The organism is Streptomyces sp. NBC_00483 (genome assembly GCF_036013745.1).
GTDB lineage: Bacteria > Actinomycetota > Actinomycetes > Streptomycetales > Streptomycetaceae > Streptomyces.
The window spans coordinates 4,335,471-4,447,023 of the sequence record NZ_CP107880.1; the positions used below are offsets into that span (position 1 = coordinate 4,335,471).

General features: G+C 69.5%; 113 protein-coding genes, 2 tRNA genes and 2 pseudogenes (2 of these 117 only partly in view). 58 read left to right on the forward strand and 59 right to left on the reverse strand.

All coding sequences use genetic code 11. The features are described from left to right. The 22 genes from OHA73_RS19090 to OHA73_RS19195 all read left to right on the forward strand — a co-directional run. Positions 1-141: the 3' portion of a DUF3307 domain-containing protein gene (locus OHA73_RS19090; RefSeq protein WP_327655628.1), read on the forward strand. Its footprint begins 258 nt before the window's first position; only the last 141 of its 399 coding nucleotides appear in the window; its start codon lies beyond the left edge, outside the window; its stop codon occupies positions 139-141. Positions 142-305: 164 nt separating this feature from the next. Next, entirely contained in the window at positions 306-1,079 is a 774-nt protein-coding gene (locus OHA73_RS19095) for a DUF4097 family beta strand repeat-containing protein (protein WP_327655629.1), read from the forward strand. A gap of 97 nt (positions 1,080-1,176) precedes the next feature. Next, the gene (locus tag OHA73_RS19100; RefSeq protein WP_327655630.1) at positions 1,177-1,470 is read left to right on the forward strand and encodes a hypothetical protein; all 294 of its coding nucleotides are present in this window, start codon (positions 1,177-1,179) and stop codon (positions 1,468-1,470) included. After that, complete coding sequence (locus OHA73_RS19105; protein WP_327655631.1) at positions 1,467-2,072, forward strand: hypothetical protein; 606 nt, start codon at positions 1,467-1,469, stop codon at positions 2,070-2,072. The genes OHA73_RS19100 and OHA73_RS19105 overlap by 4 nt, the downstream gene beginning before the upstream one ends. Beyond that, the gene (locus OHA73_RS19110) at positions 2,069-3,049 is read left to right on the forward strand and encodes a DUF2637 domain-containing protein (RefSeq protein ID WP_327655632.1); all 981 of its coding nucleotides are present in this window, start codon (positions 2,069-2,071) and stop codon (positions 3,047-3,049) included. Before OHA73_RS19105 ends, OHA73_RS19110 begins: the two co-directional genes overlap by 4 nt. Continuing rightward, positions 3,046-3,372, forward strand: a complete 327-nt coding sequence (locus OHA73_RS19115) for a hypothetical protein (protein WP_327655633.1) — start codon at positions 3,046-3,048, stop codon at positions 3,370-3,372. Before OHA73_RS19110 ends, OHA73_RS19115 begins: the two co-directional genes overlap by 4 nt. Positions 3,373-3,395: 23 nt before the next feature. Continuing rightward, positions 3,396-4,076, forward strand: a complete 681-nt coding sequence (locus tag OHA73_RS19120) for a DNA polymerase III subunit beta family protein (protein WP_327655634.1) — start codon at positions 3,396-3,398, stop codon at positions 4,074-4,076. After that, complete coding sequence (locus tag OHA73_RS19125; protein WP_327655635.1) at positions 4,073-4,387, forward strand: hypothetical protein; 315 nt, start codon at positions 4,073-4,075, stop codon at positions 4,385-4,387. Before OHA73_RS19120 ends, OHA73_RS19125 begins: the two co-directional genes overlap by 4 nt. Before the next feature lie 104 nt (positions 4,388-4,491). Beyond that, positions 4,492-6,714: a cell division protein FtsK gene (locus tag OHA73_RS19130; RefSeq protein WP_327655636.1), complete on the forward strand. Its 2,223-nt coding sequence runs from the start codon at positions 4,492-4,494 to the stop codon at positions 6,712-6,714. A gap of 153 nt (positions 6,715-6,867) precedes the next feature. Then, positions 6,868-7,164: a hypothetical protein gene (locus tag OHA73_RS19135; protein ID WP_327655637.1), complete on the forward strand. Its 297-nt coding sequence runs from the start codon at positions 6,868-6,870 to the stop codon at positions 7,162-7,164. A 3-nt stretch (positions 7,165-7,167) separates the two neighbouring features. Then, complete coding sequence (locus tag OHA73_RS19140) at positions 7,168-7,356, forward strand: hypothetical protein (protein WP_327655638.1); 189 nt, start codon at positions 7,168-7,170, stop codon at positions 7,354-7,356. Positions 7,357-7,370: 14 nt separating this feature from the next. Beyond that, positions 7,371-7,571: a hypothetical protein gene (locus tag OHA73_RS19145; RefSeq protein WP_327655639.1), complete on the forward strand. Its 201-nt coding sequence runs from the start codon at positions 7,371-7,373 to the stop codon at positions 7,569-7,571. Next, positions 7,568-7,837 (forward strand): hypothetical protein, encoded by a 270-nt coding sequence (locus OHA73_RS19150; protein ID WP_327655640.1) that lies wholly within the window; start codon positions 7,568-7,570, stop codon positions 7,835-7,837. The genes OHA73_RS19145 and OHA73_RS19150 overlap by 4 nt, the downstream gene beginning before the upstream one ends. Beyond that, the gene (locus tag OHA73_RS19155) at positions 7,834-8,211 is read left to right on the forward strand and encodes a hypothetical protein (protein WP_327655641.1); all 378 of its coding nucleotides are present in this window, start codon (positions 7,834-7,836) and stop codon (positions 8,209-8,211) included. Before OHA73_RS19150 ends, OHA73_RS19155 begins: the two co-directional genes overlap by 4 nt. A gap of 89 nt (positions 8,212-8,300) precedes the next feature. Further along, positions 8,301-9,218, forward strand: a complete 918-nt coding sequence (locus OHA73_RS19160; RefSeq protein WP_327655642.1) for a DNA primase — start codon at positions 8,301-8,303, stop codon at positions 9,216-9,218. Positions 9,219-9,258: 40 nt separating this feature from the next. Continuing rightward, positions 9,259-10,650 carry a DNA primase family protein gene (locus OHA73_RS19165; RefSeq protein WP_327655643.1) on the forward strand — a complete coding sequence of 464 codons (1,392 nt, stop codon included), beginning with the start codon at positions 9,259-9,261 and terminating at the stop codon, positions 10,648-10,650. 243 nt (positions 10,651-10,893) lie between these two features. Then, positions 10,894-11,160: a helix-turn-helix transcriptional regulator gene (locus OHA73_RS19170; RefSeq protein WP_327655644.1), complete on the forward strand. Its 267-nt coding sequence runs from the start codon at positions 10,894-10,896 to the stop codon at positions 11,158-11,160. Between the two features lie 75 nt (positions 11,161-11,235). Next, positions 11,236-12,495, forward strand: a complete 1,260-nt coding sequence (locus OHA73_RS19175) for a tyrosine-type recombinase/integrase (RefSeq protein WP_327655645.1) — start codon at positions 11,236-11,238, stop codon at positions 12,493-12,495. A 273-nt stretch (positions 12,496-12,768) separates the two neighbouring features. Next, entirely contained in the window at positions 12,769-14,400 is a 1,632-nt protein-coding gene (locus OHA73_RS19180; protein WP_327655646.1) for a penicillin-binding transpeptidase domain-containing protein, read from the forward strand. A gap of 199 nt (positions 14,401-14,599) precedes the next feature. Further along, on the forward strand, positions 14,600-16,315 hold the full coding sequence (locus OHA73_RS19185; RefSeq protein WP_327655647.1) for a penicillin-binding transpeptidase domain-containing protein: 1,716 nt from the start codon (positions 14,600-14,602) through the stop codon (positions 16,313-16,315). Positions 16,316-16,370: 55 nt separating this feature from the next. Continuing rightward, positions 16,371-16,877, forward strand: coding sequence for a YbaK/EbsC family protein (locus tag OHA73_RS19190; RefSeq protein WP_327655648.1), 507 nt, complete (start codon positions 16,371-16,373; stop codon positions 16,875-16,877). Further along, entirely contained in the window at positions 16,874-17,722 is an 849-nt protein-coding gene (locus OHA73_RS19195; RefSeq protein ID WP_266711096.1) for a DMT family transporter, read from the forward strand. Before OHA73_RS19190 ends, OHA73_RS19195 begins: the two co-directional genes overlap by 4 nt. A gap of 39 nt (positions 17,723-17,761) precedes the next feature. On the opposite strand, the gene OHA73_RS19200 is transcribed toward OHA73_RS19195, so the two are convergent. From OHA73_RS19200 to OHA73_RS19215, 4 genes are read right to left on the reverse strand one after another with little or no spacing between them, the layout of a single operon-like run. Continuing rightward, positions 17,762-18,136, reverse strand: coding sequence for a VOC family protein (locus tag OHA73_RS19200; protein ID WP_267070148.1), 375 nt, complete (start codon positions 18,134-18,136; stop codon positions 17,762-17,764). A gap of 27 nt (positions 18,137-18,163) precedes the next feature. Continuing rightward, complete coding sequence (locus OHA73_RS19205; RefSeq protein ID WP_327655649.1) at positions 18,164-18,937, reverse strand: SDR family NAD(P)-dependent oxidoreductase; 774 nt, start codon at positions 18,935-18,937, stop codon at positions 18,164-18,166. 41 nt (positions 18,938-18,978) lie between these two features. Next, positions 18,979-19,218, reverse strand: a complete 240-nt coding sequence (locus tag OHA73_RS19210; protein ID WP_327655650.1) for a hypothetical protein — start codon at positions 19,216-19,218, stop codon at positions 18,979-18,981. Beyond that, positions 19,215-19,520, reverse strand: coding sequence for a hypothetical protein (locus OHA73_RS19215; RefSeq protein WP_327655651.1), 306 nt, complete (start codon positions 19,518-19,520; stop codon positions 19,215-19,217). The genes OHA73_RS19210 and OHA73_RS19215 overlap by 4 nt, the downstream gene beginning before the upstream one ends. Positions 19,521-19,657: 137 nt before the next feature. Between OHA73_RS19215 and OHA73_RS19220 the strand changes: the two genes are divergently transcribed. Both OHA73_RS19220 and OHA73_RS19225 read left to right on the forward strand, forming a co-directional pair. Further along, complete coding sequence (locus OHA73_RS19220; protein WP_327655652.1) at positions 19,658-19,924, forward strand: GntR family transcriptional regulator; 267 nt, start codon at positions 19,658-19,660, stop codon at positions 19,922-19,924. 60 nt (positions 19,925-19,984) lie between these two features. Further along, positions 19,985-20,647 carry a Uma2 family endonuclease gene (locus OHA73_RS19225; RefSeq protein ID WP_327655653.1) on the forward strand — a complete coding sequence of 221 codons (663 nt, stop codon included), beginning with the start codon at positions 19,985-19,987 and terminating at the stop codon, positions 20,645-20,647. 21 nt (positions 20,648-20,668) lie between these two features. Here the strand turns inward: OHA73_RS19225 and OHA73_RS19230 are convergent, their stop codons facing one another. Genes OHA73_RS19230 through OHA73_RS19240 form a run of 3 tightly spaced genes read right to left on the reverse strand, consistent with a single transcriptional unit; the run spans position 20,669 to position 23,254 of the window. Further along, positions 20,669-21,439, reverse strand: coding sequence for an energy-coupling factor ABC transporter ATP-binding protein (locus OHA73_RS19230; protein ID WP_327655654.1), 771 nt, complete (start codon positions 21,437-21,439; stop codon positions 20,669-20,671). Beyond that, on the reverse strand, positions 21,427-22,188 hold the full coding sequence (cbiQ, locus tag OHA73_RS19235; protein WP_327655655.1) for a cobalt ECF transporter T component CbiQ: 762 nt from the start codon (positions 22,186-22,188) through the stop codon (positions 21,427-21,429). The genes OHA73_RS19230 and cbiQ overlap by 13 nt, the downstream gene beginning before the upstream one ends. 1 nt (position 22,189) lies before the next feature. Continuing rightward, a complete protein-coding gene (locus tag OHA73_RS19240) occupies positions 22,190-23,254 on the reverse strand; it encodes an energy-coupling factor ABC transporter permease (protein WP_327655656.1) in 1,065 nt (354 codons plus the stop codon). 179 nt (positions 23,255-23,433) lie between these two features. On the opposite strand from OHA73_RS19240, the gene OHA73_RS19245 reads away from it, so the two are divergent. Next, positions 23,434-23,808, forward strand: coding sequence for an SsgA family sporulation/cell division regulator (locus OHA73_RS19245; RefSeq protein ID WP_327655657.1), 375 nt, complete (start codon positions 23,434-23,436; stop codon positions 23,806-23,808). Between the two features lie 6 nt (positions 23,809-23,814). On the opposite strand, the gene OHA73_RS19250 is transcribed toward OHA73_RS19245, so the two are convergent. Together OHA73_RS19250 and OHA73_RS19255 are read right to left on the reverse strand one after the other, a co-directional pair. After that, a complete protein-coding gene (locus tag OHA73_RS19250; protein WP_327655658.1) occupies positions 23,815-26,013 on the reverse strand; it encodes an MMPL family transporter in 2,199 nt (732 codons plus the stop codon). Positions 26,014-26,138: 125 nt separating this feature from the next. After that, complete coding sequence (locus OHA73_RS19255) at positions 26,139-26,726, reverse strand: TetR/AcrR family transcriptional regulator (protein ID WP_266711112.1); 588 nt, start codon at positions 26,724-26,726, stop codon at positions 26,139-26,141. A gap of 170 nt (positions 26,727-26,896) precedes the next feature. Between OHA73_RS19255 and OHA73_RS19260 the strand changes: the two genes are divergently transcribed. After that, positions 26,897-30,241: a S41 family peptidase gene (locus tag OHA73_RS19260; RefSeq protein WP_327655659.1), complete on the forward strand. Its 3,345-nt coding sequence runs from the start codon at positions 26,897-26,899 to the stop codon at positions 30,239-30,241. 120 nt (positions 30,242-30,361) lie between these two features. Further along, positions 30,362-31,408, forward strand: a complete 1,047-nt coding sequence (locus OHA73_RS19265; RefSeq protein WP_267070140.1) for a DUF6528 family protein — start codon at positions 30,362-30,364, stop codon at positions 31,406-31,408. Here the strand turns inward: OHA73_RS19265 and OHA73_RS19270 are convergent. After that, positions 31,397-32,026: a MerR family transcriptional regulator gene (locus OHA73_RS19270; RefSeq protein ID WP_443063217.1), complete on the reverse strand. Its 630-nt coding sequence runs from the start codon at positions 32,024-32,026 to the stop codon at positions 31,397-31,399. The two genes, OHA73_RS19265 and OHA73_RS19270, sit on opposite strands and share 12 nt — an antisense overlap. Positions 32,027-32,203: 177 nt before the next feature. On the opposite strand from OHA73_RS19270, the gene OHA73_RS19275 reads away from it, so the two are divergent. The 4 genes from OHA73_RS19275 to OHA73_RS19290 all read left to right on the forward strand — a co-directional run bounded on the left by OHA73_RS19275 (position 32,204) and on the right by OHA73_RS19290 (position 35,852). Next, positions 32,204-33,736: a flavin-containing monooxygenase gene (locus OHA73_RS19275; RefSeq protein ID WP_267070138.1), complete on the forward strand. Its 1,533-nt coding sequence runs from the start codon at positions 32,204-32,206 to the stop codon at positions 33,734-33,736. Further along, entirely contained in the window at positions 33,733-34,674 is a 942-nt protein-coding gene (locus tag OHA73_RS19280) for an alpha/beta fold hydrolase (protein WP_267070137.1), read from the forward strand. Before OHA73_RS19275 ends, OHA73_RS19280 begins: the two co-directional genes overlap by 4 nt. Next, positions 34,671-35,546 (forward strand): SDR family oxidoreductase, encoded by an 876-nt coding sequence (locus tag OHA73_RS19285; RefSeq protein ID WP_266711124.1) that lies wholly within the window; start codon positions 34,671-34,673, stop codon positions 35,544-35,546. The genes OHA73_RS19280 and OHA73_RS19285 overlap by 4 nt, the downstream gene beginning before the upstream one ends. A 123-nt stretch (positions 35,547-35,669) precedes the next feature. Continuing rightward, on the forward strand, positions 35,670-35,852 hold the full coding sequence (locus tag OHA73_RS19290; RefSeq protein ID WP_266711126.1) for a hypothetical protein: 183 nt from the start codon (positions 35,670-35,672) through the stop codon (positions 35,850-35,852). Positions 35,853-35,967: 115 nt separating this feature from the next. On the opposite strand, the gene OHA73_RS19295 is transcribed toward OHA73_RS19290, so the two are convergent. Continuing rightward, a complete protein-coding gene (locus tag OHA73_RS19295; protein ID WP_327655660.1) occupies positions 35,968-36,768 on the reverse strand; it encodes an exodeoxyribonuclease III in 801 nt (266 codons plus the stop codon). Between the two features lie 67 nt (positions 36,769-36,835). Here OHA73_RS19295 and OHA73_RS19300 point away from each other — a divergent pair, with 67 nt between their 5' ends. Continuing rightward, entirely contained in the window at positions 36,836-37,342 is a 507-nt protein-coding gene (locus OHA73_RS19300) for a GNAT family N-acetyltransferase (RefSeq protein ID WP_267070135.1), read from the forward strand. A gap of 62 nt (positions 37,343-37,404) precedes the next feature. Here the strand turns inward: OHA73_RS19300 and OHA73_RS19305 are convergent. The 7 genes from OHA73_RS19305 to galU all read right to left on the reverse strand — a co-directional run bounded on the left by OHA73_RS19305 (position 37,405) and on the right by galU (position 43,221). Next, a tRNA-Ala gene (locus OHA73_RS19305) sits at positions 37,405-37,478 on the reverse strand. A gap of 91 nt (positions 37,479-37,569) precedes the next feature. Continuing rightward, complete coding sequence (gene sepX / locus OHA73_RS19310; protein ID WP_327655661.1) at positions 37,570-38,871, reverse strand: divisome protein SepX/GlpR; 1,302 nt, start codon at positions 38,869-38,871, stop codon at positions 37,570-37,572. 171 nt (positions 38,872-39,042) lie between these two features. Next, positions 39,043-39,687 carry a GNAT family N-acetyltransferase gene (locus tag OHA73_RS19315; RefSeq protein ID WP_266711134.1) on the reverse strand — a complete coding sequence of 215 codons (645 nt, stop codon included), beginning with the start codon at positions 39,685-39,687 and terminating at the stop codon, positions 39,043-39,045. Positions 39,688-39,707: 20 nt separating this feature from the next. Further along, the gene (locus OHA73_RS19320; protein ID WP_266711136.1) at positions 39,708-40,235 is read right to left on the reverse strand and encodes a MogA/MoaB family molybdenum cofactor biosynthesis protein; all 528 of its coding nucleotides are present in this window, start codon (positions 40,233-40,235) and stop codon (positions 39,708-39,710) included. After that, on the reverse strand, positions 40,232-40,750 hold the full coding sequence (gene moaC, locus OHA73_RS19325; protein WP_266711138.1) for a cyclic pyranopterin monophosphate synthase MoaC: 519 nt from the start codon (positions 40,748-40,750) through the stop codon (positions 40,232-40,234). Before moaC ends, OHA73_RS19320 begins: the two co-directional genes overlap by 4 nt. A gap of 96 nt (positions 40,751-40,846) precedes the next feature. Continuing rightward, positions 40,847-42,253: a molybdotransferase-like divisome protein Glp gene (gene glp, locus OHA73_RS19330; RefSeq protein WP_443063096.1), complete on the reverse strand. Its 1,407-nt coding sequence runs from the start codon at positions 42,251-42,253 to the stop codon at positions 40,847-40,849. Between the two features lie 65 nt (positions 42,254-42,318). Further along, positions 42,319-43,221 carry a UTP--glucose-1-phosphate uridylyltransferase GalU gene (galU, locus tag OHA73_RS19335; RefSeq protein WP_266711142.1) on the reverse strand — a complete coding sequence of 301 codons (903 nt, stop codon included), beginning with the start codon at positions 43,219-43,221 and terminating at the stop codon, positions 42,319-42,321. Positions 43,222-43,315: 94 nt separating this feature from the next. Between galU and OHA73_RS19340 the strand changes: the two genes are divergently transcribed. Continuing rightward, entirely contained in the window at positions 43,316-43,948 is a 633-nt protein-coding gene (locus OHA73_RS19340; protein WP_327655662.1) for a 5-formyltetrahydrofolate cyclo-ligase, read from the forward strand. Positions 43,949-44,014: 66 nt separating this feature from the next. Here OHA73_RS19340 and OHA73_RS19345 read toward each other — a convergent pair whose 3' ends face one another. After that, the gene (locus OHA73_RS19345; RefSeq protein WP_327655663.1) at positions 44,015-46,765 is read right to left on the reverse strand and encodes a penicillin acylase family protein; all 2,751 of its coding nucleotides are present in this window, start codon (positions 46,763-46,765) and stop codon (positions 44,015-44,017) included. 168 nt (positions 46,766-46,933) lie between these two features. On the opposite strand from OHA73_RS19345, the gene OHA73_RS19350 reads away from it, so the two are divergent. The 6 genes from OHA73_RS19350 (at position 46,934) to mscL (ending at position 52,701) form a co-directional block, all read left to right on the forward strand. After that, the gene (locus OHA73_RS19350) at positions 46,934-48,469 is read left to right on the forward strand and encodes a potassium/proton antiporter (RefSeq protein ID WP_443063218.1); all 1,536 of its coding nucleotides are present in this window, start codon (positions 46,934-46,936) and stop codon (positions 48,467-48,469) included. 237 nt (positions 48,470-48,706) lie between these two features. Beyond that, positions 48,707-49,999: an MFS transporter gene (locus OHA73_RS19355; RefSeq protein WP_266711150.1), complete on the forward strand. Its 1,293-nt coding sequence runs from the start codon at positions 48,707-48,709 to the stop codon at positions 49,997-49,999. 69 nt (positions 50,000-50,068) lie between these two features. Further along, positions 50,069-50,419, forward strand: a complete 351-nt coding sequence (locus OHA73_RS19360) for an FmdB family zinc ribbon protein (RefSeq protein ID WP_327655664.1) — start codon at positions 50,069-50,071, stop codon at positions 50,417-50,419. Positions 50,420-50,502: 83 nt separating this feature from the next. Beyond that, complete coding sequence (locus tag OHA73_RS19365; protein WP_327655665.1) at positions 50,503-51,369, forward strand: S-methyl-5'-thioadenosine phosphorylase; 867 nt, start codon at positions 50,503-50,505, stop codon at positions 51,367-51,369. 183 nt (positions 51,370-51,552) lie between these two features. Further along, positions 51,553-52,119 (forward strand): hypothetical protein, encoded by a 567-nt coding sequence (locus OHA73_RS19370; RefSeq protein WP_323187262.1) that lies wholly within the window; start codon positions 51,553-51,555, stop codon positions 52,117-52,119. A gap of 117 nt (positions 52,120-52,236) precedes the next feature. Beyond that, positions 52,237-52,701 (forward strand): large conductance mechanosensitive channel protein MscL, encoded by a 465-nt coding sequence (gene mscL / locus OHA73_RS19375; RefSeq protein WP_426903118.1) that lies wholly within the window; start codon positions 52,237-52,239, stop codon positions 52,699-52,701. A 19-nt stretch (positions 52,702-52,720) separates the two neighbouring features. Here mscL and OHA73_RS19380 read toward each other — a convergent pair whose 3' ends face one another. Genes OHA73_RS19380 through pflB form a run of 3 tightly spaced genes read right to left on the reverse strand, consistent with a single transcriptional unit; the run spans position 52,721 to position 56,114 of the window. After that, positions 52,721-52,936, reverse strand: a complete 216-nt coding sequence (locus OHA73_RS19380) for a hypothetical protein (RefSeq protein WP_267070128.1) — start codon at positions 52,934-52,936, stop codon at positions 52,721-52,723. Between the two features lie 46 nt (positions 52,937-52,982). Continuing rightward, on the reverse strand, positions 52,983-53,795 hold the full coding sequence (gene pflA, locus OHA73_RS19385) for a pyruvate formate-lyase-activating protein (protein WP_266711159.1): 813 nt from the start codon (positions 53,793-53,795) through the stop codon (positions 52,983-52,985). 48 nt (positions 53,796-53,843) lie between these two features. Then, complete coding sequence (pflB, locus tag OHA73_RS19390) at positions 53,844-56,114, reverse strand: formate C-acetyltransferase (protein WP_267070127.1); 2,271 nt, start codon at positions 56,112-56,114, stop codon at positions 53,844-53,846. A 301-nt stretch (positions 56,115-56,415) separates the two neighbouring features. Between pflB and OHA73_RS19395 the strand changes: the two are divergent. After that, positions 56,416-56,637, forward strand: a pseudogene (locus OHA73_RS19395) (low temperature requirement protein A); the annotation flags it as partial. Between the two features lie 142 nt (positions 56,638-56,779). Here the strand turns inward: OHA73_RS19395 and OHA73_RS45770 are convergent. Beyond that, complete coding sequence (locus OHA73_RS45770) at positions 56,780-57,151, reverse strand: DUF7848 domain-containing protein (RefSeq protein ID WP_443063097.1); 372 nt, start codon at positions 57,149-57,151, stop codon at positions 56,780-56,782. A 261-nt stretch (positions 57,152-57,412) separates the two neighbouring features. Between OHA73_RS45770 and OHA73_RS19400 the strand changes: the two genes are divergently transcribed. The 4 genes from OHA73_RS19400 (at position 57,413) to OHA73_RS19415 (ending at position 59,802) form a co-directional block, all read left to right on the forward strand. After that, on the forward strand, positions 57,413-57,667 hold the full coding sequence (locus tag OHA73_RS19400) for a hypothetical protein (protein ID WP_327655666.1): 255 nt from the start codon (positions 57,413-57,415) through the stop codon (positions 57,665-57,667). Then, on the forward strand, positions 57,639-58,154 hold the full coding sequence (locus OHA73_RS19405; RefSeq protein WP_327655667.1) for a DUF6879 family protein: 516 nt from the start codon (positions 57,639-57,641) through the stop codon (positions 58,152-58,154). The genes OHA73_RS19400 and OHA73_RS19405 overlap by 29 nt, the downstream gene beginning before the upstream one ends. Positions 58,155-58,174: 20 nt before the next feature. Further along, a complete protein-coding gene (locus OHA73_RS19410; RefSeq protein ID WP_327655668.1) occupies positions 58,175-59,020 on the forward strand; it encodes a helix-turn-helix domain-containing protein in 846 nt (281 codons plus the stop codon). A gap of 116 nt (positions 59,021-59,136) precedes the next feature. Continuing rightward, positions 59,137-59,802 carry a hypothetical protein gene (locus OHA73_RS19415; protein ID WP_327655669.1) on the forward strand — a complete coding sequence of 222 codons (666 nt, stop codon included), beginning with the start codon at positions 59,137-59,139 and terminating at the stop codon, positions 59,800-59,802. Between the two features lie 972 nt (positions 59,803-60,774). On the opposite strand, the gene OHA73_RS19420 is transcribed toward OHA73_RS19415, so the two are convergent. From OHA73_RS19420 to OHA73_RS19435, 4 genes are all read right to left on the reverse strand, one after another. Then, on the reverse strand, positions 60,775-61,680 hold the full coding sequence (locus tag OHA73_RS19420; RefSeq protein WP_327655670.1) for a phage major capsid protein: 906 nt from the start codon (positions 61,678-61,680) through the stop codon (positions 60,775-60,777). Positions 61,681-62,283: 603 nt separating this feature from the next. Further along, a complete protein-coding gene (locus OHA73_RS19425) occupies positions 62,284-62,541 on the reverse strand; it encodes a hypothetical protein (protein ID WP_327655671.1) in 258 nt (85 codons plus the stop codon). A gap of 1,468 nt (positions 62,542-64,009) precedes the next feature. Beyond that, entirely contained in the window at positions 64,010-64,276 is a 267-nt protein-coding gene (locus tag OHA73_RS19430) for a hypothetical protein (protein WP_327655672.1), read from the reverse strand. Positions 64,277-64,473: 197 nt separating this feature from the next. Then, positions 64,474-66,153 (reverse strand): recombinase family protein, encoded by a 1,680-nt coding sequence (locus tag OHA73_RS19435; protein ID WP_327655673.1) that lies wholly within the window; start codon positions 66,151-66,153, stop codon positions 64,474-64,476. Between the two features lie 105 nt (positions 66,154-66,258). Here OHA73_RS19435 and OHA73_RS19440 point away from each other — a divergent pair. The 4 genes and pseudogenes from OHA73_RS19440 to OHA73_RS19455 all read left to right on the forward strand — a co-directional run. Further along, a pseudogene (locus OHA73_RS19440) lies at positions 66,259-67,227 on the forward strand (low temperature requirement protein A); the annotation flags it as partial. A gap of 51 nt (positions 67,228-67,278) precedes the next feature. Then, complete coding sequence (locus OHA73_RS19445) at positions 67,279-68,412, forward strand: P1 family peptidase (protein WP_327655674.1); 1,134 nt, start codon at positions 67,279-67,281, stop codon at positions 68,410-68,412. 219 nt (positions 68,413-68,631) lie between these two features. Then, positions 68,632-69,804, forward strand: a complete 1,173-nt coding sequence (locus OHA73_RS19450; protein WP_266711167.1) for a L,D-transpeptidase — start codon at positions 68,632-68,634, stop codon at positions 69,802-69,804. Positions 69,805-70,002: 198 nt separating this feature from the next. After that, the gene (locus OHA73_RS19455; protein ID WP_327655675.1) at positions 70,003-70,782 is read left to right on the forward strand and encodes a DUF6227 family protein; all 780 of its coding nucleotides are present in this window, start codon (positions 70,003-70,005) and stop codon (positions 70,780-70,782) included. 48 nt (positions 70,783-70,830) lie between these two features. Here the strand turns inward: OHA73_RS19455 and OHA73_RS19460 are convergent, their stop codons facing one another. From OHA73_RS19460 to OHA73_RS19485, 6 genes are all read right to left on the reverse strand, one after another. Further along, positions 70,831-71,079: a hypothetical protein gene (locus OHA73_RS19460; protein WP_266711171.1), complete on the reverse strand. Its 249-nt coding sequence runs from the start codon at positions 71,077-71,079 to the stop codon at positions 70,831-70,833. Between the two features lie 118 nt (positions 71,080-71,197). Beyond that, positions 71,198-73,240, reverse strand: a complete 2,043-nt coding sequence (locus OHA73_RS19465) for a PTS fructose transporter subunit IIABC (protein WP_327655676.1) — start codon at positions 73,238-73,240, stop codon at positions 71,198-71,200. An 82-nt stretch (positions 73,241-73,322) separates the two neighbouring features. Beyond that, entirely contained in the window at positions 73,323-74,270 is a 948-nt protein-coding gene (gene pfkB, locus OHA73_RS19470) for a 1-phosphofructokinase (RefSeq protein WP_267070120.1), read from the reverse strand. Positions 74,271-74,367: 97 nt separating this feature from the next. After that, positions 74,368-75,129, reverse strand: a complete 762-nt coding sequence (locus OHA73_RS19475) for a DeoR/GlpR family DNA-binding transcription regulator (protein ID WP_327655677.1) — start codon at positions 75,127-75,129, stop codon at positions 74,368-74,370. A gap of 207 nt (positions 75,130-75,336) precedes the next feature. Beyond that, the gene (locus OHA73_RS19480; protein ID WP_327655678.1) at positions 75,337-76,101 is read right to left on the reverse strand and encodes a glucose 1-dehydrogenase; all 765 of its coding nucleotides are present in this window, start codon (positions 76,099-76,101) and stop codon (positions 75,337-75,339) included. Positions 76,102-76,134: 33 nt separating this feature from the next. Continuing rightward, positions 76,135-76,902, reverse strand: a complete 768-nt coding sequence (locus OHA73_RS19485; RefSeq protein WP_327655679.1) for a TetR/AcrR family transcriptional regulator — start codon at positions 76,900-76,902, stop codon at positions 76,135-76,137. A 77-nt stretch (positions 76,903-76,979) separates the two neighbouring features. Here OHA73_RS19485 and OHA73_RS19490 point away from each other — a divergent pair, with 77 nt between their 5' ends. Then, positions 76,980-78,299 carry an extracellular solute-binding protein gene (locus OHA73_RS19490; RefSeq protein ID WP_327655680.1) on the forward strand — a complete coding sequence of 440 codons (1,320 nt, stop codon included), beginning with the start codon at positions 76,980-76,982 and terminating at the stop codon, positions 78,297-78,299. Positions 78,300-78,513: 214 nt separating this feature from the next. Next, the gene (locus OHA73_RS19495; protein ID WP_443063219.1) at positions 78,514-79,509 is read left to right on the forward strand and encodes a helix-turn-helix transcriptional regulator; all 996 of its coding nucleotides are present in this window, start codon (positions 78,514-78,516) and stop codon (positions 79,507-79,509) included. A 62-nt stretch (positions 79,510-79,571) separates the two neighbouring features. Here OHA73_RS19495 and OHA73_RS19500 read toward each other — a convergent pair whose 3' ends face one another. Beyond that, the gene (locus OHA73_RS19500; RefSeq protein WP_266711189.1) at positions 79,572-80,579 is read right to left on the reverse strand and encodes a sigma-70 family RNA polymerase sigma factor; all 1,008 of its coding nucleotides are present in this window, start codon (positions 80,577-80,579) and stop codon (positions 79,572-79,574) included. A 172-nt stretch (positions 80,580-80,751) separates the two neighbouring features. Between OHA73_RS19500 and OHA73_RS19505 the strand changes: the two genes are divergently transcribed. After that, complete coding sequence (locus OHA73_RS19505) at positions 80,752-81,270, forward strand: GNAT family N-acetyltransferase (protein ID WP_266711191.1); 519 nt, start codon at positions 80,752-80,754, stop codon at positions 81,268-81,270. Here OHA73_RS19505 and OHA73_RS19510 read toward each other — a convergent pair. Then, entirely contained in the window at positions 81,267-82,037 is a 771-nt protein-coding gene (locus OHA73_RS19510) for a dioxygenase family protein (protein WP_327658487.1), read from the reverse strand. The two genes, OHA73_RS19505 and OHA73_RS19510, sit on opposite strands and share 4 nt — an antisense overlap. Before the next feature lie 99 nt (positions 82,038-82,136). On the opposite strand from OHA73_RS19510, the gene OHA73_RS19515 reads away from it, so the two are divergent. Continuing rightward, on the forward strand, positions 82,137-82,661 hold the full coding sequence (locus OHA73_RS19515; RefSeq protein ID WP_266711193.1) for a MarR family winged helix-turn-helix transcriptional regulator: 525 nt from the start codon (positions 82,137-82,139) through the stop codon (positions 82,659-82,661). Positions 82,662-82,685: 24 nt separating this feature from the next. On the opposite strand, the gene OHA73_RS19520 is transcribed toward OHA73_RS19515, so the two are convergent. Further along, positions 82,686-84,206: an MFS transporter gene (locus tag OHA73_RS19520; RefSeq protein WP_266711195.1), complete on the reverse strand. Its 1,521-nt coding sequence runs from the start codon at positions 84,204-84,206 to the stop codon at positions 82,686-82,688. Positions 84,207-84,335: 129 nt separating this feature from the next. Beyond that, positions 84,336-84,995 (reverse strand): TetR/AcrR family transcriptional regulator, encoded by a 660-nt coding sequence (locus OHA73_RS19525; RefSeq protein ID WP_327655682.1) that lies wholly within the window; start codon positions 84,993-84,995, stop codon positions 84,336-84,338. A gap of 236 nt (positions 84,996-85,231) precedes the next feature. On the opposite strand from OHA73_RS19525, the gene OHA73_RS19530 reads away from it, so the two are divergent. Further along, positions 85,232-86,512 carry a M6 family metalloprotease domain-containing protein gene (locus OHA73_RS19530; RefSeq protein WP_266711199.1) on the forward strand — a complete coding sequence of 427 codons (1,281 nt, stop codon included), beginning with the start codon at positions 85,232-85,234 and terminating at the stop codon, positions 86,510-86,512. An 80-nt stretch (positions 86,513-86,592) separates the two neighbouring features. On the opposite strand, the gene OHA73_RS19535 is transcribed toward OHA73_RS19530, so the two are convergent. From OHA73_RS19535 to OHA73_RS19550, 4 genes are all read right to left on the reverse strand, one after another. Then, a complete protein-coding gene (locus tag OHA73_RS19535; RefSeq protein ID WP_267070114.1) occupies positions 86,593-88,290 on the reverse strand; it encodes a class I adenylate-forming enzyme family protein in 1,698 nt (565 codons plus the stop codon). A 127-nt stretch (positions 88,291-88,417) separates the two neighbouring features. Further along, entirely contained in the window at positions 88,418-89,953 is a 1,536-nt protein-coding gene (locus tag OHA73_RS19540; RefSeq protein WP_443063098.1) for an amino acid permease, read from the reverse strand. A 205-nt stretch (positions 89,954-90,158) separates the two neighbouring features. Then, the gene (locus OHA73_RS19545) at positions 90,159-91,520 is read right to left on the reverse strand and encodes a diaminopimelate decarboxylase (RefSeq protein ID WP_327658489.1); all 1,362 of its coding nucleotides are present in this window, start codon (positions 91,518-91,520) and stop codon (positions 90,159-90,161) included. A 326-nt stretch (positions 91,521-91,846) separates the two neighbouring features. Further along, the gene (locus tag OHA73_RS19550; RefSeq protein ID WP_327655683.1) at positions 91,847-93,541 is read right to left on the reverse strand and encodes a PucR family transcriptional regulator; all 1,695 of its coding nucleotides are present in this window, start codon (positions 93,539-93,541) and stop codon (positions 91,847-91,849) included. Positions 93,542-93,670: 129 nt separating this feature from the next. On the opposite strand from OHA73_RS19550, the gene OHA73_RS19555 reads away from it, so the two are divergent. Beyond that, entirely contained in the window at positions 93,671-93,976 is a 306-nt protein-coding gene (locus tag OHA73_RS19555) for a DUF6401 family natural product biosynthesis protein (protein WP_266711207.1), read from the forward strand. A 13-nt stretch (positions 93,977-93,989) separates the two neighbouring features. Here OHA73_RS19555 and OHA73_RS19560 read toward each other — a convergent pair whose 3' ends face one another. Continuing rightward, positions 93,990-94,793 carry a mechanosensitive ion channel family protein gene (locus tag OHA73_RS19560; RefSeq protein ID WP_266711209.1) on the reverse strand — a complete coding sequence of 268 codons (804 nt, stop codon included), beginning with the start codon at positions 94,791-94,793 and terminating at the stop codon, positions 93,990-93,992. Positions 94,794-94,977: 184 nt separating this feature from the next. On the opposite strand from OHA73_RS19560, the gene OHA73_RS19565 reads away from it, so the two are divergent. The 4 genes from OHA73_RS19565 (at position 94,978) to OHA73_RS19580 (ending at position 98,230) form a co-directional block, all read left to right on the forward strand. Beyond that, positions 94,978-95,050, forward strand: a tRNA-Arg gene (locus OHA73_RS19565). Between the two features lie 422 nt (positions 95,051-95,472). Continuing rightward, complete coding sequence (locus tag OHA73_RS19570; protein ID WP_327655684.1) at positions 95,473-95,823, forward strand: helix-turn-helix domain-containing protein; 351 nt, start codon at positions 95,473-95,475, stop codon at positions 95,821-95,823. Positions 95,824-96,585: 762 nt separating this feature from the next. Then, positions 96,586-97,821: a helix-turn-helix domain-containing protein gene (locus OHA73_RS19575; protein ID WP_327655685.1), complete on the forward strand. Its 1,236-nt coding sequence runs from the start codon at positions 96,586-96,588 to the stop codon at positions 97,819-97,821. After that, positions 97,793-98,230: a GNAT family N-acetyltransferase gene (locus OHA73_RS19580; protein WP_327655686.1), complete on the forward strand. Its 438-nt coding sequence runs from the start codon at positions 97,793-97,795 to the stop codon at positions 98,228-98,230. Before OHA73_RS19575 ends, OHA73_RS19580 begins: the two co-directional genes overlap by 29 nt. A gap of 37 nt (positions 98,231-98,267) precedes the next feature. Here OHA73_RS19580 and OHA73_RS19585 read toward each other — a convergent pair whose 3' ends face one another. From OHA73_RS19585 to OHA73_RS19665, 17 genes are all read right to left on the reverse strand, one after another. Then, a complete protein-coding gene (locus OHA73_RS19585) occupies positions 98,268-98,540 on the reverse strand; it encodes a hypothetical protein (protein WP_327655687.1) in 273 nt (90 codons plus the stop codon). Beyond that, positions 98,540-98,968: a hypothetical protein gene (locus OHA73_RS19590; RefSeq protein ID WP_327655688.1), complete on the reverse strand. Its 429-nt coding sequence runs from the start codon at positions 98,966-98,968 to the stop codon at positions 98,540-98,542. The genes OHA73_RS19585 and OHA73_RS19590 overlap by 1 nt, the downstream gene beginning before the upstream one ends. Further along, on the reverse strand, positions 98,968-99,156 hold the full coding sequence (locus OHA73_RS19595; RefSeq protein ID WP_327655689.1) for a hypothetical protein: 189 nt from the start codon (positions 99,154-99,156) through the stop codon (positions 98,968-98,970). The genes OHA73_RS19590 and OHA73_RS19595 overlap by 1 nt, the downstream gene beginning before the upstream one ends. A gap of 19 nt (positions 99,157-99,175) precedes the next feature. Continuing rightward, on the reverse strand, positions 99,176-100,093 hold the full coding sequence (locus OHA73_RS19600; RefSeq protein ID WP_327655690.1) for a GH25 family lysozyme: 918 nt from the start codon (positions 100,091-100,093) through the stop codon (positions 99,176-99,178). A 64-nt stretch (positions 100,094-100,157) separates the two neighbouring features. Continuing rightward, positions 100,158-100,676, reverse strand: coding sequence for a hypothetical protein (locus OHA73_RS19605; protein ID WP_327655691.1), 519 nt, complete (start codon positions 100,674-100,676; stop codon positions 100,158-100,160). Then, entirely contained in the window at positions 100,673-101,149 is a 477-nt protein-coding gene (locus tag OHA73_RS19610; protein WP_327655692.1) for a hypothetical protein, read from the reverse strand. The genes OHA73_RS19605 and OHA73_RS19610 overlap by 4 nt, the downstream gene beginning before the upstream one ends. Positions 101,150-101,159: 10 nt before the next feature. Beyond that, entirely contained in the window at positions 101,160-103,598 is a 2,439-nt protein-coding gene (locus OHA73_RS19615; RefSeq protein ID WP_327655693.1) for a laminin G domain-containing protein, read from the reverse strand. A gap of 4 nt (positions 103,599-103,602) precedes the next feature. Further along, positions 103,603-106,950, reverse strand: a complete 3,348-nt coding sequence (locus OHA73_RS19620) for a hypothetical protein (RefSeq protein WP_327655694.1) — start codon at positions 106,948-106,950, stop codon at positions 103,603-103,605. Between the two features lie 36 nt (positions 106,951-106,986). Beyond that, a complete protein-coding gene (locus OHA73_RS19625) occupies positions 106,987-107,220 on the reverse strand; it encodes a hypothetical protein (protein ID WP_327655695.1) in 234 nt (77 codons plus the stop codon). Further along, positions 107,130-107,582 carry a hypothetical protein gene (locus OHA73_RS19630; protein WP_327655696.1) on the reverse strand — a complete coding sequence of 151 codons (453 nt, stop codon included), beginning with the start codon at positions 107,580-107,582 and terminating at the stop codon, positions 107,130-107,132. The genes OHA73_RS19625 and OHA73_RS19630 overlap by 91 nt, the downstream gene beginning before the upstream one ends. An 11-nt stretch (positions 107,583-107,593) precedes the next feature. After that, complete coding sequence (locus OHA73_RS19635; protein ID WP_327655697.1) at positions 107,594-108,130, reverse strand: hypothetical protein; 537 nt, start codon at positions 108,128-108,130, stop codon at positions 107,594-107,596. A gap of 7 nt (positions 108,131-108,137) precedes the next feature. Then, positions 108,138-109,124, reverse strand: coding sequence for a phage tail tube protein (locus tag OHA73_RS19640; RefSeq protein ID WP_327655698.1), 987 nt, complete (start codon positions 109,122-109,124; stop codon positions 108,138-108,140). 3 nt (positions 109,125-109,127) lie between these two features. After that, positions 109,128-109,331 (reverse strand): hypothetical protein, encoded by a 204-nt coding sequence (locus tag OHA73_RS19645; RefSeq protein WP_327655699.1) that lies wholly within the window; start codon positions 109,329-109,331, stop codon positions 109,128-109,130. Positions 109,332-109,356: 25 nt separating this feature from the next. Further along, a complete protein-coding gene (locus OHA73_RS19650; protein WP_327655700.1) occupies positions 109,357-109,827 on the reverse strand; it encodes a hypothetical protein in 471 nt (156 codons plus the stop codon). Further along, complete coding sequence (locus OHA73_RS19655) at positions 109,827-110,375, reverse strand: head-tail connector protein (protein WP_327655701.1); 549 nt, start codon at positions 110,373-110,375, stop codon at positions 109,827-109,829. The genes OHA73_RS19650 and OHA73_RS19655 overlap by 1 nt, the downstream gene beginning before the upstream one ends. A gap of 15 nt (positions 110,376-110,390) precedes the next feature. Further along, positions 110,391-110,609 (reverse strand): hypothetical protein, encoded by a 219-nt coding sequence (locus tag OHA73_RS19660; protein WP_327655702.1) that lies wholly within the window; start codon positions 110,607-110,609, stop codon positions 110,391-110,393. A gap of 62 nt (positions 110,610-110,671) precedes the next feature. Beyond that, positions 110,672-111,553 carry the 3' portion of a phage major capsid protein gene (locus OHA73_RS19665; protein ID WP_327655703.1) on the reverse strand. Its footprint extends 366 nt past the window's final position, so only the last 882 of its 1,248 coding nucleotides appear in the window; its start codon lies off the right edge, out of view; the stop codon is at positions 110,672-110,674.

Consider the following 111,553-nt stretch of genomic DNA (forward strand, 5'->3'; position numbering starts at 1 on the left):
CGGCGTTGGCCGGTTGTCCGCTGGATGGCGTTCGCCCGTCAGGCCGGGTTCGCCCAGCACGGCGGCGCTGCCCACGTCGACCAGACCGCGCACCTGACCGCGCTGGTCGTCGCCGCGTTGGCCATCGCCGGTCTGTCCTGACTGCCTCTGTCCAAATCGCCCCGATGGTCGCAAGGCCGGGTTCGACTCCCGGCTGGGGCGCCCGCCCGCCGCGCTCGCGGCAGGGCTTCCGGATGCGCCGTCGTCTCACCAACGCCTGCGGCCGTTCCGGCTCTCTCTAGTCCCTCCCATCAGGAGTCTTCGTCATGGCAGAGCGTCTCTTCGTGTCCCAGACTTCCGGCCCGATCGTTCTGGGCCTGTCCCTCCCAACCGGCACGGTTCGTGTGCAGGTCGACGACCGGCTGACCACGGCCCGCATCGAGCTGTACACCGCCGACACCAGCGGCCCGGCGGCCGACGCGGTCAACCGCGCCCGCTCCGAGCAGAACGGGCAGGCACTCGCCATCGAGGTGCCCAAGCTGCCGGACAACGTGATGACGCAGTCCGTCCGCGGCGGCCGGATCGTGCAGCACGGCGGCGTCATGAACTTCGGCACGATGACCGGCGTGACCATGGTCAACGGCCGTGTCATCTCCGGTGGTTCGAGCGGCATGCAGACCGTGAGCCCGATCGAGGTCCGCGTCCACCTGCCCGCCCGTTCCTCGCTGGCCGTCGTCGGCACCTCCACGGATGCCGAGGTGTTCGGCGCCGTCGACCAGTTGGAGTTCCGCTCCGTCTCCGGCGACCTGGTCGCCGACATCGTTCACAGCCTGGTCGCCAACTCCACCTCGGGCGACATCAGCGCCGGCCGCATCGCCGACCGGATTTCGGCTCGCACGGTCTCCGGTGATCTGAGCGTCGACCTGTACGAGGGACGCGACGCCGACCTGAACTCCACTTCCGGCGACATCGACGTCCAGGCCACCGGGTCGGCGACCGGCACCGTCCGCGCCAACACCACGTCCGGCGACGTCCGCGTCCGTGGTGGCCGCCACCTGCACGTCAGCGCGCACAGCCTCTCCGGCCGCGTCCGCGCCTGACGCCCTCGCGCTTCCGTACCTGCCGGGCGGGGTTCCGTCTCACCACCGCCTGCCCCCGTCCCGGCCCCTTCCAGTCCCTCCCATCAGGAGTTTCGCCATGAAGTCTTTCGTCGGTACCCACCAGGTCGTCTCCGCTGACGACTACATCGAACTCGCCCTCGGCACCCCGGTCGAACTGTGGCTCGGAGTGGAAGGCGAGAGCGAGGAGGAGCGCGCGGCCCGCCAGGACGCGGCGCGCGACATCCTCGCCGACAACCCGCACCTGGTCGACGACGCGACCCGCCTCGCCGCCGACACCCTCGACGCATACGTGCCGGAGCTGGGCAACGTCCTCCCGCTGGCCCGTCCCGTCGCCCGCCGTCGTGGTGCTCGCAAGGGGGTGGCCGCATGATGGCCGCCGCTCCGGCCCCCGAGGTTCTGGCCGACCACAAGGGCAATCCGCGCCCGGTCCTCGACATGCCGCTCGGCTACGAGCAGGCCCGGTTGGGGATGGCCTTTCACGAGGCCGGGCACGCCGTGCTCGCGATGGCCTACGGCATGACCGTGCACTCCAGCGAGGTCATCGCCTGGATGCCCGAGAACGACAAGTGGGCCGTGACCGGCAACACCGCCTGGCAGGCGAACAACACCTCGCCGTGGCGCTTCGCCGCGGTGGCCGCTGCCGGGCAGGTCGCCCACGTCAACTACCTGATGGCCTACGGCCTGTGGACGCCGGAACGGGCCGCGGCCTGCGCCGCCGTGCACGACCGCGAGCAGGCCATCGACACCCTCACCGAGCACGGCTTCGCCATCAGCGCGGACCACGTTCCCGAGGGCGGCAAGTCGTGGTCGATGGTGCGCGGGATGGCCCGCCGCAAGGTCGGCTACCTGTGGCGCGAGATCCGCACCGTGGCCCACGCCATGGACGAACAGACCGTACTCACCGGCGACGACATCGCCACCCTGACCGGCCTGGTCAACCCCGTATCGATCGTGGAGGAGGCCGCAGCATGAGCGCTCCCGAGACCATCGAGCGTCCGGCCGTTCCGCCGCTGACGCGCCCCGAGTTGGGCCTTGCTGGGGTCGGTGCCGCTGCGGCGGCCGGCGTCGGCTCGCTCGGCTTCCTCGCCTCGTTCGACGCCGTATCCTCTGCCGCGCTGCGGTGGGGGTTCGAGCAGCCGTGGATGCTGCCGGTCGGTATCGACGTGGCGATTCCGGTGTTCACCGTCGCCAACCTGCTGCTGATCCGGATGGACATGGCGCTGGCGTGGGTGCGCTGCGTGCCCTGGCTGCTCACCCTGGTCACCTGCGGTCTGAACGTCGCTGCCGGACATGGGATGTGGGCCAAGCTGGCGCACGGCACGATGCCGCTGCTGTGGGTGGTCTTTTCCGAGATCGGCGCCCACATCTACGCCGTACGGATCGGCGCGGTCACCGGCCGCCGGATGGACAAGATCCGGTGGACGCGGTGGCTGCTCGCCCCCTGGCCCACCTTCACGCTGTGGCGGCGCATGACGCTGTGGGAGATCACCTCCTACGCCGATGCACTCGCCCGTGAGCGGGAACGGCAGTTGGCCCGCGCGGACCTGCGCGAACAGCACGGCCGCATGTGGCGTTCGAAGACGCCACGGCGCGCACGCGTCCTGCTCAAGCTCGGGGACCTTGCCCCCGGCGCCGAGCCGGAACCCGAGCAGCCGGAACCGCCGAAGCAAGAGGCGCCGGCGCCCGCTCCGCGGAAGGCCCCAGCCCCGCGCCGCCGTTCTGCCGCCAAGGCGCCTACCCGGCGCGGCCTGGACGACCTGCTCGCCGAGGCCCGCAAGGTCACCGGCTCGTGGTCGGACGCGGACGTCAACGCTGAGGCGCTGCGCAAGGAACTGCACTGCGGCGCCAAGCAAGCCCGCCAGGTCCGCGACACGCTCACCGCCGAACGCGCACACACGCCGCTGCACGCCGTCGACACCGACGACACGGCGGAGGAGGTGGCGGCATGAGCGAGCCCCTGACCGGCACCACGACATGGCGCCCCGTGATGGCAGCGGCAGGGTTCCGCTGCCAGTGCACCGGGCAGTGCGGGACCCCCCACGCCAAGGGCGAGGGCCGGTGCCTGCACGAGCACGACGGATACACCAGCAAGCACGGCCGCCGGGTCCGCCTCATCGCCGCCCCGGTCGACCCGCTTGCCTCCGCCGTGACGGCCGCCGCGCTGCCCGCCGCCGAGTTGGTGGCGTGGTGCCCGGACTGCCACGCCGCCGCCGCACGCCGCGCCCGGCGTGCCATCTCCTCGCCCGCCGCCGAGGCGCCGGGCCTGTTCTAGCTGAGCACTGGAGAGGACATCAAATGATTGGCCCGATCCATGATTTCCCTTACCTGCTGGAGCAGGTCAGCGACCACATGAGCCAGGACAAGACGCTGCCGTTGATGCACGGCGTCTACTTCGAGGCCCGCGGCGCCTTCCTCTACGCGGTGGCCACCGACCGCTACACCCTCGCCGTCTCCCGCCGCCGACTGGAGCAGGGCCCGGCCCGCCCGTGGTCGGTGCTGATCGGCGCGCAGGACCTGAAGTTGCTGCGGGCGTTCGCCCGCCTCAACCGCCGCACTCCGCTGGTGCTGGAGCGCGAGCGGGACGTGTGGGGTGGTGAGTCGCTGACCGTGCGCGCCAACGGACAGCGCCTGGAGGTTCCCGCCGTCGACGGCCCGCTGTCCGAGTTCTGGCAGCGCGGTACCTGGCGCACGCTGCTCGCCGACCACATCGGCCAGACACCGGACATGCGGCGCGAGATCCGAGTCAACCCGACGATGCTCGCCCGTTGGGGCCGGGCCCGTGGCGCCGAGCGCAATGAGCCGCTGACCGTGTGGTGCTCCGGCCCTCGCAAACCGCTCGTGGTGGCCTGCGGCGCGGACTTCATCGGCCTCCAGATGCCCATCACCAGCGACGACCAGGCGCCCGGACGCAACGAGGTCGTCGACGGCTGGAGCGACCTGGCCCCGCGCCAGGTCGCCGGAGAGCGGGCGGCATGAGCCTGACGTTCACCGATCTGTTCCGTCGCCGGCCGCGTGTGCCGATGGCGCAGGGTCGGCAGTGGACGCACACCGAGGGTGGGCCGGGCGAGGTGCTGACGACCGTCGGCCCGCTGCCCGCCGGCCAAGTGCGGTTCCTGGCTCTGCGCAGGGTCGCCTACGGGGCGCGGGCGCACGTCTACCGCACCACCGACCGCGACGGCCGTGAGTGGTTCGTGGTCTGGGTTCGCGAGGGCGTCCACACCGGCTTCCGGCAGATCTCCCGCACAGCCGTTTTCGAGGTCTCGCCCACGATCTGGCGCGACCTGTAGTCGCCCTGTCCCCGACTCGTACGTGCGCAACGGGCCCGGTCGCCCACCTCTCACAGCGACGACCGGGCCCGCGATCCCTCACACCCTGAAGCGGAGGAATTTCAGTGAATCACCCCGACGAGAATCACGAGTTCTTCGAGCACCTCGAAGCCGAGATGAACGCCGACTCCGGCGGCGAGGTAGTCGACCTCGACAAGGCGCGCAGCGCCCGCACCGGGTCGGCCGACCGCACGGCAATCGAGTCGCCCGACTCCGTGCCCGACGAGTCGACCGACGCGACCGCCGTTGAGTCGGCCGACGAGGACGACGACGAGTCGACCGACTCGACGCCGCCGAAGTTGGTCGACCCGCCCAACCTGCCCAAGCCGGGAATCACCACCTTCAAGCGCAAGCCGATCCTGCCGTCCTGGCTGACCTCCAAGCCGGGCTTCGTGTCCACGGTGCAGCGCGCGAGCGGCAACGCCCTGTACGCCACGGTGTTCCACGGCATCCGCACCCCCTGGTACGCGCTGCGCCTGTCCATGGACGCCCCGCGCGGCGCTGCCCGGCTGGTCTCGCAGACCAACCGGTGGGTGTGGGACGCCGAAGCGGCCCCGCTGCGCGCCTACGAGGTGGAGCACGAGAACACCGGCGAGTACCTGAAGCTGTCCCGCCAACGCGACCGCCGCGTGCGGCTGCGGATGCTGGTCATGGCGATGGCCGGCCTCATCGGGGTGCCGCTGGCGCTGGCCGCCTACGTGCTCGCGCCGGGCATGCTCGTGCTGTTCGCCTCGGCCGCCGTGCTCGTCGCCGGGTTCAAGGGCGGCACCATCGACGAGCCGGTGATCAGCCGCGCAGTGTTGAAGACCGAGCTGCAGAAGCTGACGCACCCGATCGTGCTGCGCGCCCTGGACAACATCGGCAACGCCAAGCTGACCGCCGCCATCAAGAAGGGCGGCGACATGAACGGCATGCGCTTCACCTCCGAGGTCACCCGCGACGGCCCCGGCTACCGCGCCGACCTCGACCTCCCCTGGGGCGTCACCCCGGAGGACATCATGGAATCCCGCAAGGCACTCGCCTCCGGCCTGCGCCGCAAGGTCGGCTGCGTGTGGCCGTCGGCCGACCCCACCGAGCACGAGGGCCGACTCATCCTGTGGGTCGGGGACAAGCCGATGAACGAGACCACCAAGCCCGCGTGGCCGCTGCTGAAGTCGGGCAGCGTCGACCTGTTCAAGCCGGTCGTGTTCGGCAACGACCAGCGCATGGGAGACGTGGACGTCACCCTCATGTTCGCCTCCGTCGTGGTCGGCTCGATCCCCCGCATGGGCAAGACGTTCCTGATGCGGCTGTTCCTGCTCATCGCCGCACTCGACCCGCGCGCGGAAGTCCACGCGTTCGACTTCAAGGGCACCGGCGACTTCGGCGCCCTGGAACCGATCTGCCACCGCTACCGGGCCGGCGACGAGGACGAGGACATCGAATACGTCCTGCACGCCCTGCGCGAACTGCGCGCAGAGCTGCGCCGCCGCGCGAAGGTCATCAAGTCGCTGCCGCGCTCGCGCTGCCCGGAGTCGAAGGTCACGCCCGAGCTGGCCAACGACAAGACGCTCGGGCTGCACCCGATCGTCGCCGGATTCGACGAGTGCCAGGTCCCCTTCGAGCACGAGAAGTACGGGAAGGAGATCGAGGAAATCGCCACTGACCTGGGCAAGCGCGGCCCCGCGCTCGGAATGACGATGCTGTTCGGCACCCAGCGCCCCGACGCGCAGTCGCTGCCCACCGGCATCAGCGCCAATGCCGTGCTGCGGTTCTGCCTGAAGGTCATGGGCCAGCCCGCCAACGACATGGTGCTGGGCACCTCGATGTACAAGGCCGGATACCGGGCGACGATGTTCTCCCGCACCGACCGCGGCATTTGCTGGATGGCCGGCGAGGGCGACGACCCGCGCATCGTGGCCTCCGCGTTCGTCGACGCCGTCGGCGCCGAACAGGTCGTGGCCCGCGCGCGGAAGATGCGCGAGGAGTACGGCAACGTCACCGGCCACGCCATCGGCCAGCAGCCGGAGACCGGCGAGGCCGGGTTCGACCTGCTCGCCGATGTGCTCCAGGTTGTGGCGGTCGACGAGGAGAAGGTGTGGAACGAGAAGGTTGCCACCCGCCTCGCCGCCCTGCGCCCCGAGGTCTACAGCGGCTGGAAGGCCGAGACGGTCGCGAAGAACCTGCGCCCGCACGGCGTGAGCGCCTTGGATGTCTGGGGCACCACCGACAAGGGCAAGGGCACCACCCGGCGCGGCATCGCCCGCGCCGACGTCCTCAAGTCCGTCGCGGAGCGTGACGGAAAGTAGCTCCGAGGGGGGCGCGTACGGCTGCTAGGTCTAGCACCCCCGCGCTGCTAGACCTAGCAGCCCCGCTAGCACCCCATTCCCTGTCTGATCAGGGAACTCGTATCTAGCACCTCACCTGCGGGAATCCCCGAAAACCTGCCTGGAGGGCATTCCATGACCCCCTTGCTTGCTGCTAGCGCCTGCCTACTCATCGTCACGCTCGGTTACGTCGCCGTGTGTGCAGGCAGCCCGTACGGCGACTGCCGCCGCTGCCACGGCATGGGCCACGCCATCAAGACCGACCGCAAAGGCCGCCCGAAGCGCGGCAAGGACTGCCGCCGCTGCCACGGCTACGGCAAGCGGATACGCGTCGGCCGCCACCTGTTCAACCTCTGGCTGCGCATCTACCGCGAGGGCCAGCACCAGACCCCCACCACCCCCGCCCACCCGTTCGCGAACAAGAGGGGATGACCCATGGCCCTCACCGTCTCGCTCGTCGCCCTGTTCGGACTCGTGCTGCTCCTCCTGCTCCGCTCCAAGACCGTCGGCTACGGCAGCGCGTTCGTCGCCGCCGGATTCGGCTTCTTCCTCGCCTCCACCGGCGCGGCCGGACCCATCAACCAACTCACCAGCGCCGTCATCGAGGCATTCCAGCAACTGTGAGGAGGACCAACGCCATGCCCCAGCACCCGACCCTGATGGCCGCCGGCGAACTGCGAACCGCGCTCGAAGCGCACGCCCGCGGCGACGTGCCCGCCACCGTGGCCGCGCTCATGAGCATCGACACCCACTCGTGGCAGGCCATCCGCGACCGCCTCGCCGAGTTCGGCGGCACGCTGCCCCAGCTCCTGGACGTCGTGGAGCGGGAGCGGTCATGAACGGCGACCTCATCGCCGCCGCCGTGCTCGCCACCCCGGCCGCCCTGTTCGCCGCGATCGCCTTCACCGGCCACGCCCGCGCCCGCCACGCCGACGACGCGCTCACCGCCGCCCTGACGGCCACCACGGCGCCGGGCGGGCCGGGCGGCCCCGGAGAACCGCACCCCGCGCCGCAGACCGAGGAGAACGAGCCCGGCGCGGCCGTCATCGCCTTCCCCCAGCACCGAACCCACACGCCGAACACCGTCGAGGAGAACGCCGCATGACCACGCACCCCACCCCCGCCGTACTGGCGGACCAGGCCGCTGAAGCGGTCCGCAGCCTCAACCACGCAACCCAGCTCCTCAAGGGCGAGTTGGTCTACCCGAGCGACGCGTACGAGGTGGTCGCCTCCCTCAAGATGCTCACCCAGCGACTTCCGCAGAGCTTCGACCAGCTCTCCACCTTCATGGACACGCTCGCCATGACCGGCAACGTCACGGCCGACTACGGCGACGCCGACGAGCACATCGGGGAGACGCGTTCCGCGCTCGCCTCCGCAGCACTCATCGCCCTGACGCTCACCGAGCACCTGGACCGCGCACACAGCGCGCTCGCCCCGCTCGGCTACAGCGGCCCCGCCCCCGACGACGACCTCTAGATACGCCCGAGGCGGGGTGCCGTCTCACCACAAGCCTGCACCCCGCCCCGGATCTCCCAGTCCCTCCAAGAGAACAGGAGACCCCCAGCATGACCCATCCGACCCTGCTCCGGCGAGACCACACCGCGTCGCCACTGCCCGTCACGTTGTCCACCGCGCTCGTGCTCGCCGCTAAGGGCGTACCGGTGCTGCCGCTGCGCGCGGGCAAGGTCCCGTTCGGCAACTGCCCGGACTGCGCGCACAACGCGTGCGGTGGACGGCCCCACATGAAGACGCCGGGCCCCTGCCGGTGCGCCGCCCCCTGCCACGGGTGGGCCGCCGCCACCGCCGACCCGGACACGCTCACCTCTCCTGCCTGGTCGGCCCCGTGGAACGCGGCGCGAGCCGTGGCCTACCACCCGGCCGGCGCCGGTCTCACGGTCGTGGACCTCGACGACACGGCCGCTATCGCATGGGCCCGGCTGAACCTGCCCGCCACCCGCACCATCGCCACGACGCGCGGCGAACACTGGCTCTACCTCGGGACGATGCCCTCTGCCAACGCCGTACGGCCCGGCGTCGACATCAAATCCCGTATGGCCTATGCCCGTTGGCTCGGCCCTGGCACGGGAACCATGACCGGCCTGCCGGACGCTGTGCGCGCCCTGCCCGTGCGGGCAGAAGAGGCCACCCCGCCCCGCGGAGCCGTGGCCTCTTCGTCCATCTCTCCGGCCGTGTGGGAGCGGTCGGTGGCTACCGGCTGCCGCCACACCGAGCGCTACGTCCGCACCGGCCTGGAACGCGGCCTGGCCCTGATCGCGGAGCACCCCGAATCCGGTGCCGGAACACAGGCGTTCGCCGTCGCCCGCTTCCTCGCCCGGCAGCACGCGCAGTGCCCCGGCCCCTGCGGTCTGGACGCGCTCGCCGAGCAGGTCGTGAACGCGGCCGTGGCGGTCGGTGTGCCCGAGCCGTACGCGCGCCGCGCCGTCACCAACGGCCTGAGTCTCCACGCTCCCGCCGCCGCATGAACCGCCCGCACCACACCCCCACGGAAAGGAGGGGCCTTGCATGAACACCGAGGAACTGCCCGCGCCCTCCAACCCCATGGCCGTCGCCCGCCGCATCCTGCCGGACTGGCAGAACGAGGTTGGGCAGATGGTGTGCCGGCGCTGGCGCGGCTCGTGGATGCAGTGGAGCCGCACGCACTGGCGCGAGATCGACGAGGAGCAGATCCGCGCGGGCATGTACGAGCGCCTGGAACACGCGGTCTTCCTCGTGCCCGGCAAGGGCGACCAGATGGAGCCGCGCGAGTGGGCCCCGACGAAGCCGAAGATCAGCAATCTGTTGGACGCACTCGGCTCCATCACGCTGCTGCCCGCCGACGTCGACGCTCCCGCCTGGTTGGACCGCGGGGGCGAGGACACGAGCGACTGGGGTCCGATCGTGGCGTGCACCAACGGCCTGTTGCGCATCCGCGACCGGGAACTACTGCCCCACAGCCCGGACTTCTTCAACCATGTCTCCGTCCCGTTCGCCTACGACCCGAAGGCCACCGCGCCGGAGTGGCACCGCTTCCTCGCCGACATCTGGGCCGATGCCCCGGACGCCATCGCGGCGCTCCAGGAGTGGTTCGGCTACGTCCTGTCCGGCCGTACCGACCAGCAAAAGATCCTGCTCATGGTCGGGCCGTCCCGCTCCGGCAAGGGCACCATCGCCCGCGTCATGAAGGAGCTCGTCGGCAAGAACAACCTCGCCGGCCCCACCCTCGCCGGGCTCGGGACCAACTTCGGGCTGGCCACCCTGATCGGGAAGCCGCTCGCGGTCATCTCCGACGCCCGCCTGTCCGGCAACGACAGTCAGGTTGTGGAGCGGCTGTTGACCATCTCCGGCGAGGACACCATCGACATCGACCGGAAGTACCGGGCGGTGTGGACCGGGAAGCTGCCCACGCGGCTGATGATGCTGTCCAACGAGTTGCCGAACTTCGGCGACTCGTCCGGCGTCATCGCCCGCCGCTTCATCGTCCTCAACTTCACCCGCTCCTGGCTCGGCCAGGAAGACCCCACCCTGTTGGACCGGCTCGTTGCGGAACTGCCCGGCATTCTCAACTGGGCACTGGACGGCCTCGCGCGCCTCCAGCGCACACGCCGGATCACCGAGCCGACCGCGAGCCGCGATGCGGTCACGACCATGCAGGACACCGCGTCCCCGACGACCGCGTTCATCCGTGAGCGCTGCGCCACCGGCCCTTCCTGCTCGATTCCGGTCGACAACCTGTGGGCGATCTGGCGCGAGTGGGCCGAGGACAACGGCGTGAAGCCCGGCAGCAAACAGGTCTTCGGCCGCAACCTCCAGTCCGCCATCCCCCAACTCACCCTCACCCGCCCCCGCGACGGAGACAGCCGCGTGCGCACCTACACAGGCATCACCGTGCGCCCGGTACCCGGCGCCACCGGCTGAAGTAGCGCCCACAATCCCCAGGACCGCGGACCATCGCGGACCACACCCTCTGACCTGCACGTTTTCGCGACCCCGATTGCGGACCATCGCGGACCGCGCCTCCAAGAGTGGTCCGCGATGGTCCGCACAACACCCCCTACAAAACCGCAGGTCAAACAGGGTGGTCCGCGATGGTCCGCGGTCCACAGCATTGTGGCGCCCGTTTTCCCCGCCACTCCGACGCTTCCCCGAGGAGCCCACGGAATGTCTCACCAACGTCTGCTCGAACGCCTGGAGGGCGCCCGGTCGACCGGGCCCCAATCCACACTCCGAGGTGGCCTACCGGATCGCTACCTCACCACCGACGACATCGCCGAGATGTTCGAGGTGCCCAAAGAGACCGTCTACCAGTGGCGGAAGAAGGAGACCGGGCCGCCCAGCTTCCGCATCGGCAAGTACGTGCGCTACGACCCCGCCGACGTACTGGCCTACGTCACGGAACGCAAGAACGTCGACCGCGTAGCGGCCTGACGCGACCCCAACTCTCCAGCAGGGGCGACCGCACAGCGGTCGCCCCTGCTCCGTGCTGCAAGGAGGACCCGCCGAATGGCAGGCCACATCCAAGACCGATGGTTCAAAACCGAGACCGCCGCCGACGGCAAGAACGTCCGCGAGAAGTCCGACCGCCACGGCACGGGGCTTCGCTACCGGGCCCGCTACGTCGGCCCTGACGGCACCGAGAAGTCCAAAAGCTTCCCTGACGGCCAGAAGCGCCGCGCAGAGAAGTGGCTCGACAAGACCAAGGCCGACATGGACAACGGCCAGTACATCGACCCCAAGACTGCACGGACCACGTTCCGGCAGTACGCGGAGAAGTGGGTCAAGGGGCACACGGGCGAGATCAACAGCGGGGAAGCTGCGGAACGACGGCTGCGGCTGCACACGTACCCGCACATCGGGCGCCGCCCCATCGGAGCGTTCAGGCCTGAGCACATCCGCGACTGGATCACTGCCATGAAGGACACGGTGCCTGCCGAGTCATACCGCCGGGTCATCGTGGGCACGGCGTCCGCCGTATTCAATGCCGCCATCGAGGATGGGCTCCTCACCAAGAACCCCTGTAAGGCCAGCTCGGTATCCCTTCCGAAGTCCGGTGGCCCTCAGATCGTCCCGTGGACCGCAGCTCAGGTCTTCGACGTACGGGAAGCCCTCCCCGAGCGCTGGCAGGCCGCCATGGACATTGGCGCCGGGTGCGGACTGAGGCAGGGTGAGATCTTCGGCCTATCGGAGGACGAACCCGACTTCGAAAGCGGCTGGTTGACCGTCGCCCACCAGCTCAAGCGCATCCGCGGCAAGTACGTGTTCGCCCTACCGAAGGGCAACAAAGTCCGTACGACACCGCTCCCCGACTCGGTAGCCGATGCCCTGAGGCTGCACACGAAGCTGTTCTCGCCGGTTGAGCTCACGCTCCCCTGGCGCACGCCGGACGGCCCTCCCGTCACCAAGCGGCTCTACTTCAGTGGCTTCCAGGGCGACCACGTACGCGTGAGCAACTTCAACGACTGGCATTGGAAACCCGCTCTCGCGGCCGCTGGCATCATCCCGGAGCGCGAGTCGGGGAAGCGGTACGCGTCGGCGCGCGAGCACGGCATGCACGCGCTCAGGCACTTCTACGCGTCCGTTCTTTTGGACGCCGGCGAGAGCATCCGAGCCCTGAGCACATACCTGGGGCACAGCGACCCCGGATTCACGCTGCGGACGTACACGCACCTGATGCCGAGCAGCGAGGGCAGGACGCGCAAAGCGGTCGACAAAGTGTTCCTCGCTCCCAAGATCACGGCCCACAGGCGGCCCACGGAGGGCTGACGGCCCACACGAGCAGGCAAACGCGCAGGTCGGGGCCGCAAGGCCCCGACCAATCGTGACTTCATCTACTTCTGGCCGATCTACACGGGCGACGCGATCCCGGTCGACTCCTGGCGGTCGAGAATGTGGCTGGACACCTGGGTGTGAGCCGGTTTCGGTCAGCTTGGTGATCTCAATCCGGACACCTTCGGACATCATCTGATGAACCCGCGCCCCCTGGGGCACTCCTCGTGCTTAAAGTCCCTCTCGTAAACCTGGGGAGGGGAGCGCTTCATGCGCAAGGGGGTCAAGATCGCCATCGTCGGCGGGGTGTGCACCGTCATGGTCGGCGGCGCGGGCTACGGGGCGTACAACCTCGTCACGGCGGTCACGGGCGGGAACACCGTGTCGTCGCAGGGGTCGGAGTACAAGTCGGGACCACCGTCCGGCGACGAGGTGAAGGAGACGTCGGAGCAGTTCCTCGCGGCGTGGGAGAAGAACGATCCGGCGGCCGCGGCGCGGCTCACGGACTACGCCGACAACGCGATGCGCGTCCTCGAGGACTGGCACGACAAGGCGCACGTCACGCGCACCGAGCTGACGCCGACGAACGCGGACGGCGCGAAGGTCGCCTTCCACGTCAAGGCCACCGTCGCGTACGGCAAGAAGACGAAGACGCTGTCGTACGACTCCTCGCTCAGGGTCGTGCGCGGGCAGACCACGGGGCGGGCGCTGGTCGACTGGTCGCCGGCCGTGGTGCACCCGTCGATGAAGAAGGGCGACACGCTCGTCACCGGAGAGGCGCCCGCGCCCCCGATCGAGGCCGTGGACCGCAACGGCACCGTGCTGACGAAGGACGCGTACCCGTCGCTCGGCCCGGTCCTTGACCAGCTGCGCGCCAAGTACGGGGACTCCGCCGGGGGTTCGCCCGGCATCGAGACGTACGTGGAGCGGACCGACGACGGCGGGGAGACGAGCTCCGCGAAGACGCTCCTCACGCTCGCCAAGGGCAAGCCCGGCAAGCTGCGTACGACGATCAGTGCCACCGCGCAGGCGGCCGCCGAGCAGGCCGTGAAGAAGTACCAGGAGTCGTCCGTGGTGGCGGTCAAGCCGTCCACCGGTGAGGTGCTCGCGGTCGCCAACCAGGCCAAGGGCGAGTTCAACGCGGCGTTCCAGGGCGGCACCGCGCCCGGCTCCGTGATGAAGATCCTTACCGCCGCGGCACTGATCGACAACGGGGTCACCTCGGCGAACGGCCCGGCGCCCTGCCCCGATTCGGCGGTCGCCCAGAGCCAGACCTTCCGCAACCTCAAAGGCATGCGGCCCAACGAGAACGCGACGCTGGCCGACAGCTTCGCCCGCTCCTGCAACACCGCCTTCATCAAGCTCTCCGACGACCTGGGCGCGGCGAAGTTCGCCGCGGAGGCGGAGGACCGGTTCGGCCTCGGCAAGGACTGGAAGACGGGAATCGTCTCCCGCGACGGCTCGGTCGAACTGCCGGGGGACTCCGACGACGCCGCCGCGATGATCGGCCAGGGCCGGGTCCAGATGAACCCGTTGAACATGGCTTCGGTCACGGCGACCGCCATCACCGGCACGTTCCACCAGCCGGTCCTCGTCTCCCGCAAGGTCGACGACCACCCGCTCGCCACGGCGAAGGGGCTGAAGCCCGGAACCTCCGACCAGCTGCGGCAGATGATGCGGCTGACCGCGACCAACGGCACCGGCGCCGCGGCCATGGCGGGCGTTCCCGGCGACAAGGGCGCGAAGACCGGCTCCGCGGAGGTCGACGGCCAGGGCAACGCCAACTCCTGGTTCACGGGCTACAGCGGCGATGTGGCGGCGGCCGCGACGGTGCCGCGCGGCGGGCACGGCGGAGACGCGGCGGGCCCGGTCGTCGCGGCGGTGCTACGGGCCGGGTCATAGATCCGTATGCCACGACCACGGGCCGGGTCATGGATCCGTACATCCGGAATACGGACCGGAGCGTAGTTCCCCTACGACTCCCTGCGCCTGGCGGTGAATCCACGCATCGCCAGGCGTTACCACGTCGTTCTGTCCTACGGAAAGTGCGCTCAGGACCACCCCGTACCCTGGGCCACCCGTAGATCTCCGGAGGACTCAGGTGGGCAGCAGAGGCAAGCGTCGCGGTGAGACGCGGCGCAACACGAACGCCCTGGTGATCGGTGGCGTCGCCGCCGTCGCCGTCATCGGGGCAGGCGTCGGCGCGTACGCGCTGATCGGGAGCGGCGATCAGGCGGGCAGCACCTCGGCCTCCGCCTCGGACGACAAGCCCGAGATCCCGAAGGGCCCACCGACCGCCAAGGAAGTACGGGCCGTCGCCGACGGTTTCCTCACCGCCTGGCAGCAGGGCGACACCGCGAAGGCGGCCGCGTACACGAACGACGCGGCGGCCGCGAAGAAGGCGCTCGCCGGCCTCTCCAAGGACGCCCACCTCACCGGCCTGAAGCTCGCTCCCGGCACCCGCAAGGGCGCCGAGGTCCCCTTCCACGTCACGTCCACGGTCGAGTACAAGGAGGGCAAGGGCGGCGGTTCGGACTCCGAGCTGAGCGAGCCCTTCGCGTACGACTCCGCGCTGACCGCCGAGCGACGCAAGAGCGACGGCAAGGTCCTCGTCGACTGGCAACCCTCCGTCGTGCACCCGGACTTGAAGGACGGCGACCACCTGGAGACCGGCGAGGCCGGCGATCCGCCGGTCAAGGCCGTCGACCGGGACGGCACCGAGCTGGACGCGAAGAAGTACCCCTCGATCGGCACCATCGTCGACGGACTCCGCGAGAAGTACGGGAAGAAGGCGGGCGGCACCGCGGGCGTCGAACTGCGCGTCGTGCGGGGGAAGTCCGGGAAGAAGTCCGACGACAAGAACGCGCTGCCCGACAAGACGCTGCTCACGCTCTCCAAGGGCACGCCGGGCACCGTGAAGACCACGCTCGACCCGGCACTCCAGGCCACCGCCGAGGCCCAGGTGAAGTCGCGCAAGAAGGCCTCGGTCGTGCTCGTGAAGCCGTCGACCGGCGAGATCCTGGCGGTGGCGAACTCCAGCGCCGGGTTCAACACGGCGTTCCAGGGCTCGCTCGCGCCCGGGTCCACGATGAAGGTCATCACGGCGTCGATGCTGCTGGACAAGAACATCACCGACGTCGACAAGAAGCACCCGTGCCCGAAGTACTTCACGTACGGGCACTGGAAGTTCCAGAACGACGACAAGTTCCAGATCAAGAACGGCACGTTCAAGGCGAGCTTCGCCGCGTCCTGCAACACGGCCTTCATCAGCCAGGCCCCGAAGCTCGACAACGACTCGCTGACCAAGCAGGCGCAGTCGGTCTTCGGCCTCGGCATGAACAACTGGTCGATCGGGGTGCCGAGCTTCGACGGCGCGGTGCCGGTGATGTCGGACGCGCAGATGGCGGCCTCGCTGATCGGGCAGGGCGGCGTCCGGATGAACCCGCTGAACATGGCCTCGGTGGCGGCGACCGTGAAGGCGGGCGCCTTCCACCAGCCGTACCTGGTGTCGCCGGACTTCGACGACCGGACGCTGGCGAAGGCGTCGAAGCCCATCTCCGCGTCGACGGCCTCGAAGCTGCGGGAGTTGATGCACTACACGGCGATCGCCGGTACGGCCGTGAAGCCGATGTCCGGGCTCGGCTCCGACATGGGCGCGAAGACCGGTTCGGCGGAGGTCGACGGGCAGAAGGACCCCAACGGCTGGTTCACGGCCTGGCGCGGGGACCTCGCGGCGGCGGCCGTGGTGCAGCAGGGCGGGCACGGCGGCGACTCGGCCGGTCCGGTGGTCCGCAAGATGCTGCTCGCGGGCGGCTGACCGGGGACCGATACAGGGTCGCGTGTCCCGTACACGCAGAGCTAGCGTGCGGACCATGACGACAGCGGAAGACAGCAACAGCAACAGCACAGCCGCACACCCCCGTTTCGCCGAGGCCGTCACCGCGATGGGCCTCACCGATCTCCTGCCGCGGGTGCGGCGCTTCCCCGAGGCGACCCGCACCGCGCAGGAGGCGGCCGAGGCGATCGGCTGCGAACTGAGCCAGATCTGCAAGTCGTTGATCTTCGCGGCGGACGGGGTGCCGGTGCTCGTCCTGATGGACGGCGCGTCCCGCGTCGACCTCGACCTCGTACGCGACGAACTGGGCGCCGAGAAGGTCACGCGCGCCAAGGCCGACGTCGTCCGGGAGTTCACCGGCTACGCGATCGGCGGCGTACCGCCCTTCGGCCACGCGAACAAGACGCGCGTCCTCGCCGACCGCTCCCTCCTCAACCACGACACGGTGTGGGCGGCGGCCGGCAGTCCGTACGCCGTCTTCCCCATGGCGCCCAAGGAGTTGATCTCGCACGCGGGTGCCGCGCTCGTGGACGTGCGCGTATGACTCCCGTGGTCGCCGCGGCGGTGCTGCTCGCCGCGGTGACCCACGCCTCGTGGAACGCGCTCGCCCACCACATCACGGACAAGCTGGTCGGCTTCACGCTCATATCGGGCGGCGGAACGCTGATCGGCCTGGTGCTGGCGATATTCGCACCGCTCCCGGCGGCGGGTGCATGGCCGTACCTGGTGACGTCGGCCCTCCTCCACATCGCCTACTACGCCCTGTTGATGACCTCCTTCAAACTGGGCGACTTCGGGCAGGCCTACCCGATCGCGCGCGGCACGGCGCCGCTGGTGGTGACGGTGCTCGCGGCGGTCTTCGCGGGCGAGGTGCCGGGCGGCTGGCAGGCGGCGGGCGTCGCGGTGTCCAGCGCGGGCCTGACGGGCCTGGCGCTGTGGGGTCTACGGGGATCGGGGCGCAAGCCGGACTGGCGGGCGCTGGGCGCCGCGCTGGCCACGGGGGTGTCGATCGCCTCGTACACGGTGGTGGACGGCCTGGGCGTACGGGCCTCGGGCTCCTCGCTCGGCTACATCGCGTGGCTGATGGTGCTGGAAGGGATCGCGGTCCCGGTGTACGCGGCGTATCGCTGGCGCGGTGAACTGGTGGAGCGGCTGCGGCCGTTCGCGTGGCGGGGCCTGCTGGGCGCGGCGCTCTCGGTCCTCGCCTACGGCCTGGTCCTCTGGGCCCAGACGCGGGCCGACCTCGCCCCGATCTCCGCGCTCCGGGAGTCGTCGATCATCGTGGGGGCGGCGATCGGCGCGATCTTCTTCAAGGAACGCTTCGGCGCGCCGAGGCTTTTGGCGGCGGGTGTGGTGGTGACCGGGATCGGCCTGATGCTGGCCCATTGAAGCCGCGCTTGCCGACGAGAGCCCGCGGGGCCCGGGGCGTCAAGCGGTACGGGCGCCGGCCTCTCGCTCCACGCACAGCTCGTTGCCCTCGGGGTCATGGAGGGTGGCCCAGCCCCTGCCGTCGGGCCGGCGGTGGTCTTCGTGGAGCGTGGCGCCCAGGGCGAGGAGGCGGTCGACCTCCTCGTCGCGGGTGCGGTCCTGCGGTTGCAGGTCCAGGTGCACCCGGTTCTTGACGGTCTTGCCCTCGTCGACGCGGATGAACAGCAGCGTCGCGTTCGCGCTGTGCACCAGGGCCTCCGGGTCGCCCGGAAAGTCCTCGTCGGAGAGCTTGCCGTCCAGGACACCGGTCCAGAACGTCGCAAGGGCGTAGGGATCGGCACAGTCGAAAGTGATATGGCGCACCAGTGAACTCATGGGCGTGACCCTAAGCCGGAGTTGGGCTCAATCGCGCATGATTTTGAAGCCGCTGCTGATCGCGGTCGTCCCACCGTCGACCGGGAGCACCGCCCCGGTCACCCACGCCGCGTCGCTCGACGCGAGGAACGCGACCGCCGCCGCGATGTCGGCCGGCTCGCCGACCCGGCCCAGCGGGTACAACTCCCGCATCGTGTCGAGCTGTTCGTCCCGACCCGCCCAGGCCGCGGTGCGGACCGTGCCGGGTGCGATCAGGTTGACGCGGACGCCGCGCGGTCCCGCGTGCCCGGCCAACGTGCGGGTCAAGGACGCGAGCCCCGCCTTCGCGGCGCTGTACGCGTGGTTGCCGAAGTCCTGGATGCCGTTGACGGAGCCGATGTTGACGATGGCGCCGCGTCCGGAGGCGACGAGGTGCGGCAGCGCGGCGCGGGCGCACCGATAGGCGCCGGTGAGCGTGATGTCGAGGTCGGTGGCCCACACCTCGTCGTCCTCGTCCTCGAAGAGCGGCGCGTCGGGGTGGCAGGCACAGGCGTTGCTGACGAGGACGTCGAGCCGCCCGAAGGTCTCGACGGCGTACGCGACCGCGGCCTCCACGGCGGCCCTGTCGCCCACGTCGCAGGCGAACTCCCTTGCGGCACCGTCCTGTTCACGGATCGAGGCGGCGACCTTGCCGGCCGCCGCCTCGTCGATGTCGGTGACGAGGACGCGCGCACCCTCCTCGGCCAGCCGGTGCGCGGTGGCGGCGCCGATGCCGCTCCCGGCCGCGGTGATCAGAACCCCGTACCCCTCGAAGCGCTTCATACGCGGACGCTAACCCGCGTTCAGTGCCTCCCGCACGGACTTCACCAAGGCCTGTCCCGACCACGCACGGCCACCCTCAACGTATCGGCAAGCGCGCACGTCAGCTCGGTCACGAGGTGCCGCAGCTCGGTCGGGCCCGCCTCGTCCAACAGCTCCCGGGCGTGCCCCAGCAGCACCTCCGCCATCTCCAACTGGGCCGCGTCCACGGCGTCCACCTGTCGCGCGGCGGGCCCCGGCCGGTCCGGTTCCCCGATGACGTACACCGTCTTGTTCGTATTCATGCGGCGACCTCCACACCGTGAATCACGTACGGGCCCGGCCCGTCGATCCCAAAGTCGGCGAGCAGCAACTCCCGCCTACGGGCGGCCTGTTCGGCAGCGATGACGTAAGGGCGGACGAGCCGGGCGGCACCGCCGTCGAGCGGGACCTCCAAGGGTCGCCGCCGGACGGCATCGGGCCGCACCGGCCGCCGGTGGCGCCCGCTCGGGGCCGGAAACGTGAGGCGTGCCAGGGAGACGAGGACCGCGACCGAGGCGAGCAGCAGGCTCACGCTGGGAAGCGCTGGAGGGATGAGGTCTGCCATGCGTCATGCCCTTCTGGCTGTGACGGGTACGGCACGCCCCAGCGGGGCGCCGTGCTGCACACCATATAGGCATCTATAGACAACTGGCGAGGCCTCTGGGTGTATTCGCAGGTCAGGAGGGTCGTACGGTTGGCCGTATGGGAGATCTGGACGTTCCGGCCATCGACCCGCACGGGCCCGAGCTCGTGTACGTCGTCATTGCCGATCACATTCAGCGGCGCATCGCCGCGGGCGACTTGGCCCCCGGCACGCGCCTGCCCGGCGAGCTGGCACTCACGGAGACTTACGGGGTGGCCCGCATGACGGTCTCCCGAGCCATGCGGGAACTCCGCGAGCGCGGCCTCATCGTCACCGTCCGCGGCAAGGGCTCCTTCGTCGCCAAGAATCCGCCTGCGCAGGCGTGACGTTCGCCCCCACCCGCGCCGTTACCTTGAAGTCAGCGGAACGCGAACCGTGGAGGCGGCATGTCGGCGAACGCACGCGAGGCAGCCGGATTCAACCTGCCCGAGACCATGACCTGGAATGAACTCGACGGCCTTCCGGGCGACATCGCCAAGGACATCGAGCTGTGGCAGGGCAGGGTCGTGTGGAACAGGCGCCCCCCGATGGAGCACCAGCGGGCCGCCAGGTACCTGTGCAACGCGCTCGAGGCCAACGCCCGCCGCGCCATGAGCGAGGAGACCGGCGGCGAGGAGCAGCGCTGCTGGCAGGTCGAGGTGGAGACCAACGTCTTCTTCACACCCGACAGGTCCAGCTTCCTCACCCCTGACTTCCTGGTCCGCCGCTGCCTGCCCCGCGGCGCCGAGACCTTCGTCGGCGACACCGTCCTGGTCGGCGAGGTGCTCTCCGGCTCGGATACCCAAAAGCGCAGGCAGTGGAAGATGAACCGCTACGCGGAGGGCGGCATCCCCTGGTACTGGGAGGTCGAGCTCGACACCGGCGGGACCTGGGACGTCACAGTGGTACGGGCGTACGGCCTCGCCTCCCTGGAGCGGACCGGACTCCCCGTCAAGCCGCTGCGCCCGGCGCTCTACGTCCCCGTCGGCGAATGGGAACCGGAGGGCCTCGGTATCGAGTTCCCCGAGCCCTTCAACCTGAGCATCACGTGGGATGACCTGGCCTTCTGAGCCAGGCCGCCCCGTTCGCGCTCACGCCGTCCGCCCCGCCACCGACCTCGGGTCGAAGCCGAACGGGAGCTCCAGGCGGTGCGCCGTCATCAGGTCCTCGTCCACGAGCAGGTCGCCGGTCGCCCCGTCCGCCGCGATCGCGCCGCCGCTGAGGATCACCGCGCGGGGGCAGAGTTCCATGGCGTACGGCAGGTCGTGCGTGACCATCAGGACCGTCACGTCCAACGAGCGCAGGATGTCGGCGAGTTCGCGGCGGGAGGCCGGGTCGAGGTTGGAGGACGGCTCGTCGAGGACCAGGATCTCGGGTTCCATCGCGAGGACCGTGGCCACCGCCACCCTGCGGCGCTGGCCGAAGGAGAGGTGGTGCGGGGGCCGGTCCGCGAACTCCTCCATGCCGACCAGCGAGAGCGCCTTGCGGACCCGCGCCTCCAGCTCCGGGCCCTTCATGCCCGCCGCCGCAGGGCCGAACGCGACGTCCTCGCGGACCGTCGGCATGAACAGCTGGTCGTCCGGATCCTGGAAGACGATGCCGACCTTGCGGCGGATCTCCGCCATGTTGCGCTTGTCGACCGGGAGACCGGCGACGGTGACCGTGCCCGCGCCACCCGTCAGGATGCCGTTGAGGTGCAGGACGAGGGTCGTCTTGCCCGCGCCGTTCGGCCCGAGGAGCGCGACCCGCTCGCCCTTGCCGATGCGCAGGTCCACGCCGAAGAGGGCCTGGTGCCCGTCGGGGTAGGCGAAGGCGAGCCCGGACACGTCGAGAGAAGCAGCAGAAGAAGTCACAGCGTCCATCCCATCAGGCACACCACGAGCGCCGCACCCGGCAGGGTCAGCGCGTACGACCACTGGGTCCGGGTCGCCGCCAGGTCGTCGATCACCGGCATCGCCCCCGCGTAGCCACGGCTGACCATGGCGAGGTGCACCCGCTCCCCGCGCTCGTAGGAGCGGATGAACAGGGCGCCCGCCGACTTGGCGAGGACACCCCAGTGCCGTACGCCCTTCGCCTCGAAGCCGCGCGACTCCCGGGCGACCTTCATGCGGCGCATCTCGTCGGTGATGACGTCGCCGTAGCGGATCATGAATGAGGCGATCTGGACGAGGAGCGGGGGGAGCTTCAGGCGTTGCAGGCCGAGGATCAGTTCGCGCAGTTCGGTGGTCGAGGCGAGCAGGACCGCGGCGGCGACGCCGAGCGTGCCCTTGGCGAGCACGTTCCACGCGCCCCACAGTCCGCTCTCGCTCAGCGACATCCCGAGGACCTGCACCCGGCTCCCCTCCGCCACGAACGGCATGAGGACGGCGAAGGCGACGAACGGGACCTCGATGAGGAGCCGCTTCAGCAGGAAGCCCGCCGGGACCCGCGCCGTCGCCGCCACCGCCGCGAGCAGCACGGCGTACAGGCCGAAGGCCCAGATCGCCTCGCGCGGGGTGGAGACGACGACCAGGACGAAGCAGAAGACCGCGGCCAGCTTGGTGTGCGGCGGCAGCGCGTGCACGGGCGAGGCCCCGGCGCGGTAGAGCTGGTGGGCGTGGCCGGCGCCCATGTCAGGACACCCGCTCCGAAGCGGCAGGGACCTCGGTCGAGGCCACGTCGCCGGCGCGCCGCCTGCGCAGCGCCCAGAAGATCCCGGTCCCGGCGACGACGGTGACGCCGACGCCGATGATCCCGGCGAGGCCGCCGGAGAGGCGGCCGTTGGCGATGTCCTTCACGCCGTAGTCGGCGAGCGGGGAGTCGGAGGAGGCGTGCTGCTCGGTCTTCTTGTCGATGCCCTTGTCGTGGGCGACCTTCTCCAGGCCGTCGGGGTTGGCCGAGGCGTAGAAGGAGACGAAGCCGGCGAGGACGAGGGAGGCTGCCAGGCCGACGAGCCACACCTTGCGGCGCGAGCGGGCGGCCACAGGGGCGGTCACCGGCGTGGCCGCGTCCACCAGCTCCCCGTTCACCTTCAGCTTCAGCGGCTGGTGCAGGCCCCGGGCCCCGTACACGAGGTCGGGGCGCACGGCGACGACCGCGCCGACGGTGAGCGCGGTGATCACGGCCTCGCCGATGCCGATGAGGATGTGGACGCCGACCATCGCGGTGGCGACCTTGCCGATGGAGACGTCGGTCGTCCCCCCGATGGCGTAGATCAGGGTGAAGACGACCGCGGCGGCCGGGACGGACAGCAGCGCCGCGACGAAGGACGCCACGGTGATCGAGCGGCGGGTGCGCGGCAGCACCTTCACCAGGCCGCGGAAGACGAGGTAGGCGACGACGGTCGTGGTGATCGCCATGTCGGTGATGTTCACGCCGAGCGCGGTCAGGCCGCCGTCGGCGAAGAGCACGCCCTGCATGAGCAGCACCACGGACACACAGAGGACCCCGGTATAGGGCCCCACGAGTATCGCGGCCAGCGCGCCGCCCAGGAGGTGTCCGCTGGTGCCCGCGGCGACGGGGAAGTTGAGCATCTGTACGGCGAAGATGAACGCCGCGACAAGGCCCGCGAGCGGCGCGGCCCGTTCGGAGCCCAGCTCGCGGCGGACGCCGCGCAGGCTGACGGCGACGGCGCCCGCGGCGACGACGCCCGTGGCGGCCGACACGGGGGCGTTGATGAATCCGTCAGGGACATGCATGGCAGGGAGCTCCGCTCGGGGGCCGGGGGCAGGGTCCGGTTTCGACGTCCGGGTTCGGCGTCCGGTGAACCGTTCGATGATAGTGCTTTGTTGCGAACGCCTTGCAATAGCGTCTCAGCACCGATTACCCCCCGACCATCCCTGGTCTGTACACCCCCATATATGCGACATTTAAGGACATGGCGATTGTCGAGCAGTACGTAGAGCAGTACGCGCGAGCCCGGGTCGTCACCGATTCCCCCGAGGCGGGCCAGGCGGTCCCCGTCGTGCTGCGCCACGAGAGCGGCACGGTCCATGTCGCACTGCCCGGCTCCGGCGAGTGGGGAGCCTTCCCCCGCGAGCTTCTCGAACGCGGCCTGCGCGCCCCGGTCACCGGCGGCGCCGTCCGGATCTGGCCGTGCGGCCGCGTGCAGACGGTCATCGAGTTCCACGCGCCGCACAAGCCGAGCGGGGTGACGGTCGTGCAGTTCGACACGAAAGCGTTGGTCCGCTTCCTGCGCCGCACCTACACGACCGTCACCCCGGCCAAGGCCCCTCAAGGCATCACCCGCTGAAGGGCGTCACGCGCTGACGAGCTCCCGCTCGTCGTCCGGACGGTCGGCGTCGGCCGTCCGCAGCCCCTCGCCCTCCACGTCCACGTTCGGCAGCGCCCGCGCCAGCCACTTCGGCAGCCACCAGGCCTTCTTGCCGAGCAGCGCAAGCACGGCGGGCACCAGCGTCATACGGACGATGAACGCGTCGAAGAAGACGGCGATGGCGAGGCCGAAGCCGATCATCTTCACCATCTGCTCGGAGCTTCCGATGAAGCCCGCGAACACCGCCATCATGATGATCGCCGCGGCCGTGACCACCCGCGCCCCGTGCTTGAACCCGGTGACGACGGCCTGCGCGGGCCGCTCCCCGTGGACGTACGCCTCACGCATGCGCGTCACGAGGAACACCTCGTAGTCCATCGCGAGACCGAAGACCACGCCCACCATGAAGATCGGCATCATCGACATGACGGGACCGGTCTGCTCGACGCCGAACAGCGAACCGAGCCAGCCCCACTGGAAGACCGCGACGACGGCGCCGAGCGCGGCGAGCACCGACAGCAGGAAGCCGAGCGCCGCCTTCAGCGGCACCAGGATCGAGCGGAAGACCACCATCAGGAGCAGGAACGCGAGGCCGACGACGAGCGCCAGGTAGGGGATCAGCGCGTCGTTGAGCTTCTGCGAGACGTCGATGTTCATGGCCGTGGAGCCGGTGACGCTCAGCTCGGCGCCGGAGTCCGCCTTGATGTCGGCGCCCGCGTCGCGGATGTCGTGCACGACGTTCTCGGTGTCGACCGACGACGGCTTGTACTTGGAGACGACGCTGATGACGGCGGTGTCGCCGGCCTTGTTGAACGTCGCCGGGGTGACGGCCGCGACGCCGTCCGTGCCCTTGATCTCCCGGACGACCTCGGAGACCGCGGCCTTCGGGTCGGCCGCGCCCTTGGCGTCGACGACCGTCATGAGCGGGCCGTTGAAGCCGGGCCCGAAGCCCTCGGAGAGCAGGTCGTACGCCTTGCGCTGGGTGGTGCTCGTGGGCTGCGCGCCGTCGTCGGGCAGGCCGAGTTCGAGCGAGGCGACCGGGACGGCCATGGCGCCGAGGCCGACGATGCCCGCGATCAGGACGGTGACCGGGCGGCGCAGGACGAAGCCGGCCCAGCGGGTGCCCATGTTGACCTTGGGCTCCTTCTTCTCACCGAGGTCCTTACGGGCCTTGCGGCCGTGCACCCGCTTGCCGACGTAGCCGAGCAGCGCCGGGATCAGGGTGAGCGCGATGAGCACGGCGATGGCGACGGTGCCGGCGGCCGCGATGCCCATCTTCGTCAGCATCGGGATGTTGACGACGGCCAGGCCGACCAGGGCGATGACGACGGTGAGCCCGGCGAAGACGACAGCCGAACCCGCGGTGCCGACGGCCCGCCCGGCGGCCTCCTCCCGGTCCCGGCCCTCCGCGAGCTCACCCCGGTACCGGGACACGATGAACAGCGCGTAGTCGATGCCGACCGCGAGGCCGATCATCATCGCCAGGGTGGACGTGGTGCTGCCCAGGTCGAGCACGTTGGCGAGCGCCGTGATGGCGGAGACGCCGATGCCGACACCGATCAGCGCGGTCAGCAGCGGAAGACCGGCCGCGATCAGCGAGCCGAACGTGATCACCAGGACGACGGCCGCGATCGCGATGCCGATGACCTCGGTGGCGCCCGTCTCCGGCATCGCCTGGAGCGCGTCACCGCCGACCTCGACGGTCAGACCGGTCTGCTTCGCCTCGTCGATGACGTCCTGAAGCGCGTCCCTGTCGGCGTCGGTCAGCTCCATCGAGGAGACCTTGTACGAGGCCGAGGCGTAGGCGATCCTGCCATCCTTGCTGAGCGTCTTCGCGACGAAGGGGTCCGCGACGGAGGCGACCTGCTTCGAGCTGGACTTGATCTCGGCGACGGTGTCCTGGATGTCGGCCTTGTTTGCCGGGTCGGTGAGCTTCTCCCCCTTCGGCGCCTCGAAGACGACGCGGGCGGTGGCCCCGTCGGCGGCGGATCCGGGGAAGCGCTGGTCGAGCAGGTCGAAGGCCTTCTGGGCCTCGGTCCCCGGTATGGAGAAGGAACTGGAGGCGGCGGTCGGCGCGGTGGCGGCGCCCACGCCCGCGAGCGTGAGCAGGGCCACCCAGATCAGGGCGACGAAGTGCCGTCGGCGGAACGCGAGTTTGCCGAGTTTGTAGAGGAATGTGGCCACGGAGGCGTACTCCCGGTCAGGTCGTGGGTCCAACAGGACAGCAGGGCATGTGTGATCGGCCCGACGACATGAGCGGTTGTGCGTCAGGTGGAACGGTGGGGAAGGGTCAGGCGGCTGGGAAAGGGTCAGGCGCTGAGGGCGGGGAGGACCACAGCGTCGATGTACGAGACGAGGTATTCCTGCGTCGGCGGCTCTTCGTCGATGAGCGTGCGGGTCGCGAACGCGCCGACCAGCATGTGGAGCGCGTAGCCGAGCGCCGGGTTGTCGGCCCGGATCTCGCCTCGGTCCACCGCTCTGCGCAGCATCCGGTCGAGACCGGACACCTCGGGAGCGACGATCCACTCCTTGAAGGCCGCGAGCAGATCCGGATTGGCGTGCACGGCCACCATCAGGCCGCGCATCAGCGCGCTGTTCTGCTCCATGTGGCAGTCGTCCTCACGGACGGCCATCGCATGCAGATCACCGCGCAGCGAGCCGGTGTCGACCACGTCGAAGTGCGGCTTCTGGCTCCGCAGCGCCTTCACCACCAGCTCGGCCTTGCCGCCCCACTGACGGTAGAGCGTGGCCTTGCTGGACCGGGTGCGGGTGGCCACGGCGTCCATGGTCAGGGCGTCGTAGCCGACCTCGCGGAGAAGTTCGAGCACGGCGCCGTACAGCTCGGCCTCGCGCTCGGGCGTGATCCGGCTGCGACGCGTCGTTGCCTCGGCGACCATGTCACCCACCCGACCTCTCCGTATGCGTACGCCATAAAAGTACCCTGCCCACTAGCGAAACGAAACGGTTTCGTTCGTGCGCTGCGCCACACCTTCTCGCACACCTTCCCGCACACCCTTCTCAGTGAGTCCCGGTTGCCGGAGGCCGCGTCGCGGAAAAGCATGAGGAGGTGACTGAGGCGACTGAGGCAACCGACGATGCGGACGGCCGGGCGTACCTGCGTTTCCCGCACATCAGCGGCGACCGGCTGTGTTTCGCCGCCGAGGACGACCTGTGGGTCGCGCCGCTCGACGGCTCGACGCGGGCCTGGCGGGTCACCGTCGACCGCACCAAGGTCAGCCACCCGCGCTTCTCCCCCGACGGCCGGCACATCGCGTACACGACGTGGCGCAGCCTCGACCCGGAGATCCATGTGGCGCCGGTCGACGGCGGCTCCGCGCGCCGGCTCACGTACTGGGGCAGCGTCGACACCCAGGTGCGCGGCTGGACTCCCCCCGACAAGGACGGCCGGTGCGACATCCTCGCGGTCGCCTCGCACGGCGAGCCCTTCTCGTACTTCACCTTCGCCTACAGCGTCCCGACCGACGGCTCCCCCGGCGGCAAGCTCCCCTGGGGCCCGGTCTCCGACATCCAGGTCGCCGACATCGACGGGGAGCGGCAGACCCTGCTCCTGACCGGTACGGCGCCGCACGAACCGGCCGCCTGGAAGCGCTACCGGGGCGGCGCGCAGGGCCGGCTGTGGGTGCACGGGCAGCGCATCCTCGCCGACCTCGACGGACATCTCGACGACCCGATGTTCGTGGACGGCCGCATCGCGTTCCTCTCCGACCACGAGGGCATCGGCAACGTCTACTCCTGCCGCCCCGACGGCACCGACCTGCACCGCCACACCGACCACGACTCCTTCTACGCCCGGCACGCCACCACCGACGGCACCCGCGTCGTCTACCAGTGCGCGGGCGACCTGTGGATCCTCGACGACCTCGACCCCGACTCGGTGCCGCGCAAGCTGCGGGTCCGGCTCGGCGGCCCCCGCGCGGGGCGCCGCAGCTACCAGGTCCCCGCCGCCCAGCACGTCGACTCGCTCTCCGTCGACGAGACGGGCCGGGCCAGCGCCGTCGTCGTCCGCGGCAGCCTGTACTGGCTCACGCACCGCGACGGCCCCGCCCGCACCATCGCCGACACCCCGGGCGTGCGCGTGCGCCTGCCCGAGATGCTGGGCTCGGGCGGCCAGGTCGCCTACATCACCGACGCCGACGGCGAGGACGCCGTCGAGATCGCCTACCTGCCGCGGGCCAGCGGCGACCGGGCACCGCGCCGGTTCGCCTCCGGCCGGCTGGGCCGCGTACAGGAGCTGGTCTCCGACCCGGACGGGGAGCGGCTCGCGATCGCCTCGAACGACGGGCGGCTGCTCCTCGTCGACGTGGGCGACGAGGGCGGCGAGGCGCCGCTGGAGGAACCGACCGTCACCGAGCTGATCCGCTCCACGAACGGGCCCGTCCGCGACCTCGCCTTCTCCCCCGACGGCGCCTGGCTGACCTGGTCGCACCCGGGCATCGGCCGCTCGCTGCGGCAGATCAAGATGGCCCGGATCAACCGGGGCGGCGGCTCCACCGCGATCGGCGCGGTCCCCCCGGGGAAGGGCGAGTCGGCGACGATCGTCGACGTCACCAACGGCCGCTTCGAGGACGAGAACCCGGTGTTCACGCGGGACGGCCGCTATCTCGCCTTCCTCTCCTGGCGCGGCTTCGACCCCGTCTACGACGTGCACACCGGCGACCTGTCGTTCCCGCTGGGCTGCCGCCCCTACCTCGTACCGCTGTCGTCCGCGACGCCGTCCCCGTTCGCCCTCTCCCCCGACGGGCGGACCGCGGCGGGCGGCCTCGACCCGGTCGAGGACGCGGGCGGCGACGGCACGCCGACCGTGGAGATCGAGGGCCTCGCCAACCGTGTCGTGCCGTTCCCCGTCTCGGCGTCCAAGTACTCGTCGCTGCACGCGGTCGCAGGCGGCGGCCTGGTGTGGCTGCGCTGGCCGATCTCGGGCGCGCTCGGCGAGACCTTCGCCAACCCGGCCGACCCCTCGGCCCAGCCCACCCTCGAACACTTCGACCTGGTCAAGGGGAAGAAGTCCCAACTCGTCGCCCACATGGACTGGTTCGCGGTCAGCGGCGACGGCTCCCGGCTCGTCGTCGTCGACGAGGGCGAACTGGAGGCCGTGCCCTCCACAGAGGCGGGCGACAACGACACCACCGTCTGGATCGACCTGCGCCGCATCCTGCACGAGGCCGACCCGGCGGCCGAGTGGCGGCAGGCGTACGACGAGGCGGGCCGGATCATCCGCGCCTACTTCTGGGAGCCGCACATGTGCGGCATCGACTGGGACGCGGTGCTCGACCAGTACCGGCCGCTGGTCGAACGGGTCGCGTCCCCCGACGAGTTCGCGGATCTCCTACGAGAGGTCCTCGGCGAACTCGGCACGTCCCACGCCTACGTCGCCGCCGCCCGCCGCAACGAGGGCCCGCCGCACTACCAGCGGGCGCAGGGCCTGCTCGGCGCCAACTTCGTCTGCCGCGACGGCCGTTGGACGCTCCAGCGCATCCTGCCCGGCGACTCCTCCGACTCCAAGGCCCGCTCCCCCCTCGCCGGCACCGGCATCCGCGACGGCGCCGTCCTCACCCACATCGACGGCCGCCCGGTCGACCCGGTCACGGGCCCGTACCCGCTGCTCGCGGGCGCGGGGGGCACGACCGTCGAGCTGACCTTCACGTGCGCGGAGGGCGGCGGCCGCCCCCGCCGCGTCGCCATCGTCCCGCTCGTCGACGAACGCCCGCTGCGCTACCAGGACTGGGTCGCCAAACGCCGCGCCGTCGTACGGGAGTTGAGCGGCGGCAAGTGCGGCTACCTGCACATCCCCGACATGGGCGGCTCCGGCTGGGCCCAGTTCAACCGCGATCTGCGCATGGAGGTCTCCCGGCCCGCGCTCATCGTCGACGTACGCGGCAACGCGGGCGGCCACATCAGCGAGCTGGTCGTCGAGAAACTCACCCGAAAGATCATCGGCTGGGACCTGACCCGCAACGCGCAGGCGGTGTCGTACGCCTCGAACGCCCCACGCGGCCCCGTCGTCGCCCTCGCCGACGAGGCGACCTCGTCGGACGGCGACATGATCGCCGCCGCGTTCAAGCTGCTCGCGCTCGGCCCGGTCGTCGGCCAGCGCACCTGGGGCGGCGTCGTCGGCATGACCGGGCGCCACAAGCTCGGCGACGGCACGGTGATCACGGTGCCGATGAACGCGGCCTGGTTCCCCCAGTACGGCTGGTCCATCGAGAACCGGGGCGTGGAACCGGACATCGAGGCCCTGCGCACCCCCCTCGACTGGGCGGAGGGCCGGCACGCCCAGCTCGACGACGCGGTGGAGCTGGCGCTCAACCTGTTGACGGAACAGGGCGCGACGACACCGCCCGACTACTCGGACGTCCCCGACCGGAGGCGACCGAAGCTGCCACCGCGCTGACCGCTCCTCCGCCGGACCAATGTCCTGCGGAGGGCTTACCCGCTTCCCCCCTGGCATGACAGATTCTGGCCGCGTACACGGTGACGACGCGGTCAACTACCTGTCTCCCAGGGGGGTTTCATGTCGCGCGGTTCTTCGCACGGTTCATCGCCCAGCTCATCGCACGGTTCACGAAGAGAGGTGCTGCTCGGCGCCGCGGGAATCGGGGCGGCGCTGGCACTCGGCAGTACGGGGAGAGCCGCGGCGGCGACTCCCGGGCTGCCACCCGTCCTCATCACCGAGCAGGCGAGCAAGCGGCTGCTGGTGATGGATTCGCGGGTGGGGGTGTGGGACCCGGCGGAGAATCCCGGCGTCGTGCGCTGGGCGTTCTCACCCCTGGGCGACGCCCGGTACCGGGACGTCGAGCCCGACATCAGCTGGGTGTACCCGAGCGAGGCGAAGGCGCGCCGGTATCGCGGGCGTACGTTCGTGCTGACCACGGCCTCGTTCGGGTTCGTGGGCGTGGTGGAGTGGCCGAGCGGGCGCCGCTACTGGGCCGGGGCGCTCGGCCCCGGGGACGATCTGATCAACCCGCACACCGCCGAGATCCTGCCGGACGGGAACGTCGCCGTCGCGTGCAGCACGGGCGCGCGGGTGCGCCTGTACGCGGCGTCCCTCGGGCCGCACTCCACGCGGTACACGGAGGCCGAGCTGAAGGGGGCGCACGGGCTGCACTGGGACCGGGCGCGCGAGGTGCTGTGGGTCATGGGTGACGACGAGCTGGTGGCCTACGGGGTGGAGGGCACGCGGGTGCGGCCCTCGCTGGTGCGGCGGTTCGGCGTGGCCCTGCCGGTCGCGACTCCGGGCAAGTCCGCCGGCGGGCACGACCTGTTCCCCGTGGCCGGGGTTCCGGGGCGGATGTGGGTGACGACGAGCGCGTCGGTGTTCCAGTACGACATCGCGAGCCGCAGCTTCGTGCAGGACTTCGCGGGGGCCTCGGAGATCGTCCGGAAGTCCGTGAAATGCGTGGGGGACGATCCGCGCACCGGGCGGGTGGTCACCACCGTCCCGGAGCCCGGGCTCGGGGAGACCTGGTGGACGACGACCGTGAGCCTGCACCGGCCGACAGGGTCCTTCAAGTACGTCAACGGCGGGATCTACAAGGCCCGTTGGTGGCTACCCAGGTGACCCGTCGGACGATTCCAGCCTGCGGTCGAGCGCGAGGGACAGCTCCGCCTCCACGACTCCCTTCGCCAGCGGGCGCAGGCGGTCGATGTCCTTGTCGGAGGCGTGCTCGGCGACGAGGTCGGTGAAGAGGGTGGCCAGGGCGTCCGCGTGTTCGCGCACGCGCTTGGCCGCCGCCAGGACGTCGGCCAGCGGGATGCCCTCGCGGACCAGGGCCGCCGAGATGTCGAGCAGCCGGCGGCTGATGTGCACGATCTCCTCGCCGTCGATGCCCAAGTAGCCCAGATCCAGGGCGGCCTGGAGGTTCTCGGGCGTGACGTCGTCGGCGAAGTGGTCGGCGAGCTCGGCGGCGGAGAGACGGACGGGGACCTCCTCCGTGGGCTGCACGCCGAGGAGTTCGCCGACGTCGCGGCCGCGGTCGAAGGCCTCGGAGAGCTCGCTGATCCCGTTGAGGGTGTGGCCGCGGTCCAGGAGCGAGGCGATCGTGCGCAGCCGGTCCAGGTGCGTCTCGTCGTACCAGGCGATGCGGCCCTCGCGGCGGGGCGGCTTGATGAGCCCGCGTTCACGGTAGAAGCGCACGGTACGGACCGTGATCCCGGCCGCCTTCGCCAGCTCTTCCATGCGGTACTCGTGCTTCTTTCCGTGTCCCGTCTCATCCTGTGCCACGTCGGAAACCTTATGCCGTACTGCCGGTAACTTTCCTTGGCCCGACCCCTACCCATGAGTACGCAGAGCCTCTACTCTCCGAATTACGCCAGTATTCACTGGCAGAGTCGCTGCGGCAAAGGAGGCGCCGGGATGCCCGAGCAGGAGCACGAGCACGTACGAGTGGCGGTGATCGGGTCCGGCTTCGGCGGCCTCGGCGCGGCGGTCAGGCTGCGGCGCGAGGGGATCACCGACTTCGTGGTCCTGGAGCGGGCCGACGCGGTCGGCGGGACCTGGCGCGACAACAGCTACCCGGGATGCGCCTGCGACGTGCCGTCCCACCTGTACTCCTTCTCGTTCGCACCCAACCCCGACTGGCCGCGGACGTTCTCCGGGCAGGAGCACATCCGGGAGTACCTGGAGCACGTCGCCGACACCTTCCGGCTTCGGCCGCACATCCGCCTCAACTCCGAGGTGACGCAGCTGCGTTGGGACAGCGACCAGCTGTGGTGGGAGATCGACACGGCGAAGGGGAAGCTCACCGCCGACGTCGTCGTGTCCGCCACCGGACCGCTGTCCGACCCGAAGACGCCGGACATCGCCGGGATCGACACCTTCCCCGGCAAGGTCTTCCACTCCGCGCAGTGGGACCACGAGTACGACCTGCGGGGCAAGCGCGTCGCCATGATCGGGACGGGTGCGTCGGCCATCCAGATCGTGCCGGCCATCCAGAAGGAGGTCGGGCACCTCACCCTCTTCCAGCGCACGCCACCGTGGGTGATGCCGCGCGCCGACCGGGCCATCTCGCCGGCCGAACGCTGGCTGCACCGGCAGCTGCCCGTCACCACTCAGGCGCGCCGCGGACTCCTGTGGGGCATCCGGGAGTTGCAGGTCCAGGCGTTCACCAAGCACCCGAACGAACTGGGCATGGTCGAGCAGCTGGCCAAGCGGAACATGCACCGGGCGATCAAGGACCCGGGGCTGCGCGCCAAGCTCACCCCGGACTACCGCATCGGCTGCAAGCGGATCCTGCTCTCCAACACGTACTACCCGGCGCTCGCCCAGCCCAACGTCGACGTCGTCGCCTCCGGACTGAGCGAGATCCGCGGGAACACCCTCGTCGCATCGGACGGCAGCGAGGCCGAGGTCGACGCGATCGTCTTCGGCACCGGCTTCCACGTCACCGACATGCCGATCGCGGACCGGGTGATCGGCGCCGACGGCGACACGCTCATGCAGTCGTGGAAGAACGGCATGAAGGCGCTGCGCGGCGCCACGGCCGCCGGATTCCCGAACTTCATGACCGTCATCGGCCCGAACACCGGCCTCGGGAACTCCTCGATGATCCTCATGATCGAGGCCCAGCTGAACTACCTGGCCGACTACATGCGCCAACTGCACGTCCTCGGCGGCCGCGTCGCCCTCAACCCGCGCGAGACCGCCGTCAACGGCTGGAACAACCGCGTGCAGGACCGCATGAAGCGCACCGTGTGGAACACCGGCGGCTGCAACAGCTGGTACCTCGACGAGAACGGGGTCAACACGACGGTGTGGCCGGGCACGACCACCGAATTCCGGCACGCCACCCGGCATGTCGACGTAGGCGAGTACGAGGTGGTGCGCGCGCCCGCGGAGCCGGCCACGCCCACGCGTACCAAGAAGAAGGCCAAGGTGAACGCCGCATGAGCCGTCTGATGCGCCATGTGACGACGGGACCGTACGCACCGCCCGTCGCCGCCCGCGAGCTGACCGTCACCTCCGCGGACGGGGCGCGGCTCCACGTCGAGGTGCACGGCCCCGAGGGTGCCCCGGCCGTGCTGCTCTCGCACGGCTGGACCTGCTCCACGGCGTTCTGGGCAGCGCAGACGCGGGCCCTCGCCACCGACCACCGGGTGATCGTGTACGACCAGCGGGGGCACGGCCGCAGCCCGGCAGCCACCCAACTCCCGTACACCACCGACATGTTGGCCGACGACCTGGAGGCCGTGCTCGGCGCGACGCTGGAGCCGGGCGAGCAGGCGGTGCTCGCCGGGCACTCCATGGGCGGCATGACGATGATGGCCGCCGCCGGGCGCCCCAAGTTCCAGGAGCACGCGGCCGCCGTCCTGCTGTGCAGCACCGGAAGCTCGCAGCTCGTGGCCGAGGCGACCGTGGTGCCGATGATGCGCGCGAGCGGCCTCCGCACCCGCGTCACCCGCGCGATCCTCGGCTCCAAGGCACCGCTCGGTCCCGTCACACCGATCGGCAAGCGGGTCCTCAAGTACGCGACGATGGGCCCGGGTTCGGCCGCCGACAAGGTCGAGGCCTGCGCGCGAATCGTGCACGCCTGCCCGCGCGAGGTGCGCTACGGCTGGTCACACGTACTCGAACACCTCCAACTGGACGCCGGGGTCGAGCAGTTGACCATGCCGGTCGCCGTCGTCGCAGGCACCGACGACCGCCTCACCCCGGTCGCACACGCCCGCCGGATCGCCGCCGCGCTCCCCAACTCTGCGGGCCTGACCGAACTGGCGGGCCTCGGCCACATGACACCCGTCGAGGCCCCCGAGGCCGTCACGACGAAGATCCGCGAACTTTCCCAGAAGTACCAGTCGCAGTCGCAGAAGGGGGCCGATGCCGCATGAGCAGGGTCAGTCTCGAAGGTCAGGTCGCGGTCGTCACGGGAGCCGCGCGCGGCGTGGGCGAACTGCTCGCACGCAAGCTGTCGGCACGCGGCGCGAAGATCGCGCTCGTCGGGCTCGAACCGGACGAGCTGAAGCAGGTGGCCGGGCGGCTGCACTCCGACGCCGACTGGTGGCACGCGGATGTCACGGACCACGTGGCGATGGCGCAGGTCGCCCAGGAGGTCAAGGACCGCTTCGGGAAGGTCGACATCGTCATCGCCAACGCGGGCGTCGCGACCGGCGGCCCCTTCGCCGAATCCGACCCGGTGGCATGGCGCCGCGTCATCGAGGTCAACCTCATCGGCTCCGCCGTGACGGCCCGCGCCTTCCTCCCCGTACTGACGGAGTCCCGCGGCTACCTGCTGCAGATCGCCTCCCTCGCCGCGATCACACCCGCCCCGATGATGACCGCCTACTGCGCGTCCAAGTCGGGCGTGGAGGCGTACGCGCACAGCCTGCGCGCCGAGGTCGGCCACAAGGGCGTACGCGTCGGCGTCGGCTACCTGTCGTGGACGGACACCGACATGGTGCGCGGCGCCGACCAGGACGACGTGATGCGCGAGCTGCGCCAGCAGCTGCCGTGGCCGTCGAACAAGACGTACCCGCTGGGCCCGGCGGTCGACCGCCTCGTGGCGGGCATCGAGCGCCGCTCGCCCCACGTGTACGCGCAGTGGTGGCTGCGCGGCATGCAGGGCATACGCGGATACCTGCCCGCGGCGATCGGAGTCATCGGCCAGCAGCGGATGCGGCGCTTCGAGGGCCGCCTCGACACCGTCTCCAAGGGCCTCGTGGGCGCGGGCGGCGCCGCCGACGAGGCCGCACGAGGCCACTGACCTGCACTTTCCTCATCCCACCCGCCATCCCGAACACAGTCCGTCATTGATCAAAATGCGGCGAATCGGGCACCGTGTAAGTCTGGTCGAGGCCCAACCCCCACCCTTCATGGAGTGCATCAAATGGGTATCTCTGACCAGTTCAAGGACAAGGCCGAGCAGCTGCAGGACAAGGCCAAGGACGCCATGGGCGGCTCCGAGGGCAAGTCCGAGGAAGGCCAGGACCGCGCCAAGGACGGCATGGACCAGGCCAAGGACAAGGCGCAGGACGCCGCCCAGGACGCCAAGGACCGCTTCCAGCAGTGACGCCACCTGAACACATGTGACTGGGCCCCGTCCGGATCTCCGGACGGGGCCCAGTCATGTCGGCTCCCTGGCTCCTGGCTCCTGGCTCCTGGCTCCTGGCTCCTGGCTCGGGCGCCTACTCGTACACGACGGTGACGGGTGCGTGATCCGACCACCGCTCGTCGTGCGTGGCGGCCCGCTCGACGAAGCCCTTCACCGCGCGCCCGGCGAGCCCCGGCGTCGAAATCTGATAATCGATGCGCCAACCTGCATCGTTGTCGAAAGCCCGCCCCCGATACGACCACCACGAGTACGGCCCCTCGACGTCCGGGTGCAGTGAGCGGACCACGTCGACGTAGCCGCCGTCCGTAGGCTCGAAGACGGAGGACAGCCATGCGCGCTCCTCCGGCAGGAAGCCGGAGTTCTTCTTGTTGCCCTTCCAGTTCTTGAGGTCGGCCTCCTGGTGGGCGATGTTCCAGTCGCCGCAGACCACGACCTCGCGGCCGTCGGCGGCGGCGCGCTCGCGCAGGGACTTCAGGTAGGGCAGGAACTCCCCCATGAACCGGATCTTCTCGTCCTGGCGCTCCGTGCCGACCTCGCCGGAGGGCAGGTAGAGGCTGGCGACGGTGACGCCCGGCAGGTCCACCTCGACGTAGCGGCCGCTGTCCGCGAACTCGGCCGAGCCGAACCCGATCCGCACCCGCTCCGGCTCGCGCCGCGTATAGAGGGAGACACCGGCCCGCCCCTTGGCGGCGGCCGGCGCGTGCACGACGTGCCAGCCCTCGGGCTCACGCACGTTCTCCGGCAGCTGGTGCGGCTCGGCGCGCACTTCCTGGAGGCAGACGGCGTCGGCGGAGGTCTCGGCGAGCCACTCCACGAAGCCCTTCTTGGCGGCGGCCCGGAGCCCGTTCACATTCACAGAGGTCACAGTCAGCACCCCGGCACGATACCGGCATATCGAAAGACTCGACCGCAAGCTCCCGCATAGAGTTACGATGGTTCGTATGAGTATTCAGCTTCCTGGAGTCGAGGCCCCGCTCCTGCGCCCCACCTCCTTCGGCCACCGCGACGCGATCGCGCTGAACGACCGCGTCCAGCTCGAGTACGCGGAGCGGTACGGCGACGAGGGCGACGTCACGCCGCTGGACCCGACGATGTTCGAGCCGCCGCGCGGCCTCTACCTGATCGCGTACGACGCCTCGGGCACGCCGCTCGCGACCGGCGGCTGGCGCGGCCAGGAGGAGAACGAGGAGGGGTACGCGGACGGCGACGCCGAGCTGAAGCGCATGTACGTCACTCCGGAGGCGCGCGGCCTTGGCCTGGCGCGGCAGATTCTCGCGGCGCTGGAGGAGGACGCCCGGGCGGCGGGGCGTACGCGCATGGTTCTGGAGACGGGCCTCAAGCAGCCGGAGGCGATAGCCCTGTACACGTCGAGCGGTTACGAGCCGTGCGCCAAGTTCGGCCACTACCGGTTCGACGAGTTGAGCCGGTGCTTCGCGAAGAAGCTGTAGGCGTCGTCCTCACGGAGAAACGCGAAAGCCCCGACGGTTTCCCGTCGGGGCTTTCATTGCAGTGGACGTGAGGGGATTCGAACCCCTGGCCCCCTCGATGCGAACGAGGTGCGCTACCGGACTGCGCCACACGCCCTTGCAACGAGTGAAACTCTAGCACCCCGATCCGGGTGCTTGGAAATCCGTTCCCTGGCTGGTCAGCCGGGCGGGTTCCGGAGTGGTCCGGCTCACTCGTTGGCGGCGCGCGGCCTGCCGTCGGCGCCGTCGTCGAACTGGTCGAAGAGCGGCGTGCGGCCGCGCTCGCGGGAGCGGCGGGCGGAGGCGGCGCGGCGGGCGTCGCTGCGGCCGTCGTCGGCCACCGGCTCGGCGGACTCCGCGGAGTCCGGGGTGTGCTCCTCCTGCTGCTGCGCGGCCTGTTCCGCGGCGGAGGAGCGGGCGGAGCTCCACGTCTCGGGTGCGTTGTAGTCGATGCCGCCGGTGGCGCGTGGGGCGACGGGGGCGGTGACGTACGTGGGCAGGGGCACGGGGACCGGGTCCCAGCTGTCGCCGGGGCCCGGGTGGCGCTGCCGCTCGCGCTGCTGGTCGACCCACTCCTGATGGTCGGTCTGCTCGACGAGGGCGCGCCGGTCGGCGGCGAGGGCCTCGAGGCCGGGATCGGTGGCGGTCTCGTCCACCGATGGTCCTTCCTCCTGGTCCTCGGCCGCGGCGCGTGCCGCGGCCGGCTGCCGCCTGCGCGGCTGGCGCTCCCGCAGTCGCTGCGCGGCGACCTCGGCGCGACGGCGATCCATGACGTAGGCGTAGCGGCGTCGCTCCTGCGTGCGCAGGTAGACGATGTACGCGCTGAGGAGCAGGGCGGGGGCCGCGGGCGCCCACAGGAACGCGACGCCGCCGACGGCTGCCACGACGGCGCCGATCGTGAAGGCGGCGAAGAGCAGCACGGTCGTGCGGCGGCGGCGCGCGAGCACCTTGGTGCGCCGGGCGCGCGCGGCCTGTGCCTCGGCGGCGGCGGAAGCGGCGCGGGCGGCGCGGGACTTGGCGGGTGCCGTGGACTCGGCCGCCGGTTCGGGCTCGCGGGCGGCGGGCTCCACGCGTTCGCGGGCGGGTTCCACGCGTTCGCGGGTCGGTTCCACGCGTTCACGGGCGGGTACCGCCCGCTCGCGGTTCGGTTCCGCGAACTCCCGGGCGGAATCGTGGTGTTCACGGCTTTCGCGGCGTTCACGCCCCGCGTGCGGGGCGCGTCGCTCCCCGGAAGGAGACATGCCGACGTCCCGGACGTCCACCCCTTCGGTGGGTGCGTCCGGGTCGACCGGGTCGCCGCGCCGCTCGTCCGCCTCGGGCGAGCGCGCCTGCAGGTCCTTGGCGTACCGGCGCTCCATGCCCGCCCGGCCGGAGAGAAGCCGGATGGCGGTGCTGAAGCGTTCCGTCGGACGAGCTTCGTTCAACTCGTCCTGCCTACGGAGCCACATCGGCACCAAGTAGGCGGCCCAGGCCCCGACGATGACTGCGTAGATGAGGCCGCTGCTGCTCACGGACACACCGTAGAGGGGTTTGCACGGGGTCATCCGCCAATTGAGTCGGTGTGTCGCACGATCTGGCTGATAATCCGAGCTTTTTTGCGATCGATGTGATCAACAGGACGACCTTCGGGGGAATTCAATGACCCCTGACGGTGCCTCATCGATCAATTTCGAACATTTATTTCATTTCGAGGGGGTGCCGGGATCGACCGCGTTGGGGGCACTCGGACCTGCGGCGTTTCCACGCCGCTCGCGACGTCGACGCTTCAGGAGTCCTTCCGGGACCTCTTCGGCGGTGAGCGCGAAGACAAGATGGTCGCGCCAGGCCCCGTCGATGTGGAGATACCGTGGGCGGAGCCCCTCCTCGCGGAATCCGAGTTTCTCCACGACCCTGCGGCTCGGCCCGTTCTCCGGCCGAATACAGACCTCGATGCGGTGCAGCCCCACGGTGCGGAAGCAGTGGTCGACCGCGAGCGCGACGGCCGTCGGCATCACGCCCCGGCCCGCCACCGACTGGTCCACCCAGTACCCGACATGGCCCGAGCACATCGACCCCCAGGTGATCCCGGCGACGGTCAACTGCCCGACGAGGCGGCCCTGGTACTCGACGACGAAGGGCAGCATCCGGCCCGCGTTCGCCTCCGAGCGCAGGTGGCGCACCATTTGACGGTATGTCGGGCGGTGCGTGATCGGACCGCTCGGGGTGGGCGGCGGGATGGTCGCCTCCCAGGGGCGCAGCCAGTCGCGGTTGCGCCGGTTCACTTCGCGCCAGGCACGCTGGTCGCGCAGCCTTATGGGGCGGAGGACGACATCGCCCTCCACCAGCACGACGGGCCACGACGGGCTGTTCAGCGCGCACCCCCGGGTGCCTGGACATCGGGTCTGGGATCGCTTCTGGGGTGGTCGCCGCCGTGGATCTGGTCGACGGCGTGGGTCAGCAGCGGCCCGAGAACGGCGAGCCCGTCCTTCACGCCCCCGCTGGAACCCGGCAGGTTCACGATCAGTGTGCGCCCGGCGACCCCCGCGAGGCCACGCGAGAGCGCCGCCGTGGGCACCTTCTCCCGGCCGTACGCGCGGATCGCCTCCGGGATGCCCGGCACCTCGCGGTCGAGGACGCGGGCCGTCGCCTCGGGGGTGCGGTCGGTGGGCGAGATGCCGGTGCCGCCGGTGGTGATCACGACGTCGTACGCCGCCTCGACCGCGGCCCGCAGGGCGGCCTCCACGGGGTCGCCGTCCGGCACCACCTGGGGGCCCTCGACGGCGAAGCCCAGCTTCCTCAGGCCCTCCGCGATCAGGGGGCCGCCCTTGTCCTCGTAGATCCCGGCGGCGGCCCGGTTGGAGGCCGTGACGACGAGGGCGCGGTAGCTGTCGGTCATGCCCTGGCCTCCCGGTTCCAGACCCCGGACTTGCCCCCGGTCTTCTCCTCGACCCGTACGTCCGAGATGACCGCTCCCTTGTCGACCGCCTTGACCATGTCGACGACGGTGAGCGCGGCGACCGAGACCGCCGTGAGCGCCTCCATCTCGACTCCCGTGCGGTCCGTGGTCTTCACGGTGGCGAGGATCTCCACGGCGTCGTCCGCCACGGACAGGTCGAGCTTCACGCCGGACACGGCCAGCGGGTGGCAGAGCGGGATCAGGTCGGGGGTGCGCTTGGCGCCCATGATTCCCGCGATGCGCGCCGTGGCGAGCGCGTCCCCCTTGGGCACGCCCTCGCCGCGCAGCAGCTCCACCACGCGCGGCGAGACGAGGACGCGGCCGCTGGCGCGGGCGGTGCGCGCGGTGACGTCCTTCTCCGATACGTCGACCATGCGGGCGGCGCCCGCTTCGTCGATGTGCGTGAGCCGGCCGGTCCTGTCCTGCTGGTCCTGTTGGTCTGGCGAAGTACTCATGCTGGTGTGGCGCTCCCGATCCGAGCCGTGCGCGGTGCGGCGCGCCGGACGATTTGTGCGCGACACGCTATCGCGAGCCTCCGACAATCGGCTCTCTCAGCCCAGCAGGACCACGTCCACCTCGGTGCCCGGCTCCACCGACGTCATGTCCTCGGGGACCACGATCAGCGAGTCCGCCTGCGCGAGCGCCGCGATGAGGTGCGAGCCGGCGCCGCCGACGGGGGCGACCTCGCCGGCCTCGGCGTCGTACACGCCGCGCAGGAACTGGCGGCGGCCTGAGGGCGAGGTGAGCGCCTTGTCGGCGGTGAGCGTCGCGCGGTCCTTCGGGCGGTGCACGGTGTCCTCGGGCAGGCCCATCAGGGTGCGGATCGCGGGGCGTACGAACAGTTCGAAGGAGACGTACGACGACACGGGGTTGCCCGGCAGCGCGAGCAGCGGGGTGTGGTCGGGGCCGATGGATCCGAAGCCCTGCGGCTTGCCGGGCTGCATGGCGAGTTTGCGGAACTCGACGCCGCTGCCGGCCCCGATGCCCTCCTCGTCGTCCGGGTCGCCGATGCCGCTCAGGGCCTCCTTGACCACGTCGTACGCGCCGACGCTGACGCCGCCCGTCGTCACGATGAGGTCGGCGCGGATCAGCTGGTCCTCGATGGTGGAGCGCAGCGTCTCGGCGTCGTCGTCGACCGCGCCCACCCGGTAGGCGATGGCTCCGGCGTCGCGGGCGGCGGCGGTGAGGGCGAAGCTGTTGGAGTCGTAGATCTGGCCCGGCGCCAACTGTTCGCCGGGCTGGACGAGTTCGGTGCCGGTGGAGACGACGACCACGCGCGGGCGCGGGCACACGCGTACGGTGCCGCGGCCGATGGCGGCGAGCAGCGCGATCTGCGGCGGGCCGAGGACGGTGCCGACGGTGAGCGCCCGGTCGCCCGCCTGTACGTCGCTGCCCTGCGCGCGTACGTGCGCGCGTGCTTCGGCGGGGCGGTGCACGCGGACCTCTCCTGAGGCACCCTCAGGGGCCGTGCTGTGGGCCGCCATCGAGGTGACGGGGCCCGCGCCGAGCCCTCCGTCGGTCCACTCCACGGGAACCACGGCCTCGGCCCCGGGCGGCAGCGGGGCGCCCGTCATGATGCGGGCGGCCTCGCCGGGGCCGACGGTGGGCTGTTCGGCCTGGCCCGCGGCGACGTCGCCGATCACCGTGAGCACGGCGGGGAACTCCTCGCTCGCGCCCGCGATGTCCGCGACGCGCACCGCGTACCCGTCCATCGAGCTGTTGTCGAACGGCGGCAGTGACAGCGGGACCGTCACCTCTTCGACGAGCACACAGCCCTGCGCGTCGAGGAGTTGGAGCTCGATGGGGTCGAGCGCGGTGACGGTGGCGAGGATGTCCTCCAGATGCTCGTCCACCGACCAGATCTGCGCGCGGTCCGTCGTGGCACTGAAACTGTTCACTGCTGCTCCCCTGCTCCTCGTGCCGGTTTTCTGGTACTCCGGTGTTACTACCACGGGCATTGTGTGACGCCCTGGAGGTGGGGTGCCGTACCGGGGCGCAGGTCCGCCGGGGAGCGAGCGGGGTGTCAGATCTCCTCGGCGACGTAGCCGCGCAGCCAGGCGCGGAACTCCGGGCCCAGGTCCTCACGTTCGCACGCGAGGCGGACGATCGCCTTGAGGTAGTCGCCGCGGTCGCCGGTGTCGTAGCGGCGGCCCTTGAAGACGACGCCGTGCACGGGGCCGCCGATCTTCTCGTCGGCGGCGAGCTGCTGGAGCGCGTCGGTGAGCTGGATCTCGCCGCCGCGGCCGGGCTCGGTCTTGCGCAGTATGTCGAAGACGGCGGGGTCGAGTACGTAGCGGCCGATGATGGCGTAGTTGGAGGGGGCGTCGGCCGGATCCGGCTTCTCCACCAGGTCGGTGACCTGTACGACGGCGCCGTCCGATGTGGCCTGGACCGCGGCACATCCGTAGAGGTGGATCTGGGAGGGCTCCACCTCCATGAGCGCGATGACGCTGCCGCCGTGCTCCTCCTGGACCTCCACCATCTTCTGGAGCAGGGGGTCGCGGGGGTCGATCAGGTCGTCGCCGAGCAGCACCGCGAACGGCTCGTCGCCCACGTGGGGGGCGGCGCACAGGACCGCGTGGCCGAGGCCTCTGGGGTCGCCCTGGCGCACGTAGTGGATCGTGGCGAGGTCGTTGGACTCCTGGACCTTGGCCAGGCGGTCCGCGTCGCCCTTCTTTTGAAGGGCCGCCTCCAGCTCGTGGTTGCGGTCGAAGTGGTCCTCCAGCGGGCGCTTGTTGCGACCTGTGATCATCAGTACGTCGCCGAGTCCCGCGGACGCGGCCTCTTCGACCACGTACTGGATCGCCGGCTTGTCGACGACCGGGAGCATCTCCTTGGGAGTCGCCTTCGTGGCGGGCAGGAACCTGGTGCCGAGGCCCGCGGCGGGGATGACAGCCTTGGTGATCCTGGTGTGCGCGTCAGTCATGCGAGTCACCATATCCGGCTGCTATGGGCGGAATCTGTGGGTCCGCTTTGAAGGCACATATATGCGTCGAATAGGAGAGGTTTGTGACCCGGCTATGAGTCCGCACACCGATGAGCCCGCAGAAGATCCGCGCGGCGCCCATCCTGACAAGCGTTCATTGCGCAGGGAGTTCCTCCGGGTGAGGAACGCGTTGACGGAGGATGACATACGGGAGACGGAGCGGGCCGTGGCCCGCCGGGCTCTCGAACTCGACGAGTTGGCGAACGCCCGCACGGTGGCGGCGTATGTCTCCGTGGGCGGCGAGCCGGGGACGGGCGCGCTCCTCGACGCCCTTCGCGCGCGCGGGACGCGCGTACTGCTGCCTGCCCTGCTGCCCGACAACGACCTGGACTGGGGCGCGTACGACGGGGCGGCTTCGCTCACCACGGTGCGACACCCGGGAAAGATGGCCCTGTTGGAGCCCGGCGGCGAGCGGCTCGGCCCCGCCGCCGTCCTGGAGGCGGACGCGGTGCTGCTGCCGGGGCTCGCCGTGGACGCGCGCGGGATGCGGCTCGGCCGCGGCGGCGGCTCGTACGACCGGGTGCTCGCGCGCCTGGAGGCGGCCGGTGCCCGGCCCGCGCTGGTCGTCCTGCTCCACGACAGCGAGGTCGTCGCGCACCTCCCCCAGGAGGCGCACGACAAGGCCGTGGACGCGGTGGTGACGCCCTCGGGCGTGCGGCGCTTCTGACCACCGCACCGCACATGCGAAAGGGGCCTCACGCGCACGCGTGAGGCCCCTTCGGTGTTGATCCGGCTACGGCTTCAGGACCAGCGAGTCCTCGGTGCTGTCGCCGACGGCCTTCTCGGAGAAGTGCCACGGCAGCAGGTCACCCTTGACCCACTTCTCGGTCTGGTCCGTGTAGTGGTCGCTGAAGGTGTGCCCCGAGGCGCCCGTGAGGTTGATCCACTTGGACTTGTCGAGGTCCGCCATGTTGACCACCATCCGCATGGACGGCACCCAGTCGACTCCGTAGCCGCCCGCGGCGTTCCAGCCGGTCGCGTTCACGGCCGCCTCGCCGCCGCCCAGCTTCCAGGGGCCGCGGTTGAGCACGTACTGCAGCCAGCCGGGGCCCTCGGTGCCGAGGGTCTGGTTCTTCAGCTCCAGCTTGTGCAGCCGGCCCCAGCTCCAGGTGTCGATGTCCTTGCCGAGCTTGGCCGTGAGGTCCCAGCGGGCGTCCTCCATGGCGCGCTTGAACAACTGGTCACGGTTCTCGGTGGGTTCGTTCGTGCGGCTGCCCGGCGTCTTCCACCAGTCGTTCTTCGGATCCTTGATGATCTTTCGGACGACCTCGAACCAGCGGTCGCCGCCGTCCGGCTGCGCCGAGTGCGTGTCCCGCTCGCCGCACTCGCGGACCTTGCGGTCCTCGTCGGCGGGGCCCGACTTGTCGACCGGCTCGACGCTCAGGCACTGGCCCTCGACACGCAGCTCCTTGGGCAGCTTGTTGCCGAAGGCGAGCTTGAGGATGTTGCGCCACACGGAGTTGAAGTACGCCGCGGCGGCCGAGTCCGGGTTCTGGGTGTAGTCCCAGTTCTCCAGGAGCTGCTGCGCGTCCCTGACGTCCTTGTCCTGGACGTCGATCTTCTGCAGGTAGGGCACGAGCAGCTTGGCGATCTCGCTGCTGTTGTCCATCTGCATGGTGCGCATGTCGTCGGTGGAGATCTTCCCGCCGTCCTTGATCTTCGACTCGATCAGGTCGGTGATGCGCTGGCTGCGGGTGCCGTAGCCCCAGTCCTTGGTCAGCGTGTACGGGTAGCTGTCGTCGACCACGGCCTGGTTGGCGGTCACGATGTAGCCGCGCTTCGGGTTGAACTCGTAGGGCAGCTCGTCCTGCTTGATGTAGCCGGTCCAGCGGTACTTGGAGTCCCAGCCGGGGGACGGCAGCGAGCCGTCGCCCTCGCCGCGGGTCGGGATCCGGCCCGGCAGCTGGTAGCCGATGTTGCCCTCGGTGTCGGCGTAGGTGAGGTTCTGCGAGGGCACCTGGAAGTCGGCGGAGGCCTTGCGGAACTCCGACCAGTTCGACGCCTTGTCGAGCCCGAAGACGGCGTCCATGGTGTTGCCCGGCTGCAGCGCGGTCCAGCGCAGCGCGATGCCGTAGCCGTCGCCGCGGTCGGGGGCCGCCGCGTCCACGCCGGCCTTCTTGCCGACCTTCACGAGTTCGGAGTTGCGGTCGGACAGCAGCGGCCCGTTGTCGGTCTCCCGCACCGTGATCGTCTTGGAGTCACCGCCGGCGACCTTGATGGTCTCCTTGCGGGTCTTGAAGGGCACCGTCCTGTCGTCGACCAGGTAGCCGTCGCCGCTGAACTTCTCCAGGTAGAGATCGGTGACGTCGACGCCCGAGTTGGTCAGGCCCCAGGAGATGTTCTGGTTGTGGCCGATGACCACGCCCGGCATGCCGGCGAAGGTGTAACCCGACGTGTCGTACTGGCACTTGCTGGAGACGCTCGTGCAGTGCAGGCCCATCTGGTACCAGACGGACGGCAGTTGTGGCGCGAGGTGCGGGTCGTTTGCGAGCAGCGGCTTGCCGGTGATGGTGTGGTCGCCCGAGACCACCCAGGAGTTGGAGCCGATGCCGTTGCCGTTGGGGCCGAGGCCCGCCGAGTCGGGGATCTCGTCCAGGACCTTGGAGAGGCCGCCGAGCTGGCTCTGGAGGCCGCTGGGGGCCCCTGCGTCGCCCGTCAGGCCGGTGCCCGCCGCCCCGGCCGACTGTGTGCTCGTGCCGCCCGAGGACGCGTCGTACGACTTCGTGGCGCTGTTGTACCCGCCCTCCTGCACGATCGGCTTGTGCCGCGTGTAGGGGTAGTCGGGGTACAGGTCGGCGATCTGCTTCGGGCCGAGCCGGCTCGTCATCAGCGAGCGGTCGATCTCCTCCTGCATATTGCCGCGCAGGTCCCAGGCCATTGCCTTGAGCCAGGCCACCGAGTCCACGGGGGACCACTTCTGCGGCTTGTAGTCGTTCTCGAAGCCGAGCGCGACGTATTCCGCGGAGATGTCCTTGCCGCTCTTGCCGCCCAGATAGGAGTTGACCCCCTTGGAGTACGCCTGGAGGTACTTCTTGGTCGAGGGCGACAGCTTGGTGTCGTATTCCTTCTGCGCCACCCGGCGCCAGCCCATGGTGCGCAGGAACTCATCGGTCTTGACCTGGCCCTTGCCGAACATCTCGGAGAGCCGACCGGAGGTCGTATGGCGCCGCACGTCCATCTCGTAGAAGCGGTCCTGCGCCTGCACGTAGCCCTGCGCCATGAACAGGTCGTGGTCCGTGGACGCGTAGATCTGCGGGATCCCGTAGCTGTCCCGCTTGACCTGCACCGGCCCGTCGAGCCCGTCCAGTTGGATGGACCCCGTCGTCTGCGGCATGGACGCGCGGACGCTGTCGACGCTCCAGTAGGCACCGAATCCGAGGCCCGCGAGGACGGCCAACACGAGGACGATGACGATCAGTCGGGCTCGGCGCCCCTTCTTCTTACCGGGTGGGCTGCCGGCAGAGGCATTCGTAGTGGAGGGCATCGGCGGGATCCTTGCTGTCCTTCGCTGGCTGCGGGCGAGAGCAACCTTACGAGCAGTGCGGTGCGGCTCCGGACGCGGAGTCGGGAAGCAGGGTTCTACGAAGAGCGGCGTGACGAAACCGGCATCAAGAAAGCGTTAACGATTAGGTAAGGTAACGAAGTAACTTCCCTGTCGCAGTTTCCCTCCTGGAAGGAACAGCCCCTGACTGTCCACCAGCTCAACCAGCTCCTGCTCGTCGGCGCACTCGTGCTGCTCGTGGCGGTCGCCGCCGTGCGCATCTCCTCGCGCAGCGGACTGCCGAGCCTCCTGCTCTATCTCGGCATCGGCGTCGTCATGGGCCAGGACGGGATCGGTCACGTCGACTTCAGCAACGCCGAACTGACGCAGGTCATCGGCTACGCGGCGCTCGTCGTGATCCTCGCCGAAGGCGGTCTGGGCACGAAGTGGAAGCAGATCAAACCCGCGCTCCCAGCGGCCGCCGCCCTCTCCCTCGTGGGCGTCGCGGTGAGCGTGGGAGTGACGGCCGTCGGCGCGCACTACCTGGTGGGCCTCGAATGGCGACAGGCACTCATCATCGGCGCGGTGGTCTCCTCCACGGACGCGGCGGCGGTTTTCTCCGTTCTACGTAGGGTGCCGCTTCCGGCACGCGTGACCGGCGTCCTGGAGGCGGAGTCCGGCTTCAACGACGCCCCTGTCGTCATCCTTGTCGTCGCGTTCTCCGCCGCGGGCCCCATAGAGCACTGGTACGTCCTCATCGGCGAGATCGCCCTGGAGCTCGCGATCGGCGCCGCCATCGGGCTCGCGGTCGGCTGGCTCGGCTCCTTCGGCCTGCGGCACGTGGCCCTGCCCGCCTCCGGCCTCTACCCGATCGCCGTCATGGCCATCGCCACGTCCGCGTACGCCGCGGGCGCCATGGCCCACGGCAGTGGATTCCTCGCCGTCTACCTGGCGGCGATGGTGATGGGCAACGCCAAGCTGCCGCACTGGCCGGCCACCCGCGGCTTCGCCGAAGGGCTCGGCTGGATCGCGCAGATCGGCATGTTCGTCCTGCTCGGCCTGCTGGTGACCCCGCACGAACTGGCCGACGACATCGTGCCCGCGCTCCTCATCGGCCTGGTCCTCACGATGGTCGCGCGACCCCTGTCGGTCGTCGTCAGCCTGGTGCCCTTCCGCATACCGTGGGCGGAGAAGGCCCTCATGTCATGGGCCGGGCTGCGCGGCGCCGTACCCATCATTTTGGCGACGATCCCGATGGTCACGGGCGTCGCCGACAGCCAGCGGATCTTCAACATCGTCTTCGTCCTGGTCGTCGTCTACACCCTCATCCAGGGCCCCACGCTGCCGTGGCTCGCCGGAAAGCTGCGCCTGGCCGGCTCCTCCGACGCCGCCGACCTCGGCATCGAATCGGCGCCCCTGGAGCGGCTGCGCGGGCACCTGCTGTCCGTCTCCATCCCGGAGAGCTCACGGATGCACGGCGTGGAGGTCGGCGAGCTGCGGCTGCCCAAGGGCGCCGCCGTCACGCTCGTCGTCCGCGACGGCACCTCCTCCGTGCCCGCCCCGACCACCGTGCTGCGCCGGGGCGACGAACTCCTGGTGGTCGCCACGGACCCGGTGCGGGACGCCGCGGAGGCGCGCCTGCGGGCCGTCGCCCTCGGCGGCAAGCTGGCCGGTTGGTTGGGTACCGCGGGCCCGGAAGCCCGTTAGCATGGATGCACAGACCATGTACGACCGACTCTGCCTGACGTAGAGCCGGCGCGACCGCAAAGCGGCCGCGGTCCCCTTGCAGCGCTGTGCTTCACAGCGTTCGATCTGCTTGGCCCAGGGCCTCTCCTGGCGCGGACCGTAGGTATCACTCGGTTCCCGGCGCATGAGGACGGCTCTCGGCGCGCACCCCTCAACCAGGAGGACCGCGCGCTACCAGGCGGCAGAAAGGCGAGGACCGTGCCACAGAAGGACACGGTCACCGATCCCGGCACCCAGCGGGCCGAGCGCCCCGGCTACGGGCAGCTCCTGCGCACCCGCGGGGCCTGGACGTTCCTGCTTCCCGGCTTCGCGGCGCGCCAGCCGTTCGCGATGCTCACGATCTCCATCGTGCTGCTCGTGCAGCACACCACCGGCTCCTACGGCACCGCGGGCGCGGTCTCCGCGACGACCGGTGTCGCCATGGCGCTCTTCGCGCCCTACAGCGGCAAGCTGGCCGACCGCTTCGGGCAGCGTGCCGTGCTGCTGCCCGGCGTGCTCGTGCACTCCGCGGCCGGGCTCACGCTCACCGCGCTCGCCCTGTCCGGGGCGCCCACGTGGGCGCTGTTCGTGGCCGCCGTACCCACGGGTGCCTCGACCCCGCAGATCGGGCCCATGGTCCGTTCCCGCTGGGGCGTGAAGCTGCAGGGTTCGCCCCTGATGCAGACGGCCGCCGCCTTCGAGTCGGTCACCGACGAGTTCACGTTCGTGCTCGGCCCGCTGTTCGCGACGGCCCTGTGCACCGGCATCGACCCGGCCGCGGGCCTGATCACCGAGGCGGCGCTCACGCTCGTCGGCGGCCTCCTGTTCGCCGCCCAGAAGGGCACCCAGCCCCCCGTGGCCGGCCTGGAGGGGCACGCGCGCGTGCAGAACGCCTCCGCGCTCCGCGTCCCCGGTGTGCGCGTCCTGATCGTCACGTTCCTCGGTATCGGCTCCGTCTTCGGCGGCATGCAGGTCTCGCTCGCCGCGTACACCGAGGCGATCGGCGAGCCCGGCCTCAACGGCGTCCTCTACGGGATCTTCGCCGCCGGCAACATGCTCTCGGGCCTCGTCTGCGGCGCCATCGCGTGGAAGATCTCCCCGCAGCGCCGGCTCCTCGTCGGCTACACGGCCCTCGCCGTCATGGCCTCGGGGCTGTGGGCGGCGCAGTCCGTGGTGCTGCTCGCCGGGCTCGGCCTGCTGGTCGGCGTGTGCATCGCGCCGTCCCTGATCACGGGCTACACGCTGGTCGACAAGATCGTCCCCGCGGGCTCCCGCACCGAGGCCTTCACCTGGCTGACCGGGGCGGTCGCGCTCGGTCAGGCGGCCGCCGTGACGGTGTCCGGACAGCTGGAGGACCGCTTCTGGGACGGCGCCGGATTCCTCGTCCCGATGGGCGGCACGGTGCTCGCCCTGGTGGTCATGTTCCTGCTGCGCTCGCGGCTCGCACCGCCCTCGACGGGGCGGACCGTGGCACGTGGTGTGGGTCACCGCGAGCCCGTGGCAGTGGACTGATCCCGCGGAATAGGTCACTATGGATCGTCGTTAGCACTCATCGAGTGAGAGTGCCAGGAGGAAGACACAGTGCCGACTTACCAGTACCAGTGCACCGAGTGCGGCGAGGGCCTCGAGGCGGTGCAGAAGTTCACCGATGACGCCCTGACCGAGTGCCCCAGCTGCAACGGCCGCCTCAAGAAGGTGTTCTCGGCCGTCGGCATCGTCTTCAAGGGCTCCGGCTTCTACCGCAATGACAGCCGCGGCTCCTCGTCGAGCAGCAGCCCGGCGTCGGCCTCGAAGTCGTCGTCCGGATCCGAGTCGTCGTCCGGTTCGGAGTCGAAGTCCTCGGACTCGAAGTCGTCCTCCGACTCGAAGCCGTCGACGTCCTCTTCGTCTTCGTCGAGCTCGTCGAGTTCTTCGACGTCCTCCGCCGCGTAACCACGCCGCGAATTCTTACGAGACCCTGTCGTCATCCGACGACAGGGTCTTCGGCGTTCCCGACGTGACTACTGTGCTGACCCATGGGGACCAACGCGAGCAACGTGAACGCAAGCACCGCCGACGCCGAGATCGGTGTGATCGGCGGCTCCGGCTTCTACTCGTTCCTGGACGACGTGACGGAGATCAGCGTCGACACCCCCTACGGACCGCCGAGCGACTCGCTCTTCCTCGGTGAGGTGGCGGGGCGCCGGGTCGCCTTCCTGCCCCGGCACGGCCGCGGCCACCATCTGCCGCCGCACCGCATCAACTACCGCGCCAATCTCTGGGCGTTGCGTTCCGTGGGTGTGCGCCAGGTACTCGGCCCGTGCGCGGTGGGCGGCCTGCGGCCCGAGTACGGGCCGGGGACGCTGCTCGTGCCCGACCAGTTCGTGGACCGCACGAAGTCGCGGGCGCAGACCTACTTCGACGGGCATCCGCTCCCCGACGGGACCGTGCCGAACGTCGTGCACGTCTCGCCCGCCGACCCCTACTGCCCCGCGGGGCGCAGGGTCGCGGTGAAGGCGGCGCGCGGCAAGGACTGGGAGCCGGTGGACGGCGGGACGCTCGTGGTGGTCGAGGGGCCGCGGTTCTCCACCCGCGCCGAGTCGCAGTGGCATGCCGCCATGGGCTGGTCGGTGGTCGGGATGACCGGGCACCCCGAGGCGATGCTCGCCCGTGAACTGGAGCTCTGCTACACGTCGTTGACCCTCGTCACGGATCTGGACGCGGGCGCGGAGAGCGGCGAGGGCGTCTCGCACGACGAGGTGCTCCAGGTGTTCGCGGCCAATGTGGACCGGCTGCGGACGGTGCTGTTCGACGCGGTGGCGGGGCTGCCGGCGGACGCGGAGCGGGACTGCCCGTGCGCCGGGGCGCTGGGCGGGATGGATCCGGGTTTCCGGCTGCCGTGATGCTGCCCTGAGGCTGCCGTGAGACCTGAATATCCCCTCGTGAGGCCTGAATCTCCCCTTCGGGTGAGGGAGTTGTCCACAACCGCTCGGTAGTGCACGGGCTCCGGCGGGATGCGGCGCGGAGGCGGATGGTGGTCGGCGAGACGGGCGCGGTGCCCGTCCGGCCCGACCGATCCGCAGGCGGTGGCGACCTTGTCCGCATCTGTTCCCGTCCCGTACCAGCTCAGCATTCCTCCGACGTCCGAGGTGCCGCCCTTCCCTCCCGTGCACGTACGCGGCGCGCGGTGGCGGCCGGGGCGCGCGGGCAGGCGCCGGCACCGGCCGGCCGTGGCGGCGGGACTCGTCCTGACCGCGGCGGCGCTGGCGGTCGCGGTGCCGTCGTCCGGCGCGGGAGGCGGACCCGAGCCCCCGCACGCGGCGGCGCCGGGCGGGCGGGCCGACGCGTCCGCCGCGCCGGTGTCGGCGCCGGTGCGGATCGCGGACGCGGGGGCGGTGCGGCTGCTGCGACCGGGCGACCGGGTCGACGTGGTGGCGGCGCGGGCCGACGGCGGGCCGGGGGTGCGGGTGCTCGCGTCCGGCGCGCGGGTGGCGTCCGTGCCGAAGCCGAGGCCAACTCTCGGTCAAGGCGGCGATATCGGCGAAACCTCGACGACGGGCGGGGCGTTGGTGGTGCTGACGGTGGAACGCGCGACCGCGGCGCGGCTCGCGGGCGCCGGAGCCGCTTCTAGGTTGGCGGTGACGGTGTGGTGACGTATATCTCCGCAAGTCCCCCGTTCGAGCTACCGAATTGGACAGGTCTGAACCGAACTGTCGTAGGTTGCGGAAGCGTTTGCTCCACTACCTGGACATGTGAAGAGAGGCCTTCTGGTGAGCGAGAACAACGGACCGAGCCTGTGGGAAGGCTTCAAGGCCTTCCTCATGCGCGGGAATGTGATCGACCTGGCGGTCGCCGTGGTCATCGGCGCCGCATTCACCAACATCGTGAACGCTGTGGTGGAAGGGGTCATCAACCCGATCGTCGGAGCGTTCGGGACGCAGGACCTGAACAAGTACGCGTACTGCCTGAAGGGCACGTGCGAAGCCGGCAGCGACGACAGCATCCAGATCATGTGGGGCACTGTCCTCAGTGCCGCCATCAGCTTCCTGATCACGGCCGCCGTCGTGTACTTCCTGATGGTGCTGCCGATGGCCAAGTACCTCGCCCGGCAGGCCGCGAAGAAGGCCGAGAAGGAAGGCACCCAGGAGGTGCTGGAGGTCTCCGAGCTGGAGGTGCTCAAGGAGATCCGCGACGCGCTCGTGGCGCAGCGCGGCTCGGGGCACACCGAGCCCTAGCAGGGCTGGCCGCGGCCCTTCAGATGTGGTGGGGCGGCTTCTCGTCGAGGAAGCGGGCCAGGTCGGCGGCGCTGTTGTCGCCGGCTGTCGGCCGCTCGCCCCAGCCGCGGTCCGTGTCGTCGGAGGACTGCGCCGTCAGCGGATCGTCGAAGATCAGCGCGGCCTTGGGGTCGCGCTTCTTGGGGTCGCGCTTTTCGTGGTCACGCTTCTGGGGGTCGGGGGCGGGGCTGCTCATGGCTCCAGGGTACGTCGCCGGGGGCGACGGCCCCCGGCGTGCCGGGTCAGACGGCCGTGAGGCCGTGGGACTCGAAGATCGCCTTGGCGGAGGCGACCTGCTCGGGGGTGGGCGAGGGGGTGTCGTGCAGCGTGAAGGTCTTGCCGAGAGCCTGCCACTTCGCCTCGCCGAGCTTGTGGAAGGGCAGCACGTCGACCCGGGAGACGTTGCCGAGGGAGCCCGCGAACGCGGCGACGCCCTCGATATTGGCGGGGTCGTCGGTCAGGCCGGGGACGAGCACGAAGCGCACCCACACGTTCTTGCCGAGGTCGGCGAGGCGGTGCGCGAAGTCGAGGGTCGGCTGCAGCGGGCGCCCGGTGACGTGCTTGTAGGTGGCGCGGTCCCAGGACTTGATGTCGAGCAGCACCAGGTCCACATCGCGCAGCAGGGCATCGGTGGCGCGCACGCCGAGGAAGCCCGAGGTGTCGAGGGCAGTGTGCAGGCCCAGCTCGTGCTTGAAGCGGTGCAGCAGCTCACCGGCGAAGACCGGCTGGAGCAGCGGTTCGCCGCCGCTGATGGTGGCGCCGCCGCCCGCGGCCTCGATGAACCGGGTGTACTTGGCGGCTTCGGCGACGATCGCGTCGGCCGCGGTGCGCTTGCCGTTGCGCATCTTCCAGGTGTCGGGGTTGTGGCAGTACAGGCAGGTCAGCGGGCAGCCGGAGAGGAACGTCACGAAGCGGGTGCCCGGCCCGTCGACGCCGGTCGACAGGTCCCAGGAGTGCACCGAGCCTTCGATGGGGCGGTGGGTCGCGGCGGCGGCCGGGGTGGCGGCGTCGTTCGCGCCGAGGTCACTCGCGGTCCGGGTGAGCAGCACGGTCATGGCGTTCCTCCTCGTGTCCTTCAGGGTGTCCCGGTCGGGAGGACCGGCTCAGAGGGAGCCGTGGAAGGTGCGGTTGATGACGTCCAGCTGCTGCTCGCGCGTCAGGCGGACGAAGTTCACCGCGTACCCGGAGACCCGGATGGTCAGCTGCGGGTAGTTCTCCGGGTGCTCCATGGCGTCCTCGAGCGTCGCCTTGTCGAGGACGTTGACGTTCATGTGGAAGCCGTCGCTGGCCATGAAGCCGTCGAGCACGCCGGCCAGGTTGCCGATCCGCTCGCCGGGGGTGCGGCCCAGGGCGTCCGGGGTGATCGTGTTGGTCAGCGAGATGCCGTCCTCGGCGTCGTCGTAGGGCAGCTTCGCGACCGACAGGGCGGAGGCGATGTAGCCGTGCTCGTCGCGCCCGTTCATCGGGTTGGCGCCGGGGGCGAAGGGAGTGCCGGCGCGGCGGCCGTCCGGGGTGTTGCCGGTCTTCTTGCCGTAGACGACGTTCGAGGTGATCGTGAGCACCGACTGGGTGTGCACGGCGTTCCGGTAGGTCGGGTGCTTGCGGACCTTCTCCATGAAGCCGTGGACGATGCGCTTGGCGATCTCGTCGACGCGGTCGTCGTTGTTGCCGTAGGCCGGGTAGTCGCCCTCGATCTCGTAGTCGACGGCGAGGCCGGTCTCGTCACGGATGACCTTGACGTTCGCGTGCTTGATGGCCGAGAGGGAGTCCGCGGCGACCGACAGACCCGCGATGCCGCAGGCCATGGTGCGCAGGATCTCCTGGTCGTGCAGGGCCATCTCGATGCGCTCGTAGGCGTACTTGTCGTGCATGTAGTGGATGACGTTGAGCGCGTGGACGTAGGTCCTCGCCAGCCAGTCGAGCATCGCGTCGTACTGTTCGGCGACCGTCTCGTAGTCGAGGTACTCGCCCTCGATGGGTTCGAAGCCCTCCACGACCTGCTTGCCGGACTTCTCGTCGCGGCCACCGTTGATCGCGTAGAGGAGCGCCTTGGCGACGTTCACGCGGGCGCCGAAGAACTGCATCTGCTTGCCGACGGCCATCGCGGAGACGCAGCAGGCGATCGCGGTGTCGTCGCCGTACTTGGGGCGCATCAGGTCGTCGGACTCGAACTGGATGGCCGACGTGTCGATGGCGACCTGGGAGGCGAAGTCCTTGAAGCCGCGCGGCAGTTCACGCGACCAGAAGACCGTCAGGTTCGGCTCGGGGGCCGGGCCGAGGTTGTAGAGCGTCTGCAGCGCGCGGAAGGTGGTGCGCGAGACGAGCGGGCGGCCGTCCTCGCCGATGCCGGCCATCGACCAGGTGACCCAGGTCGGGTCGCCGGAGTAGAGGTCGTTGTACTCGGGGGTGCGCAGGAAGCGGACGATGCGGAGCTTGATGACGAAGTCGTCGATGAACTCCTGGGCCTCGGACTCGGTGATCCGGCCGGCCTCGATGTCGCGCTGCAGGTAGATGTCGAGGAAGTTGTCGATGCGGCCGATCGACATGGCCGCGCCGTTCTGCTCCTTCACGGCGGCGAGGTAGGCGAAGTACAGCCACTGGACGGCCTCGCGGCCGGTGCGGGCCGGGCCAGAGATGTCGTAGCCGTACGACATGGCCATGGCCTTGAGCTCGTTCAGCGCCTTGATCTGCTCGGAGATCTCCTCGCGGTCCCGGATGACGTGCTCGGTGGGCCAGGCGGCGCTGAGCTTGTCCTTGTCGGCCTGCTTGGCGGCGATGAGGCGGTCGACACCGTAGAGGGCGACGCGGCGGTAGTCGCCGATGATGCGGCCGCGGCCGTAGGCGTCCGGGAGGCCGGTGATGATGCCGGAGGAGCGGCAGGCGCGGATCTCGGGGGTGTAGGCGTCGAAGACCCCCTCGTTGTGGGTCTTGCGCAGGTGGGTGTAGATCTCGCGGACCTCGGGGTCGGCCTCGTAGCCGTACGCGTTGAGGGCGCCCTCGACCATCCGCCAGCCGCCGTTGGGCATGATCGCGCGCTTCAGCGGGGCGTCGGTCTGGAGGCCCACGATGAGGTCGGTGTGATCGGCGGCGGTGCCGTCGATGTAGCCGGGCCGGAAGGCGTCGATGCGGGACGGGGTCTTCGCGTCGACGTCGTGGACGCCGCGCTCGATCTCCGCGGGGAACATCCCGAGGAGCTTGTCCCACACGGCAGTTGTGCGTTCGGTCGGTCCCGCGAGGAAGGAGCCGTCACCCTCGTAGGGGGTGTAGTTCTGCTGGACGAAGTCGCGGACGTCGACGGCGTCCCGCCACAGCCCTCCCTTGAAGCCGTCCCAGGCCTCGCCGTGCGTCGTCTTTTCCGCGGGAGTGGCAGTCATCTGCGGCACCTTCCCCATCTCTTCGACCGGTGGGTTGCTACGTGTTCATTGCACTCCTGCGGGGCTCGCCGGAGGGGCGGCAATGGTCCTGAGTTCAGGACCGTAGGGCCTTACTTCGGGCCGGAATCCGCTGGCACTTCCGGGGTGACCTGGGGTTTTCCTCGGGACTTTCGACCCATGTTCGCTTGTGAACGCATTCACAAGAAATGTGCCGGATTTCCGTGGTACCGCGGGCTGCCGCGCACGTGCGGACTGCGTGCCGAATCCCCCACGGCACGGCCGGATCTGCTGGGGTGGGCGCATGACGTCCACGCCAGACAAGCGCTCCCCGATCCGCCGCATGGTCGAGAGGGGGCGCGACGAGGAACACCGGGCCGCTTCACCGCTGGAGCTGTTCTTCGACCTGTGCTTCGTCGTCGCCGTCGCGCAGGGCGGGGCGGAGCTGGTGCACGCGGTCGCGGAGGGGCACTCGGGCGCCGGCGTGATCGACTACGCGCGCGTCTTCTTCGCGATCTGGTGGGCGTGAACCAAGAGAACAACACCATACCGAAAGCCCCTGACCACGGGCTATACGCGAGCAGTAAGAAGCCCCGTCTACACACCGGGGGGATGTGCAGACGGGGCCTGACACCTGTTCCGACCGTGGACCAGCCCGGAACAGGGGCTTATGAGTGGACTACTTCGCCCACATCTTCAGTGACGCGCGAGAACCGGCTATGTGCTTCCCCCTGCTGCTCTGCGTGGACCAGGCAGGCATCTTGGGCCACCTCAAGCTCAGCGGTAGGTCCAACGGACCATTTACAGCCGTTGGCCAGGCAGCGAGCCGTGAGCGTCATTTCGGACTCTGCCGCTCTACGAATCGTGCGCATGACGAAGCGGTAAGCCACTCGTCTCACAGCGCGTCGCCATCCGTGATCCACTGGTGATCCATCTTCAGGTGCCGGCGTAGGCGTACGTTCAGGTCCGTTACGCGACTGCCGTTCCCGTTTGCCTTCGCATTGCGTCGTTCTCGGGTGAGCAACCGGCATGTCATGCATCCGTCTACGCCTTCAAGGTGCTCACTGCGGATCAGCGGAAGTTCCACGGGCGTTCCCTGCGTTGTGCTCGCCTGCATACGTCCAACCCCCAGCGTCGCTGTCCCGTGTGAGGGAACCAGTCAAGGGCCGTTCGACTACTCGCTTCCATGAACTTGCACCGACTTGCACGCGCATGTCTTGGCAGGTGCCCTTGACCTATGGGCCTGAACAGTCAGGATGGCTATGCAAGTTCGAGCAAGCCACACACGGAGAGAGGCTGTCATGTCGCTACGGTTCGTGGGCATTGACCCGGACACTGACCAAGACCACTGCCCAACTGTCTGGGCGGACGAAGAAGCGGGCGAACTGGTGCTACAGGGCTGGAAGGCGGGCCCTGAACTGCGATCAGCGTGTGAGGCAAACACAACAGCCAACGGGCCGATTCCGGACAGCGAAGAAGTCATCAGGATTCCGGCGCGGATGGTGCCAATGATCAGGGAAGCGTGCAATGCAGTCGAGCGTTCCGCCGTTCAGTGAGCTACTGGCCAACACCAGAAAATCCGCTGTCCACTTGGAGATGCGTGACGACTACGGCGCCAACCCCCGCCTAGAAGCCTGGCAGCGCGGAGAGCGCATCAACTGGGATGACCGTGAGACCTGGTGGCAACCGTTCCATCAGGTCATTGCGGATGCGGTCTCCCGCGGTGTCGTGATTCGCCGTGCCCGCATCGTCTCTGAGCCTGTCAGCGAGTACATCCGATGGGAGCACTACGCGACACATTCCAACGTCGTTGCTGGCGAGGATGTGCGCTGGCTCCCTCGCAGTCAGGCCGCCGGAATCCTGGTTCCTGTCAATGACTTCTGGCTGTTCGACGGGAAGCTACTGCGCATCCATCACTTCGCAGGGGACGGAAGCCACGTGCGCGACGAACTCAGCGAGAACTCAATGGAGTTGGAGCACTGCGCTGCGGCGTTTGAGGATATCTGGCAGCGCGCAGTTCCCCACGACCAGTTCAGCGTCTAACACCAGCGGACATCCAACTCATGCCGTCGCCATCCTCCCGCGCCCAAGAGGCGAGAGTAGCCATCGCCAGCCGGCTACGGGACCTGCGACTAGATGCGGGTATCACAGCGCGCGAGTTGGCTGTCCGCTGCGACTGGAGCGAGTCCAAGTCTTCCCGAATCGAGCACGCCAAGACACCCCCTAGCGACGCTGACATACGCGCCTGGTGTGCAGCGTGCGGGGTACCGGAGCAAACCGGTGACTTGATCGCTGCCAACAGGCAGGCAGATTCCATGTACACCGCGTGGAAACGGCTACAGCGAACCGGTCTTAGGCGACTGCAAGAGTCGGGCGTACCCCTCTACGACCAGACACGACAGTTTCACGTGTACTGCTCGAATGTCGTTCCCGGATTCTTCCAAACGCCTGGCTACGCAACCGCGCTGCTGTCATCCATCGCCCGGTTCCGCGGTACGCCTGACGATGTGTCAGATGCAGTCGCGGCGCGCATGGCCCGATCAGGCGTCATCAGAGAAGGTGACCACCGGTTCGCCGTGCTGGTGGAAGAGTCTGTATTGCGGTACCGGATCGGAAGCCCAGAAGTCATGGCCGCTCAGCTAGGCCACTTGCTGTCAGTCATGGCGCTCCCTTCGGTCTCCCTGGGGGTCATCCCGTTCGCAGCACCCCGTGAGGCGTGGCCGCTGGAAACGTTCACTGTCTTTGACCGTCAACGGGTGCACGTCGAAACGCTGGCAGCCTCCATCAAGGAGACTCAGCCCAGTGAAGTTGCCCTATATCTCCGGGCGTTCGGCAACATGAAGAGGGTTGCCGTCTATGGAGCGGATGCACGGTCCTTGATCACGTCTGCCATTGACGCACTGACCTAGCTGACCAACCGTCTACGTCGGGAGGACTGGCCGCGCATCGTCCACCGTGGTCACTGGCGCGCTACTCTCTGAAGTACCTGATGGCTTCAGGTGATCCACAAGGTTGGAGTCCGTAGATGGACGAAAAAACCCTCGCCCTCATCGCCATCGTTGTCTCAGTCCTCACCGCCGTGGGCACGCTCATCTATACGCATCAACAGATGAAGGCGGCCAAGAAGGCTAATGCGCTGGCCGAGCAAGCCCAGCGAGAACAGGTACTGCCCTATGTGATCGCGGATATCCGAGAACGAGTACCAGGGTCGCAACTTCTCTGCTTTTTCATCGAGAACAGCGGACCGACAGTGGCTCGTGATGTTCAGCTATCTGTTGAACCTCCCCTACGTTCCGCTCTAGGGGAAGAAACGGCAGCCAAGCTGAACGAAGCCGTAACGCGTAAGATTTCTGTACTCCCCCCAGGTCGTAGCCTTATGTACCTGATGGACGTTGGAAATAGGCTGTTCAAATCAGACCTACCTCGCCAATACACGGTAGTAGTGAACGCTTCAGGGCCATTCGGCGCCGTCGAGACATTGACCTACACAATTGACCTTGAGGTATTGAAGGCTTCACTCCTGAACAGAGAGTCACTGGAGTGGAGCACGCACGTAATAGCTGAAGAGTCGAAGAAGGCCACGAAGGCTCAGAAGGAACAAGCAGAAATCTTGGAGAAACTGTTCCGCACAGCTTCAGAAAGAATCGCATCGAACTCATCCGATGATGGCACGCCAGAGATTGAGCCGTAAGCGTCAAATCAAAAAGCCTGTCATCCTGCGGGGCCTGCTACTCGGTTTCAGCCCAGTCTGTCACACGCCGGTCATGCTCGGGTACTTGAAAAGACTCGTCACCGGAATGCTTGGCGAACTGTCGCCTGGAACACGCAGAAAGGAACGCCTTACGGTCGTCGTACGGGATTTCCCAGAGCGGCCGGCATAGTTCTTCATCGCTGAGGAGCATGAAGGCAGCAACACCGGCAACGTGGTTAGTGGTCATCATTCACTCTCAAGACATAAGAAAGCCCCGGCCAGCAAGTGACCGGGGCATAGAACGGGCCGAACCTGTCCGCGCAAAGCTTTCAAGCTGCGGCGCTAGTTTTTTCCCTCCCTGCCGCGCTTCTGTGGGGCGGGGAGGGGGTCACCCCCCAGGGGGTGGGTCAGAACGGAGGCTCATCCGTCCGCGCGTCATGCTCCGCTGTCCAGCGCTGCCATTCACGTTGAGCCTGTGACTGCCTCTGCCGCTCAGCCACGACACCACCAGCCTGGTTACGGCCTGTCTCACGGTTATGGCAGCGGACGCAGAGTGCTCTTAGGTGTTCATGCGCGTTCGGATCAGCAACACCACGCTTGACCAGTTCCTTGCGACTCAATGGCCAATGGTCAGCGACACGCGCGGACTGGCGACACAGAACACACCACGCATTCTGATACAGGAATGACTCACGCTTCCGCGGCCATTCCTTTCCGTATGCGCTGGTCCCCTTCTCGGCACGTCGTGCAGTCAGCATGTGTATGTGATCAGCGCATGCGCGCTCTCTCCCGGCGACCAGGTTCGGACAGTTGGGTGTGGCCGTACATCTGCGGCGGGGCAGGTAGGGCATGGGGCTCCTTCGGGCGATAGGGGTACGCCGGCTGGCAGGGAGCCCCTAGATACACCAATGGCCGGGTAGCTCCCCCTCGAAGTCCGGCAAACAAGGGAACTACCCGGCTAGGCGCTAGCGATTAGCCAGCGGCATTGGTGATGCGGACATGGGCCGCAGCAACCGGCATACCGAAAGCGACTCGCATAGTGCCTCGCACAGCAACACGGTCAGACGAGAAATATGCCGAGCGGTCAACGTCAAGGCGTGTGTCCTCACGGGTCACCACCAGGAAGTCATCCTTGCTGATGCCGTAAACGGTGTCCGCCGGAACGTACGGGCTGACAATGATCGGCCGGCCAAGGATGGTTCGCCGACCATCAGCGGTCAGGTCCGGGTTTAGAAGCGCCTTGTTGGAACCGGTCGCATCCTTGAGCTTCGCAATCTCAAGGGCCGTGGCAGCGCCGGTAACCCAAGACGTGATCCGTCCCCCGGCAGCCTCAGACTTCGAAATGGCCTCTTCGAACGGGTCAAGGTTGGCGTAAGTGACCGGGGCCGCAACCGTAGAAATGCCCGCCAGCGAAGCGAAGCCGGATGGATTAGGGGAGGCCAGCGCGTTGAACAGCGCGTTATCAACGTGGTTGGCAATCATCCGCGCGATGCTCCGGCCAATCTGGTCGGTCGCAGAAGGGTTGGAGTCATCGGCAAGTTCACGGCTGATGATCGTGAGGCCAGCGAACTTAGCCGGAGTGACCACCAGCTCATCAAGGTCAGCGTCGGAAGGAGCGATCTCCGCACCCTCAGCAACAGCGCCACCGGTCACATCAGCCGCGAGAATCGGGATTCGATAGTCGTGCGACTTCGTGAGAATCTTTGTGCCGGTCAGGTAGGCCACAGAAAGAGCCTCAACGGGCTTCGTGACAATCTCCCCGTACTCCGGGGGTAGAACAGCACCGTTGGCAGGCGTAAGCATGGTCATGCTTGAATTCCTTTGCGTTTGGGCATGGGCGCGGCGAATGGCCAGCGCAATGAATGGGGCCCGCTGCACCTGGCAGCACGGGAAAGCGGGCGCCTGGCCCAAACGTGAGAAAACCGCCGCCCACCTGGGGCACTAGCGGTTCCTCAGAAGGCATCTACGGGAATTGGTAGATGCCTATTCAGTTGTGTGAGGGGGTGGGGGAGTTGGCGCCCCCACCCTCCCTACCGGCCCTTGAACTGAAGCGCGTCTTGCATCCTCAAAGGGCCGGCCGCTACTTCGCGTCGACCGCCGCCAACATCACCCCAGGGAGCGGAGCCATTGCGGAGACCAGGGCGCTTATCTAGGAGCGCTGCTACTGCGGCATCAACCGCATCCGGCATGACGTTCCCTTCCGGGTCGGTCAGGTCATCGATGTTGGCTCCGCCAATTTCGAATAGATCAGCGCCAACGGCGAGTTTGCTTGCTGCGTGTGCCTCAATTTCCTTGCGGAGTAGGGCATTTACGCGGGCTTCGTAAGCATCTAGCTTCGTCTCAGCCTCGCGCAGCTTCGTTCGGTACTTGGCCGCTTCTCGGTTGCCTGAAGCCCCTTCACCTGACGCGCTGCCAGTTGGGTCAGCCGGCGGAGGAGCATCGGGATTCTGTTCGGGATTAGCCTCGGCGGGAGTTGGAGCCTCAGCCATTGGCCTGCACCCCTTCGTCGTAGACGTGCGTCAGGAGGTGGGTCGCTGGCGCGTGCCGGACGTATGCGACGACGTCCACAGCAGTCACGGTGTCGCCGTAGAAGTCGCGCATTTCCGCTTCGTTGAGAAAGAGCGCCTGAGACAGCGCAGAAACAGGAAGGCGAGTATCCGGCGCGCTGCGGGCTATCGCTGTAACGATCTGACAGGCGGCAAACTGACTGTCTGCCACCTCAGCAAGAAGAGACTTCAAGGTATGTGTCCTTTTCGATATTCCTCCCGCCGCTCAACTGGCCCAGGACACGGAACCCAGGAGCGGCGAGGGAAGAATGTGAGCCCACCCCTGGAAGGCATCGCGCCTGTGCGACCGCAGGGGTGGGAACATGCGGGTGACTAATCCCGCGTTGGAGTACGGGCCATGCCTAGCCCTAACCGCCGATGCCTGTCAGCGGAACTTGTGACCACCTACGGATTTCCGTAAGTGGTGAGGCTGTTCTGGGACCCATCCATCAAATGACCCCCGCCGCCCGGTAAACCAGTGAGACCAGGAATGCCAAGTTGAATAGCTCCGCGGCGAAGTAGAGACGCGTCATCATCGGCTGTCAGCCCGCTTGGCGTACGCACTGACTAGCCGGCTGTGCGTTGCGCGCTCGACTTCTAGTGACACCTTGCCGTAGCGGCGCCCTAGCGTTTCCCGCGCGGCCAGGTACCTATGGGCAGCGAGCGCACTGGCTTCACGGGCCGTGGCTTCCGTGTAGCGCTGTTCGTGGTCCACAGCGAGATACGCGGCCTTAATGAGGGGTGCGCACTCAGCTTCCAGCCCCTCTATGCCGACACGGCGGTAAGCCTGGTCGTACTTCCTGTGACAACTACGGCACATGGCCACGTAGTTGGAAGTGTTCTCGGACCAGACTCGCTTGCCTGCGTGCTGCTCGTTAGGGTCCGTGCCCCAGCGGTAGGCCCAATCGGACGCCGTGCGCAGACACCAGGCACAGTTGTGGTACTTGGCCGGGAGTCGCAGCCTGTCTAGCGTCCGGTGGATGCGGTGGTACGCGGATTCGACAGAAGTCATGTCGGGAAGTCTTTCGCTGGGGGTGCAGGAATGACTAAAGGCCCGACCCAGGGACTCAGCATGACTAGGCACCCCTGCCAGTCATGCGAGTCAACCCGGATCGGGCCTCTAGAGAGTGCGGATTAATGCCCCCGCACGGGCGTTCATGGGCGGGCCTCATCAGGGGTGCGGTCCGCTGGGCAGGCTACCTATTGGTGCCTACAAAGGTATCTAGTGAGTCGATTGCCTTCTGAGGCTTAAAACGCGAGATTCTGGCCGGGTCGCTGAATTCCGTTACGCGCTCGTTATCGTTGGCGTAGGTGAACAGCGGAAGATTCGCGCGTACACCCCACCTGACCTGCAAGAGTGCAGGAATGTAGATTTGAGGTTCGTTTCGGTAATCGACTAGAGAACTCTATGCTTTATCTGAAGTGGGGGTCGAAAATACACAACTGCACTGGGGTTGTGTTTACGCAGGTCAGAGCAGGTGTAGCCGACGGGCTGTCAGGTACGGGTGTGTAGTTTCGCTCCGTCCGCTGACTGGCTCCACCTGGCGCAGCGTCAAGAACGGCCGTAGGGGCCTCTGCGGGCACAGAAAGGCCCCGCCTGGCCAAGGGGGTCAGGCGGGGCTGTGGGGCGCCCAGGTGGGCACTGAGGGGGTTTCCGTGGGCTAGCCGGCCAAAGCCTCCGGGTGGCCTTGCAGCGCGGCCATGATGGCTTCCAGTCGCTCCGTACGCTGCCGCAGAAGGGCCGATGGCCCCTCGGCTACCTGTCGGGCGTACAGGCCGTTGAGCGTCCGTTCCAGGCGCTTGAACTCGCACTCCCGGTAGAACGCTGCTTCTTGCTCTTCCAGTTGCTGCGTGATCCGTTCACGGGTGGACGCTCTGTCTTCCGTGCTCTGTGTCGTGTTGGGCCACTCGTCGCGAAACGCGTTCATGTGGCTGCCCTGGTGGTCAGCGGGTAGTGCGCACGCGAGGCTGTTCCGGCCAATCGGGGGGCGTTGCTGGTATCCCGGTCGACGTGCAGAGCATGACTGCTGTGACATCCTGGTGTTCCTCTCTCCGATGAGGGGGCACCGGTCCGGTACTTCCGCCAAGTCGTGGCCGGACCGGTGCAGTTCTGATTCCCGCCTGATTAGGCGGATGTCTTTGCGTTCGCCCATGCATCCCAATAGGCGTCTATTGCGGGATTCCCGCCCTGATCTCTCCAGTCAGGGTCAAGGCGGTCCATGATTGGTGTCGTGTCGCCTACGCACTTCGGGGGCAGCAGGGTCACCTTCTTGAGTGCTGCCTGAAGTAGTGCACGCTGCCCCTCGATACCGGCCACGTTCCACAGGGCGGCAAGCCCTTTAGGGTCCATAAGCGGCGAGAGATCAGCCTCTAGGGAGAGTTCGGCAAGCTCAGCCTTCAGTCCGCTGATCTGTCCGGCGAGTTCGGCACGAAGCGCTTCGTATTGGGCTTCTTCCATCCCACCGCCGATGAAGAACTCTTTCTGAAGCCGGAGTTCCCTCGCTGCCGCATTGTCCAGCGCTGCCCCTACTGCTCTCTTGCGCGATTCCTTGGCAGGATCCTGATAGGACAGCCAACGGCGCGCGATGGCCCGAAGGGTGGGTGATTCAGGCGTAAGGCTGAGGATGTGATTGATCCACATCACTGACATTGCCTCGTCAGCACGTTCCCGCAGTGTGGCAGCCCCCGCGCACACCGATGGCCCTTGGTTGATCCGGGCTATGCAGCGGTAGTTGCGTCCGCCGTTCCCCATGGCTCCCTTGCAGTACGGGCACCGCAGGATTCCCGTAAGGATGGTTGCCGCCTTTCGCTTGCCGCGGCTTCTGTCGCCGATGGCTGTACCGGGGCGGGACCGGGCAGTGAACTTGGCCAGGATGACAGCGCGTTCAGCGAAAGTGATGACTCCTTCGCCAGCTCTAATCGGGTGTCCGTCGACTCCCATTAGGGGATTCCCGCCACGGTGCCACTTGTCCAGCGGATTACCGAACTCATCCTTTGCGCGCTCACGGTCCGGGATTAGCCCTGCCCAACTCGGGGACTGCGCAAGGTGAATGATGGTCTGCGCGCGCCATTGCTTGCCCTTGCGGGTCTTGATCCGCTCACTGTTCAGGGCTTCGGCAATAGCGGCCGGCGTGTCACCGTCCATCAACGCTTCGGCAATGCGACGCGCTGTCGGGTACTCCTTCGGGTCGTGTTCCAGCTTCCCGCTCCCCTTGGGACAGCGCAGACCGAAAGGCACCACTCCACCGGGCCAGCGACCTTCAGATTTGTGGGCGTCCCCACCTGTCTTAGTCCGCAGCGCAATATCTTTGGACTCTTCACGTGCCCGCTCGCTGAGGATGGCGAAGACCATCCGGGAACCCTTCGACGAGTCAAGCCCCTCGGTCGAACTGACCAGGCGTGCGGAACGCTTGTCGAATTCGTCCAGCAAAAGACCAACCTGCCCCATGCCACGGCGGGAAAGTCGGTCGGTCTTCCACACATAGAGCGTCTTGCTGAGTCCATCAAGGACAGCAGCAGTCGCTTTCTCAAATTCCTCGCGCCGGACATGTGCCTTGCTCGCGCTTCGCTGCTCGAACCAGAGGCGACGGATGTGCTTTCCATCGGCAGCAGCCGCACGGGATACATCCCGCACATGCGCCCGGAGGGTTGCCAAGTCGTCGCGCTTCTTGCTGCGTCTGATGTACGCCTCTGCCAAGTCAGCAGGGCCGCCGGTTCCTGGCTCCCAGAGCCCAAGCCGCTGGAGCTCTTCGTCCTCGAAGCCCAGCGCTCTCAGGGTCGGAAGATCATCCCGTTCCATGGTCATCCATCCGCCGTAGGTGTCCGCCTCTGCGGGGACTTCAAGCGGGTGGATTGCCTAATCGAGGCATTTCCGCAGGTCAGAGGCGGTGTTGCACCCTTGGCTCACAGGTGGGCGTGGATGAACTTCACCTGGTTCGCCTCGGCCTACGACAACGACGACGCGCTCTACCGCCTGATCACACTCGTCCAGATCGCGGGCGTGCTGGTGCTCGCGGCCGGGGTCTCACAGGCGTTCGCGCACGACAACTACATGGTGGTCTGGCTGGGCTACCTGATCATGCGGGTCGCCATGGCCACGCACTGGCTGCGGGCCGCAGCCTCCACCACGGGCGCCGAGCGCCGGGTGGCGCTGCGGTACGCGGGCGGGGTGCTCGCCTGCCAGGTCGGCTGGCTGGCGCTGCTGTTCACGCCCACGGCGGCGCAGGGCTGGGTGTTCCTGGCGATGGCGATCCTGGAGATGTGTGTACCGGTGTACGCGGAGCGGGACCGGCAGACGTCCTGGCACCCGCACCACATCGCCGAGCGCTACGGCCTGTTCACGATCATCGTGCTCGGCGAGTCGATCGCCGCGGCGACGGTCGCGGTGAAGTCGGGCATCGAGGAGAACGACGCGCTCGGCGAGCTCCTGCCGATCGCGGCCGGCGGCCTCCTCGTCGTCTTCGCCGCCTGGTGGATCTACTTCGCGGTGCCGATCCACGACCGGCTGCGCAGCAACCGGCAGGCGTTCGTATGGGGCTACGGCCACTTCTTCATCCTCGCCTCGGCGGCATCGATCGGCGCGGGCATCGAGGTCGCCGTCGAGCAGGCGGTGGGCGAGGCGCACATCTCCACGACCGCCGCCTCCGCCGCCGTGACGGTCCCGTCCGCGGTGTTCCTGCTGCTGGTGTGGGCGCTGCACTCGCGGTACTTCAAGGTGGGCGTCGCACAGAAACTGGCGTTGCCGGTCAGCGCGTTGCTGGTGCTCCTGTGCACGTTCGCGGGGCACTGGGCGGTGCTCGCGGCGGGGATCGTCGCGGCGCTCACGGTGGTGGTCGGGGTGACGCTGTCCTCGCGGACGGGCGAGGCGCAGCCCGCCTGACGAGGTCCGGCCACCCCGGGCGGGCACCAACTCGCGTGGTAGGCATGGCACATGACGACACGCAACGATGCCCTCACCGACGTCCCCGGCCTGCGCGTCGGACACGCCACCCGTGTCGGGGACGGATTCCTGACCGGTACGACGGTCGTGCTCGCCCCGGAAGGCGGCGCGGTCACCGCCGTGGACGTGCGGGGTGGCGGCCCCGGCACGCGGGAGACCGACGCGCTCGACCCGCGCAATCTCGTGCAGCGGATCGAGGCGGTCGTGCTCACGGGCGGCAGTGCGTTCGGGCTCGACTCGGCGTCGGGCGTGATGGCGTGGCTGGAGGACCAGGGGCGCGGGGTCCCGGCCGGCGCCCGCCCGGGGGAGGTCGTGCCGGTGGTTCCGGCGGCGTGCGTGTTCGACCTCGGCCGGGGCGGCGACTGGCGGGCCAGGCCGGACGCGGCGTTGGGCCGCGCCGCGGTCGAGGCCGCCGCCGCGACGGAGCCCGGCTCCCCCGTCCAGGAGGGCAACATCGGCGCGGGCACCGGCACGCTCGTCGGGAAGCTGCGCGGCGGCATCGGCACCGCGTCCACGGTCCTCGAATCCGGGATCACCGTCTCCGCCCTGGTCGTCGCGAACGCCGCGGGCTCCGCCGTGGACCCGGCCACCGGGGCGCTGTACGGCGAGTTCTTCACGGGACGCGGACCGGTGACGTACCCGACGCCGGAGGCGCACGAGGCGGCGGGCAAGCGGCTGGCGGAGGCGGCCGCTGCGAACGGGGCGGGACCGCTGGACGGGGCGGGGTCGCCGGACGAGGCGGGCGGAGCCGGGCGCACCGCCGGGGCCGGCGCGTGGGGCGGTGCCACCGCGCCCACCGACCCGCCGCCCCTCAACACCACCCTCGCCATCGTCGCCACCGACGCCGACCTCACCCGCGCCCAAGCACAGAAGGTCGCCGGTACCGCGCACGACGGGATCGCACGGGCCGTACGCCCCGTGCATCTGCTCAACGACGGGGACACGGTGTTCGCGCTCGCCACCGGGGAGCGCCCGCTCGACGCCGCGAACCCCCTTGCCCTCAACGAGATCCTCGCGGCGGGCGCGGACCTCGTGACGCGGGCGATCGTGCGGGCCGTGCGCACGGCGGAGTCCGTATCGGCCGGCGGCCGCACCCACCTCTCGTACAGCGACCTCTACTCGTAGAGCGACCTCTGACCTCTACTCGTAGAGCGACACTCGTAGAGCGACCTCTACGGGGGCCGGTCCGACGCCGTGTAACAGAGATCCACCACCCCGTAACAGAACTGTCCCTGTGGCTGCGTTCACAACAAGCGGAGGGAACCCCTCCGGCCGTCTCGCGCTCTTCCCACACATCGGTAGAGAAGCAGCGGAACAGCAGAAACCACGAAAAGGGAGCAGACCGTGAGCAGGCAGAACATAGCCGTCGTGTGCGCGGCCATCGCCGTCGGCGCACTGACGCTCACGGCCTGCGGGGGCGACGCCACCGCCGACAACAAGAACGACGACGCCCCGAAGATCACCATCTCGGCCAAGGACGGCTCGACCGGCGCGTCGATCAACGCGACGGGCGTGAAGGTCAGCGACGGCAAGCTGACAGGCGTGAAGATGACCGAGTCGGCGAGCGGCAAGGCCGTGCCCGGCACGATCGTGAAGAACGGCGCGGCGTGGAAGCCGAAGGAGCAGCTGGAGCGCGGCACCAAGTACCGGATCTCCGCGTCCGCCAAGGACGGCAGTGGGCAGAAGGCCGCCGCCAACTCCATCTTCACGACGGTCTCCGGCGCCAACAGCTTCATCGGCACGTACACGCCGGACGACGGGTCGACGGTCGGGGCCGGGATGCCGGTCTCGTTCACGTTCGACAAGGCGATCACCAACAAGAAGGACGTGCAGTCGCACATCACGGTGACGTCCAGCGGCGGCCAGAAGGTCGTCGGCCACTGGTTCGGCGCGCAGCGCCTGGACTTCAGGCCCCAGGAGTACTGGAAGGCCGGCTCCAAGGTCACCATGAAGATCGACCTCGACGGCGTCGAGGGCGCGAACGGGGTGCACGGCGTGCAGGACAAGACGGTGACGTTCACCGTCGGCCGCTCGCAGGTCTCCACGGTCGACGCGAACACGCAGGAGATGACGGTCGTCCGCGACGGCAAGACGATCAAGACGGTCCCCGTCTCGACCGGAAGCAACGAACACCCGACGTACAACGGGCAGATGGTGATCTCGGAGAAGTTCGTGCAGACGCGCATGAACGGCGACACGGTCGGCTTCGGCGGCGAGTACGACATCGCGGACGTGCCGCACGCGATGCGCCTGTCCCAGTCCGGGACGTTCATCCACGGCAACTACTGGAGCTCACCGGGCATCTTCGGCTCGCAGGGCACCAGCCACGGCTGCGTCGGCATGCGGGACGTGAAGGGCGCGGGCGGCGACACGACCGCCAAGTGGTTCTTCGACAACTCGCTCGTCGGCGACGTCGTGGTCATGAAGAACTCGCACGACGAGACGGTCGCCCCCGACAACGGCCTCAACGGCTGGAACATGGCGTGGAGTCAGTGGACGGCGGGCAGCGCCGCCTGACCGGCCGCCACCCCACCACGAACCCACCACGAACTCTCACCGACACGGGCCGCGCGGGAACCCCCCGCGCGGCCCGTGCGTTGTCCAGGCACGTTGCTCAAATCCCGTTCCCCGTTTGTCATTTCCCGGACATGATGTCCGAGCGAAGGACTACGGTATGCACCCACGAGGTGACACGAAGCAATCCTGGGAGGTGCCTTGAGCGTTCCGCATGATTCCGAGCCCAGTGTCGGGTTCGGCACCGAGCCGGACGCGTCACCCGAAGCGCAGCTCGGGCGACTCCTCGGGCGCGCGCTCAACTCCTTCGACCTGCCCGACGAGACGCTCGAGCGGCTCGACGGCGCCCTCGCGTACGCGGGCTCCCTGCACTCGGCCCACCACAGCGGCGGCCGCCACCGCGAGACGTACCGGCACAACTGGCTGCTGATCGACGGCGGCTCGCTCACCCTCTGGGAACTCGTGCACAACACGGGGCGGAACGGCACACCGCAGCACGAGGTCTACGTGTCCGAGGACGAGCTGCACCTGGCGACGGGACGGCTCCCGCTCCCCCACGAGGCCGAGCCGGAGTTCGACCTCCACGTCCCCATGACCCCCGTCAAGCTCCCCCCGACCCCGCCGATGCGCCGCACCTTCGGCACCGGCGACCCGGACAGCTCCGTCGACCACGCGCGCCGCCTGCTGCGCCGCGCGGAGAACCCCGACGTCACGACGCGACCGGGCCCCGGCACGGCGCGACTGCTGCGGGAAGCGTGCGCACACCAGATCACGCAGGCCTTCGGCTGCCGCGTCAGCCACGGATTCGCTCTGTACGAGCACGCGTTCCTGCTGCGCGACGGCTGCGAACTCAGCCTCTGGGAGGTCGAGCACACGGCGACGCCGGACGGGCGGCACATGTGCGAGGTCTACGCGACGCAGGCCGCTGCGCGAGCAGCGATGGAGCACCGGGCGGCGTCATCCCCGCGGGCCCGGCGGTAGCACTCTCCGGACTGTCGGTGGTGGCACTCCCCCGGACCACCGGCAGGACTACCGGCGGCTGAACTCCCGTACCAGTCCTGCGAAAGCGTCCTGCTCGTCGGCCGTCAGCGGCACCGACTCCAGCGCGGGCGCGCGGGACTGCGTCGGCAGCGCGCCCATCGGCAGCTGCGTCCGCGGCTGCGGCGGACCGAAAGCGACGGCGCGCGCCAGGCGGGCCAGTCCGATCACCCATGCCACGGCCGCAAGAGCGACCAGAGCCAGGCCCAGCTGCTGAAGGATCGACACGTGCTCAGGCATGCGTTCCAGTGAACACCACAGTCCGGGACTTTGGTCCCGGACCGTGACGTATCTCGCAAGGCTCCTAACGCCCCGCCAACCATGCCAACCGCGCCAATCGCACCAACCGCGGCAAGCCTCACACCTTCGCGGGCTGCACCGCCTCGGGCTCCGCGACGGTCACCGTCTGCGACGGGGCCTGCACGGCCTCCGGCTGCCCGGCGGCGGCCGGCTGCTTGCGCACCGACTTGAGCAGCACGGTCAGCGCCGCGGTGACGCACGTACCGGCCGCGATCGCCACCAGGTACAGCCAGGCGTTGCCGATCAGCGGGACCACGAAGATGCCGCCGTGCGGGGCGCGCAGCGTGGCGTCGAAGGCCATCGACAGGGCGCCGGTGACCGCGCCGCCCGCCATGGAGGCGGGAATCACGCGCAGCGGGTCGGCCGCGGCGAACGGGATGGCGCCCTCGGTGATGAACGAGGCCCCGAGGACCCAGGCCGCCTTGCCGTTCTCCCGCTCGGTCTTGGTGAAGAGCTTGCCGCGCACGGTGGTGGCGAGCGCCATCGCCAGCGGGGGCACCATGCCGGCGGCCATCACCGCGGCCATCACCTTGAGCGAGCCGTCAGTGGGGTTGGCGAGACCGCCGACCGCGAAGGCGTAGGCAACTTTATTGAGCGGACCGCCCAGGTCGAAGCACATCATCAGGCCGAGGATGACGCCGAGGACGATCGCGTTGGCGCCGGACAGGGAGTTCAGCCAGTCCGTCAGGGCGCTCTGCAGCGAGGCGATCGGCTTGCCGATCACCACGAACATCAGGAAGCCGACGACGATCGAGGAGAGCAGCGGGATCACGACCACCGGCATGATGCCGCGCAGCACCGCCGGGACGTTCACCTTCTGGATCGCCATGACCACGGCGCCCGCGATGAGACCGCCGATCAGGCCACCGAGGAAGCCCGCGTTGGTGGTCACCGCGATCGAACCGGCGACGAAGCCGGGCACGAGTCCCGGCCGGTCCGCCATGCCGTACGCGATGTAGCCGGAGAGGACCGGGACCAGGAAGGCGAAGGCGGCCTGGCCGGTGTAGAAGAGGAGCGCGGCCCAGCTGGTCGTCGAGCCCCAGTCGAAGCTGTTGAGCAGCGTCTGGACCTTGACGTCGGCGACCTCGTAGCCGCCGATCGCGAAGCCGAGCGCGATGAGCAGACCGCCCGCCGCCACGAACGGCACCATGTAACTGACGCCCGACATCAGCCACTTGCGGAGCTTTGTGCCGTAACCGTCCGTGGATTCACCGGAGTTGTCCACAGGTGTGGATGACGCGTCGGCGCGGCCCGTGGTCTCGCCGCGGGCTGCCTTCTCCCGTACCTCGGCGATGAGTTCGGCGGGGCGGTTGACGCCGGCCTTGACGCCGACGTCGACCGTGGGCTTTCCGGCGAAGCGTTCCTTCTCGCGTACGGGGACGTCGTGGGCGAAGATCACGCCGTCGGCGGCCGCGATGACGGCCGGGTCGAGGCGGGTGAAGCCGGAGGAGCCCTGCGTTTCGACGACGAGTTCGACGCCGTCGGTGTCGCGGCCGGTGTTCTCCAGGGACTCGGCCGCCATGTAGGTGTGGGCGATGCCGGTGGGGCAGGAGGTGACCGCGACGATCTTGAACGTTTCTGCCGCCGCGGGCTGCTCCGGCTCTACGGGCTCCGGAGCCGGGGACTCGGCCTCTTCTGCCGCTACGGGTTCCGGGGTCGGCTCGTCGCCGCGTATCAGCGCCGCCGCTGCCTCCGCGTCGGTCGCCGCGCGCAGTGCCGACTTGAAGTCCTCGTCCATCAGCTGGCGGGCCAGCGAGGAGAGGATCGTGAGGTGGGCGTCGTCCGCACCTGCCGGGGCCGCGATCAGGAAGATCAGGTCGGCGGGGCCGTCCGGGGCGCCGAAGTCGATGCCCTCGGTGCTGCGGCCGAAGGCGAGCGTCGGCTCGGTGACGTGCTCGCTGCGGCAGTGCGGGATGCCGATGCCGCCGTCCAGGCCGGTCGGCATCTGGGCCTCGCGGGCCGCGACGTCGGCGAGGAAACCGTCGAGGTCGGTGACCCTGCCGAGGGTCACCATGCGTTCGGCCAGCGACCTGGCCGCCGCTTCCTTCGTTCCGGCGGACAGGTCGAGGTCGACCAGGTCCGCGGTGATCATCTCCGTCATCGCGGGCTCCTTTGCCTACGCATGGGTGGGGTGAGTGAAGTGGCTACTGGGGTGGTTTTTCGGTGTGCGGGTGCGGCTGCCGTCATCGCGCGGGCTCCTTCAAGGGGCGGTCCACCGGGACCTCTGCCGTCAGTTCCACCGCGGCCGGGCGGAGATCCCGCGGCGTGGGCATGGCGCTGCCCGGCAGCTGGACCGCCGCCGCGCCGTGGGCGACCGCCGAGGCCAGGGCCTGCGGGCCCTCGCCGCCCGCGATCAGGAAGCCGGCGAGGGAGGAGTCGCCCGCCCCGACGTTGCTGCGCACCGCGTCGACGGGGGCCGAGGCGAACCAGGCGCCGCTCGCGTCGACCAGGATCTGGCCGTCCGCGCCGAGCGACGCGAGCACGGCGACCGCGCCCAACTCCCGTAGTTCCTCTGCCGCCTTGACCGCGTCGCCGACCGTGGCGAGCGGGCGGCCGACGGCCTCCGCGAGCTCCTCGGCGTTGGGCTTGACGACGTCCGGGCGTTCACGGAGGGCCGCGAGGAGCGCGGGGCCCGAGGTGTCGAGCGCGATGCGGGCGCCCGCGGCGTGCGCGCGGGCCACCAACTCGGCGTACCAGGAGGGCTCCAGGCCGCGCGGCAGGCTGCCGCAGCAGGCGATCCAGTCGGCGCCCGCCGACCGTTCTCCTACGACGCCCAGCAGCAACTCGGCTTCCGCTGCGGACAGTTCGGGGCCCGGAGCGTTGATTTTCGTGAGGGTTCCGTCCGCTTCCGCGAGCGCGATGTTCGAGCGGGTGTGGCCCTCGACCGGGACCGGGGCGACCTTGATGCCCTGTCCGTCGAGGAGTTCGGCGACCAGGGCGCCGGGGGCGCCGCCCAGCGGAAGTACGGCCAGCGTGGGGGCTCCGGCGGCGGCGACGGCCCGCGACACGTTGACACCCTTGCCGCCCGGGTCCATGCGCTCGCCGCTCGCGCGGACGACCTCGCCGCGGTCGAGGCCGGGGACCTCGTAGGTGCGGTCGAGGGAGGGGTTGGGGGTGACGGTGAGGATCATGCCGGGGTCGCCGCTTCCGTTGCTTGCGTACGAATGGTGCTGGTGGGGCCAGTAGAGCCAGTGGCGTTGATGGCGCCGGTCGGGCTGGTTCGTGGGGTCATACGCGGAGCACCTCCGTGCCACCCGCCTCGATCGCCGCCGCGTCCTCGGGGGCGAGGCCGGTGTCCGTGATCAGCAGGTCCACATCGGCGAGGTCGCCGAACCGGGCGAAGTGCTCCTGGCCCCACTTGCCGGAGTCGGCGAGCAGCACGACGCGGCGGGCCGCGGCGACGGTGGCCCGCTTCACGGACGCCTCTGCGAGGTCGGGCGTGGTGAGTCCGGCCTCGGCGGAGAAGCCGTTGGCCGCGAGGAAGAGGACGTCCGCGCGGATCTCCCCGTACGCGCGCAGCGACCAGGCGTCGACGGCGGCGCGGGTGCGGTGCCGGATGCGGCCGCCGACGAGGTGGAGCTGGACGCCGGGGTGGTCGGCGAGCCGGGCCGCGGTGGGCAACGAGTGCGTGACCACGGTCAGTTCGGACTCCAGTGGCAGCGCGGTCGCCAGCCGGGACACCGTCGATCCGGCGTCCAGGATCACGCTGCCCTCGGCCGGCAGCTCGGCGAGCGCGGCGTGGGCGATGCGGTCCTTCTCGTCGGCCGCGGTGCCCTCGCGCTCGGCGAGGTCGGGCTCGAAGTCGAGGCGACCGGCCGGGATGGCGCCGCCGTGCACGCGCCGGACGAGGCCCGCGCGGTCGAGGGACTTCAGGTCGCGCCGGATGGTCTCGGCGGTGACCTGGAACTCCTCGGCCAGCGACAGCACGTCGACCCGTCCGCCGTCGCGGGCGAGGCGGAGGATCTCCTGCTGGCGCTCGGGTGCGTACATGTCCGTTTACCTGTGTCCTTCGTCTGCGAGCGTGCCCGAATCTGTTGCTCTGATGCGAGGCTACGGCCGCATTTCCAGAAAGTAAACAGGTTCGGGCATCTGGCAGACACAAACGGGCATCCGTTCCGACGTGCACACCACGTGCGTACACACCACAGGGCCCGGCCCTCCAGCGAGGAGGACCGGGCCCTGTGCGGACTACGGCGACTACTGCCCCATCACATACTTCATCGTCGGACCCGTGGTCCAGCCGCCGTCCACGGCCAGCTCCGCGCCCGTCATGTACGAGGCGTCGTCCGACAGCAGGAACACCACCGCCTTCGCGATCTCACCGGCCTCGCCGACGCGGCCCATCGGGGTGTTCGGGTAGTTCCCCTCGCCCTGCTGGATGCCGACCTGCGCGGTCATCGGGGTGTACGTCATGCCGGGGTGCACGGAGTTCACGCGGATCCGCGCGGTGCCCTGCTCGACCGCCGCGATCTTGGTGAGCCCGCGCACGCCCCACTTCGAGGCGCCGTACGAGGAGGTGAGCGCGAGGCCCATCAGGCCCGCCGCGGAGGAGATGTTGACGATCGAGCCACCGCCCGCCTCCCTCATCGCGGGGACGACGGTCTTCATGCCCGCGAAGACGCCGACGAGGTTGACGTCGAGGACCTGGCGGAAGCGCTCCACGCTCTCCGTCTCGAAGGGCATGCCGGTGGAGATCCCGGCGTTGTTGACCAGGCCGTCGATGCCGCCGAACTCGGTGGTGGCGCAGGCGAGCGCGGCCTGCCACTCGTCCTCCGACGTCACGTCGAGGTGGGTGTAGCGGGCCTTGGCGCCGAGCTCGGTGGCGAGGGCCTTGCCTTCGTCGTCCAGTACGTCGCCGATGACGATGTCGGCGCCGGCGGTGACGGCGAGGCGGGCGACGTCGGCGCCTATGCCGCGGGCTCCGCCGGTGACCAGGATCGTCTTGCCGGTGAGGTTGTTCATTTCGGCTCCCTTTGGATTACGTCCCCGTTCGGATTACGCCCCCGGGGTTGACGACTCGGGGCTCTGCCCCGGACCCCGCGCCTCAATCGCCGGCGGGGCTTGAATTGCCGGTGGGCTCGATGTGGCGGCGACGCTTGACGTGGCGGCCAGGCCCGACCGGGTCAGGCACTCCAGTGCCAGTGCTGCCGGGCCGGACGGACCCGTGGTCGGGGCCTCCGATCCCGCCCACGTCTCCACCGCCACCCGCACCGCCGTGGTCGCCATGCCCGCGAGCAGGCGCAGCGGCAGGTCGGGGTCGTTCCCTGCGCCCGTCCGTTCCACGAGGATCGTGAGGAGGGTCGACTCCGAGACCCGGCACGTGTCGCTCCAGACGGCCCGCAGCGCCGGGCTCTCCCCGGTGAGGCGGAGCAGGGCGCGGACCCAGCCGAGGGACGCCGCGTTCGCCGGGTCGTCCCCGGCGAGCGCGTGCTCGACGGCGTGCCGCAGCGCGGCGGGGACCGGCAGGTCGGCGGGTGCCTCGCGGACCGCCTCCGCCCACTGGTGGGCCCCGGCGTCGAGGAGCGGCGCGACCGACTCCTCCTTGGTCGCGAAGTAGCGGTAGAAGGTGCGCGGCGCGACGCCCGCCGCCCGCGCGATGTCCTCGGCGCGCGTGGCCCGCAGGCCGTCCCGCGTGAACAGCTCGGCCGCGGCGCGGGCGATGTCCAGGCGCGTGGCGGCCTTGCGCCGCTCCGTCAGCGACAGGCTCGAGGTCGCAGTCGGAGTCGGAGTCGGAGTCGGGGGCGTCATCGCACTACCTGCCATGCGGACATGCTATGTCTCTGTGGCACAATCTGCCACTTCCAAGCAATGACCATGCCAAGTGGATCGACCAACCCCACGTGAGCGAGGCGAGAGCAGTGCGGCGGCGGCACTTTCTGAGGACGACGGGCCTGGCCGGGGCAGGGGCGGGCACCCTGGCCGCCCTGTCCGGCTGCGGTTCGGGCGACGGGAGCGACGGCACCGACGGCACCGACGGCGGCAAGGTCACGCTCGACCTCCTCGTGGCCAGCTACGACAAGAGCGTCGGCGCCTCCATCGGCGACCAATGGGACGACGTCGTACGGGCCTTCGAGAAGAAGCACCCGGACATCCACGTCGAGGTGGAGCGCGTCCCGTTCCTGAAGATCGACGCGGTCCTCGCCCGCCGCGTCAAGGACGGCCGCGCCCCCGACATCGCGCAGGGCCACCTCTTCGCCCCGTACGCCGAGGACCGCCTGCTGCACCCGGCGGAGCGGCTCTTCGACGTGCCCACGCAGGCGAACTTCGTCCGCTCCTTCGCCGACGCGGGCCGGGTCGACTCCGTGCAGTACGGCATTCCGATCCTCGCCAGCACCCCGCGCCTCTTCTACAACACGGGCCTCTTCGAGCGGGCCGGCCTCGCGGTCCCGCCCCGCTCATGGGCCGAACTCCGGTCCGCAGCGCAGGCGTTGAAGGCCATCGGGGTCCCCACCCCGTACGCCCTGCAGTTCGGCCCCGAGGCCGCGGAGGACGAACTCCTCGCGTGGCTGCTCTCGGGCGGCGGCGGTTACGCGGATCTCGGCGGGTACGACTTCGGCTCCGCCGAGAACAAGGCGACGCTGACCTGGCTGCGCGACGAACTGGTCGGGCCCGGCCTCGCGGGCGCCGCCCCGGGCAGGCTCACCAGGACGCAGGCGTACGCCCAGTTCCTCCGTGGGAGGGCCGGCATGCTCATCGCGCACCCGGTGCTGCTCGGCGCCGCGGACAAGGCCCGACTGCCGTACGCGCACGCCCCGTTCCCGCTCAAGGAGGGGAACGAGGCGGCGCCCCCGGTGGGGCTCAACGACTGGATGATGGCGTTCAGGAGCGGCGGCCATGTGGAGGAGGCCGGGAAGTTCCTGACGTTCCTGTTCGGCACCGGCTCCGCGAAGACGTACGGCGGCGCGCAGGCCACGCTGCCGGTGACCGTGACGGCCTCCGACAAGCTGCGGGCCGACCGTTCGCAGCGGAAGCTGTGGAAGTTCGTCGACCAGATGCCGGACGCGGAGTTCCACCCGGTGGGCCTGCGCTCCTGGCCCAAGGTCCGCTCCGCGGTCCGCGAGCGGATCGGCGCGGCGGTGGCCCCCGGCGGCAGCCCGGCACAGGTCCTGGAGGCCTTGGACCAAGTCAGCCCGTACCTTTCCAGCCCCTCCGGCGATTGAGGAGCGGGGTCCGGGGCAGAGCCCCGCGACGTCACACCAACTCCCGCTCCGGCTCCACCGCACCGTCCCCCACGCCCCCCGAAACAACCTCACCGCCTTCGGGAGGGATCGGCGGTTTCTACGGTTTCTGCGGTTGAGGTCATGGGAGAAAAGTTAGAAGTCATCTAGGCCAGATCGTGTCCTAGATGCGCGCCATTCTGGAACCATGGAGAACATGACGCCGTCACCGACGGACACCCCGGCCCGGCTCCTCTCGCTCCTGTCCCTGCTCCAGACGCCGCGCGAGTGGCCCGGCGGCGAACTCGCCGACCGGCTCGGGGTCTCCCGGCGCACCGTGCGCCGCGACATCGACCGGCTGCGCGACCTCGGCTATCCCGTGCAGGCCACACTCGGCGCGGACGGCGGCTACCGGCTCGTCGCGGGCAAGGCGCTGCCGCCGCTCGTGCTCGACGACGAGGAGGCGGTGGCGATCGCGGTGGGCCTGCGGGCCGGGGCAGGACACGCGGTCGAAGGCGTCGAGGAGGCCTCGGTGCGGGCCCTCACCAAACTCGAACAGGTGCTGCCTTCCCGGCTGCGGCACCGGGTGGCCACGCTCCAGACGGCCACCATCCCCCTGACCTCGGGAGACGGCGCGACGATCGCGCCGGAGACGCTCACGGTGATCGCCTCTGCGGCCGCGGGCAGTGAGCGCCTGCGCTTCGGTTACCGGGCGCGCGACACCGCGGAGTCGCGCCGCTTGGTGGAGCCGCACCGGCTGGTGTCGACGGGCCGCCGCTGGTATCTCGTCGCGTACGACATCGACCGCGAGGACTGGCGCACCTTCCGCGTCGACCGCATCGCCGACCCGTTCGCCACGGGCGCGCGGTTCGCTCCGCGGGAGGTGCCGGAGGGGGACGCGGCGGAGTACGTACGCCGCTCGGTGTCCTCGTGGGGCGCAGGCGCCGCCTACGAACTGGACGTGGAGTTCGACGCCCCCGCGGAGGCGATCGCGGAGCGCATCCCGGCGGCTGTCGGCGTCCCGGAAGCCCTCCCGGACGACCGCTGCCGCCTACGAACGACCTCGACGGACCCACTCCACTGGACGGCGATCCGCCTGGCGATGACGGGCTACGACTTCAGGGTCCGGGGCCCGGAGGAACTGACAACAGCGGTAAGCGAGTTGGCCGCGCGGCTGACGCAATCGACCAACTTAAGCCCCGCCGGCGATTGAGGCGCGGGGCCCGGGGCAGAGCCCCGAGACCGCAACACCGCTACGGCGCAACAAAAACCGGGTCACGCCGCCGCGTCGAACCCCGTGTCGCGCGCCAACTTCTTCAGCTCAAGAAGCGCATGCTTCTCGATCTGCCGAATCCGCTCACGCGTAAGACCGTGCTCCTTGCCGACCTCCGTGAGCGTCCGCTCGCGCCCGTCCTCGATCCCGTACCGCATCTTGATGATCGACGCGGTGCGCTGGTCGAGCCGGCCGATGAGGTCGTCCAGCTCCTCGCTGCGCAGCAGCGTGAGCACGGACTGCTCGGGCGACACGGCCGACGTGTCCTCGAGCAGGTCGCCGAACTGGGTCTCGCCCTGGTCGTCCACCGACATGTTCAGCGAGACCGGGTCGCGGGCCCAGTCCAGGACGTCGACGACGCGCTCCGGCTTCGCGCCGAGCTCGGCGGCGATCTCCGTGGGCTCCGGCTCCCGGCCGTGCTCGCGGTTGAACTCGCGCTGCACGCGGCGGATCCGGCCCAGCTCCTCGACCAGGTGGACGGGGAGGCGGATGGTGCGGGACTGGTCGGCGATCGAGCGCGTGATGGCCTGACGGATCCACCACGTCGCGTACGTGGAGAACTTGAAGCCCTTGCGGTAGTCGAACTTCTCGACCGCGCGCACCAGGCCCGCGTTCCCCTCCTGGATCAGGTCGAGCAGGGGCAGGCCGGACCGCGGGTAGCGGCGGGCGACCGCCACGACAAGCCGCAGGTTCGACTTGATGAAGATGTCCTTCGCGTTCTCCGACGCCGCGACCAGAGCTTCCAGCTCCTCGCGGGACGCCTGGTCGGCAGCCTTGCTGTCGGAGACCGTGCCGTCGAGGATCTGCTGGGCGTAGACGCCCGCCTCGATGGTCTGGGACAGCTCGACTTCCTTGGCGGCGTCGAGCAGCGGTGTGCGCGCTATCTCGTCGAGGTACATGCCGACCAGGTCGCGGTCGGCGATCTCCCCGCCTACGGCGCGAACACTGCGTGCCGCGTCAGTCTCGCCGGACGCGGCGGACTTACGACGGGCTACGGCACGGGTTGCCATGCGTGCTCCCTTGCGGTGGTAGGTCGGCTGTACGCCCCCTGGGGGGCCTTACGGGTGCCCTGCATCCGATGGAATCAACGACTGGAATCCGGACAGAATTCCCAAGCCGCCCATCTTTTTTCTGATCATGCAGTACCCTGTCGCGCCACAACGCGCGAAGAGGGGAGTCAGAATGGTGTCCGAGTCCACAGAGGTGCAGGTCAGGCCAGGAGTCGAGGACGACCTCGAAGCCCTCACGGACCTCTACAACCACTATGTACGTGAGACGCCGATCACATTCGACACGGCCGCCTTCACTCCCGAAGAGCGACGTCCTTGGCTGCTCTCCCACCTTGAAGACGAACGGCATCCGCTACTGGTTGCCACTGAGACGACGTCGAAACGGATCCTCGGCTACGCCACAGCCAGCAGTTTCCGCCCGAAAGCCGCGTACGACACCTCGGTGGAGGTCACGATCTACCTGGCGCCCGACGCGGGTGGCCGCGGCGTCGGCACGCAGCTCTACAAGGCGCTCTTCGAGGCCCTCGCCGAGCAGGACATCCACCGCGCGTACGCGGGCATCGCGCAGCCGAACGAGGCGTCGGCCCGGCTGCACGCCCGCTTCGGCTTCCGCTATGTGGGGACGTACGAGGAGGTGGGGCGGAAGTTCGGGGAGTACTGGGACGTGGCCTGGTACGAGAAGGCCCTCTAACCGCCGAACTGCACCGACCGCTTCGCCAGCCCCAACCAGAACCCGTCGATCACGCTCCGCTGCCCCGTCCCCTCAAGATCGCCGAAAGCATCCGCCGCGCCCATCGCGACGAACAGCGGAGCGAAGTGCTCGGTCCGGGGATGGGCCAGGGCGCCCGCCGGTGACTTCCGCGTGAAGTCGAGCAGCGCGTCCACGTCGCCCGCCTCCAGCGCCCGGTGCCCCCAGTCGTCGAACTCCGACGACCACGCCGGGATCCCGCCCTGCCGCAGCGCCGCGAGGTTGTGCGTGAAGAAGCCGGAGCCGACGATCAGCACGCCCTCGTCGCGCAGCGGCGCGAGGCGGCGGCCGATGTCCATGAGCCGGGCCGGGTCGAGCGTCGGCATGGAGACCTGGAGGACGGGGATGTCGGCGTCCGGGTACATCTCGACGAGCGGGACGTACGCGCCGTGGTCGAGCCCCCGGTCCGGCACGTCCTGGACCGGGATGCCGGGTCCGCGCAGCAACTTGCGGACGGATTCGGCGAGTTCGGGCGCACCCGGTGCCGCGTACGTCACCTCGTAGTAGTGCTCGGGGAAGCCCCAGAAGTCGTACACGAGCGGCATGGTCTCGGTGGCTCCGAGGGCCAGCGGCGCGTTCTCCCAGTGTGCGGAGATCATCAGGATCGCCTTGGGGCGCGGGAGGTCGGCCGACCACTCGGCGAGCTGGCCCGGCCACAGGGCGTCGTCGGCGAGCGGCGGGGCACCGTGGGAGAGGTAGAGCGCTGGCATCCGGTTCACGACGACCTCCTTGAAGTTTCAAGCTCTTGCTACCGACAAAACTAAGCCTTCTTTGTTTAATCTTCAAGAAGGAGGACTACGATGGGAACCATGGAGCAGCAGCACACGGGCACGGGCGGCAACGACGCGGAGGCCACGACGTGGCTCAGCGAGGACGAGCAGCGCACCTGGCGCGCGTACCTCCATGCCACCACGCTCCTGGAGGACCACCTCGACCGGCAACTCCAGCGCGACGCGAAGATGCCGCACGTCTACTTCGGACTCCTGGTGAGGCTGAGCGAGGCGCCCCGGCGCCGGCTGCGGATGACCGAGCTGGCGCGGGAAACGAAGATCACCCGCTCCCGACTCTCGCACGCGATCGCGCGCCTGGAGAAGAGCGGGTGGGTGCGGCGCGAGGACTGCCCCTCCGACAAGCGCGGGCAGTTCGCGATCCTCACGGACGACGGCCTGAAGGTCCTGGAGAAGACCGCGCCGGGGCACGTCGAGACCGTCCGCCAGTCCCTCTTCGCGCGGCTCACCCCCGAACAGCAGAAGTCCCTCGGCGAGATCATGATGATCGTCGCCGAGGGACTCCAGCCGAAGGAGGCCGGGGCGGACCTCCCCTGGCTCAGGTGAGAACCGCCCCGTACGCAGGGGTGGTCAGTGCGCGACCACCGGCACCAGCACCTCGTCCTCCGCACCCTCCGTGTCGCCGGAGGCCGCGGCCGAACCCGCGCCCGGGGCAGCGGTGTTGACGAGCGTGAAGGCGATCAGGGACGCGACGGCCAGGATGCCGACGGCCCACCAGATGGCGTGGGTGTAGCCGCTCACCATGGCCTGCGCCTGGAGCAGCTGCCGGCTCGTGGCTCCGGCCGCGTGGTCCGCGATGTACGCGGTGGTGGCCGAGGCCGCGATCGTGTTCAGCAGGGCCGTGCCGATGGCGCCACCGACCTGCTGCGAGGTGTTGACCATCGCGGAGGCGACGCCCGCGTCCCGGGCCTCGACGCCGGTCGTCGCGAGCGACATGGCGGGCATGAACGCCGTACCCATGCCGAGGCCGAGCAGGAGCTGGGCGGGCATGACCAGACCGGCGTACGAGGAGTCGACCGAGAGCTGCGTGAGGATCAGCATGCCGAGCCCCGCCACCAGGAAGCCGGGACCCATCAGCAGGCGCGGGCGGACCCGCGTCATCAGACGGGCGCCGATCTGCGTGGAGCCCGTGATCATGCCGACGATCATCGGCAGGAACGCGAATCCGGTCTTGACCGGCGAGAAGCCCTTCACGAGCTGCAGGTAGTAGGTCAGGAAGAGGAACAGGCCGAACATCGCGATGACCGCGAGACCCAGCGAGGCGTAGACACCGCCGCGGTTGCGGTCGGCGACGACGCGCAGCGGCAGCAGCGGGTGCTTCACCCGGGCCTCGACGGCGACGAAGGCGAACAGCAGCACGGCCGCGGCGACGAACATGCCGATGGTGGTCGCGTCGGACCAGCCGTTGGTCTCGGCGCGCGTGAAGCCGTAGACGAGCGAGACCAGGCCGAGCGTGGACAGCAGCACGCCGGGGATGTCGAGCGGCGAGCGGTTGCGGCCGCCGGCCGGCTCACGGATGACGAAGTAGGCACCGGCGGCGGCGACGATCGCGAACGGGATGTTCACGAAGAACGTCCAGCGCCAGTTCAGGTACTCGGTGAGGAAGCCGCCGAGGATGAAGCCCACGGCGCCGCCGCCACCGGCGATCGCACCGTAGATGCCGAACGCCTTGGCGCGCTCCTTGGCGTCGGTGAACGTCACGGCGAGCAGCGAGAGCGCGGCCGGGGCGAGCAGCGCGCCGAACACGCCCTGCAACGCACGGGCGCCGAACATCATCGCCTCGTTCTGCGCGGCGCCGCCGAGCGCGGAGGCGAGCGCGAAGCCCACAAGACCGGCGGTGAAGGCCCGCTTGCGGCCCCACAGGTCCGCGATGCGCCCGCCGAACAAGAGCAGGCCACCAAAGGCGAGCGCGTAGGCGGTGATGACCCACTGCTTGTTGCCGTCGGATATGCCGAGGTCCGTCTGGGCGGCGGGCAGGGCGATGTTCACGATGGTCGCGTCGAGGACCACCATCAGCTGGGCGAGCGCGATGAAGGCGAGTGCCTTCCAGCGACGCGAATCGGGTGCCGTTTCCGGCAAGGGGGTACCCACAGCGGGACTCCAAGTCGTGAATAAGCGTGAGAAATCGGTCTGGTACGAAGCTGTGCGGTGACGAAGCTCTGCGGTGAAGAAGTTCTACGAAGGCGAAGTTCTACGAAGAGGTGGAGAGGCGCGCGGACGTCAGTCCTGGCGGAGGTCCTCCAAGGTCGCGGGCTCGCCCGGGAGTTCCGAGCGGGCGGGTGCCATCAGGCCGTCGAGGAACAGCTGCAGATGACGGTGGACGTACCGGTCGAAGCCCAGACAGCCGGTGCCGGGCAGCGGCCGGGTGAGCTGGGAGAGGGCGACCATCAGATCTCCGACGCCGACGTCGGAGCGCAGGTCACCGGACGTACGGGCCCGTTCCGTGAGCTGCTCGACGGCGCCGGTGAGGCGGTCGCGGGCGGCGGTCAGGTCCGGGTGGTCCTTGTCGAAGGTGGCGTCGAGCATCGGGCACAGGGCGCCGATCCGCTCCTCCGCGGCGGCGTGCACGAACGTCCGCAGCGCGCCGAACGCGGTCGTCTCGCCGGCTTCCTCGGCGGCGAGCCCCCGCTCCGCGTGCTCGGTGATGGTGTCGGTGACCGTGATGACCACGTGGTGCATCAGCTCGCCGCGGTCCTTGAAGTTCCGGTACAGCGTGGCGTTGCCGACGCCGGCACGGCGTGCGACCTCGTCGAGCGGCAGGACGGGACCGTGCTCCACGAGCAGTTCGCGCGCGGCGTCGACGATCCGCTCCCGGTTGCGCACCGCGTCGGCCCGCGGGCGGGGGGCGCGGCGCTGCGTCTTCTCGGTCGCGGTGGTCACGGCGGCCTCCTTCACGGGTCTGGGTGCACGAACTTCGGGTGAAGTGGGGACCTGGTCCCCGGTTCGTGCGGACACCGGTCTAAACGGGGAGACCGTCCCCGGTTATTTCCCGGCCTTCATGTGACCTGCCTCACACGCCTCTGACCTCGGAAACCCACGATCGGCGCACCCAGCGAGCGGCCCGCCACGCCCCGACACAGGGTGATCGAAAGGGACCCGAGCGTGAGGCGGTGCGGATGCGAGCAGTGCGTCGGATACGCAGGGGCCGCCGTGGGGCGCTGCTCGCCGCGAGCACGGCGGTGGCGCTCGCCGTGACGATGACCGCGAGCACCGGAAGACTCCTCGACGACTCGACGACCGCGGCGGGTCCCGTCGCCGTCTCGCGCACGACCTCCCTCGCCCCCTGCATGATCCGCGGCTCGTTCGGCGTCCAGATGTCGGAGGGGCTGCCCACCGCCGCCGGCTACGCCCGGTCCACCGGCACCGTGCGGGCCCTCAACCTCATGGTCGACTTCCCCGACGCGCCGGGGCAGGGCTCCGCGAAGGAGCGGCTCGGCGAGTTCTTCCCGCAGACCCAGGACTGGTTCGCCGCCGGCTCGTACGGAAAGCTCGACTACGTTCCCGAGGCCCCGGTCGACCACTGGCTGCGGATGCCCAAGCCGTTCACCGCGTACGGGATAGACCGCGGCGCCCCCTTCGACCCCGGCTACCGCAAGCTCGCCGACGACATCGCGGCGGCGGCCGACCCCGAGGTGGACTTCCGCCGGTACGACCTGGTGAACATCCTGGTCACCCCGAACGCGGGGCCCTCCGCGCTGGACACCGTGCTGTCGGTGACGTTCGCGGGCAACCACGAGGCGCCGGTCGCCGACGGGGTGCCGCTCTCCAACGCGTCGTTCGTGTACTCCCGTCAGGACGACGGATCGGGCTCGTACGCCAAGACCGGATACCGGGTGCTGCCGCACGAGAACGGGCACGTGTTCGGGCTGCCGGACCTCTACACGCAGGACGGCGGTGGGGCCGCCGGGCACTGGGACATCATGAGCGAGGACTGGGGAGCCGGGAACGATCTGCTCGGCTGGCACAAGTGGAAGCTCGGGTGGCTCGACGACAGCCAGGTCGGCTGCGCCGCGCAGTCCGGCACGACCGAGTACCGGCTGTCGCCGCTGGCGCGGAACGACGGCAGGTCGAAGCTGGTGTTCGTGCCGCTGACCCGGAAGACGGGGTACGCGATCGAGGTGCGTACGCAGGGGGGCAACGACGAGGCGGTGTGCCGGGCCGGGGTGCTGGTGTACAAGGTCGACGCGGATGTGGACACGGGGCAGGGACCGGTCAAGGTCGAGGACGCGACGCCGGACAGCGGGGGGTGCACGCGGCAGCCGAACGTGCATGCGGAGTTGTCCGATGCGGCGTATCAGGCCGGTGAGGTGTTCCGGGACAAGTCCGCGGGTGTGCGGGTGACCGTCGGCGGGATCACGTCCGACGGCGACTACCAGGTATACGTCACGCGTAGCTAGGCCACGGGACGCTCGACTCACAGCTCGGCCCCGGGGCGCTCGACTCGCCACACGCCACGGGGCTCCGCCCCCTCCCCCGGTCAGCCGGACGCCAAGGACTCCCGCAACTCACGCTTCAGGATCTTGCCCGTCGCGTTGCGGGGGAGTTCGGAGGCCTGGAGGACCACGTGGGTCGGGACCTTGAACGCCGCCAGGGACTTCGCCGCGAAGGCGCGGATGTCGTCCGGGGTCGCCTCAGAGCCCGGACGGGTGCGGAGTACCGCCGCCACCTCCTCGCCGAGGACCGGATGCGGGATGCCCACGACGGCCGCCTCCAGGACGTCCGGGTGGTCGTGGAGAGTCGCCTCCACCTCCACGCAGTGGACGTTCTCGCCGCCCCTGATCACCAGGTCCTTGATCCGGTCGACGACACTGACCCGGCCGTCCGAGAGCACCGCCAGGTCCCCCGTACGGAACCAGCCGTCCTCCGTGAACGCCGCCCCGGTGGCATCCGGAGCGTTCCAGTAGCCACGGATCAACGGCTGGCCGCGCAGACAGAGCTCGCCCACCTCGCCGTCCGGCAGCGGTTCCCCGAGGGGGTCCGTGATCCGTACCTCCACTGCGGGCGCCGGACGGCCCACGCTGCCCGGCCAACTCCGGTACTCCTCACCGGCGTTGGAGAGCACACCGCCGAGCGTCTCGGTGAGGCCGTAGCCGTTGCGCGGCTCGATGCGCTCGCCGTAGCGGTCGGTGAGGCGGGCCACGATGCCGGGCGGGGCCGCGGCGCCGCCCGTGCTGAACCCCGTAAGGGAGGGGAGTTCGTCGCCCAACTCCTTTGCGCGTTCGAGGAGTTGGAGGGCCGTGGCCGGGACGCCGCCGAAGCTGGTGATGCCGTGTTCGCGGATCATGGCGAGCGCCGTGTCCGGGTCCCACTTGCGCAGCACCACGATCGTGCCGCCCACCCCCATCGCCGCGTAGAAGCCGGTGAACGCCGCCACGTGGAAGAAGGGGAAGGTGAGCAGGCCGACGGGGCTCGGGCCCTGGCCGGGCACGATGCCGCGGGCCAGCGCCGTGCGGGCCGCGGCGTAGCGGGGCCCCGTGACGGCGCCCATGTGGGCGTGGTGGGTGGCGACGGCGCCCTTGGGGCGGCCCGTCGTACCCGAGGTGTAGAGGATCGTGGCGTCCGCGGACGGGTCGATGTCCACGTCGGGCGGGCCGAGTTGAGGGTCGGGAGTGGGCAGGTCCGCCCACCGTTCGGTCCGCTCGCCGGTCACCTCCCGGCCCTCCTCGTGGCAGACCAGCGTCCAGGGGCGGGGGCTCGCCGCGTCGAGCCACGGGCGGACCCGTTCGTAGCGCTCCCCGTCGACGACCAGCACCGCGGGGCCGCAGTCGTCGAGGGCGTACGCGCACTCGTCGGGGGTCCACCACGCGTTCAGCGGCACCGCCACAAGGCCCGCCAACTGCGCGGCCCAGAAGGCGATCTGCCACTCCGGGTGGTTGCGCATCGCGATGACGGCGCGGTCGCCCGGCCGCAGCCCGTACCCGCCCGCGCTCTCGTCGTCGAGGAAGCGGCGGGCCAGCGCGCACGCCGCCGCGAAGAACTCCCCGTAGGTCATGCGCCCGTTCTCGGAGATGACGAAGGGGGTGTCACCGAACGCCCACGTCGTCTCGACGAACTCGCGCAACGTACGCGGCCCGTCGGCATAGGAAAGGCGCCCGTCCTCGCCGCGTACGACGGCGAAAGGGGCGCCCGGAGCGGTCAGCAGCGCTTCCACGGAATCCACGGCATCAGCGTCCATGGTCGGACGGTACGTCCGGCGGCCCGACCCACGTCAAGATACGTGCACCGGCCAACGGGCCCGTACAGCACGGCGGGCGGCGCGCGTGGTCCTCACGCACACCGCCCGCCGACAGCCTTGAGGGCTCCTACGAAGCCGAATCCGATGCCGAAGCCGGTGCCGGCACCGAAGCGGATGCCGAAGCGGCCTTCGCATGCTCGGCCACCCGCTTGCGGGTCAGGAACCAGCCGATCACCAGGCCCGCCACGATCAGCGGCGAGCAGTACACCGACATCGCGGAGTCGCCGCCGCCGACGACCATCAGGACCACGACCGCGACCAGGAACACGATGGTCAGCCAGCTCGTGTAGGGCGCGCCCGGCAGCCGGAACGACGGGCGCTCCAGCTCGCCGCGCAGGGACTTACGGCGCAGCACCATCTGGCAGATCATGATCATGACCCAGGTGCCGATCATCGTGATCGCCGAGAAGTTGATGACGATCGAGAACGCCCGCTCGGGCACGATGTAGTTGAGGATGATGCCCGCGATGTAGCAGGTGGCGGTCAGCAGCACGCCACCGTAGGGCACGCCCTTCTTGCTCATCTTCGTGGTGAACCCGGGCGCGGAGCCCGCGAGTCCCATCGAGCGCAGCACGCGGCCGGTCGAGTAGAGGCCGGAGTTGCAGCTGGACAGGGCCGCCGTGAGGATCACGAAGTTCATGATGCCGCTGATGCCGGGCACGCCCAGCTTGCCGAGCAGCGTCACGAACGGCGACTCGCCGGCCTTGTACGCGCTCCACGGCAGCAGCAGGACGAGCAGCAGCACGGACCCGACGTAGAACAGCACGATGCGCCACGACACGGAGTTGATGGCGCGCGGGATCACCTTGCGCGGGTTCTCCGTCTCGCCGGAGGCGATGCCGACCATCTCGATGGCCGCGTACGCGAAGACGACGCCCTGGATCAGGACGATGGCCGGGAGCAGGCCGTTCGGCAGCATGCCGCCGTTGTCGGCGATCAGCTGCGGGCCCGTGCTGTGGCCGTCGACGGGGTGACGGCTCGCCAGCAGCCAGCAGCCGATGGCGAGGAACGCCAGGATCGCGGCGACCTTGATGATCGAGAACCAGAACTCGAACTCGCCGAACCAGCGCACCGAGATCAGGTTGGCGCCGAGCACCACGAGCAGCGCCACCAGGGCGAGCGTCCACTGGGGGATGTCGCGGAAGGCGGCCCAGTACTGCAGATACATCGCCACCGCGGTGATCTCCGCGATGCCGCTGCATATCCAGTGCAGGAAGTAGACCCAGCCGGTCGTGTACGCGGCCTTCTCACCGAGGAACTCGCGCGAGTACGACACGAACGAGCCCGACGTGGGCCGGTGCATGACCAGCTCGCCCATCGCGCGCGTGATGAAGAAGGCGAACAGGCCGGTGATGGCGAAGATGATCACCAAGGACGGGCCCGCCACGTTCAGTCGCTCTCCCGCTCCGAGGAAGAGGCCGGTGCCGATGGCGCCACCGAAGGCGATCATCTGGACCTGACGATTGCGCAGGCCGGCCGCGTAACCCCCCTCACGGATGGCTCCGGCCGTGGCCTTGCCGCCCGTGGTCACACCGCTCTCGGTCGCAGCCTCAGGGGCGTGCGCGGGCCGAGCCTCGGACTCGGCTTGTGCTGTGTGCTCCATGGTTCTCCGACGTACGTGCAAAACGGCATGCCGCACACACGCACGCACCCGCGTTTGCGAACGCGGGCAGGCGTGTGCGACGTACCTGTTGGACAGGACTGATCCGCCGGATTCGGCGAATCACGAGATCGGAACGGATCCCGGTGGGGTGTGCCGCGGGCTCACCACGCGACGACACGCCACCTTAAACCGTTCACAGGGGCAACTAATCCACGAGCCCGAGCAGCGAACCGGCGTACCGGGCACCGGACTCGGCGAGCACCTCGTCGAGGGACTGCGCGGAGCGCACAGGGGCGAATGTCACCTTGTCCGCTTCCGTCCCAATTCCGTTCAGGACATATCCGTACACAGCGGGACGGGGAAGGCTGTTGTAGTGGAAGTGAGTTGAGAAGTAGTACGCGCCGGTGTCGTACAGCGCGACGAGGTCGCCGGGCTCCAGTTCGGGCAGCTCACGGCCGCGCGCCACGAGGTCGCCTGCGAAGCAGCAGGGCCCGGCCACGTCCTGCACCAGCGGCGCGCTCGTCCGCGGCCTGCCCTCGGCGTCGTACGCACCGACCCGCAGCGGCCACGACTCGGGCGCGAAGACGGTACGGGTCGCCACCTGCGCGCCCGCGTGCGTCACGGCGATCCGGCGGCCGCCGGAGGTCTTGGTGTACTCGACGTGGGCGGCGATGAAGCCCTGCTTGGCGAGGAGCGAGCGGCCGAACTCGGTGACGAGGGTGTACCGCCCGTCGAAGAGCCCGGGCACGGTGCGGCGCAGGATGCTCGCGTACTCCTCGAAGCCGGGCGTGATGTCGTCCGAGTCGAAGTTCACCGGCAGGCCGCCGCCGATGTCGAGGGTGTCGATCTGCTGCCGGCCGACATGCGCGTTGATCTTCTCGGCCAGGTCGTACGCGGCGCGCACGCCCTCGGCCATCAGCTCCAGGGCGACACCCTGGGAGCCGGTGTGGGTGTGCAGGCGGGTCATCCACGGCCGCGCCTTGTACGCGCCGAGGACCCACTGCTCCGCGCCCGCGTCGCGCAGCGCGACGCCGAACTTGGAGGTGGCGGTCGCGGTGCTCATCGCGCCGATCGAACCGCTGCCGACCTGCGGGTTCACCCGAAGCCCCACGGGCGCGCAGCCCGCCCCGAACTCCTCGACGAGCTCGTCGATGCGGGCCAGCTCCTGCGGGTTGTCGGCGTTCACGGCGATGCCGCTCGCCAGCGCGTCACGCAGCTCGCCGACGGTCTTGGCGGGCGAGTCGAACACGATCCGCTCGGCGGGCACCCCGGCCGCCCGCGCGAGCGCCAGCTCACCGGGGCTCGCGACCTCCGCGCCGATGCCCTCCTCGTTCAGGAGCGCGAGCACGGGGACGAGCGAGGCGGCCTTCACCGCGAAGGTGTGCCGCGCCTCGACACCCGCGAACGCGGCTTTGAGCGCACGCGCCGCCTCCCGGACCCCGGCCACGTCGAGCAGCCCGAGCACGGGGGCGTCGGGCCCTACGAGCCCCTGCTCGACGGCGGCGCGCAGGGCGGCGTCGCGGCGGTCGGCGGAGGCGGGGGGCTGCGGCGGCACGGGCTGCGGCATCGGGGGTGGCCTGCCTTCTGCTTGGTACTTCTCGTACTTCTTGCGCTTCTCGTACGAGGTGGTGGTCCTGGCACTCGTCACTGTGCAGCGCGGCGGGGTGGTGTGTCTGCGTGCGCCGGCACGAAGTACGGGGTGGGGGCGCTGTGGGCCGGCACAAGGGATGGCGGACGGGCACGCGCGCGTGGTGCGTGCGCACGATGGTGGGTGGGTGGGCGTGGTGGCGAGGCACTACGGGGTGCCCCATCGGGCCCGCTCACGGCAGCTCACCGTCGTGCGCACGGCGGCTCATGGCTTACTCACGGCAGCTCACGGCAGCTCACGGCAGCTCACGGCAGCGGGATCAGCCCGGCCCGCCGCAGCCCCAGCTCGACGACGAGCCGCACGTCGGGATCGTTGAGATCGAAGCCGCCCAGCTCACGGGCCCTGCGCAGCCGGTACCGCAACGTATTCGCATGGATCCCCAGATACCGGGCGGTGGCCCCGGCGTCCCCGAAGAACGCCAGATGCGCGGCGACCGTGCGCGGCAGATCCGTCCCGTGCCGCTCGTCGTGCGCGAGGAGCGCCGCCACGGCGTCCCCGACCGACGGCACCTGCGCGGCGACGGCGTCCGACACCCGCAGCGCGTCCAGGGCGAACCGCACGTCGTCGGCGCCCGCCACCTCGGGTTCCCCGCGCTCGCGCAGCACCCGCAGCACCTCGTCGGCCCCGGCACGCGAGTCCACGGCATCCTTCAGCCCGCCGACGACGGGCCCCACGGCGACGAGGGGCTTGACCCCGGCGCCGCGCAGCACGGCGGCGAGGTCCCGGGCGAGCCGCTGGGCGGCGTCGGGCCGGGGGTCGGCCAACAGCACGTCGACCCGGTCCCCGTCCTGTCCAGCCCCTCCGGCGCTCGAAGAACGGGATCCGGGGCGGAGCCCCGACGCCCCCTCCTCGACCCGGTACGCAAACGCCGACCCGCCATGCGCAGCAACCCGCAACGCCACCGCCCGCAACGCCCGCTCCCGCACCTCCGGTGCCACCGCCTCCACGACCACACCCGCCAGCACGGCACACGGCTGCCCCGGATCGACGCCGAGCGCAGCGCCCGCCGCGCCCACATCGGGCGACGGATCCTCGAACAGCGCCCGCACCGCATGCCGACGCCGCCCCTCCGCCGACCGGGACCGCAGCCGATGGTGCAGCAGATGCGGCACGGCGATGGCGGCGGCCTGCCGCAACGCGTCCCGGGCCCCCTCCGGCAACGGCTCCCCGTCGGCAGCCGCCCACAGCGACCCGAGGACCTCCTCCCCGGCGCGCACAGCAACAGCCAGCCGCTCGGGAAACCGCCCATCCGCAGCCCGATGCACCACATCCCCCGCCCACAACGCCGCGAGGAACCCGCTCTCGGCCAGCTCCTCGACCCGCCACCGCGGCACCCGCCGCCCGAGGATGGTCAGCCGCCGCAACGGATCGGCGGTGTCGGCGGTGGGCGAGTACGCCAGCACGTTGGACTCGGGGTCCTCGATGGTGATCGCACCCCCGACGAGCGCGGCGAGCGCAGAGGCGAGGGCGGGCAGATCCCCGAGCCCCACGTCGACGCCGGGTTCGGGCACCCGCGCCCCACCGGCCGCGAGCGCGGCCCGCAGCAGCCCGATCAGCTCGCCCCAGTCCACCCACGGGGCACGGGCGAGCAACGCGGTGGACACCCCGTCGGCCACCTCACGGAGCAGCGGCGCCACACCCTCGGCACCCCGCCGCACCACAAGCGCGGCAGCCCCGGCCCGATCGGCGGCGCGCAACACTTCAGCAGCAGCAGGATCGGACGTATCGACCCCCACCGCGATGAGCACCCGCCCCCGCTCCTGCAAGCTCTCCCCGGAGTCGAACACCCCGACCCCGCCCACGACCACGTCCGTCCCGCACGGCGCGTGCACGACCTGGACGACGTCCCGCCCCACGACCCCGACGACCTGCGCCAACGTGGGGCCCCCGCCCGAAGCGGGATTCTCGGGCTGCGACCTGCCGGACGCGGAAAACTCCATGCCCCCAGTCTCACCGATCACGTGCGGACCGCCGGATGTGACGAACAAGGCACCACAAAAGGGGTACTTGTGAGCAACAGCACCCGCCACCCACGTCCAATCGATCTCCCCCGCCCATACGTTGGACGAATGTCCCCTCTTGCCCAGGTGAGCGAGGCGTACGGTCCGCGCTTCGCCGAATTCGCCTTCGAGCCCGCCTTCCTGGCCGCGGTCGACCAGCACGTGGCGGAGCTCCGCGAACGCCTGGAGGCCGGCTCGGCCACGCTGCACCCGCCGGCTCCCGACGCCGAAGTGCTCGCCGACTACTCACTCGGCTTCCTCGACGCACTCACCGAGACCGGCTGGCTCGAGCCCGTGGGCCACGACTACGCGGTGTGCCGCCTCACCGCCATCAGCTGGCTGGTGAGACGGCACGACCTGCTCGACCTGGTCTAGGTCACCGCGCAGGTCACTGGTTGTCGAACCGCTCCCGCTCCTGAACGGGCTGATTGGTCAGGGCATCCTCACGCCCCGCCTGATAGGCACCGGCGCTACCGCCGCTGCCACCGACATTCCCCCTCGCCTTGGCGGTCTCCTCCTCGGCCATGTTCAGCCACCGCTCCCAGCGCTGCCGCATCGGCCCGATGAGCCCGCCGCCGACACCGACGATCAGGATCCCGGCCCCGGCCGCGAGACCGGCGATCAGCACCGGCTGCGTGACGGACGTGGCGATGCCCGCCTGCCCGAGCGCGGCGATGGCACCCAGGACCACGATGCAGGCCCACACGATGGTGCCGACGGTCTTCCCGTACGAGACGGAGGACAGGGTGTTGGTGACGATGTCGCGCACCAGGTTGGCGACGGCCATGGCCACCACGATCAGGACGACCGCGACGATGCCGCGCGGCAGCCAGGCGACGATGCCGTTGATCATGTCGGACACGGGGTTGTCACCGAAGACACCGAAGCCGAGCTGGAGCACGATCAGCATCAGGGCGACGTAGACGACCTTGCAGAGGATCGCGGTCGTGTCGTACTTCGACCCTTCGAGCATCTTCGCCGAGCCGGCCCGTTCGGCGAGCTTCTCCGACCCGATCTTCCTGAGGCCCCGGTCGAGGAGCTTGGTGATCATCTTGGCCACGAACCAGCCGATGACCATGACGACGAGGAAGCCGAGGAACTTCGGTACGAACTCGGCGACCTTCGACCACGCGTCGTTCAGCCCTTGAGTGAAGTCGACAGCGAGTGTGCTGGGGGCGGGGTTCTGGAGCATGAGTGGCCCTCCACTCAGTGGGGCCGGACGCCACGCACGGCATCCGACGAGACGTGTCCCCCCTCGTTTCCTTTCGTCCCTCCGGCTTAACAGCCCCAGCCGCCCCCGGCCGCCCCACGTCCCCCATTGGCGTGACACACGGCCGCCCCCACACCCCGAACCCGATCCGCTACGCTGTTCACGCGCCTTCGTAGCTCAGGGGATAGAGCACCGCTCTCCTAAAGCGGGTGTCGCAGGTTCGAATCCTGCCGGGGGCACGTTTGTGATCAGGGGAAAGGCCCCGGAAACCGCAGGTCAAGCGGGGTCCGGGGTCTCTCTGTCTCAGCGTTGGGTACAGTCTCGGCACCCTGTCGCACAGTCTCGATACACCCTCAGTACGAGACTCCGGCTCCTAAATGGCTCCTAAACGATCAAGCCGTTGCCGCAGGTCGCGCGGCAGACACAGAACGTCCGGCCCCCCTCGGCGATTTCGAGGGGGGCCGGACTTATGTGCGTCGCCCGCTGCCGGGGGCCACCACGGAGCGACGACGCACGATCATGGGTTGTTTCGGGCCGTACGACTTCCCACCCTGTCTAACGGATGCACAGCTTCCGAGTCATTCACCCTTTCGAGCGAACACGTGTTCTATTTGATCAGACTACTCCCGGCCCTGCGGCGTAACGCATATGCCGCAGGGCTATGTGTGCGGGTCTTCACGTTTCGCGCCACGACAGGTCACGATCGACCAAAGGATCAAGAGGCGACCATTTGGGTACTGACACCCTCGCACAACGATCATTGTGTGGGTGGGTGGCAGCCCGACGTACTCCTCGACCTGACTGGGTAGTTGCCCGTCGCGTCACGCTCGGGCACCGCATCGCCGACCTACGCCGCGGCGCCGGCCTCTCGCAGGAACAGCTCGGCAACCTCGCCGGCATGGACCGACGGAGTATCCAGCGATACGAGAACGCGCGCCGCGACCCCGGGTATTCGGACCTGCTGCTCATCGCTCAGGCGCTGCGGGTGCACGTGACCGACCTCCTTGTGTAGGCAGTCCTGGCTCGGCGGAGCGGTACTTACCCTCCCGTTAAATGTCATATGCAGGAACCGCGCGATCACCTCCCGTGGCTGCATTCCGTTCGTGCCCCGTGTGAATCGGGCGGCGGCACGTCCGCCGTCGTGCCGCCGCCCACCCGCGCACGGGGTCTGGGTGCACGGGAGCGTGAAGCGGCCGCCCACACGGGGGTGCGAGCGGCCGCACTTCCCGCCGCCAGAGGATCCGTGGAGATCCGGCGGCGGGGGCTATCGGTACGGCGGCCCTTCGGGCGCCGTCTGTGAGGCGGGCCGCTTCTGCGGGCACTCTCGGTGCATCTCGACCCGGGCGCCGCCGCTCGTCGGGCTGTACACGTTGTGGAACTCCACACGATTGCCAGCGGCGAGTGGCTGGCCGCAGTGCCAGCACAGTGGTTTGAACTCGCCACTCATCAGCGTGCCTGCCTCCACGTGAGGGCAAGCGCGCGCCGGGTGGGGCACTCTCGCCAGTTCATGGCACAGCGCGTGCATGTTGTGACGTGCCTCAGCAGCGCGCGGAACGCCACATCCACCATGGACTCCGCTAGTGCCGCGCCACCGCTGTCCCCGCTAGGCTCTGCCATGTCGACTCCATCCAGTCGGCCAGCCCCGGAACCGTTCACGCGGTTGCCGGGGTGCGCCATTCCTGCTCGGCGCTTCGGCCCTCACCGGTAGCGTTGTGCATACGGACAGCGATCACTAGGACTGGGCTGTCCACACCCGTCCACAGCTGAGTGGACAGTGGACACCCCGGAGGCGGAGGCACCCGTGGCGGAGTCCTTCGGCGAAGCCCTGCGTCGTTGGCGAGGAGAGCGCAGCCTGCGCGACGTCGCCGAGCTCGCGTCCTGCGGCAAGAGCCTCATCTCCTACCTGGAGCAGGGGATACGCCAACCCACTGCGCAGACCGCACGCGCCCTCGACGACGCCCTCGGCGCCGGCGGCGAACTGGTGGCACTGGCCGGGGCCCGGCCGGGCCAGACTCCTATCGAGCAGGCCGACGCGCTGCAAGCCGGGCTGCACGAGCTGCTCGCTGCGGGGCCGCTTGCCGACAGCAGTCTCGACGAGATCGAGTGGACGATCGCCCGGCATGGCCGGGCCACCCGCTACCGGCCAGAAGGACAGCACTTCCCCGAGCTGCTCGCGGACTTCCAGGACTTACGCGTCCTGCTCTCGCACCGGCACCGGCCGCAGGTGCGCCGTCGTCTCCTCGTCGCCGCGGCCCGCATGTCCGGGCTCACCGCCCTCACGCTGCTGAAGCTGGGTGACGAGCGAGCCACCTCCTGGTGGCGCACCGCACGTACCGCGGCGGCGTCCGCCGAGGACCGGACCACCCTGTCGTGGGCGTACGCGCACGAGGCGTACCAGCTGTACTACACGGGCGACCTGTACGGCGCCCTCGAACTCTCCGTGAGAGCCCAGCAGCTGGCGGGCGGCTTGCCGTGCGTAGGCCCGGCGCTCGCCGCCCCACTCGAAGCACGCGCCCACGCACGGCTTGGCGATGGTGAGGCAACAGCGCGTGCCCTCGAGGCGGCGCAGACCGCACTCGGCCGACTCCCCGAGGACGAGCAGATCGGCAGCGCGTTCGGGTACAGCGAGTCCCAACTCCGTTTCCACGCGGGCAACGCGCTCACCCACCTCGGGCAGACCGGCCGAGCCCGGGAAGAACTCTCCCGCGCCGCAGAGCTGTACCCAGCGACAGAGCGGATGGACCGGGCGTTGGTCGAGCTCGACACCGCGATGTGCACGGTGGCGGACGGTGATCCGGCCACCGCCGCCGATCAAGTCACGCGCACCCTCGTCGGGTTGCAGCAGGAACATCGCACCGCGCTGATCATCTACCGCGCTCAGGAGGTCGCCGATACGGTGCCCCCTGGTGCACGTGGGGTGCATGAGGTGCGGGCGCTGCGGGAGATTCTCGCGCTGCCCCCAGGTGAGATGGAGCGCACGCGTGGAGATCAGCACGGCGACGGCAGATGACGTCGATGTCCTGTCGGTGATCCTCGGGGAGATCGAGGCTTACTACGGCGGCGAGTTCACGCCCGGCGACCCCGATCAGATTCGGGTCGCACTGTTCAGCGAACAGCCCGCCGCGACGGTGCTCCTTGCCCGTGACGGCGACGACGTCCTGGGCATGGCGTCGTACTCGCGGTTGTGGCCGGCTGCTGGCGCCGACACCTCCCTGTACTTGAAGGAGTTGTTCGTGCGTGAGCCCGCGCGTCGTCGTGGTGTGGCTGGTGCGCTGATGGCTGCGCTGCGTGAAGAGGCCGTGCGGCTTGGATGCTCGCGGATCGAATGGACCGCTGACACGGACAACCCGCCCGCGCTCGCCCTGTACGCCGCGCTTGGCGTTCAGCCTCACGAGGGCAAGGTGTTTTACCGGGCATGACGAAAGGGCCCCGCCTCCCATAGGAGGCGGGGCCCTTTCAGTGGCGCCAGGGGGTGACGTCGAGATCGGACGGTGGTTCGGGTGCGGGACCGGCCGGGGTGTCCGGGCCGACGCGCTGAGCCCACCGCCAGATGTCCACCACGTAGCTCGTCAGCAGCTTGCGCTGCTTTCGCTCGTCGGCCAGCTCGCGATCGAGCCGCTCCGTGATCGCAGTGAAGTCCGAGCGCCGGTTCGTCGCCCGGCTCTGTGTCCATGCGAGCAGTGCCGCCAGCGCCGCGCCCCCGCCCCCGACCAGTGCCCCCACGTCCATCAGCGTCTGTCCTTTCTCAGGTTCCACGGCAGCGGATCGTCCATCCCGGAGACGAGTACGACGCCGATCGCGAACGCCCCCCACCCGCAGGCCGAGCCGACCGCGGCCGGGTACGTACTCGCCGCGGCCGCGGTGAACGCCCCGGCCCACAGTCCGGCCGGCGCCCCGAGCGCGGTGAAGCCGAGGGCCTGCACGCGCGGGCAGTTGACGACGAGCCCAGCCAGGACCGCAGCCGTGCCGCAGGCCACCCACAGCCAGCCGAGCGTGTTGAGCGGGATGTACCGGGTGACGTCCGCCAGGCCGCGCGACGTCCCGTACCTCGGGTTGCCGACGATGCCGAGGCCGCCGTACAACGCCCACCCCGCGCCGACGGTGACGAGGAAGGCGCGGCGGTGCGAGAACGTCAGCCGCCGCGCCGCCGCCCACATCACGGCTCCGTCGTTGTGGCCGGCGCCTGCTTGTTGGGCACGGCCCACGTGAGGCCGAGCGCGGCCAGGACGGCGACGAGGGCGGTCACGCCTTCCTGTGCGGTGACCGTGCCGTCGTCGAGGGCGGTGACGAGCGAGGCCGCACCGGCGGCGACCGCCGCGGCGATGGCCTTCAAGTACTTCTGCATGACGGATCGTTCCTCTCGGTCAGACGTTGGGGACGTGGAGCTTTGACCAGCTGGTCGGGCCGGGCGGCCACTTGGCGTCCGAGCCCGTGTAACCGAGGGAGCGCTGGTACGCCTCGTAGCTGTCGACGTCGGCCTTGCCGAGCGTCGGGCCGGGCCCGACCTGGTAGCGGCCGCACCCCTTGGCGACGAGGCGTCTGCCCATCGCGGTGAAGATCGGGGACTTCTTGCCGAGCGCAGCCTTGCCGTCCTTCATGAAGAACGACTTGCCCGGGTACGGCTCGTACTGCGGGCTGCTCGTCTCCGTCGTGCCGCCGCCCGCCCACGTGCGCAGCTCGGCCGCGGACATGTAGCAGACGGACCGGTCGAGCGGGCTGCCGACGAACTGCCAGAACAGCGGGGAGCGACCGGACGGCTTGGGCCGCGCCCGCTTCTCGGCCTCGCCGTAGGAGTCCACCGAGGCGCCGGGGTAGGCCGGGTACCAGAGCGGCACGCCGGACGGCACGTGTCCGGCCGCGAGGTCCGAGCCGCTGGTGTAGATGCCGACGCGCTGCCCGGGGAACGCGCGCTCCACAGCGGCGATCCACGTGGATACCCACGCCTTGATCTGCGCGGCGGTGCGGCCCTTGTAGTTGCGGCCGTCCGCATATCTCTCCAGGTCGAGCCAGTGGCAGAAGCCCTTGCCCGCATGCGACTTGACGGCGGCGATGTAGTTGGCGGCCTCGGCCGAGGCGCTCTGGTTCGGCCACGCGAAGTGGTAGCCACCGGCCACCAGGCCGGCCGCCTTGGCTCCCGTGACGTGGGAGGCGAACCGGGCGTCCTTGCTGTGCTGGCCCTCGCTCGCCTTGATGAACGCGAACGCGACGCCCTGTGCCTTGTGGCTGGCCCAGGGCTGAGTGCCTTGGTAGGCGGATACGTCGATGCCACGACAGGTGGCCATAGGGTCTCCATACATGAGAAAGGCCCCGGCCAACTGGCTCGGGGCGAAGCAGGGGTTGGGCTGGTCAGGCGGCGGCTTCGTAGCGGCCGGACGCGTAGAAGATGTCGGATGCCGCCCAGGTGAACGGCGCGATGCTGTCGAGGACGGCCGCCGCTGTTCCCTGGGTGGCCACGAACGTCTTCACGCAGCCGGAGTTCAGCGTCGAGTAGATGCCCGTGGCCGCCCAGTGCAGGGTCGCGCTGTTGTCGAAGGCGTCGGCCTGGACGATGCGCTGGGTGAACCCGGCGGCTGGCGCGGCGGGCAGGCCGAACCACCAGTTCTCCCCGGATCCGCCACCGCCTGCGGCGGTGGTGGATCCCCAGGTGAGTTGCAGTACCCAGTCGACGGTGCGCCCGACCTTCAGGTAGCGGCCGACGATCGTGCCGTTGCCGAGGGTGGGGGCAGCGCCGCCGTCTGCGCCCCATGCTGGCGTGTACGCAGACCAGGCGCCGAGGACGGAGTTCCACTGATCGCGGATCTCCTGGTTCAGCAGGGCGGCAGAGACGGTCTCGCCGACCACCCATGTTTTCGGTCCGAACGTCACTGCGGCTCCTCCGGCTCAGGTTCGGCCGGAACCTCCGGCTCCTCGGGGATGGGCTCGGGCTCGGCGGGGTTGCGGGGGTCGTCGGCGTGGAACCAGAACCGCCTGTCGAGGGCGAGCGCTTCGGCCTCGGCGGCGGGGATGTCGTCGGGCACAATGAGCGGTACCCAGTCGCGGCGGCACTCTGCGCACCCGAACCGCGGGTCGAGTACGGACACGATCCAGGCCGCGCCGCAGATACATTCGGCGACCCACCGGCCGTCATCGATCCGCGCGTACAGGCCCGGGTCGTCGGGAACGGTTGCGGTCGGGACCGGAGCCCGCCACCCCCATTTGGCATTCACCCATCGGTAAACCAGTTCGGCGCCGGGCACCTGTGACCAGTCCTGTGCCGGCTGGCCGCGCCGCGGGGGTAGCGGCAGGTAGTACGTCTCGGCCTGCACGATCGCGTTTGCGGGCAGGGCAGATGAGGCCATGAGTCCTCCGTCAGTAGGCCAGCCTGGTGGTCTGGTCGAGCTGCGAGTAGTCCGGGTCGTCGAGGATCCAGACGGTGTCGCGACCGGTGTTGCTCGTGTTGAACTCGATCTGGTGGCTGTTGTGTTTGATCGTCTCCGTGTAGCCCTCGACCGTGACGCGCATCTCTGTGCTCGGGGCCTGCGCGGGCAGGTCGTACACGGTGAAGTACGCGCTGATGTCGGCGTCGAGGATGTCCAGGTAGTTGGGCATCGTGGCCGCTTCGATGGGCACGCTGCGCAGTTCGATCCCGGGGTCGGCGAAGCGGCTGATCAGCCAGTTCGCGGCGTCCAGCACGCTGTTGTCGTTGTTCTTCAGGATGGTCAGCGGCTGCGGGGACAGGCCGAAAGCGTCGATCGAGCTGGTCGAGGCGACACGCTGGGTGGCGCCGTTCGGCCTGTTCGCCTCGACCTGGTTGACCAGCTTCTGGTCGTCGTCCGCGAGCTTCACCCCAGGTTCGAGGTCGGCGTAGGCGATCGTGAACGTCTCCGCATCCGGGGACGGGTTGTAGCGCACATCGCGGGACTGGTAGGCGAGTCCGAACCAGTCGCGTTCGGCGTACAGCTTGCCGGACTCGGTGGATTCAACCTCCCGCATCCGGGCCATGGCGGTGCTCCCGGCGGGGCCCTGGCTGGCCATCGCGTCATGGGTGTTGCCCAGCACGGTGACCGATGTGAGCCCGGCGTAGTACGCCAGGCGCAGCATGCGGGTGTCGGCGCTCTCGCCCGCGTGCCCGTTCATGCCGGCGTCGTAGCGGGTGGCCTGGCTCGGGCCGAACGACACGCTGTCGGAGGTGAACGCGGCGACGTGCCCGATTGCCCCCGACCACAGGCGGGTGCCGCGGTAGCCGCCGACGTGCAGTACGCGCATGTCGTGGACCGATGCCACGAACAGTGAGCTGTCGGCGACCGTGCCGTCGATGCGCAGGGTGTGGGACCGCTCGTCGTAGGCGACGTGGTGCCAGTTGCCGTCGGCGAGATTGGACGGCCCCCCTGTCGGCGTGAACACCGTGGTGAAACCGTCGCTGATCATCTCGAACTGCAGGCCGCCGCTCGAGCTGAGGGACATCAACAGCTGGTAGCTGAGGTCTGTCCTGTGGAAACCGAGGATCACACGGTTCGCCGTGGTGGTCTGGATCCACGCCTCTATGGCGAGGTAGTTGCCCATGAGGTCGGGGAAGTGCGGGCCGAGGTCGGCGGTCAGGTACTTGCCGGCAGTGGCCGACACGGGCGTGAACTGCGCGACCTGCTCGCCGGTCTCGGCCGGTCCCTCGGTGCTGCCGAGGGCGAGTGTGCCGCTGCCCGCGGTTCCGGCCTGGACGATGGGCAGGGCGGGGGCGCCGGTGCCGGACAGGTCGCCCGCGCTCGTCGACGTATCGCCCTCGGTGAGCGGGTAGTACAGCAGCGGCCTGCCCACGATGATTTCCTCGCCGACCATGGACCGCAGGTTGGGCAGTTTGTTGAACCGCTTGAACAGGTCCGTTGCTGTGATGCTGACCTTGGAGTGCAGGCCTTCCCACTCGATCGGCCATTCGTTGACGGTGCCCCAGAACCGGGGGCGCACTGAGGCGCCGACGAGATCGAACTCCACAGAGTCGCCGGTGCCACCGGAGCGGAAGGCGGCGAACTCCACCTGGTGCGTGTCCGCCGTGACCCAGGCCGGGCGGGGCAACGTGCGCCGGGTCGTCCACCCTTGCCCGGTGCTGCTGGTCTCGAAGTAGACGGTGCCGCCGCTCTCGCGGATCCGCAGCCACGCGTGACTGATCGGGCTGTAGGTGAGGACGGTGGGCGAGGCATCGTTGCCGCCCACCTCGTTGAGCGCGCGCAGCTCGCCGTTGAGCGGGTTGTAGTGCCAGCGCAGTCGCGTGCCGCTGGTAGCGGAATGGATGTACATGCTGACGGAGGCGGACGCACTGCCCCCGTTCGCGGGGGCGGTGGCGAACTTGGCCGTCAGCCGTGACCCGGTGAGCGACCATTCGCGCACGCTGCGGAAGAACGAGGTGCCGCTGACGCAGGGCAGCCGCATGCGTCCGCCGGCGACATCCGCCCCACCGCCGACGGTCCACAGCGACGTGTCGAGCCGGGGGGCGTCGAAGTCGTCGCCGAGCATGGCCATCGGGTAGGGCGCCGATCCGGTGCGCTGCGGGATGACCGCCACGCTGATCCGGATCGGCGCGTTGCGGCGCACGAACGGCGCATACGGCGACGACGAGTTACCGGGCGTGAACCTCCCGTCCGAGTTGTCGAGCGTGAGGGTAGCCGTGCCCGGTTGCGTCTCCGACAGCTCGTCGGACGCACCCCGGGTGATGACCACCCCCTGCACCACATCGACGTACTGGGTGATGTCCGTCCACGCGATCGTGGTCGGCGCCAGCACGAGACCGCCCCACCCCATTTCGACGAGCAGCGGCACGCGATCACCCCGCCTTCAACGTGATGGCCGTGCCCTGGACGCGGCCGTATCGGACGATGACTTTCTGCACCTCGCGGGCCACGGCCACCGGGTCCATCGCCGAGGCGATGTTCACGTTCACGACCATGCCGCCGCCCGCACCGGCCGCGACCGCGGGCCGGCCGAGAACCGGACGCGTCGCGGCCACCCGTCCGGCGACCTCGCCGAGCGCGCGGTCGAGGACCGGAGTGCGCTCGGTGAGCCCGACCGCCAGGCCCTCGGTGGTGTAGCGGCCCACCTCGGCCATGACGCGCGAGGGGCTCTTGATGCCGAGTGCGCGCCGGATCGCCTTGTCCATGCCCTTGGCGATCGAGAGCATCTTCTTCTCGATGGCCTTCTGCTGCGAGGACAAGCCCTTGAGGAACCCTTGCCCGGCCGCCTTGCCGCTGTCGTACAGGGCGTCGGCGCCCGCGCGGCCGAGGGTTTCGGCCTGCGAGTTCACCTTGTACTGCGTGGAGTTGATCTCCTTGAACAGCTTGCTGCTCGCGCCCGCGAGCGCGGAGGCGTAGGCGTAGCCCTCCTCCGGGCCCATGGTCAAAATCTCCCTGAGCATAGTCTTGTTGAGACCGCGCTTCTTCAGGGTGTTGATGTACGAGGTGAAGGTCTTCATCTTGGCGAGCCGCTGCTGCAGCTTGCTGTTGATGCCCGACGCGGACACCTGCTCCTCGCCCTCGAACATGCCGCCCAAGCTGGCCGATTGCTTCGCTCCGACACGGGTCGTCTCGGCGAAATCCTTGGCGCGCTTGATGGTGGCGGCGAGGGTGTCACGCTTCCCGGCCAGGGACGTCAGTGTCTTCGTGTTGCGGTTGACGTAGGCGACGAGCCGGTTGTCCTTGCTGCCGGTGAACGCCGACCAGATGTCCTTGGCCAAGTCCTTGGACGTGGACTTGATCTTGGCTTTGGAGCCGGTGAGACCAGAGATCAGCCCCTTGCCCACGTCGTTGGCGAGCGCCTTGGTCCGCTTCGACGGCGACGCGATCTGCAACTCCTGCTTCATCGCCGTGATGATGTGGCCGGCCGCCGAGCGGGCGGCACCGCCGATCGATCCCATCGAGCCGAGCAGCCCCGCGGTGAGGCCCGCGCCCGCGGCCATACCGACCCCGGAAGGGGAGTCCAGGCGGGCGCCCGCGGCCATGGCCTTGGAGTCCCGGTGGCTGAACACCCTCTCGCCGCCCTGGAAGCGCACCAGCTCCGGGCCCTCTTCACCCACGACGGCCCAACCCGGCTTGGGGCGGCCGCCGTCGGCGAATCCGGCCAGCCTGCTGACGGCATCCATGCCTGCCTGAATGCGCCGCTGGACCGTGATCGTCACGGTTTTCGAGTGGACTCTGCCGATCTCCCCGACGATCTGACGGGCGGCGCGGGAAGCAAGGTCCTGGAGCCTGACCGCGGGTTTGCGGTCCTTGATCGACGCCAACTGTCCCTTGGCCGAACGCACCTTGTTCTGCAGGTCGTCGATCTTCGCCTGCAAGGCGGCGCGCTTCGACGGGGGCACACTCTTCATCTGCGCCTTGGCCGCCGCGATCTGCGATTGCCAGTTGCTGATGTTCAGCTTCAGCTTGCCCGCCGACAACTTCGGGCCCACCGATGCGGCGAATCCGGCGGCCTTGTCCTCGGCGGACTTCAACCCCTGGATGTACGAGACGCTGAAGTCCTTGAACTTGCGGTCCGCCGTTCGCAACTTGTCGCCGATGCCCGGGATCCAGCCGAAGGCACTCGCCGCGCCGTGCAGGATGCCGCCCAGCGCGACGACGATCCCGGTCGACATGATGCGGAACGCGTGGATCAGATGGGGCAGCGCCGTCACACCGGCCTGGACCAGCGTGAGGAAGGCAATGCCGCCCTGCCGGGACAGCTCCATGATCGAGCCCTTGTTGCGCTCGATGGCCTCCGACAGCGACTGCAGCGGACCCTTGGCCCTGTCGAGCTGCGAGAACGACGGCAGCAGACTGCCGACCAGGGCCGACCCCACATCGCGTGCCACGGGGCCGATGATCTGCATGACCTGCATGATCGACTTCAAACCGAAGCCGAGGTCCTTGAAGACCGGTGCCAGTGCCTTCGCACCCTGCCCGAGCAGGTCGAGCCCGGTCGACACGGACAGCCCCGCACTGCGGAACGCCTCACCGAACAGCGGACCCAGCGAGCGGGCGACCTCGCCCGAGAACCGGCCGATCGCGGGCAGCACCCGGTTGAGCATGTCGAACAGCCCGTTCAGCATCGACGCGCTGCCGGAGACGCCGACCTTCAGCCCGTCGAACATGCCGGGCAGACCACGGCCCAACAGGTTGCTCAGCCCGGACGACAGGGCCATCAGCGTCGGCTTCGACGCTGCCCCGAAGTCCAGGAAGGCGCGGCCGAGGCGACCCACGCCCGTCGCCATGTCGACGACGAACCGCTTGCCCAGCGTGAAGTTCGCTTGCAGGTCCCGCTGGAACCCGGAATCCCGGAAGACACCGCCGGCCTTCCGGGCGAGACTGCCGAACGTGCCGCCCAAGTCGACCATGTTCCGGCCGAGCAGCTTGACCAGCGGGGACGCCGCCTTCACCGCAGAGGTGAAGCCCGGCAACATCGCCTTCTGGACGTCCTTGCCGACCCCAGAGAACTCCTTCTTCAGCGAGACGAGTTCCTTGGTGAACCCGCGCGCCTCCGGGCTGAGTTTCTTGAGGGCGGCCGCGTACTCCTTCTTGCCCTTGCCCGCGGCCTCCATCGCGTCGCTGACACCGGCGAACCCGGCCTTCATGGTGCCCGCGGCGAGCCCGGCCCCGAGCATCATCGGGACGACCGCTCCGAGCGCCGGCAGTAGCGACGCACCGGCCAGGGCGGCCACGACCTTCAGCTTGCCGCCGAGGCCGCCGCCCTCGTCGAGCTGCTCGGAAGCCTTCTCGGCCGCGCCGCCGAGCACGCTCGCCGCACGGCCCGCGCTGAGAAACCGGCCGTTGGAGTCGCGCAGCCGGACGTTGACGTTCGCGGCCGCGCGGTCCGCCTGCCGCAGCACCGGGGGCAGCCCGGCGGTGACCGTGGCCATCCGCTGCGCGGCCGTGGAACCGGCGACGAAGCGGCCGTTGAGGTCGCGCCACCGGCCGTTGCTGTCCTGGATCAGCCGGGAGGCGTGGGCGACGGAGACGAACCGGCCCTCGAGGTCGCGCAGTTGCCCGTTAGCGTCGCGGCTGAATACGCGCAGCGCGCGGCTGCTGGCCTGGCTGTCGTCGGCCAGACGCCGGTGCAGGCGCGCCGAGCTGTCACCGGCCCGGTTGAGGACCGGGGACAGGCGGTCGTCGCCGTCGAGGATGAAACGCAGGCGCTCAGCCACAGCCCGCCCCCTTTGCTCAGGGCGGGCGGCGGCCCGCTATTCGGTTGTGGCGGACGCCCGTAGGCGGGCCTCGTGCTGGTCGATCCATGCGGCGAGCAGCTCGAACCGTTCGACGGTCAGCTCGTCGACGTCGCGCGCCGTGTAGTGCAGGTACAGGCCGAACAGCGGGAGGTAGCTGTTCAGCCGGTCGCTGAACCATTCGTCGTCTCCGGCTCCGGGGCGGGGGCCGGGGCTTTTGGGGTGGTCGCGTCCTTGATGGCCAGCTCGCACGCCTCACGGTCGAATGCGGCAGACCGCAGCTCGTCGAACGCGTCCGCCAGCTTCTCGGGGTGGTCGCCGTAGACGCGCACCAGCTCGGCCGCGTACTGGGGGATTTCCTTCGCGTCCAGGCGCACGCGCACCTCGTCGTCGAAGGGGTCGAACTCGGCAAGGCGCAGGGAGGAGTTGCTGCGCTTCTTGACCACCCAGCCCACGACGCGGATGGCGGTGATGTCGCCGTCCTCCATGCCGCTGAGCACGGCGCCCCACTTCATGTCGGCGGTGCGCTCGATGATCTGCACCTCGGAGGCGCGCATGCGGCCCGCGTCGAGGATCTCGGTGTCGCCACCCTCGGGCGTGTACTCAATGATCACGTGTCGTTCCTTCAGCTCAGGCGGCGGCGCACGTCGTCCAGGACGCGGGCGACCTCGCGCTCGATACGGGGCATGTGGTCGCGGACGGTGTTGTCCCACCAATGCGGCTGTACGTACTGGCTGGCCCAACGGCTCCGGTTGTTGAAGACCGGGTGACGGATGCGGCCGGGCGGCGGTCCCTCGTTGATGACCTTGGGCATGTTCCGCAGGTCCGCCGGCAGGCGGCTCTTGTCGACCCACACCTTGGCGCCCGCCCCACCGGCGGTGGTGCGGACGCTGATCCGGATGGCGCCCGCGATCGTGGCGCGCAGCGGCCTCGTGGTCGGCGACGGGCCACCGTGCGGCACGACGCCGTCACGGTTGCGCTTGCGGCCGTCCGACCGGATGTCCAGGCCCCGGATCTTCGACTGCAGGTCGTCTTTGAGCGGCTCGGCCGCGTGCCGGATTCGGCGCTGCATGGATGAGCGGATGTTCTCGTTACCGGCAGCCCGCAGCCTGCGCTGCAGTTCGAGCAGGCTGCCGGTGTTGAGGATGCGTACCTCGCGCACCTTGCACCTACAGGGTGATGTCGGTGCTGATGTACTCGATGGCGGGTTGGTTCGTCCCGTCGTACAGGCCCGTGAAGCTGATGGTCGGCTTGACGACCTCGAACCCCTCGACGGTCGGCGGCGCCTCGTCGATACGGATCGCGGGCAGCTTGATCCGGAAAGTCTCGAAAAACGTCGACGCGATGTTCGGGCCGATGAACTCCCACACCAGCGCCGTCGCAGCGTCGCTCGTGTGCAGGTCGTCGAGGATCGTGTCGACGTAGTCCATCTCGAGGCTGCCAGTGATCTTGACCTGGTCGTTCGAAATGGGTTCCTTCTTGAGCCCGGCCTGCCCGGCATAGAACCGGTCCACAGCCTGTGGACGCTCGAACTTCACGCTGACCTTGCGGATGCCGTCGCGCGCCACCTCCGTGCCGAACGGCCCCGTTTTCAGGCCCATCTGCACGAAGTGGAACGGGGACTGCGCCGCGTAGCTCGCGACGACCAGGGTCTGCGTCTCGTCGCAGTCCTTGCAGTCGAACTCGAAGCTGGCGGTGAGCATGCCGCCGCTCTCGCACGAGAACTCGGCCGAGGTGACCTTGCAGCCCAGAAAGGTCTTGTCGCTCACGGCGCCGGTGGTGAGCGGCACGCCCTTCTGGATCACCAGGGATTTGCCCGCCGTGTCGGCGAGCGTGTGAGTCTGCAGGTACGCCGGACCCGCGCCCTGCTGTACCGGCGTGACCGTCGTCCCCATGAGGGCCTGCAGCAGCAGCCCCATGCCCTTGTTGGTGACCTCGAGGTCGACGCTGCCGTTGGCCTCGCGCTGGGTGACCACGCGCCGCGAGGACAGCGGCAGCAGACGGCCGGCCGCGATGCCGGCGGACTGAGCCGTCGTCTTCTTCAGGACCAGCGATTCCTTGGTGAATTCCAGGTGCTTGCCCGGCGCCACGTAGGTGCCGTAAGTGGTCTCCGCGCCGATGCTGAGCTGGGCGCCGAGCCCGGATCCGATCGCCATGGATCAGTCCTCCTTCTGCAGCGACTTCGCCGCGGTCTTCTTGGGCTTGGCGCCCGGCTCCTCGACCGGCTCCCACGTCGCCGTCTGGCAGACGTAGGCCTCGAACCGGTCGTCGGGCACTTCGACAATCGCGTCGGGCTCGACAGTCCGGCCGGCCAACTCAGGCACGGTCACCGGCTCGGGCCCGATCAGACGCACACGCGCCATGGGGTACTCCTCGGGTGGTGGTGGATCAGATACGGGCCCGGCACGAGACGGTGAACGACAGGCCCGCCAGGGCGCCGTCGCCGGTCTGCTCCTGGGCGAGGTTGCCGGTGGTCAGGTGCGCCCACAGGACCGTGCCGTTCAGCGTCGGCGCCTCGGGTGCGACGTCCGTGGCGCGCAGCGCCTGCTCGACCACGGCGACCATGTCGAACACGGTCTCCCTGCGCAGGCTCATGTCGGTGTCACCGGCCCGCGCCTCGGCATAGCAGCGGATCGTGAACGACTCGTCGCGGGTGCGGGCGCCCGCCGAGTTGAACGACTGCTCGATGTCGACAGCGCCGTCACCGCTCGGCGACCAGCCGACACACAAGCGCCGCTTCCCGCTGAAGTTCGTGGCGGTCGGACCGTCCACGATCGTCACGTCCGACAGCGCCGGGGCCGCACGCAGGATGGCCAGCAGCGCGGCGACCGCTTCCGGTGCGCGGGACGTTGTCGCCATCACGCCACCCCCGGCGGCAGCTTGTGCGCCTCGAGCAGCTGCAACACCCGGTTGGGCACCGCGTACCCGAACCCCGGGATCGGCTCGCTGACGCTGAAGTCGTCAGCGCCGCCCTGCCCGCGCGCGCTGCCGTACTGGGTGCGCCACAGGTGTTGGAGCAGGATGCGGGCGGCCAGCTTGATGGTGGGCATCTCCGCGGCCCGCCCGGCGGTGTACGTGAACGTCCAGGGCCCGCCGTAGAACCGGCCGCCGGACAGACGCCGCACGATGCCGGTCGTGCCGTCGAGGTGCAGCTGCGCGACGTCGAGCGCCGTGCCACCGGTCAGCTGCGGCTCGACGGACACGAGCGCAACGGCCGGCGTCTTCAGCAGGCACAGCGTCGTACCGGTGCCGTTCACGGTCTCGGTGATCTCGCGCTGTTCGACGACGCCCACGAGGTTCTCGATGGGGGCGGTGATGCCGTCGATGTACGCCTGCAGCTCGTCGTCGTCCCCGCCGCTCTCGATGTCGAGCTGGGCCTTGGCCTCGGCCAGGGTGATGATGCCCACGGCTGCCCCTCTCGCCTACTCGGTGCGGGTCTCGGGGCGCTTGGCGCGGCCGCCGCCGCGCGAGCGGGCCGCGGCCTTCTCCGCACCTGCGTGGGAGTTGCCGTCGTCGACGAGCTCGGCGCGCTCGCCGTCGGCCCACGCTGCGGCCGCCTCGTCGTCGACCTCGACGACGTCGCCCGGGGCCCACGAGAAATCGAGCCCGGATACGGACTGCAGAACTCGGATGCGGACCATGCCCGCCTCCTTTCGGAGCAGGCGGCCCCCGACGAATGCCGGGGGCCGCGGTGCGGGCAGGGTCAGCTCGCCGGGTGCGCGTACACGCGGAACGCACTGGCGTCGTCGGGCTTGGCGTCCATGCGCAGGAAGCCGAGGAACCCGACCTGCAGGTAGTCGGCGTACCGCTCGTCGAGGCGCATCATCTGCCCGCCGGCCACCTGCCGAACGACGTAGGCGGCGTTGATGTTGCCGTAGCCGATGGACTTGGCGCTCGCGGCCGGAGCGGGGATGCCGTTGTCGATGAGCACCGGCGCACCGAGCAGCGTCGAGGCGGTACCGGCCTGAACCGAGGGCTCCCACAGCGGGCGGCCCTGGCCGTCCTTGAGCTTGCGCACGACCTTCAGCGCCGCGTCGGACATGGCCCACTGGGCGCCGTCCCGGTACGCGACGTCGATGGAGTGCTGCAGGTCGATGAGGTCGTCGTAGATGACCGAGGTGACCTGTCCGGCCGCGCCGGTCTTGCCTGCGGTCGCGTTGGTGAACAGGCCCTCGGGCTGCGACGAGCCGGTACCAGTGGCGAGGTGCGCGGCGACCGCGCGGCCGATCCGCTCGCCGAGCTTGCGCGTGAGCCACGCCTCGACACCGAACACGTCGTCCTGCACCAACTGCAGGGACAGGCGCACCAGCTTGGAGGTGTAGGTGTAGGCGCCGAGCGTCTTCTGCCCGAGCGTCACATCCTGCTCGGTGACCTGCGCGTTCTCGGCGAGGATCGCACCGACGTTCGCCGTGTCGTCGTTCGTCGGCCAGTTCAGCGGATTACCGGACCCGGTGGTGATGACGTTCGCCGCACCGAGCAGACCGCCGTAGGCCTTCATCGTCTCGGTGATCTTGTTGAGAGTCTCGGTCGGGATGAAGTACCCGCCCGCGGTTCCCGGCGACGTGGCGCCGGCGCGCACCTCGGC

What these genes read in the sequence shown, in the direction of transcription:
- OHA73_RS19095 (WP_327655629.1), top strand. Translation starts at nt 306, where the DNA reads ATGGCAGAGCGTCTCTTCGTGTCCCAGACTTCCGGCCCGATCGTTCTG.
- OHA73_RS19100 (WP_327655630.1), top strand. Translation starts at nt 1,177, where the DNA reads ATGAAGTCTTTCGTCGGTACCCACCAGGTCGTCTCCGCTGACGACTAC.
- OHA73_RS19105 (WP_327655631.1), top strand. Translation starts at nt 1,467, where the DNA reads ATGATGGCCGCCGCTCCGGCCCCCGAGGTTCTGGCCGACCACAAGGGC.
- OHA73_RS19110 (WP_327655632.1), top strand. Translation starts at nt 2,069, where the DNA reads ATGAGCGCTCCCGAGACCATCGAGCGTCCGGCCGTTCCGCCGCTGACG.
- OHA73_RS19115 (WP_327655633.1), top strand. Translation starts at nt 3,046, where the DNA reads ATGAGCGAGCCCCTGACCGGCACCACGACATGGCGCCCCGTGATGGCA.
- OHA73_RS19120 (WP_327655634.1), top strand. Translation starts at nt 3,396, where the DNA reads ATGATTGGCCCGATCCATGATTTCCCTTACCTGCTGGAGCAGGTCAGC.
- OHA73_RS19125 (WP_327655635.1), top strand. Translation starts at nt 4,073, where the DNA reads ATGAGCCTGACGTTCACCGATCTGTTCCGTCGCCGGCCGCGTGTGCCG.
- OHA73_RS19135 (WP_327655637.1), top strand. Translation starts at nt 6,868, where the DNA reads ATGACCCCCTTGCTTGCTGCTAGCGCCTGCCTACTCATCGTCACGCTC.
- OHA73_RS19140 (WP_327655638.1), top strand. Translation starts at nt 7,168, where the DNA reads ATGGCCCTCACCGTCTCGCTCGTCGCCCTGTTCGGACTCGTGCTGCTC.
- OHA73_RS19145 (WP_327655639.1), top strand. Translation starts at nt 7,371, where the DNA reads ATGCCCCAGCACCCGACCCTGATGGCCGCCGGCGAACTGCGAACCGCG.
- OHA73_RS19150 (WP_327655640.1), top strand. Translation starts at nt 7,568, where the DNA reads ATGAACGGCGACCTCATCGCCGCCGCCGTGCTCGCCACCCCGGCCGCC.
- OHA73_RS19155 (WP_327655641.1), top strand. Translation starts at nt 7,834, where the DNA reads ATGACCACGCACCCCACCCCCGCCGTACTGGCGGACCAGGCCGCTGAA.
- OHA73_RS19160 (WP_327655642.1), top strand. Translation starts at nt 8,301, where the DNA reads ATGACCCATCCGACCCTGCTCCGGCGAGACCACACCGCGTCGCCACTG.
- OHA73_RS19165 (WP_327655643.1), top strand. Translation starts at nt 9,259, where the DNA reads ATGAACACCGAGGAACTGCCCGCGCCCTCCAACCCCATGGCCGTCGCC.
- OHA73_RS19170 (WP_327655644.1), top strand. Translation starts at nt 10,894, where the DNA reads ATGTCTCACCAACGTCTGCTCGAACGCCTGGAGGGCGCCCGGTCGACC.
- OHA73_RS19175 (WP_327655645.1), top strand. Translation starts at nt 11,236, where the DNA reads ATGGCAGGCCACATCCAAGACCGATGGTTCAAAACCGAGACCGCCGCC.
- OHA73_RS19180 (WP_327655646.1), top strand. Translation starts at nt 12,769, where the DNA reads ATGCGCAAGGGGGTCAAGATCGCCATCGTCGGCGGGGTGTGCACCGTC.
- OHA73_RS19190 (WP_327655648.1), top strand. Translation starts at nt 16,371, where the DNA reads ATGACGACAGCGGAAGACAGCAACAGCAACAGCACAGCCGCACACCCC.
- OHA73_RS19195 (WP_266711096.1), top strand. Translation starts at nt 16,874, where the DNA reads ATGACTCCCGTGGTCGCCGCGGCGGTGCTGCTCGCCGCGGTGACCCAC.
- OHA73_RS19200 (WP_267070148.1), bottom strand. Translation starts at nt 18,136, where the DNA reads ATGAGTTCACTGGTGCGCCATATCACTTTCGACTGTGCCGATCCCTAC.
- OHA73_RS19205 (WP_327655649.1), bottom strand. Translation starts at nt 18,937, where the DNA reads ATGAAGCGCTTCGAGGGGTACGGGGTTCTGATCACCGCGGCCGGGAGC.
- OHA73_RS19210 (WP_327655650.1), bottom strand. Translation starts at nt 19,218, where the DNA reads ATGAATACGAACAAGACGGTGTACGTCATCGGGGAACCGGACCGGCCG.
- OHA73_RS19215 (WP_327655651.1), bottom strand. Translation starts at nt 19,520, where the DNA reads ATGGCAGACCTCATCCCTCCAGCGCTTCCCAGCGTGAGCCTGCTGCTC.
- OHA73_RS19220 (WP_327655652.1), top strand. Translation starts at nt 19,658, where the DNA reads ATGGGAGATCTGGACGTTCCGGCCATCGACCCGCACGGGCCCGAGCTC.
- OHA73_RS19225 (WP_327655653.1), top strand. Translation starts at nt 19,985, where the DNA reads ATGTCGGCGAACGCACGCGAGGCAGCCGGATTCAACCTGCCCGAGACC.
- OHA73_RS19230 (WP_327655654.1), bottom strand. Translation starts at nt 21,439, where the DNA reads ATGGACGCTGTGACTTCTTCTGCTGCTTCTCTCGACGTGTCCGGGCTC.
- cbiQ (WP_327655655.1), bottom strand. Translation starts at nt 22,188, where the DNA reads ATGGGCGCCGGCCACGCCCACCAGCTCTACCGCGCCGGGGCCTCGCCC.
- OHA73_RS19240 (WP_327655656.1), bottom strand. Translation starts at nt 23,254, where the DNA reads ATGCATGTCCCTGACGGATTCATCAACGCCCCCGTGTCGGCCGCCACG.
- OHA73_RS19245 (WP_327655657.1), top strand. Translation starts at nt 23,434, where the DNA reads ATGGCGATTGTCGAGCAGTACGTAGAGCAGTACGCGCGAGCCCGGGTC.
- OHA73_RS19255 (WP_266711112.1), bottom strand. Translation starts at nt 26,726, where the DNA reads ATGGTCGCCGAGGCAACGACGCGTCGCAGCCGGATCACGCCCGAGCGC.
- OHA73_RS19265 (WP_267070140.1), top strand. Translation starts at nt 30,362, where the DNA reads ATGTCGCGCGGTTCTTCGCACGGTTCATCGCCCAGCTCATCGCACGGT.
- OHA73_RS19270 (WP_443063217.1), bottom strand. Translation starts at nt 32,026, where the DNA reads ATGGAAGAGCTGGCGAAGGCGGCCGGGATCACGGTCCGTACCGTGCGC.
- OHA73_RS19275 (WP_267070138.1), top strand. Translation starts at nt 32,204, where the DNA reads ATGCCCGAGCAGGAGCACGAGCACGTACGAGTGGCGGTGATCGGGTCC.
- OHA73_RS19280 (WP_267070137.1), top strand. Translation starts at nt 33,733, where the DNA reads ATGAGCCGTCTGATGCGCCATGTGACGACGGGACCGTACGCACCGCCC.
- OHA73_RS19285 (WP_266711124.1), top strand. Translation starts at nt 34,671, where the DNA reads ATGAGCAGGGTCAGTCTCGAAGGTCAGGTCGCGGTCGTCACGGGAGCC.
- OHA73_RS19290 (WP_266711126.1), top strand. Translation starts at nt 35,670, where the DNA reads ATGGGTATCTCTGACCAGTTCAAGGACAAGGCCGAGCAGCTGCAGGAC.
- OHA73_RS19300 (WP_267070135.1), top strand. Translation starts at nt 36,836, where the DNA reads ATGAGTATTCAGCTTCCTGGAGTCGAGGCCCCGCTCCTGCGCCCCACC.
- OHA73_RS19320 (WP_266711136.1), bottom strand. Translation starts at nt 40,235, where the DNA reads ATGACCGACAGCTACCGCGCCCTCGTCGTCACGGCCTCCAACCGGGCC.
- moaC (WP_266711138.1), bottom strand. Translation starts at nt 40,750, where the DNA reads ATGAGTACTTCGCCAGACCAACAGGACCAGCAGGACAGGACCGGCCGG.
- glp (WP_443063096.1), bottom strand. Translation starts at nt 42,253, where the DNA reads ATGCCCGTGGTAGTAACACCGGAGTACCAGAAAACCGGCACGAGGAGC.
- galU (WP_266711142.1), bottom strand. Translation starts at nt 43,221, where the DNA reads ATGACTGACGCGCACACCAGGATCACCAAGGCTGTCATCCCCGCCGCG.
- OHA73_RS19340 (WP_327655662.1), top strand. Translation starts at nt 43,316, where the DNA reads ATGAGTCCGCACACCGATGAGCCCGCAGAAGATCCGCGCGGCGCCCAT.
- OHA73_RS19345 (WP_327655663.1), bottom strand. Translation starts at nt 46,765, where the DNA reads ATGCCCTCCACTACGAATGCCTCTGCCGGCAGCCCACCCGGTAAGAAG.
- OHA73_RS19365 (WP_327655665.1), top strand. Translation starts at nt 50,503, where the DNA reads ATGGGGACCAACGCGAGCAACGTGAACGCAAGCACCGCCGACGCCGAG.
- OHA73_RS19380 (WP_267070128.1), bottom strand. Translation starts at nt 52,936, where the DNA reads ATGAGCAGCCCCGCCCCCGACCCCCAGAAGCGTGACCACGAAAAGCGC.
- pflA (WP_266711159.1), bottom strand. Translation starts at nt 53,795, where the DNA reads ATGACCGTGCTGCTCACCCGGACCGCGAGTGACCTCGGCGCGAACGAC.
- pflB (WP_267070127.1), bottom strand. Translation starts at nt 56,114, where the DNA reads ATGACTGCCACTCCCGCGGAAAAGACGACGCACGGCGAGGCCTGGGAC.
- OHA73_RS45770 (WP_443063097.1), bottom strand. Translation starts at nt 57,151, where the DNA reads ATGCATGACATGCCGGTTGCTCACCCGAGAACGACGCAATGCGAAGGC.
- OHA73_RS19400 (WP_327655666.1), top strand. Translation starts at nt 57,413, where the DNA reads ATGTCGCTACGGTTCGTGGGCATTGACCCGGACACTGACCAAGACCAC.
- OHA73_RS19405 (WP_327655667.1), top strand. Translation starts at nt 57,639, where the DNA reads ATGCAGTCGAGCGTTCCGCCGTTCAGTGAGCTACTGGCCAACACCAGA.
- OHA73_RS19410 (WP_327655668.1), top strand. Translation starts at nt 58,175, where the DNA reads ATGCCGTCGCCATCCTCCCGCGCCCAAGAGGCGAGAGTAGCCATCGCC.
- OHA73_RS19415 (WP_327655669.1), top strand. Translation starts at nt 59,137, where the DNA reads ATGGACGAAAAAACCCTCGCCCTCATCGCCATCGTTGTCTCAGTCCTC.
- OHA73_RS19430 (WP_327655672.1), bottom strand. Translation starts at nt 64,276, where the DNA reads ATGAACGCGTTTCGCGACGAGTGGCCCAACACGACACAGAGCACGGAA.
- OHA73_RS19435 (WP_327655673.1), bottom strand. Translation starts at nt 66,153, where the DNA reads ATGACCATGGAACGGGATGATCTTCCGACCCTGAGAGCGCTGGGCTTC.
- OHA73_RS19445 (WP_327655674.1), top strand. Translation starts at nt 67,279, where the DNA reads ATGACGACACGCAACGATGCCCTCACCGACGTCCCCGGCCTGCGCGTC.
- OHA73_RS19460 (WP_266711171.1), bottom strand. Translation starts at nt 71,079, where the DNA reads ATGCCTGAGCACGTGTCGATCCTTCAGCAGCTGGGCCTGGCTCTGGTC.
- OHA73_RS19465 (WP_327655676.1), bottom strand. Translation starts at nt 73,240, where the DNA reads ATGACGGAGATGATCACCGCGGACCTGGTCGACCTCGACCTGTCCGCC.
- pfkB (WP_267070120.1), bottom strand. Translation starts at nt 74,270, where the DNA reads ATGATCCTCACCGTCACCCCCAACCCCTCCCTCGACCGCACCTACGAG.
- OHA73_RS19475 (WP_327655677.1), bottom strand. Translation starts at nt 75,129, where the DNA reads ATGTACGCACCCGAGCGCCAGCAGGAGATCCTCCGCCTCGCCCGCGAC.
- OHA73_RS19480 (WP_327655678.1), bottom strand. Translation starts at nt 76,101, where the DNA reads ATGAACAACCTCACCGGCAAGACGATCCTGGTCACCGGCGGAGCCCGC.
- OHA73_RS19485 (WP_327655679.1), bottom strand. Translation starts at nt 76,902, where the DNA reads ATGGCAGGTAGTGCGATGACGCCCCCGACTCCGACTCCGACTCCGACT.
- OHA73_RS19495 (WP_443063219.1), top strand. Translation starts at nt 78,514, where the DNA reads ATGACGCCGTCACCGACGGACACCCCGGCCCGGCTCCTCTCGCTCCTG.
- OHA73_RS19500 (WP_266711189.1), bottom strand. Translation starts at nt 80,579, where the DNA reads ATGGCAACCCGTGCCGTAGCCCGTCGTAAGTCCGCCGCGTCCGGCGAG.
- OHA73_RS19505 (WP_266711191.1), top strand. Translation starts at nt 80,752, where the DNA reads ATGGTGTCCGAGTCCACAGAGGTGCAGGTCAGGCCAGGAGTCGAGGAC.
- OHA73_RS19510 (WP_327658487.1), bottom strand. Translation starts at nt 82,037, where the DNA reads ATGCCAGCGCTCTACCTCTCCCACGGTGCCCCGCCGCTCGCCGACGAC.
- OHA73_RS19515 (WP_266711193.1), top strand. Translation starts at nt 82,137, where the DNA reads ATGGAGCAGCAGCACACGGGCACGGGCGGCAACGACGCGGAGGCCACG.
- OHA73_RS19530 (WP_266711199.1), top strand. Translation starts at nt 85,232, where the DNA reads ATGCGAGCAGTGCGTCGGATACGCAGGGGCCGCCGTGGGGCGCTGCTC.
- OHA73_RS19535 (WP_267070114.1), bottom strand. Translation starts at nt 88,290, where the DNA reads ATGGACGCTGATGCCGTGGATTCCGTGGAAGCGCTGCTGACCGCTCCG.
- OHA73_RS19540 (WP_443063098.1), bottom strand. Translation starts at nt 89,953, where the DNA reads ATGGAGCACACAGCACAAGCCGAGTCCGAGGCTCGGCCCGCGCACGCC.
- OHA73_RS19545 (WP_327658489.1), bottom strand. Translation starts at nt 91,520, where the DNA reads ATGCCGCAGCCCGTGCCGCCGCAGCCCCCCGCCTCCGCCGACCGCCGC.
- OHA73_RS19550 (WP_327655683.1), bottom strand. Translation starts at nt 93,541, where the DNA reads ATGGAGTTTTCCGCGTCCGGCAGGTCGCAGCCCGAGAATCCCGCTTCG.
- OHA73_RS19555 (WP_266711207.1), top strand. Translation starts at nt 93,671, where the DNA reads ATGTCCCCTCTTGCCCAGGTGAGCGAGGCGTACGGTCCGCGCTTCGCC.
- OHA73_RS19560 (WP_266711209.1), bottom strand. Translation starts at nt 94,793, where the DNA reads ATGCTCCAGAACCCCGCCCCCAGCACACTCGCTGTCGACTTCACTCAA.
- OHA73_RS19570 (WP_327655684.1), top strand. Translation starts at nt 95,473, where the DNA reads ATGTGTGCGGGTCTTCACGTTTCGCGCCACGACAGGTCACGATCGACC.
- OHA73_RS19585 (WP_327655687.1), bottom strand. Translation starts at nt 98,540, where the DNA reads ATGGACGTGGGGGCACTGGTCGGGGGCGGGGGCGCGGCGCTGGCGGCA.
- OHA73_RS19590 (WP_327655688.1), bottom strand. Translation starts at nt 98,968, where the DNA reads ATGTGGGCGGCGGCGCGGCGGCTGACGTTCTCGCACCGCCGCGCCTTC.
- OHA73_RS19595 (WP_327655689.1), bottom strand. Translation starts at nt 99,156, where the DNA reads ATGCAGAAGTACTTGAAGGCCATCGCCGCGGCGGTCGCCGCCGGTGCG.
- OHA73_RS19600 (WP_327655690.1), bottom strand. Translation starts at nt 100,093, where the DNA reads ATGGCCACCTGTCGTGGCATCGACGTATCCGCCTACCAAGGCACTCAG.
- OHA73_RS19610 (WP_327655692.1), bottom strand. Translation starts at nt 101,149, where the DNA reads ATGGCCTCATCTGCCCTGCCCGCAAACGCGATCGTGCAGGCCGAGACG.
- OHA73_RS19640 (WP_327655698.1), bottom strand. Translation starts at nt 109,124, where the DNA reads ATGGCGATCGGATCCGGGCTCGGCGCCCAGCTCAGCATCGGCGCGGAG.
- OHA73_RS19645 (WP_327655699.1), bottom strand. Translation starts at nt 109,331, where the DNA reads ATGGCGCGTGTGCGTCTGATCGGGCCCGAGCCGGTGACCGTGCCTGAG.
- OHA73_RS19650 (WP_327655700.1), bottom strand. Translation starts at nt 109,827, where the DNA reads ATGGCGACAACGTCCCGCGCACCGGAAGCGGTCGCCGCGCTGCTGGCC.
- OHA73_RS19660 (WP_327655702.1), bottom strand. Translation starts at nt 110,609, where the DNA reads ATGGTCCGCATCCGAGTTCTGCAGTCCGTATCCGGGCTCGATTTCTCG.